Here is a 94,238-nt window from a genome sequence, read left to right as displayed (position 1 = left end):
ATACCATAGCCTACCCATCTTAGTTGACGTATCGATCCCTTCCGAAATACTGCGAAAGTCCACTCCCATTTCCTTCCACTCTACCATAAGTTTGATCAACTCATAAGTGGCCCGGCCTAGACGGTCAATACGCCAGACAACAATGACATCTCCCTTTCGAAGTTCTGAAACCATCCTCGCGTACTCGGGGCGTTCCTTCGATGCACCGGACACTTTCTCATGAAAAATCTTCTCGCACCCCGCCTTTCGGAGGGCATCGAATTGCAGATCATGATTCTGTTCATTCTTAGAAACCCGTACCTATCCAAATTTCATCTTCAATTACAGTTTAACCCCTATTCTCGAATTATACTGTAATTAGATTTCATGTACCACTAAAATGAACTCTTAATAGGCTGTTTTTGGCATAAAAATGAACACTTCAAACAAAGTCGCGAAGAGTACAGAAATACGACCGGATAAATTTTCGAAAGCCAACGATAACGAAAAGTTATCTCATTCGATGTATTCATGATGGTGGAGACAGGTGTCCACAGGTAATGAGTCGTGGGCTATATTATTTTAATCTAGTAAAGACATAGACATTATCAATTACTTTCCGGTTTTTTGTGGCGTAAAAAGAAACCGTTCCAGTGCTTACAAAGTTTACTCCTAAACAGACCATCTTTTACCTACTAGCGCTCTTCGTTTCGTTCTTCATAACTAACGAGGTATACTCACAGTCGCCAGATACGCTACGGCAGGAATTAACAATCGATCTTGAAGTAAGACCGCGGGCAGAGTACCGCAACAACTTCATCTGGACTCCGACAGATACGATCATGCCGAAAATTTACACAACTCAAAGAAACCGGCTGAGTGTTTCCTATCGAACCAACTGGCTCCGGTTACATGCATCACCACAGGAAATACATGTGTGGAGTGAATCCGGGCGATTCTCTCAGGTTGGCAACGTGAATTTTTTTGAGGCATATGCAGAACCCAGTATTTCCAAAAATTTTTCTTTCCGGATTGGCAGACAAGCGTTGTCACTCGACAACGGCCGAATATTTTCAGCAGCTCCATGGGGCCAGCAAAGTCGTGCACATGAAGGAATTAGGTTCCTTTACAAAAGGGAGTTGGAAACAGATTTAACGATCGCATTTACTCGACCATATGCGAAGCACTTTGATCCTGCTTATTCGCCTGTTGCCGCGCATACCTATAAATATCTTTTTGTTCACCATCTAAAACACAAGTTCCCCAATCAGATTACTTTGACGACCATTAATGCTGTGGATGTGTTTCGGCGAACGACCGGTGATAAGCAATACTATGAACGGATCACGAATGGTGGACGGCTGGAATATGCAAAGGGTTGGTTCTATGCGACAGTGAATGCATATTATCAATACGGACAAACTGCTGCATCAAAAAAGATCCGCGCGTATTACATACAGCCTGAAATCAGCGTCAACACCGGTAAAACGTTGTTTAGGCTGGGAGCTGAAATTTTAAGTGGAAGTAAAAGCACAACTTCCAAAGAAGTGTTTGCATCATTTGTACCACTCTATGGCGTAGCTTGGAAATTCATGGGGAATATGAACCTGTTCACGAAATTCCCGGCAGATTTGAATGAAAAAGGACTAGTCAACCCGTACTTGTTCATCATTTACCAAGTTAGTAAAAGGCTTTCGCTTCGCGGGGATACTCATCTATTTTACTCACAATATCCGTTGCAGGCAGAAGGCCGGGAAATCAATGGCACCTACCTGGGCTTCGAAAGTGATATGTCTTTGAACTACAAGCCGGTCAAAGCCCTTGAAATCATCTACGGGTTTTCATTCACTGTGGCTGATAAGCGCATGGAGCTGCTAAACAAGGTTCCGGATTCCGCGAAGGTCCCGGTGTGGAGCTATTTAATGGTTTCATTTGCACCTCGCATAATAACCAGGAAATCGTTTAGAACGAAGTAATCGATTCTCGCTGGCATAACGACGTTTACGTGAGTTCGCTTGAAGCTATCGAAAAAGTACAGAGGTGTGGACGTTTAGATTTAGCTGAACAAAAACATTCCTCCAAACGATAGATAATCAGGTTTTGATGGGAAGTTTAAATTTCACTTTAACGACCGTATTATTCAGAGAGGATTTGCCATAGACGATATCTATATTATCCTTTTACGCGGCGAGTTGGTTAGATTGTCGATGATATTTCCAGGTGAAGAATACGAGCAATACAACAATGGCCGCATACATTAGGCGTAGATGATCATTAGCCAGTAAAAAGCCACCTGCTAACGCGCCAAAGGCGGAGCCCGCATCCCTGAATGTAGCATTATCGGATACTGCGTGAGTCACATCGTCTTTGCCTGCTGACGCTGCCCCGGCCGCAAGAGAGGCATTAACGTTATAAAACGTAAACACAACGACTAACCCGGTAATTGACCAGCCATTTGTTGCCAGTAGTAAGCCTGAGCAAATCAACAGAATAGAGCCTGAATAAATATTAGGAAGTCCGTACCGATCGGCTGCCCAGCCGGCAAACGGCGAAATCAAAAGGGAGCAAATCCGCCGAAAGCTCAGAAACCCCGCAGCTGCGGCAGTAATTTCTACGGCTGACCAACTGGGCCGTGCATCCATCAACAAGGCACCGATCAAAACCACAAGCATGCCTTCGACTGCAAAAGCACCCAGGAAGGCCAAGCGGTTAAAAATCGAAGGGAACGATACTTTGAAGCTGAACTGCCGACCTGGGGTGCGGTTCCTTTCTTTAAGTTTTATGGCAAAATAAATTCCGGGCGTTGAAAGGAGCGCTATTACAAAAAATATCAACTTCGGGCTGATCACATCAAAAAGCAATGGGCCGATTAAAAGCGCCATCAGCGGCCCGGATTCAATAATACTTTGGCTCATTCCCAAGGCAAGGCCTGTTTGAGGATAATCCATCGCATAGGTGATTGCCCCGACGCGAAGAATAGAATACGATATACCCCAGATGATCCTGAGCAGCAATAGTGATGCGATTCCAAAACCAGCACCATAGCCCGCAGTGGCAAATACCGCGGCAATGGCCGCAAAGATCATTGGCAGACGAAAACCCTGGCGGCTGAAAACGCGCAAAATTAACGGGTTAAGCACGATCCTTGTGAAGCGGTTAATAGACAAAATAGTCCCGATCCAAATGATTGGCACATGGATACTGGGCGCGTTCACGGGCAAAAATGAATACAAAAACGCGTCGCCCATCAGTGCAAACGTCAAGCTGAACGATGCATACATTGGCAATTTTAACTCGTCAATATGCTTTTGCATCCTTGGGTGATGGATTTATACAAACCTTTAATTAACGGTGAAGCATTTACACTTTCCTTAGGGCTAATATGCTTTTCTGAGACTATCGGCAAATGCATTGGGAAGCAGGCTCAGCTCAACAGCTTGCGCGGCTTTTTCGACATCGTATTTAATCCTGACAAACTCCAACTGAACGGAATTCTTTAGCATAGTGCCGGCTGATTGGTCAATCGTTAAAAGCACATAGCATGCTCGCGCGTCCCCGTCCTTGGGTTTGCCCACAGAACCCGTATTGATCAGGTGGTGAAATTGGTCGCTACCACCTTGCCCTGAATTGATGATACGGTGATAAGGCTTGTGTGAGTGGCCAAAGCAAAGTATGTCGGCTTTAAATTCCTTTACCAGATCTACCATATAATCCTCTGATAGCTCCTGCAACAAATATTCGTTAATGCTTCTCGGGCTTCCATGGACAAGCAGCATGTGCAGCTGTTGATCATTAAGTTGAAATTCTAACCTCAGATGCCTCGGGAGTGTTAAGAGATAGTCCCTTTCCTTGCTTCCAACCAGCTTATACGCGTATTCGCTGTTTTCTTCATTGTCGCAATCGCTTGTAGAAGGAAGTATCTTTGAAACTTTTAGGTCGTGGTTCCCAGCTATCGTAGCTATGCCATGTTTTCGGATCAGACCAATTACCTGATTGGGCCACACGTTGTAGCCAACCAAATCCCCCAGGCAGTAAACCGCGTCAGGCTGTTGTTTTTCCAGATCTTCCAACACCGCCTCAAAAGCGGGAAGATTGGCATGGATATCAGATAGAAGTGCTATTTTCATTTTCCCAGTCGTAGAGATTCCGCATATGCATCCGGAAGGATACTTTCTTCCACCGCCATGGCCGCTTTTTCAACATCGTACTCAAAACGAATAAACTCAACTGTGACACTTTCCTTGCTGGAAGTGGACGCATCGGCATTGATGTGCAGGATTACATAACCACCTCTTGGGTTACCGTCCTTTGGTTTACCAACCGAACCTATATTGATCGCGTGACGGAAATAATGAGTGCCGTCCGGCTCGACTGAATCCAGGACCCTGTGGTAAGGTTTGTGCGTATGACCAAAAAGCATCACATCTGCCCCAGCCTGCTCCATGATCCGCAGCATACTTTTCTCGTCGCGATCTTCAAATAAATACTCGTTGATACGGCGGGGGCTACCATGTACCAGCAGCACTGAAAGTGGCTTATCATTTAAATGAAAATCCAATCGTAGTTGGGCAGGCAACGTACGAAGGTAGGCTCTTTGCTCATTCTTCATAATCTCATTGGTGAATGCAATCGAAACCTTGCCGTTAGCCTTTTCATCATCGGTCTTATAAGCACACCCGCAGTCGTCACTGCTTCTGCCGATGCCAAAATCATAATTACCGGCTATGGTTGGTATCCCGCGTTTTCTAATTTCGTCTACAACCTCGTTAGGCCAGATATTGTATCCTACCAAGTCCCCAAGGCAGTAAATAGCATCAGTATCGCGGGTTTCAACGTCCTTAAAAAATGCTTCCAATGCCGGAAGATTGGCGTGAATATCTGAAAAAAGGGCAATTCTCATAAATCATTATTTAAGTATTCAATAATCTCAGTGACAGTCTGACGTGCCGAACGGCCTACCCCTATTAATGTTGCAGATGCGAAACCAGTGAAACTGCCATAACCCACCAGCCAGAGCCCGTTTAACTTTAAGGCCTTCGTGCCTTCACAGTCGACTTTTCCATCTTCATTGATGATGCCTAGATCTTTCAGGTGCCCTGTTGCAAAGCCAAAACCAGTACACCAGATCACCACATCAAATGGCTGGCTGCTGCCATCATGCCAGATAACGCCGTCTTTATAAAACTGCTTGAAGGTTTCGCGTGCATGAAGCACACCACGGTCGCGGGCCTGCTTTACAGGCGGTACCATCACGATGTTGCCTATGTTGTACTGGGCCGCATTAAACTCCCTCCCTTCCTTCATTGCATGGTATTTGGCCGATGCCACATCAAAAAGCACCCTGCCATCCACATCATCAGGTAAGAATTGTGGCTCTTTGGCGGTTGCCCAAACCGTGGTTGCCACCGTGGAAACTTCGGCTAGGATTTGCGCCCCGGAATTTCCCCCGCCGACTATTAACACGGATTTATCTTTGAAAGGAAGCGGGTTTTTATACTCGGATGAATGCAGCTGCTGGCCTGTAAACAAGTGCTTTCCTGGGATATCGGGGACAAACGGATTTTGAAAAGTACCGGTAGCCGAGATAATCGCCCTGCTCTGATAATTTCTCTGGTCAGACTCTACCGTAAAAATGCCGCCCAGCTTTTTGACACTGATTACCTTGGCACCTCGCTGTATTTGGATTTGGTACCTTTCCTGATAGGCGTTCAGATAATCAAGTACATCTTGTTTTGAAGGAAACCCGCTTCCTGATTTAGGCATGATCCAACCCGGCAAGGAGCTTTGTTCTGCCGGTGAAAACAAACTAAGTGAGTCCCAGCCCTGTTGCCAAGCGCCACCACCATGTTGTTGGTCATCCAGGATGATATATTTCAGCGTTGTCCTGCGCAGAAAGTAGCCGCAAGCTAACGCGCTCTGTCCGCCACCGATAATGATCAGATCAAATACCTCCATGAGTCATCTGGCAGCAGTTCAATTTCTTGCAAGCCCGCTCATAAACGGCGACCGGCTTCTTAAACATCAGCGCAGCGTGAAAAATCCCCATCAACATTCCCCCGGGGATTAACTGCGTGACCAGCCCCGTAAAAATGCCGTATATGGGAAGGCTTGAAAAGGTACTAATCAACACCAAACCGTCAGGCGTCAGGTGAAGCTTGATGACCAAGAAAACCGCAATGGATGCAAAATGAAAGCCATTTACCATTAAATGGATAATGTATTCCCAACGGGGTAGCCCGCCCATAAATGCCCTACTGTCTTTTTCCATGTAGGCGTCAAAACCCAGTACGATAATGTCGATGGCGACCAAGGAAATGCCCACATAAAAAGCGAGATCTGAGCTGCCCAAATAGAGAAAATAAAGGATCAAGGGAAATAATAATGCCCTGATGGTATGGGTAATGTGCTCGTTTCTGCTCTCTGGGTGTAGGTAAAGTTTATACCGGATCAGGTGCAAATAAAAACCATCAAACATGGCAAGCAACGCAAAGCTTACCAAAAGGATAATCGTTATTAAAAATGCAGTTTCCATGCGTCAAGGATTCGGTTTGTAATAGTTAAACTGAAAACTTCTTTTGCTGTTTGAGCGCGAAATTGACCATCAGGATCAGTACCGGCACTTCTATCAGCGGTCCAATCACAGCAGCGAACGCTGCACCCGAATCAATGCCGAATACCGCTATTGCGACCGCAATCCCAAGCTCAAAATTGTTCCCTGCCGCAGTGAAGGCCAGCGATGTTGATTTGGCATAATCCGCGCCTGCACGTTTTGAAAGGTAAAAGGCAGAGAAAAACATGATTACAAAATAGATCGTCAGCGGCAGCGCGATGCGCAGCACGTCAAACGGTATACTGACGATCAACTGCCCTTTCAAGCTGAACATGACCACGATCGTAAATAGCAAGGCAATTAACGTGATTGGGCTGATGGCCGGGAGGAATTTTTTCTCGTACCATTCTTTGCTAAACAGCATGGTCAGTACGACCCTGGAAATAATACCCGCCAGAAATGGGATGCCCAGATAGATGAATACGCTTTGGGCGACCTGCCCGATGGTAATATTAACTTCAAACCCTTTTAGTCCGAAGAGAGGCGGCAAAATCGTCACAAAAACGTAGGCATATACCGAGTAAAATAAGACCTGAAATATGCTGTTGAAAGCGACCAGCCCTGCAGCGTACAAGCGGTCGCCATTAGCCAGGTCATTCCAGACAATGACCATTGCGATGCATCGGGCAATGCCGATCATAATTAGCCCGGTCATGTACTCCGGCTTATCAGGCAAAAAGATTACGGCCAGGCCAAACATCAGCAATGGGCCTACAATCCAGTTTTGAATCAGTGAGAGCCCCAAAATCTTAGTGTTGTTAAATACCTTCGGCAGCTCGGCATAGCGCACCTTTGCTAGCGGCGGGTACATCATCAGAACCAAGCCAATGGCAAGCGGCACGTTTGTTTGCCCTGAATTAAACTGATTGATGAAATCAGGTGTGCCTGGCAAGAAATAGCCAATTGACACACCGATAAGCATGGCTAAAAAGATCCATAAAGTCAGATAACGGTCTAAAAAAGAAAGCCGTGGGGTGTTCATGCGTTTTGGTGCTTTAAATTACGTTTCATGACAACAGCCGAAGATGGGCAAAGGCTGCTAAACTGTCTGGTCTGCTGAATCGTCTCGGGCACTTGCTCGCGGTTCACTGGCGCGAAACCATACCGGTCAAAGTAATGATCAGCTGTGGTTGTGATCAGGTATATCGCTTCCAATCCTCGTTCGTCTGCACCTGTCAGTAGCTGCCCGACCAACTGCCCGGCAATACCTTTGCCTTGGTGGGTTGGACTGACAGCTACTGAGCGCAGCAGCCCGACGGGCCCGAAAAGTTCAAGACCGGCGACGCCAACAAGCGTCCCGTCTTGTTTCGCCAGAAGAAAATTGCGCAGGCCGGCTGGTAAATCTTCGGTAAGTAGGTCCGTTTTTTTTAGTAAGCTGACCACCAATTCTTTTTCTTCCGGCCTGGCATTATCGATTTGAATGCTCATAATTCTTTAACTTGATTAACAACATCCTGAACCAGGCTCGCAGCACGCCGCCTCAGAAGCGACTAATTCCAGCTCCTGTTTGACCGGGGCAGGCGCGCAGCATGAGCCTTCCGCGGATGATGTGCCGCAGCTCTGGTTGCGTGTGAGCGCCTTGCATTGGGTAAAGTCCGGAACCAAGTTGACTGTGAATGTTTCGCCATCGGCAGCAAACTCACCCGGATACATCTGGCGCGTATCAAACTTTGAATTACCAAATTCGATCTTCACAGTTGCATCCGGATCCAAAGGAAGCGTTTTTTCAACCAGGTTGACAATTTTAAGTGCTTTGCCGACCTTCATGGAGCGGTCCACCTCCTTCACCGAAGGCTCCCAAAGCTGCACGATAATCTCTGTCCAGCTATTCATTACCCCGCCGCAGTCCACCGAAACAATAGGCGCTTGCTTGATCTCGGTAATGTGGTAAGAGCTGTCTACAAACTTGCCTTCTTCATACTGGAATTGCAGATGTAAATCTGGATTTTGTTCTAGAGTGCTTTTAAATTCACCCCACGTCATTGGATCTAATTGGCTCATGGTTTTCATTGGTTAAATGTAATATTACGATTGATATTTTCAAAAAAATACCCTGCTTAATTACAGCAGGATGTAGCGAGGGCAAACGTATCAAGCAAAGAGCCGAAAGTTTTTTGTGCTTCCTCCCATACGACTGGGTTAATGCAATAGCATACCCGTGGTGGGTTAATTTCCCCCTGAATAATCCCGATCCGTTTCAGCTCCTTCAAATGCTGGGATACGGTCGCCTGCGCAAGTTCGAGCTCATCGACCAGGTCACCACAAACACAGGCTTTCCTTGCAATCAATAGTTGGAGAATCGCAACCCTGGCCGGATGTGAGAATGCCTTGGCCAGATCCGCAATCCGGTTCTGCTGCTCGGTGAATATTTCGGTTTTCGTAACTCCCATGATGCAAATATAAAGACTGATTTTTCAATTGCAATATTACGATTGATTTTTTTAAAAACTTTTTCAGTCTGTAACATCCATGAAACGCAGTATGCTTAAACTTTTTTTTGACCGATTGATTCTAATCGTATCTTTACGATTGATTTTCCATACTCACTGACAACAACCAAATATGAACCTGATCAATTTGTTGATAGTAACCTTTTTAAGCACAGTTTCGATTATGCCACGTGAAAGCACCACCAGTAAAAAATCCCTCAATCCAGAGCTGGTCTCCTACATTAATTCAGTAAAAAATGACTTTTCACACATACCTCAAGACCGAAAAGAAGAGCTTGACAAGATTACCGGGTACATCCAAAAGCAGGTGGATGCCGGCCAACCAGTGCAGCTGACCTATATCTGCACCCACAATTCCAGACGCAGCCATTTCGGGCAAATTTGGGCAGCAGCTGCTGCCGCATATTATGACGTCCCCAAAGTGAAGACTTTTTCTGGCGGCACTGAGACCAGCGCATTCAATGAGCGGGCGGTCGCTGCCTGTGAAAGGGCCGGATTTGACATAACCAAAACCTCAGAAGGCAAAAACCCTGTCTATAATGTAAGCTATGCTTCCGATACAGAGCCGCTTAAAGCTTTCTCAAAGAAATATGACGACAGCAGCAACCCTCAAAATAACTTTTGCGCGATAATGACCTGTTCGCAAGCCGACAAGGCTTGTCCTGCTGTAAAAGGTGCAACCGCTCGGGTCGCTATCCCTTATGACGACCCAAAACAATTTGACGGTACTTCTCAGGAAACAGCCAAATACGACGAGCGCTGCAAACAGATTGCCACGGAGACATTCTATGTTTTCTCGAAAGTAAAAATCTAAATCACGATCAATAGGTATTCGCCCTGTCCAGGGGTGAATTGCCGCATTTATATTTATCGCAATATAACAATAGAATTCCGTTGTTTCGCCATGAACACTTTAAAGAAGGTTGTCGAAAACTGGCAGGATTATCAGCTTACGATTCTAAATTACCTACGAAAGCATAGCAAAGACGAAATGCTTTCCGAGGATCTGGCTCATGACATATTTCTTAAAATATACCGTCTCAGCCTAATGCCTGAATACCGTGTCCAAAACCTGCGTTCCTGGATTTTCCAACTGGCGCACAACACGTTAACCGATCACTACCGAAGGCCCATCGGAAAATGCCTGTGCACAGAAAATGTCGATACGCTTTCTTTAGATCCGGAGCAAAAACCATACTTGGAGCTGGCGGATTATGTCCGGCCTTTACTAACCTGCCTGCCTGAAACATATGCAAAGCCTTTGGCATTGGAGCTGGACGGGCTTCCACAAAAGGATATCGCCACAGAATTGCAATTGGACCTTTCCACAGCAAAGTCTCGGATTCAACGATCGCGCAAAAAAATGCACGGGCTTTTTTATAAATGTTTTCATTTGGAGCTCGACCCCCTAGGCCGTGTTGAAAGCTTCGAAGTGAGATCAGATTGCCAGACATTACAGCGGTTTCTATCTGAAATGCGACAAAGTTTTGCTCCGAGCATGCATCTTTTTGAAGCCTAATCCGTCATGGTGCAGTTAAATTAAAACTGTACTCGATATGAAAACCTATTTTCTCTTTGTTCTGGCGCTAATGATCGCTCCATTGGTGCTAGCACAAAACCCACACGCCGCCGAGCCGATATCTGATCACTATAAACAATTGCATGCATTAAGTGCCCGGATAAGCCCGCAGAGACCTGGAATGGATACTGTTCATTATCCGCCGAAGGAATATGGCAGTTCATCCATCTATTTAATTGTCAAGCCTTATTATTTGACCGATCAGCAAGTTGAAGCGCTGAAAACCAGCGTTGAACCACCAGCCAATTCGTCTGACCAGACCCGGAAGGAGCTCGATTACCTACTTCTGCTGCAACAAGGCCGGTCCCCCGAGCAAGTGAAACGTGTCGAATTTTTGGGTGCAATTGGCTATTGGCCTTCCACTGATCTTATTCCAACACATCCTGAATACGCCCAAAACCTGAGAGATTTGTTTTTTGAGGGAAGTGAAATCCTGGGAGCTACCTGTACTGCCGACCGATACCCACAAACGGCAAAACTGCTTAAAGGGATCATGCGCGACATGAGGATCATGGAATTTACAATCAAGTATCATTATAACCGTCCACGTCCTTATCACCTTGAACCAAACCTAAAACCTTTAACACGAATCGGCTCACCCTCATTTGCAAGCGGGCACACCTTATGGGCTTTCCTGCAAGCCTACACATGGAGTGAGCTGCTTCCACAGCGCCGGAATGAATTCATTAAACTTGCCGAAGAGATAAGGCGCTCTCGCGAGATCCTGGGTATCCATTATCCAAGTGACAACGAAGCCGCACGCCAGATTTCTCATAAGATGCTAACCTACTATTTTGCCAACGGGGAGTTTGTGAAAGATTTCGAGGCTGCTAGTTTAGAATGGAAAACATACAAATAATCCTTATATCGAGTTCAAGGGATACATTTTTCAGAAATAAGGTCAGTTGTGAGCATAGGGCAATTTTCGCGGTCATCGTCAGGTCTGCAGCAGCTCAGACAATTTTCAACACCTGACTGCATCAAAGTCCTGAGCTCTATGAGCTGCATGATTTTCTGATCAATCAAGCTTACCTTTTCGGATATCTTCACAGAGACGTTTCCGCACGATGCCTGCTTGTTTTCGATCATTGTCAAGAAATCTGCGGTTTCATTTAGGGTGAAGCCAAAGCTTTTTATACGCTTGATCTGAAAAAGCCTTTCACGGGTTCCCTCTGAGTATTCTTTGTAGTTGTTAAATCGCCTCTCTTTACGACCTACTGCAATAAGTCCCTGTTTTTCGTAAAACCGGATTGTGTCGCGGGACAGCCCGGTTTGTTTTGATAATTCGCCGATTAGCATGTGAAAGTTTTTGATTTGGTTTCTTGACAGTGGATTATACTCCGTGGTTTAGATTTACAATTTAAAACATATCATGAAAAGTAGAAAAATCCTTTCGATGGCCGTATTAACTATCTTCGCCTGCGTTGCCTGCTGCGCGTTGCCCATCTTGACTTCCTTGGCCAGTACCTCGGTTTTTGCCTTGATGGCGGGCTGGCTAAAAAGTTCAGCTGTTTTGCTTGGGGCTGCGGTTTTGATCTGGACATTTTTCTACCGAAGAAGAAAAACCACTCAGGCAGCCTGCCACACAGATTGCAATTGTAAACCTAAACGATGCGGGACAGCTCAGGCTTCCGCCAACTAATTATGATGGTCATAATAAAATCTTTACTAGTCTTCATTTTGGCCGGGCTTTGTGAAATTGGGGGTGGGTACCTGGTTTGGTTATGGCTTAAAGAGGATAAGCCGCTTTGGTTGGGCATTGTGGGTGGAATTATCTTGGGTTTGTACGGTGTCGTGGCTACGCTTCAACCAGCTGGGTTTGGCAGGGTATATGCCACATACGGCGGTATCTTCATTGTGATGGCACTGATCTGGGCTTGGCAGGTTGATGGTTTCAGGCCAGACAAATATGACCTGATCGGAGCGGCGATTGCCCTGATTGGTGTTTGTATCATCTACTATGCACCCAGGCAGTAGATACAAAACAAAGAGCGCCCCTAAATCGGGGCGCCCTGGTTTATGCCTTCTTCCATTTAATGCCGCAACCAATTGCTTTTGCAGTTGGAACTGCTACTGGTCGTTCAGCTAACAATGCACTGACGGCATTTTGAACATATTTTTGGCTTGCCTGCTCTCCATCCTGAGCATTATTATCGATCGCCCCAATGTACTTGATAATGAAATCGCTTCCCTGACGCTGGACTACGAAAACGGTGGGGGTATGGGTAGCCCCGTAAGTTTTGGCTATTTCCTGGGTTTCATCAATCAAATAAGGGAAAGCGTACTTTTTATCAGCTGACCGCTTTTTCATTGCCTCAGAATTATCGCCTGGCGAGAGCTGCGCGTCGTTGGCATTGATAGCAATGACTGGGTACCCTTTCGTGGCGTACTGCTTATTCAGGTCGATTACCCGCTGTTCATAGGCCTGTGCGACAGGGCAGGTATTGCAGGTGAAAACAAGGATGTATCCCTTTACGGTTTTATCAGAGCCGAGTGAGATCGTTCTACCGTCGACATTTTTTAGAGAAAAATCCATGGCCTTATCTCCTACCTGGTAACCAGGCTGTAGAACTGAAAATGCGCTCAACACCGAAAATATCGCAAGCAATGCGAATACACAAAATGATTTCTTCATGTCTTTAATGTTTATTGAATAAATGATTTTAGCTCACCAACGAGCTCAGCTTCTGTGAAAGGTTTTTCAAACCCTTTCTTCACTTTAGTTTTAGTATTGATTATTAAAGTAAATGGTATTGCTCCGGACCAATCAGCTGATACTTTATCAATCCAGGCATTATAATCTGTCTCGTCCAGCAAAACGACTTCCGCAGATTTAATCTCCTTTCTGGCAATAAAAGGCTCCACCTTTTTTTTGAGCAAAGAAGCGGCATCCAGGCTCACCAAAATGACTTTCACTTTACTGGCCGCGTATTGGTCGCTGATCTTTTCGAAATGAGGTATCTCTGCGACGCAGGGAGCGCACCAGGTTGCCCAGAAATTGACAATCAGAATAGAATCATTTGGGCTTTCCAGGATTTGCCGCAAGTCCGGATACTTGATTATTCGTATAGGCTGTCCGTAGCTGTTTCCCCCCATCCAAACGAATAAAAGGGCAAACAGCCATTTATGATATGAAACCATAAACAGTATTTAGGATGATGTAAATAATTAAGACGAGCTGCCTGTAAGGAGCCCAGAACGGTTATGCCGCCTGTGGCGGGTGCCAAAAGTCGAAAAAAGGAGAATGGTATAGCCGGCAGACTTTGGCAGAATATGCTGTATACGTGGCTGATTGCAGATCAATCCTAGTATTGAACTCAGCTACCAGTAGAGCCGCGCAAGCAGAGCAGCCAAAGAATGGATTGGACGCCTGTTTATCAGCAGTGTTTTTTGTGGGTGTCGTCGTAGATTTCTTTTTGCAGCACTGCATACAGCTCTTCTTGGTAAAGGCCATGCGCTTGCTTGCTACTACCACAGGTAAAAACGATAGCAGCAAAACGTAACATGCCAAAAGAATAGCAAATGATTTCATCAGCACTGATTTTCAGACCGGTCAAAGATATGAATTTACACCTTACCTGAAATGCTCACCTCAATTTAGGCAGTTTATCCAGCTCCATGACCAGGTATACCATTTCCTTTGTCTCTACTGAGTTGCCCATCTTTAAAGATACGGGCCCTTCACCCGGCAGGTACGTTAGTTGAAAATTTAGCCAGGGACAGCATAAGCGCTCAAACTGGATGAAGTCGAACAAGTCTTTGCTCAGGGTGCTATCCGGATTTTCAAAAACCAATTCGTAGCTGGTCGGGCCTTCGATAGTTTTATCAATCTTCTTGAAGAGCGTTTCGTGTAGCTCTTGCATACGCTTAATCTGATCTTTATCAGTCAATTTGCAGGCAAGCGCAATTTTCTCGTTCAACTTTGCTGTATGTTCCATTTTCTTTGCTGTTTGTCCCAGGCAAGTCAAGGCAATCAGCCAAAGTAGCCCGCTCAGTAATACTGTTTTCATGGCTTTTTTAGCAAAAGTAAACAGTGGAGTATAGTCCACTGTCAAGTGGTTAAGCTGCCAATTTTAGGATTTGTTTTGTCTCAAAACGTTACATCCAAACATTCCTGCAAGTTGCATCAGGACAGACATTGGAAATTTTGACGGTAGATAGCCTTAAATTAAATCCTTTGCTGATTGGGCTCCCAGGCTACGTAACCATTCAACCAGCTCCGTTGCCCCTTCCCGCTGTGCAGCGTCCAAGGGTGACAAATTTTCCCAATCCGGTAGCCAATTTATATTTGCTCCGCGTGCATGTAAGAAAGCTGCTGCTATTTTTTGCCCGCCATGACAGGATCCCCAAAAAGCGCGGTCAAGCTCATTGGCCTCCGGTTTCGAATCTTTTGTGAAGAAACCCTCTAGCCTGTCCATCAGGCCAAGTGTCGCAACATCTGTTAAATTAGTGCGTGCGCCAAGTTCTACAAGCCGGTGTGCGGCTTTCCATTGACCAAAAGCCCTTGCATCAGTAAGTGGGGTACCCCCGGCAATAACTGCGCCTTCGGCCTCTATGTTTGCCCCGGCAGCGATCAAAGCATCAAGCGCTTCAATATCATCGCTACTTGCAGCCCAATGCAGCGGTGTTTCGATATGCGGCCCGGAAAACTGGGCATTTACATCTGCGCCAGCTTCAACAAGCGTTTTGATTGTTTGTGCAATATTAGGAAAATGACCGGGCCAGTCTGTTGCAACGTGTAACAACGTTCGAGACATGCCGCATGGGTCATTATCACCAAGCCTTGCTTTGGACAGTTCAGGATTGTCGGCTAATAAACGGGTTAGTTCGAGAGTATTGCCTTTTTGGATAGCGTTGACCACTGCAATAGCGAGTGGGTCCCGTGTGTCAATATAGTTCATTACGCGAAGGCTTAACTACAACAGCTTTTTTGCTCCTGAATAGGTGGGCATTTTACAGATCCATAAGAACAAAATACACAGCAGTCCCCGGCAAGCGGCCTTAAAAGGACTTGACAAGAAATGCACTCATAAAAATATGTACAAGCATCAGTCGGCATAGTTTCTGGCTGCTTATGTCCGCATTTTGGGCAGGTGATGACGGATTCAGTTACCACTGTCATTGTTTACAATGTTTTTGTGCTAGTAACTTTATACCCAGTCGCATCGACTGCTTTTTTAATTTCGGCAACCGAGGTTTTCTTGCTATCGAATTTCACGGTTGCTGCTCCTTTTTGGTAGGATACATCAACTGCCGTAACACCCTTTAACTTGTTAACTTCCTTTTTGATGTGATGTTCACAGCTTTCACAGGACATCCCCTTGATAGTCACATATGCGACTTTTTGCGAATCTTGCTGAGCGGATTGTACTACTTCTTGTTTTTTCTCGCCATACAAGAAATTTGAGTAAGAAGGGAAAGTTAATAGCAGCAAGGCAATTGCCGTAACCATACCCAAGAATCCTTTTGTCTGCGAAAAGGATGGCTTCTTTATATCACATGCGCAGTCCATCATTTTTCTTGTTTTTAATTTCTCATACCATGCCCAGCCTAACGCCCCCAATGTGAGAGCAATACTGTAAGGACGGAAAGATTCAATCCAACCTAATCCACCGGCCGAGCCAGAGGCGCCAACTAATACCGCCAATAAGGGAAGAGTACAACAGAGCGAAGAAATGAAGGCTGTGAATAGCCCGATAAATCCCGTGGTTTTCATAGTTTTCGAATTTTAATCCATCCCTTAAGCCACCGGCACAGTCTCATTTTGTAAGGTTGAGAGATGCCCCAGGAGCAAATTCAAAATATTAACAGAGTCCTCCCGAAGGGAATAATACACGGTCTGCCCAACTTTCCTTGCCTGAATTAATTGCGCGTCTTTAAGCTTTCGTAGATGCTGTGAAACTGCCGGGATGGTCATGCTTAAAATGTCAGATAAATCGCAAACGCACAAATCATTTTCTTCTCGCAAAAGATAAATTATTTTTAGACGGTTCTCATTTCCCGCTAAATCCAGGATCTGGGCTAACCGCCCGAAGAAGGGTTGAAACTCATTTATTTTTTCGGTGTATCGCTGGATCTTCTCTTGATCCTCGAAAACCCGTATACAACTTTGTTGATCGTTCATAATACTCAAGTATGGCATAAAGATATAACTTGTTAATAATTTAAGCAAATTCTTAAATACTACTGTTTCACTGGTGGGACTTAAAATCAACTGAACGCAAGCCACTTGAGAAATTCGGTGGGAAGTAGGATAAGGATTCAACTAGTAGACCGTAGTGTATAGCTGTCAGAATTACACATTAACCCGCTCCTATTTTGGATTAATGAACAAATAATTTGTTTCAGGCTGTTTACAAGCCTCTTTTGGCGAAATTCCGAATTTTCATTAAAACCACCGTATTTGCGTACACTACTAGGTTTTTAACACTCGAACTTGTCTTTCATTTTCAAGCATTTAGATATCGATTCTAGATCAACAAAAATTTGATGCGACTTTTGTTCCATTGCCCGCAGGATACTCCACTTCTTGTGCTCCACAGGCCAAGGGAATGACGAAAGCTGTTCTTCAGAACGTTCGTCTCCGCGTTGACCCATTCGAAAATCGAAAGGGTGATTGTTCCCCGTTTTCGCAGACCTATATTAAGCTTTGGAGAAAAGAGCGAGGAAATGGGGAAACGAGGCGAACTGAACAATGAGCAAGTAGTGAGTGTAGTCAAACACTTGAAAGATATTGGCGAAGATATAACTATCGAGCAAGCAGAAAAGATGCTGGAATCGATGCAACACCTGGTTACATTGGCTATTAATCAGTATTTTCGTAAGGCTTCTGGTTCGAAGCGCAATTCGTCAACAAAATAATCAATACCATGTCCCGAGCTATTTTATATGTCAGGGTAAGCACTGATGAACAGGCAGAAAAAGGCTACTCTCAGCGAGATCAAGAGGAAAGGTTGCGAAATTGGTGTAAATACAATTCCGTGGAAGTTGTCGAAGTGATCCTCGAGGACCATTCGGCAAAAACATTCTTGCGACCAAAGTGGCAAATGCTACTTGCCCGATTAAGGGAGAATAAACGACTTCGGATCGATCAAATCCTATTTACAAAATGGGATCGATTCAGTCGCAACGCTGGTGATGCCTACCAAATGATCAATGTCCTTCGCAAAGCAGGTATTGAACCGCAGGCTATCGAACAACCACTTGATATCCGGATTCCAGAAAACAAGATCATGCTTGCTTTCTATTTAGCTGCGCCCGAAGTTGAGAATGATCGTCGCGCGTTAAATGTCTTCCACGGCATGCGGCGCGCCAAGAAAGAAGGACGCTGGGTTGCCACCGCCCCAATGGGATATCGTAATACCCGGTCATTTGACGGAAAAAAAATAATTGAACCTGACACAAATAAGGCGCCGATAATGAAATGGGTGTTTGAGGAACTTGCATTGGGTAGGTTTAACACAGAACAAGTGTGGAAGCAAGCGGTCAGAAAAGGACTAAAGTGCAGTAAAAACAACTTTTGGCTCGCAATTCGGAATCCGGTCTATTGCGGACAGATATTTATTCCCGAATTCGAAGGGGAAAAGGCACAGCGTGTTAAGGGATTGCACGAGCCAATCGTATCGCCGTCAACGTTCAACTTAGTGCAGGATATGATTTCCGGACGAAAACGGAATCCCTATCAAAAGCCCAAAATCGTCTCAGATGACAACCTTCCACTCCGCGGATTCTTACGTTGTACCAAATGCGATAGAATGCTGTCTGGAAGCGCATCGAAAGGAAGAAGCACTTACTACTACTATTATCATTGTTCTTCGTCGTGTGGTGTGCGATTTAAGGCGGACGACGTAAATGAAAAATTCGAACGTCAACTCAACATGCTTGTACCGCGTCCCGGCCGGATGAAAATTTATTCTGATCTGGTCCTTAGCAGCTACAAGGAACAGACGAAAATCCGGGAAAAGGAGCGGCGTGATTTGGTGGATGAACTCGACAAGATAAATGAGAGATTACGAAATGCCCGGATTAAATTGGTCGATGGGCTGTTGGCAACGGAAGACTTTGAGCATGTAAAATCCCTCTGCACAAAACGAATTGAGGAACTCGAAATTAAGCTCAACAGCTTTTCCGATGATCATGCAGAAATAGGTACCTATATTAAGCATATCCTCACGGGACTCGAACACCTCTCAAAGCTCTATAAATCAGGCACTATAGAAGAAAAAAGGCAGATAATTGGTTCGATCTTCCCAGAAAATTTGACGTTTGACGGAATCGAACATCGAACCGCTCGGCTGAACGAAGGGATCGATCTTATCTATCAGATAACGAGCAAGTTACGAAGGCAAAAAAAAGGGACAAGTGCGTTTAAAAACGACTTGTCCCTTAGGGTGCACCCGAAGGGATTCGAACCCCTATCGATGGTACCGGAAACCATAATTCTATCCATTGAACTACGGGTGCAAGGTTAGCTTTGTACCGCTAACGGGGTGCAAATATAGCTTCTATTTTGAATTTCGAGCAATTCGCGCCCAATTTGTTTTCAAATTTATCCCGCAGAAATCATAACTTTTTCAGCAACTCCCAGTCTCCCACACTTTTCAGGTAAAGATAATCGAGCAATACGCCGTTTACATTCGTGATCAGCCTATGACCCTCTTCGAAGGGGACGACAAACGTCGTGATGTACTCATGATCGGAAAGCAGGCCCTGCACGTTGTCGTGATACGACTGGATGGCCTCAGAAGTGAGTTCCAGTTCGCAGTAGAACATGTACATCGCTTCGTCGCTGGTACCAGTGGAAGGGTAAAATGGCTCGCTGTTGACGCTGATCAGCTGCGATTTTTCCACAACGATGCCGGTTTCTTCGAAAACTTCGCGGGCGGCTACGGAGGCTGCGTCACTCTCGCTGTCGAGCATGCCGGCGGGGTGTTCGTAGGTCATTGAGCCGTCGCAAATACGACGCTGCTGTACGAGGAGCAGGTATTTTTCTCTGGTCACTACATCAATAAAACATACGAGCACGCTTACGACTTCGCCTTTCAGGAAGCAAATGGGCGGTATTTTATTACCTTCCGGCGTTGTCGCGTCGGTGTAGAGGAGCGAGAACAACACTTCGCCGTGACCATTGCGACGGGTATAAAGCTCGTCGATCCGGTGGATATCAAGCCCATTCCCGATCAGGCGGTTCTTCCAGAGATTGTATTTATGCGAATCCGTCAGATTCTCTGCCATAAGCTAGTGCGCGAATATTAGTTGTATAAAGGGAACGATAACGCCACGTAAGGCACACCGTAAGTGGTCGAATAGCGCGTCTGGCCGTTGATCAGCTTATCGGGCGATGCGTACGTGACGCGTCCATGCACGTAAGCTACTTTCACCCCGATCTGATCGGTGATCCAAAAGCGGACATATGCTTCCGACTGCCCGTTTTGTTTATCCATGAAAAGCGGGAGGGCATTCAGGGTAGCAGGAGCACTTTTAATGTAAGAGTTATAATGTGCACCGCCTTCTCCATAAAGGCCACCACCTTCGTACAATGCATTGCGTTTTAACCCGAATGCGATGCCAAAAAGATCCGTATTGGCCCCGATATCAAATTTCCACAACCTGAAATTGGCCCCAACCAGAAAGCTGGCGCCGTTGGCGGTGATTTTTCCGAACTTGAGCGTATCGGCATTGAGCGCGCTGGCCTTAGGCAGCATGTCTGTACGGCCGGCGTAATACCCCCAGCCCCGCACACCCCAGCCTATCCTGAACCAGGGAAAATTAGTCAGGCTCAATTCCTGATGGTAGGTAGCGGAAGGCACCCAAACCTTGTCCTGGTAGCCCAAGCCGACGTCGATGCCGGAGGTAACGCGGGATATATCCTGAGAAAAAGCTTCTGATAAACCTAAAAAAACAAAAAGTACTATGAATCGAATGCTTTTCATTTGATCGTGATGTTTTGAACGGCAAAGGTAAAAAAATAAGGCAGAGACCCCAGCCTCTGCCTCAAGATCATCTACGAATTAAGTAAACGGTAGACACAGATTCGCGACTTTACCGTTGCTCCTCTGTCCAACTATTTCCGCTTTTTGGGCTCCTTCCTAAGTACGACCGCGCCCAACGGAGGGAGATCGAGGATCAGCGAATGAGCTTTCCCATGCCATTGGTGGCTCTCCGCGGTCACAGATTCGTAATTAATGATTCCGCTGCCGCCGAACTGCGCTGCATCCGAGTTGAATATCTCCTGCCAGCTTCCGTCCGAAGCCACGCCTACGCGGTAACCTTTCCGCGGGACCGGCGTCAGGTTCAGCGCGATGATCAGGTTACGCGTTGGGTCGGTCGATTTGCGGGCATAAACGAGTACGGAATTTTCGCGGTCCTGGGTATCGATCCACTCGAAGCCGTCGTGCGAGAATGAATAGTCGAACAATGCCGGCTCCTCTTTGTACAGCTTATTAAGCGCTATCACGCATTCCCGGATGCCTTTATGCGGTGCGTATTCCAACAAATGCCAGTCGAGACTTTGCTGGAAGTTCCATTCGGACGTCTGCCCGAATTCGCCGCCCATAAACATCAGCTTCGTGCCCGGGTGCGTGTACATATACGTGAACATCAGGCGCAGGTTCGCGAACCGCTGCCATTCGTCACCCGGCATTTTGTTAACGAGTGATTTCTTCCCGTAAACCACCTCATCATGCGAGAATGGCAGCATGAAATTCTCGGAAAATGCGTACACCAGGCTGAACGTAAGCTGGTCCTGGTGCCATTTGCGGAACGCAGGGTCTTTCTCGAAATACTTCAGGGTATCGTTCATCCAGCCCATCATCCATTTCATCCCAAAGCCCAGCCCGCCTACGAACACAGGGCGGGATACGCCCGGGAACGCGGTCGACTCCTCGGCGATAGTCTGAATATCCGGAAACTCGGTGTAAACGGCCACGTTCATTTCCCGCAGTAATGAGATCGCTTCCAGGTTCTCGCGGCCACCGAATTCGTTGGGAATCCATTCGCCGTGCTTACGGGAGTAATCGAGGTAGAGCATCGATGCCACCGCATCCACGCGCAAGCCGTCGGAATGGTAACGGTCGAGCCAGAAAATGGCATTACTGATCAAAAATGACCTTACTTCGTTTCTTCCGTAGTTGAAAATATAGCTTTTCCAGTCGGGATGGTAACCTTTCCGCGGATCTTCATGCTCGTATAATGCCGTGCCGTCGAACCGGAAAAGCCCGTGGGCATCGCCCGGGAAGTGTGAAGGCACCCAGTCCATATACACGCCAATGCCCGCCTGGTGCAACTGGTCGATGAGGAACATCAGTTCCTGCGGTGTGCCCATCCGTGATGAGCACGAGAAATAGCCGGTGATCTGGTATCCCCACGACGGTGCGTAGGGGTGCTCCATAACCGGCATCAGCTCCACATGGGTGAAGCCCATTTCCTTCACGTAAGGCACGAGGCTTGCTGCGATTTCCTTGTAGGTCAAATGCCTTTCGGGATTGGACGGGTCGCGCTGCCAGGAGCCCAAATGCACTTCATACACCGAAATAGGTGCATTCAGCTTGTTTTTCTCCTTGCGGACCTTCATCCATTCGGCGTCATTCCATTCGTACCAGGTATCCCATACAATGGAAGCCGTGCGCGGTGCTACTTCGCACCAGAGCGCAAACGGGTCCGACTTTTCGAGGTGCTGTCCGTTCTGCGAGATAATGTAGTATTTGTAAACTTCTCCTACCCCGACGTTCGGAATCCAGCCCTCCCAGATACCGGAGCTATCCCAGCGCGGTGCCAGCGAATGGCTGCCGTGGTTCCAGCCGTTGAAATTTCCGATTACCGACAGGTAGGTCGCATTGGGCGCCCACACTGCGAAATACGTCCCTACCACCCCATTGACCTCCATCACATGCGAACCCAGCTTCTCGTAAAGCTTGTAATGCTTACCCTGACGGAATAGGTGTATATCGAAGTCTGAAAAACGGCTAATGGTTTCCACCGCATTCACCGACTGGGCCGCCACAGGAGTGCCGGCATCCTCGGCAGGGTCGACGGTTGCGTTTGTTTTTTTCTTTCCGGTTGACTTAGCCATTTGTAATTCTTCAATTAATGTGTAATCTGTTCGAGGACGTAAGATTTACAATTTTATTAAACTATTTATTAAAATGTATATATTTTTTGTCCCATCTGTACCGCCAGGAGCGCCACTTGAAGGCAAATCAGATATTGCCTGCGGCCTTTTCTACCTGATCCAGAACGCGCATAATGTTGCCGCCCCATATTTTTTCGATATCCTTCGCCGAATAGCCTCTTTTGACCAGTTCCTCAGTGATCGCCCCGATCTGGCTCACGTCCTGTAAGCCGATCACCTCCCCGCCGCCGTCCATATCCATACCGATTCCCACGTGGTCCACGCTCGTGAGTTTGATCACGTGCTCTATATGGTTGACCGCATCCTGTACCGTGGGCATATCTGACTTATACTTCTCATTAATGGCCTTCATTTCGTCACGCAAAGCTTTCTTGTCGGCATCGGAGAGGTCGGTCTGGCGGATTTTGAGGCGTAATGCTTTCAGCGACATCTCGTGCGGCTCCGAGGGTTTCTTCACAAAACCGGGCACAAAATTGATCTGGATCACGCCACCATTTTTGGCAAGCGTTTTAATCATATCGTCGGTCATATTGCGCGGTACATCGCACAATGCGCGGCACGACGAATGCGAGGCGATCACCGGAGCCTTCGTCAGTTTGATCACATCGTAAAAACTGGAATCCGAAACGTGTGAAATATCAACCATAATGCCGAGGCGGTTCATTTCCTTCACCACCTGCTCTCCAAATGCGCTCAGTCCGTTGTATTCCGGGCCGTCGCCGTCGGTCGACGAGTCACAAATGTCGTTGTTCAGCGAATGCGAGAGTGTAATGTAGCGCAGGCCGAGGTCGTAGTAGAGTTTCAGGTTGGTCAGGTCCTTGCCTACCGGCCAGCCATTTTCCATACCAATAAAAACGGCGCGTTTGCCTTCTTTTTGAAGTCGATAGGCATCTTTGGAAGTGGTTGCGAGCCCGGCGGTTTGCGGATTGGCTTTTACTGCCTCGTGGATTTTGTCAAAAATTTCCAGTGCCTTTTTCTTGGCTTCGGCATTGGCTTCTTCGGTGCGCTTGCCCTGTCCGAGATACACGGCAAAAAACATCCCGTCCATCCCGCCCCGGATCATCCGCGGGAAATCGATTTGCGACCGGTCTTTTTCAAAATCATGCTCCACAGCCACGTCGAAGCCGGGTTTCATCATATTAATAGGTACGTCGGCGTGGGTGTCGATAGTCAATGCAGCGGCGTGGATCTTCTTGGCTTTGTCCGACATCACGGGTGGTGCGAGTTGCGCATGTGCGAGCGCGGGAACGAGTAGCAGGAGTAAAAACCTTTTCATTTTCAGGATTAATTGGTGATTGGTAAAGGAATATTAGCAGTTTTTAAATTGATCTTTTTTTCCCGCATTATCAACTTCCGCCCCGCTTTCCCTGCTATTCTCCAAAATATCCCCTGCCAGGTGCTATAAATGCCTTTGAATAGAATGTCGCAGCACGCGTTGCAAAGATTCGGCCGTATGCCGTCATTTGTAACCATTTCCAAACCCCTTCCATACATGGTTCGTCTTTCCCCATTCCATAAAAGTGTATTCAAATGCCTCCTAGTGGCCCTACTCCCGGGCATTTGGGGAAGTAATACCATCGCTCAACCGGCAAAAAAACGCCATAACGCGGCTTCCGACCAGGATTTTATGTACCAATATTCGATCATCGATGCACTTATGGCCGGCGTTTTTGACGGCGACCTGACGATCGGACAATTGAAAAAGAAAGGCGATTTCGGCGTCGGCACCTTCAACCGGGTCGATGGCGAGCTCCTGATTGACAAAGGGCACGTTTATAAAATCAGCTACGACGGCTCGGTGAAGGAAGTCCCCGATTCGGACAGCACTTCTGCCGCATTTGTCAAGTTTTTCAAAGCTGACACCGTGCTTCGGTTGAATGGCCCCGGACTTACTTATGAAAAGGTTCAGGAGCAAATCAAACATATCCTGAACCCCAACGGCATTTACGCATTGAGGATTTCGGCCACTTTCCCAACCATGACCACACGGGCCGAGAAGCCGGCCGTGAAGCCATATACCAGTTTACCGGAGCATTTGAAGCACAATCAGGTTGTATTTGAATTAAACAACACCAAAGGAATATGCGCCGGCTTCCTGCTGCCGCCCTACCTGGCCCGTACCAATGTGCCCGGGTTCCATTTGCATTATCTGGCGGATGATCGTAAATCGGGTGGGCACATCTTCAACTTTACGGCCGACGCAGTTACCATAGAAGTTGATGTGGCGAAGGGTTTCACGATCGAGAACAATACCAATGCGGAATTTGGCAAGGTAAACCTCCAACCCGACCGTGGGGCCGAACTGAAAAAGATCGAATAAGCCGGAGGAGTTGCCGTCTGTGACTTGCCGTCTGGCCCCTCAGCTTTTATATTTGCCCCTGATTAGTACGTATTTCCATGAAAAACAGCCTCCTGTCCGCACTTATCCTCACACTTTTCGCCAGCGCCGCCAACGCGCAGGTTACCTATTTCGCGGATTTGATAGGCAAAGGCTTCAAACAGGCGACGATCGTTCAACCGTCCGATTACGAAGGCAGCGTTACTTGCACGATTATCCGGAAAACCGCGCCGGAAAAAAGCACCAAAGCGGTACTTTACGTCCACGGTTTCAACGATTACTTCTTCCAGGAGGAAATGGCCGAGCGGTACATCAAAGAAGGTTTCAACTTTTATGCGATCGATCTGCGGAAATACGGGCGATCGTGGCTCAGTCATCAGAAGATCAACAACGTCCGCGACCTCTCCGAGTATTACGCCGACATAGACACTGCCCTGGCGGTCATTAAAGGGGAAGGCAACGAAAAAGTCCTTTTGAGCGGGCATTCGTTGGGAGGATTAACCATTTCCCTCTATGCCAGTGAGCGCGCGGGCAAGGAAAAATTCGATGCGGTGCTGCTCAACAGCCCGATGTTTGCATTAAATATCAAATCAGGGCTCAAAAAGACGGCATTGCCGCTACTCCTGAAAAGGGCTGAAAAACATCCGGAAACGAACTTTGACCTGGGCATTAACCCGCTTTACGGCGAAAGCCTGCACGTAACGGCTCATGGCGAATGGTCTTACAGCCTCGGCTTGAAACCATTTATCGCTCCTCCGGTCAACTTGGGCTGGATACGCGCCGTGCACAACGCACAGGAGCGGCTTGCACAGGGTATTACCATCAACAAACCGGTGCTGGTGCTGCATTCTGCCAAATCCATCGACGAGAAGAAGTGGAGCGATGCGTTTTTCACCGGCGACGCAGTGCTGAATGTGGAGGACGTGGCGCGCCAGGCCCAGAATATTGTGGGTCAATACAGCATTCAGGCGGTTCAGGGCGGTATGCACGACCTGATCCTTTCCAAACAGCCCGTCCGCGACGAAGTGTACTCCACGATTTTCAACTGGGCTAAAAGGACCGTGAAGTAGCCCCCGCATGGAATGCCCTGTTTGGAATACACTTCAGATTTCCTCCAAAATTGGTAGTTTCATTTGCACAAACGACAATGCTATGAAACTGCTGCTCATTGAAGACGAAAAAGCGCTGGCTACCAGCATACAGAACTATTTTCAGCGCGAAAACTTCATTTGCGAATGGGCGGCGGACTACCGCACGGCCGTAGAAAAGATCAATATCTACCGTTACGACTGCGTGCTGGTGGATCTGATGCTGCCCGACGGCGACGGCCTCGACGCCGTGCGGGAACTGAAACGGAGCTTCCCGGAAACAGGTATCATCATTATCTCAGCAAAAAACTCGCTCGACGACCGCATTACCGGCCTCAACCTCGGCTCGGACGATTACCTCACCAAACCTTTCCACCTTTCGGAACTTAACGCACGCGTACAAGCGGTCATCCGCAGGCGGAGCTTCCAAGGCAGCCAGCAGATCCGCTTCGGCAAGATCCAGATCGATCCGCAGGAGCATTTGGTATTGGTCGACCAGCAGGAAATCGTCTTGACCCGCAAAGAGTATGACCTGCTCGTGTACCTGATCGCCAACAAAAACCGCGTACTCACTAAAGAATCCATCGCCGAACACCTCTGGGGCGACGATGCGGATTTAATGGACAATTTTGACTTTATATACACACATATTAAAAATCTCAGGAAGAAGCTGATGGACAAAGGCTGCCCCGATTACCTGAAATCGATTTATGGCGTCGGCTATAAATTCAGCGAGCAATGAAACTGCTGGAACGCATTCTCAAATACCAGATCGTCACATCGCTGTGCGTACTGACGTTAGGTGCCGTATTGTTCTATTTTTCAGTAGATTACCTGATCGACCGGGAAGTAAACAAGGAGCTCATGCGCAGCAAGGCGAAGGTAAGCTGGCAGCTCCGGCATATCGACGAACTGCCGGTGTACATCCTGCAACTCGGTGACAGCCTGCAACTCGACCAGGTCCGGTACCCGGGTCAAATGGTGCTTGTTGAGCGAAAACTGTTCAACGAGGCTGAAAATGACTACGAGCCCTACCGGCAGCTCATCTTCTACGAACACGTCGAAGGCGCCTGGTACCGGGTGACTATCAGTAAGTTACTCGCACAGCGCCAGCAATTACTGGAAGCAGTAGTCATGACCGTTACATTCATTGTAGCTCTGTTGCTCATATCGCTTCTCCTGCTCAACAGCTGGCTTTCCCGCCGGTTATGGCAGCCGTTTTACAAGACATTGCGTGCATTGGATTCCTATAATCTTGAAAAACACGAGGTGCTTACTTTTCCCAAACAGCATACCGTCGAATTCGAGCAGTTGAACCAGTCGGTAACCCAGTTTACCGATCGCCTTGCCGCCACTTACCAGAACCTGAAAGAGTTTACCGAGAATGCCTCGCATGAAATACAGACGCCGCTGGCGGTGATATTGTCCAAGATCGAAGGATTGTTTCAGGACGAGAGCCTGAAAGAGTCGCAGCTCGTAGCGCTTTCCGAGATCAGCGAGGCCGCCAACCGGCTTGCGAAGCTGAACCAGGCATTATTATTGCTTACCAAAATCGAAAACCGGCAGTTCCTGGCCGGTACCGAGCCGATCAGCCTGGTTCCGATCATCAACCGGAAGCTCCGCGACCTGGAAGACCTGATCGAGCAGCGGGAGATTACCGTGAAGACGGCGATCGAGCCGACGGGGCCTGTGATGCACCCGGCATTGGCGGAAGTACTGGTCAATAATTTGCTGACCAATGCGATACGTTATAATGTAAATGGGGGAACGATTGATATTACGCTCAGCCCGGGGCGACTGGTTGTCCGCAACACCGGAGTGCCTATTCATATCGACCCCGAACTGATGTTCGAACGCTTCCGGAAAGAAGGCACGCATTCGGCCTCGCTGGGGCTGGGACTGGCACTGGCCAAGACGATCTGCCAGGTGAACGGGCAGACGCTTACTTACGAAACAGAAGGCCCGTGGCATATTCTCACGGTGACCTGGTGACGATACTCAAAGTTTTTCATGGCTAGTAGTGAATAAAGGGAGGGTTTCTGACCCTCCTTTTTTTATGTATTTCAAAAAAATGTTCAACTACAAATTGTCTTCAGAATTCACACAGAATTGCAACAGGATCGCTACTGAAATTTGAATACACTTAATCAATTTAATAGCGATGACAACAACACGGAACTTCAGAAAAATTACAGCAGTAGCCATTGCATCCGCATTGCTGGGCGGAACCTCCTACGCTACCTACGAACATTTTGGCAAACCAGATACGATTTCAACCTGGGTCAACGACGCGACCCCGTTCGTCAAAGCCCGGTTGGATGCCAAGTCCGGTGCTACGGCCAACGGCCCTGCCGCCATGATTCCCGCCGACTTTTCATTTGCCTCCAAAAAGGCCACCGCGGCAGTGGTACACATCAAATCGACACTCAAACCGGAACGGACGGTGAGCCAGATGCAAATCCCGGAGGAGTTCAGGGATTTTTTCGGCGGCCGCAACCCCTTCGGCCAGCAAGCCCCAGAGGGTAAAATGGAGAAACCGCAGGCTACCGGCTCGGGCGTGATCATCAATCCTGATGGCTATATTGTCACCAACAACCACGTGATCCAGGGCGCCGAAACGCTGGAAGTAACCCTCGCCGACAAACATACCTACAAAGCCAAAGTCATCGGCAGTGACCCGAACACCGACATCGCGCTGATCAAGATCGATGCGAAGAATTTGCCCGCATTATCGTTCGGCAACTCCGAAAATGTGGAGGTCGGCCAATGGGTGCTTGCCGTAGGTAATCCATACAACCTCACATCGACCGTTACCGCGGGCATTGTGAGCGCCAAAGGACGCAGCATTAACATCCTTGGCGAGAATGCAAAGGCTCCTATCGAGTCGTTCATCCAGACCGACGCGGCTGTAAACCCGGGCAACTCCGGTGGTGCGTTGGTAGATTTGAATGGTAACCTCATCGGCATCAACACCGCCATTGCCAGCCAGACAGGCTCGTTTGCAGGCTATTCGTTCGCCGTCCCTTCGAGCATTGCGCACAAAGTGGTGGAAGATATTTCCAAATTCGGTTCCGTGCAGCGCGGATACCTCGGCGTGGGGATCAGCGAAGTGGATGCAGCGAAAGTCAAATCATTCGACCTGAAAGTGGATGAAGGTGTGCGCGTCGAGAATTTCGCCGATGAAAGCGCTGCAAAAGAAGCCGGCATCAAAATCGGTGATGTGATTACCAAAATCGACGGCCACGATATTACCAGCGTACCGCAATTGCAGGAAGCCATCGCCCAGCATAAACCATCCGACAAAGTAACCGTGAATGTGAATCGCGATGGCGTCGACAAAGTGGTTTCCGTGACATTGAAAGGCATTTCAGAACCTTCCGTAGCAGACCGATCCTCGTCGGCGGTAATGGAGCAACTGGGTATCGAGCTGAAAGACCTGACCAATCAACAGAAAAAAGAATACGGAATCGGCGCGGGTGCGCAGGTAACGGCGATCAACGCCGGCAAAATTCGTCAGAATACCGATATGGAGGAGGGTTTTGTGATTACCAGGATTGATAAAACACCGGTTGCCAATGCCCGTGAAGCCGTGAAAATGCTCCAAGGCAAAAAAGGCGGAGTGATGATCGAAGGGCTTTATCCCGGCAACGATGAAACCCAATATTTCGCAATTGGATTGTAGTACCCCAGGCTTTCCGGGGTTATCTCCCGGAGCCAGCCCCTGGAAAGCCTTTTAAAATGACCCATTAAAATGAAAAAGAACCTGATTTTGTTGGGAATGCTGACTGTGCTGGGCAGTGTGGTGCTCGCGCAAAGTCCCCAACTGCCAACTTCCGGCAAGGCATTGACTTATAACTGGATTGTCCCCGACATGAAAACCAACCAGAATCCCATGTACGCCAGTTCGCTTGCACGTCACCGCATTCAGAGTGCCTTCGACAAGGCACTGGAAAGCCGGGGACTCACACGCAACACCCAGCACCCCGACCTGCTCCTGCAATTCCACACGTACACGCAACGCGTACGCAGGAATTATTATGGTGGCTATCCGTTCGGAGCTTATCCGATGATGGGCTGGGGCCGGTTTGGCTGGGGATATCCCTACTACGGAGGTTTTGGCGGCTACGGATACGGCGGCTACCCCTATTCGACCACCAGCACCGACGGTACGCTCATACTCGATGTGGTGGATACCAAAACCGGGGATATTATCTGGCAAAAAGCGATTTCCGGTGACGTGAGCAATCCGAACCGGCTTGAAAAACAAATCAATAAGGGTGTTAAGAAGTTAATGAAAAGCTTCCCTGTGTCATGAAAACGCTTCAATATTTCGCCGCTATTCTGCTCTCCGCCGCCAGCCTGACAGGCTACGGCCAGGATGATCAAATGGCTAGCAATGCGCAACAAAACATTGCCACTGACCAAAGTCTGCTCAAAGCCATCGCACCTTACAATGACGCCGTCCGCAATGACATTCTCATAGCTGCCCAATACCCCGACGTGCTCGGCAAACTGGCCGGGATACGCGAGAGAAGCAGCTCAGGCTTTCAGCAAATCATTCAAAACTACGCTCAAAAGAAACAAGCCTGGTTTTATGAAGTCAGCCGGTACCCCGAGTTGATGCATAAACTTGCGACACTTCCGCGTAAAACTTCCCACGAAGCGGTCGACGGAATGGTAGCCAATGTGGATCCTTCTTCTGAATTGAAAGAAGCCGCCTGGAAGTTGTACAACAATCACCATAGCGACCTGGTGGCAGTCGACAACCTCAACGAGGAGGCCAGCTCTTCCTTCCAGGGCATGATCGCCCTGCTGGATCCCGATGTGCAGCAGGCATTCAAAACCCTGGAAGAGATGCCGGACGTATTGTCCCTGCTGAACGACCACTCCGACCTCGTAATACGGCTCGGCGAACGTTTCAAAGACAATCCGGCCGCTGTACGCAACGACCTTGCGGATATTCACGATCAGATTGAAGCGCAAAACAAGCAAGAACTCGCTGCTTATCAGGATGAGCTGAAACAAAATCCGCAGGCCATGCAGGAGCTCAGCCAGGCTTCGCAAGAATATGCGGCCCAGGGCGGTTACAGCTACCCTGCCCCAACCGGCGATAAAGTGGTGAACTATGGCAGCCCTTATTCTTACTGGTTTGGTTATCCTTACTGGTATGGCTCGCCGATGTGGTACCCTGGCTTGTACGGCTATGGTTCCGGCTTCTACTTTGGCCTGGGTGGTTATCCAATGGTTTACGCAATGCCTTCCCTCGGCTTTTCGAGATGGTTCTTCAGCGGTGCCTACCGGTATTATCCGCACCTGTACCGCCAGTACGACCATTATTATCACACCATTGCCCCCAGGAATTATATGTATTCGCCAAGAACGGCATTTATCGGTTCGGCAGCGAGACACTTTAATCCTTCGGTCGGCTCACGTTCCTACCTGTTCGACAGAAGCCAGTCATTCCGTACCGCACCGCGCTCGGTCAATGCCCAAGGGTACCGGTCGATGCCACGCAGTAACACATTCAGCGCTCCTTCCCGGCCATACGGATCATTTGGGGGTAGAAGTTTTAATGGCGGCGGTGGTGGATTTAGCCGCGGGGGATTTAGTGGTGGGGGTTTCCGTGGGAGAAGACGGTAAATAATAATGCTGGTTTGAAGGTCTCACCTTCAAACACACTATTCGCAGGCTTCCACCCGGTCGGTACCGCAATGATGTACTGACCGGCCGGAGGCCTGCGAATAGTTGGCACGAACGTAGACGTTCGCGCCATTCGGCGTTTACATGATTATAACTAACTTAGTGGCCATCCTTTTTACCAATATACACAACAATTATCATGCAGATCAGCGATCTCAAAATCCTCTTTTTCGACATTGGCGGCGTCCTTTTAAGTAATGGGTGGGGCCACGAATCCCGTCTTCTGGCGGCGGAGAAATTCGGCCTCAATTATAAGGAGATGGATCAGCTCCATAATTTCATTTTCAATGTCTATGAAATCGGGAGCGTGAATCTCGATCAGTATCTGGACACGGTGATCTTCAACCACCCACGCGACTTCGTCCGGGAGGATTTCAAGGAATTCATGTATTCGCAGTCGATAGAGCTTCCTGGCATGCTCGCGTGGCTCAAAGAGTGGAAAAAGGATTGCGGTTTCCGCATCATTTCCATCAACAACGAAGGGAAAGAGCTGAACGACTACCGCATTCAAAAGTTCAAACTGCACACCTGCTTCGATGCTTTTATCTCTTCCTGCGAAGTAAAAATGCGCAAACCAGATCCACGGATATTCGAGCTTGCTATGGGCATCGCGCAGGCAACACCCAGCCAGTGCGTGTATTTCGACGACCGCATTATGTTTGCCAACATGGCTAAAACCCTAGGCCTGCGTGCGTACCAGCACACGAGTTTCGAATCCACGAAGGAAATACTCGAAGAACTGAAAAAGGAGCAGTTCGACCGCTTCGGTCCTCCGCGCTGATCAGAATGTACGGTCGTCGGCAGAAGGCCCGTAAATCGAGGGAACGGGAATTTCGTTCAGTCGCATGTACACGGTGAGCTGACCCCGGTGATGCACCCAGTGATTGATCGTCGAGCCGACGCCCTCGCGTTTGGGCTGGGTAAACAATACCTGGCCCTGCCGTTTCAAATAGAACGGAGCATCCAGGTCGTCGTCGGTAATGCCCGCCAGCGATTTTTGGGCACCTTTGAAAACTTCCTCATAATGGTCAAGCAATTCCTCGCTGGCAGAGAACTCGAAGCGTTTGTAAGTCGCAAAATCAACTTCGCCCTGCTCCACCATAAAAGTGATCCAAAGGGGAATTTCGGCTACCAGAAGAGCGAGGTAGCCCATCTCCATGGAGGTAGGATGCGGTTTATAGCCAAATAATGCCACCGGAAACCTTTCCAGGCATTTGCGGGTCGAAGTATACTCAGCTTCCAGCTCTTTGATGTAAGCATCTACTAAGGTCCTGTTGCTCATGGTATTGTTCGTTTTTTTGAACAAACCCTAAAAAACAATGCCGATAAGAAATCAGACAAAAATCTCTTCTACCAGCTATATTGTAAAATGAAGTATGACCTCCACTGGCTGCTGCACCAATACGAAACGCAACCCAAGATGAAATTTCTCCATTTCTGGGGACATCAGCCGGCCCGTAGCGGCCAGGTTACCCAATCATGCCTGAGCCAATGGTGGCAATCGGCTTTCGTGGTTGGTGGTGTGACCTATCCAACGGCTGAACACTGGATGATGGCTGAAAAAGCGCGTCTGTTTGAAAACGACGCATTGAGGGAACGGATCATTGCCAGTTCCTCACCCGGTGAAGCAAAAGCCCTGGGTCGGATGGTTGAGAATTTTGATGAAAAGATCTGGCAAGCAAATCGCCAACTGATTGTCGTGGAAGGCAGTATTCAAAAATTCTCACAAAATCCCGAGCTTGGCTCCTACCTTATAAATACATCCGACAGGATCCTGGTGGAAGCCAGCCCAGTTGATCCCGTTTGGGGAATTGGGCTCTCCGCTGACGACCCTCGCGCACATGATCCCGCGCGGTGGGAGGGACTCAATCTGCTCGGCTTTTCATTGATGGAAACGCGGGATCTTCTTCTTGCGAAACGCTAGGAGACGTACGTTAGCATTCGTTGGACCAGATACGGCGGATCAATAAATAAAACCTCCGGACCGGATGTATAAAACCCCAGATATTCGCGGGCTGTATATGCCAGTTCAGCCGACGGTCAAGCAGTCGGCTGAGCGGGTAACGTACCAGGAATTTCTTCCAGATAGCGCCTTGCAGGGCTTTATTTATTGTTATTGGCAATTGCGCACCACTATTCCGCTGGATGAGCCATTTCTCTATCGCGTAGTCGCCGATGGCTGCATCGACATCTTCTTCGACCTGCATAACCCCTCCGAAAACTTTGTGATGGGTTTCTGTAAAAAGTATACGGAGTTTCCGCTCGAAAACAGTTTCAATTACGTGGGCGTGCGATTTTTACCTACCATGTTTCCGCAACTCTTCAAAATCAATGCTTCGGAACTGAGTAATCGCTTTGAGAATCTGGATGTGGTCATACCTGACACAGCGAAATTTATCGCCTCAGCCTTCGGGCCGGGACTGTCTCCGGCGGGGATCAAGCGCAGGCTGGACGACTACTTCCTGCATTGGATAGCCAGTATTGATTTCAACCACGATCCCCGTTTGTACGGGGCGTTGGCCATGATCCTTCAAAATTTCGGTGTGCTGAATATCGAAAAAGACCTGGACACCGGTCTCAGTCCCCGGCAACTCCGCCGGCTTTTCGAATATTACATCGGCGACTCGGCCAAAACGTTCAGCCAGATCGTACGTTTCCAGAACATCCTCCGTGCCAAACCCTCGCAGCAGAGCCTCCGCGAGAATAAGCTATTTTATGACAACGGCTACTACGACCAGGCCCATTTCATCAAGGAATTCAAGAACCTCTACGGCGTGACGCCGGGGAAAGCATTCGGGAGGTGATTTTGTCCGTTTTTTACAATCCTGCTCCGCCAGCCAAGCCGTAATTTGTGTCACCAACAAAACGGACGGCATCATGAAACGGCTCATCCTACTACTGGCATTGGTCGGCATCTGCGCCAATGCATTCTCTCAAACCAATCCATCCACTCAAACTAAAAGCCAAATGAAACTGAACGCAGGCATTGTCACTTCCAAACTCGCTGAAACCAAAGCATTTTACACCCAGATACTCGGCTTCGGCGTTACATTTGAAAATGAGTTTTACTTGCTGCTCCACACGCCGGGCGGCGCGTCGGAACTTAGCTTCCTGCTACCCGGGCATCCTTCACAGCAACCCTTGTTTCACAAAGCATTCCAGGGACAAGGCATGTACCTGACCATCGAGGTAGACGACGTCGATGAACTTTACAAAGAACTTCAAAACAAGGGAATACCCATCAAAATTGATATCCGTGATGAGCCCTGGGGCGACAGGCATTTTGCGATCCAGGACCCGAACGGTATCGGGATCGATCTCGTGAAATATTCACCTTCGCAGGAGAAATAGCAGACCCGATACCATGCAGGTACCCTTCATGCACTTGCATGGTATTTTCTGTAAACCCCGGCGAAGCGCTTTACCAGATTCCCTTTATTTGCTGAAAATTCGAACAAACATTCTCAAAAGGCAGTTTAGAAGAAAGAACTACGCAAATAATGAACGATCACATTACCAGAATCCAGCAGAACATCGAGCCCCTCCGGCAGCAGATTATCCAGCACAAAGTTTATTCGGTTATCAATGACATCGAGGACCTGAAAGTATTCATGAAATACCATGTTTACGCGGTCTGGGACTTTATGTCGCTGCTCAAATCACTTCAAAACAGCCTTACCTGCACGTCTGTACCCTGGTTTCCGACCGGTGACGGTGAAACGCGCAACCTCATCAACGAGATCGTGGCGGGCGAAGAGTCAGATGTGGATAGTGAAGGGAATTTCAAAAGCCATTTCGAACTGTACCTCGATGCCATGGCACAATGCGGCGCCGATACCACGGAAATTGGCCGGTTTATTTATTCGCTGCGGGAGACGCGTGATTTCGAAAAGGCATTCGACGCAGCCGGCACACCCGAAAAAGCCCGTGAATTTGTCCGCTTTACATTCGACACCATCGGCACCAGGAAAGACCATTTGCAAGCCGCCATTTTTACCTTCGGGCGCGAGGACCTCATTCCGGGCATGTTTATGTCGATCATCGAGGACATACACCGCAATTTCCCGGACAGTATTTCCATTTTTAAATACTACCTTGAACGCCACATCGAAGTCGACGGCGACCACCACAGCCACCTCGCGCTTCGCATGACCGCCAATCTCTGCGAACAGAACGAGGCATTCTGGCAGGAAGCCGAACAGGCCACCATCGCATCCCTCGAAAAGCGTATTGCATTGTGGAACGGCGCTTTCGAGGAGATTACTTTACATGTAAGTGGGTCGTATTAATCAAGACTATAAATAAATGTCTATCAATAAAGAATCGGAACTGGCTGGCATGCAGGAAGCCAGCCGTGTAGTAGCTACTACTTTACGCGCGATGCGCGAGCATGCGAAGCCGGGTATGACGGCAAAGGAACTCGACGATTTCGGAGGCGAACTGCTCAATAGTTTCGGCGCGAAATCGGCACCGAAGCTCACGTATGGCTTCCCGGGCTGGACCTGCATTAGTGTCAACAATGAAGTCGCACACGGAGTACCTTCTGAAACAAAAATTTTGCAGGAGGGAGATCTGGTCAATATCGACGTTTCTGCCGAACTGAATGGATTCTGGTCCGATAACGGAGGCTCCTTCGTGCTGGGTGAAGATATTCACGGGCACAACAAACTGGTGAATGCGTCGAAACGGATCCTGGGCAAAGCACTTAGCCAGATCAAGGGCGGCGTAAGGATTGCCGACATTGGGCGGCTGATCGAGACGGAAGCCAAACGGTCAGGCTACAAAGTCATCAGAAACCTGGCCGGCCATGGCGTAGGGCGCAGTCTCCACGAGGAACCGCACGAAATTGCTAACTTCTACGATCGTTACAACACGACCCGCTTCCGCAAAAATAGCGTAGTCGCTATCGAAACGTTCATTTCAACCGCTTCCACAAACGCCGCTACTGAACGCGACGGCTGGACGCTCGTTGGCTCGCGCGGCGGATATGTAGCGCAGCACGAGCACACGATCATCGTTACGGACCGCAAACCCGTAATCCTCACGGCCATGAACGGCATTTTCGATGGATTATGACCAAAATCCCTGCACCTGGATCCCTAGCGGGGAATCATCCCGCTTTTTGAGCTCCTTCCGCAAACGGATGCAGGTGGGGATATGCCCCGAAATATAGACGTTCGAATTGGCCAGCTGCCTGTCGCTGGTCCATTTGAGCATCGAATGCAGCCCGCCGTCACCGTTTTTTTTCACCGGTTGGATATTCCAGTTGAAATACTCTTTGAATTCCTCGCGGTGATTTTCGTGGGCGATCGTAATGGCGCCGCTGATTTTACGTGTGCCGGCCAGCTGCTGCAAAGCCAGGTAATGCCCGATACTGCTCATGTCGCCGAAAACGACCATTTCTCCTGCATATGTGGGCCTGTGCATGGTCGCGCCTACGCCCACGTACGTAATGCGGTCGCCTGTGCGTAGCGACCGTATCCATTGCGCGCCCGGGCCGTCCTGTTCGGCATTGATATACAGGGTGCAGGTACGGATATCCTCATCCCAGCCGGCGGGGGTGTAATCGCGGTATATCCCCTCTCCGACCCGTACTTTAATATGCTGGACACGTTTCCAGCCACTCATATCCATTTCCGGGAAATGGACGTCCACTTCAAAAAAGGTAGCAGGTTCCCAGGCCCGTATCGCAAGTACGGTTCCAGTCTTTCCAAAGGCATTTTCAAGCAAGTGCAGCGCTTTCTGTTTGATGATGTTCATTTTTCGTGCAATTGGATTGGTGTTGTTTCATGGCTGACGGTCCAGCCGAAATTTTACTTTACAAAACAACACGCCCGCGCGACGAAATTAAAGGGCAAAAGAGGGGTAATGATTGGACAAATCGCGGTTTTATAACTTCCGAAGCTCCTCCCGGAACTGCCCGGCCGATTTACCTGCGACTTTCCGGAACAGCCTTGAAAAATAAGTATGATCTTCGTAGCCCAATCCAAATGCGATCTCTTTAATGCTCAAATCAGTATAATAAAGCAGCCTTTTAGCCTCCATTATCACTTCGTTTTGAATCCAGTGGCTTACCGGTTGCCCCGAAGTTTCTTTCACAACCTCATTCAGATAGGATGAGGTAATGCTCAGCATTCCCGCATATTCCGAGGGACTTTTCACAGTTTTAAAATGCTGTGATAAAAGTTTGCGAAACTGCGAAGTAATGGCGGACGGCCTTGTTTGCGCCGTCCGCTGCAAAATCTCCTTTTCAAAAAGTGAAGTAAAAATGCCCAGGCACGTTTTCAGCATCGATTGCATCACAGGATGTCCGTATTGCGAAGGCGCCTCGTAAAATTCCAACAGCAAGCGGAGGCTGCGCGTCAGTAGGTCCGCCTGCTCGGGATCGAGGCCGATTGGGAAGCCGTGTAAGGCATATTCGTCCACTACGGCGCGGTGGTGATCGTCGAGCAAGCTCATATCGACACCCAGGAACCAGCCATATGAGCCTTCCGTTTCCAGCGGGCAATGCACCTGGCCCGGCATGATGCAGAATACCCCGCTGCCCCTCAGCTCAACCTCCCGGAAATCGACCATCATCCTCGCATGGCCGTCTTCCTGGAAAAAGAAATTTCCGTGATCATCCCGGTGCGCATCCATATGCGGCGCATTCACCCGGTTCATCCGGTCGATGCGGTGCAGGGAAATGCCCAGGCCCGACTCATTGCTGAGATAATGCAGGGGAATACTCCTTCTGGGCATAAATAGTCGACAGTTTTACCGAGCGATCGAGCAAATCGGTGGCTTGCAATATTTTGTTTTTCAGGAAATACGGATAATCAGGATGTTCCTTTAAAAAAGTCTGCGCGATCTGCGCGGCTTCGGGCGACGAATGCCCGGCAAATGTGTTATGCAGCCAGCGCGTTGGAAAGAAAATATCACCGGTAAGCTGGATTTCCTGCAAGAGGTCGAGCGACGGGCGCAGGTATTTCAATGCACTTTGTGCCCGCAGCGGATGGTGCAGGTAGGCCAGCGCATCGAGTACCCAGGCCTCTTTTTCACGGTTTGCTTCCTGCTTTAATGTCTCAAAAAACGCGTCGCGCTCCGCTTCGCTGGCGCTCAGCGCGGGTATCACAAACTGCATTCTTGCCCTACGGTCGGGGTTCTTCGTCGCATTCAACTGGCTGTTCAGGATAGCTTTTCCATCCTCCTTTCCTTTCAATGCCAGCTCGTAAGCCAGGGAAATTTTGTCCTCTTCCGAAAGTACGAGACCCTTCACTTCCAGTTTGCCCGTCCAGAGTCCGTACATTTTCTGCCAGCCGTCGTCTGTCAGGGCCAGCGACTTAAATGCCCGGAAATAGGAGGTTTGAATGCCTTTGTCACGGGTAGTGTTCAAAAGCTGCCAGATTTCAGTTTCAACGCGCGCCTGATAGGCACCCCTTTGAGCTGCATTCAGGAACACCCACCAATCGCTTTGCAGGTTGCCCAGCAAATAATCCACCAGAAGCGGGTTTTGCTCTTTGGGTAATACATTCAAAATATCATTCACCAGCTTCTCCGGCCCGGGACCGTCGCCGCGCAGCAACCCTTCCCAGCAATTCACCAGCATAGCGCCCTTGAAAACCGGATCGGACACTTCCGCATTGCCGTAATGTGCAAAAAACCACGCTTTGGAAATGGTATCCATTTTAAAATACCCATAACCCGTCCCGTCATTATTGGGAAAAACAAGCTGCCCGTTTTGCATTGTTTTCAAAACCAGCGGCTGTTCCCACACGCGCCCCGAAACCGAATCTTTCAACTGCACCAGTTTGCCTGCTTTGATATGGTACTCCGGCATTCCCGGCGTTTTCACCCACACATTGCTCCATGTAGTAATGTCTTCCGGCAAGCGTTTGTCGATAATACCGATCAGATCGTCCCAGCGGGCATTACTAAATGAGTAGGTTTTCAAATATTCGCGCAAGCTCTCTCGCATGAGTTCCTCCCCAATCTTTCTTTCCAACTGCCGCATCACAATGGGTGCTTTCATATAAATGATGGCCCCATAGAGCGTCCCGGCATTTTTGAGGTTACCCAACTCCTGCAAAATCGGGTTGGTACCCGCGGTCCGGTCTACTTCGTAAGCATTGGGATAATGCGCCAGCAAAAAGCGGAGTTCGTGATTGATCTCCGGAAAACTGGGATGGACGATCTTGGCGGCCATGAAGTTCGCGAACACCTCTTTCAGCCATACGTCGTTGAACCAGTCCATCGTCACCAGATCGCCGAACCACATATGCGCCGACTCGTGCGCAATCACGCTCGCACGGGCCATAAGACGGTTCACTGAGGCATTTTCATCCAGAAAAAGGGCCGGTTCATTGTAAAAAATAGTGCCCGGATGCTCCATTCCGCCATATTGGAACGATGGCAGCAGTACGAAATCGAATTTCCCGAATGGATAGTCAATATTTGTGTAATCTTCCAACCATGCCAGCGACTTCGCGTGGAGCTGAAAAACCTCGTCGCGGTTGCGGTTTACTTTCGTGGTGTCGGTCTCGCGGTAGTACATCGTCATTTCGCGGCCATCCATCGTGCGTGTTTCCTTGAAAAATTTGCCCGCAGCAAATGCAAAGAGGTATGAGCTCACCGGCTTCGTTGCTCCGAAATGGTACACACTTTTACCATTTTCGGCCGTTTTAGCATGCAGCTTGCCGTTTGAGACAGCCTCCCACCCTTCCGGTGTTTTTAAAGTGAGCAGATACGAGGCTTTCAGGTTCGGCTGATCGAACAGCGGAAAGCAAGTGGAAGCGCGGTCGGGGACGAATAGTGTGTACAGATAATCCTCGCTCCTATTCAGTGACTGATCCCCCGCGATAAAATCGATTCCAACTTCATTTTTGCCTTTATTCAAATACTTTGCATCAATAACAATATGCTCGTTTACAAACTGATAATCTACTTTTTCACCTCCCACGCGGACCTCTTGTAAATGGCTGGTATCCACATTGAAATCCAGCATCAGCGCCGAGTCGAGAGCATCCAGATGAAATATAACAGTCTCTTTCCCCATGATCTTCCCCGCCTTGCCCGCAGGAATGTCCAGCTCGATATCGTACCGAATGCTGTCGATATGCTGCTTGCGGTATTGGTTCAGGGCGAATGAAACACCTTTTTCGGGGGTAGAGCTTTGCTGGTGCGTGCAGGCGAAGGCCACGAAAATTGTGGTCGCAAGGAAAATGAGAGGGCGTATGAAAGTCATGGGATTAAGGATACGCTCAAAAATAGCATATCCATTTTAATACTAGACAAAACTCGCTCCGTATTCCGTTACGAAACGTAACATTTTGTATATTGCTTCAAAAAATTCGCACACTATGAAGAAATGGAGATTCGCATCGCTTCGCAAAGTAATGCAGGTGCTCGCTGAGTTAGAAAAGCGGAAAAGGTAGAACAATGCATATGAAAACAATCACAGAATCAGCCCCTGATCAGCTCGATGAGCTGCTGGAAGCGGCACGAAAAACTTTGGCCAAAGCGCAAAACTATCTTTCGAAAGACGGCAAAATTTACGAACTGCACGATTGGGTGACCGTCGCCGAATATTGCAGACGCTTTAACATTCCTAACACACAAACCGTAAGCAACTGGCTCAAACGGGGCATTATTCCCGCAGAGGATACAATTGTTATTGAAGAACTCAACAACACCCGTCTCATTAAAGCGATTCCATATCAGGAAGAGAAAGTTGCCCCAGGCAACTGATTACATTGCATTTTCAACAGCTCAAACATGAACCACTTTTACAAGCTTTCCCTTTTCATCTTAGTTTTTTACATCAGCAATCTTAAAGCCCAATCCCTCGCCCCCCTCACCGTCGAGAAAATCATGCGGGACCCGAAAATGTGGATCGGGACTTCACCGAGCGATATTACCTGGGCGGATGACTCTAAAACGGTGTATTTCAATTGGAATCCTGACAAAAATCCTTCCGACTCACTCTATGCATATTCACTAGCAGGTAAGAAAATCGGCAAGGTAGCCCCTGCCGACCGCAGGCGTATGCCTGGCAAGAACGGTATCTATAACCGCGCCCGTACGATGCGGCTCTACGAGAAGAACGGCGACATTTACATGATCAATTACAAGGATTTCGCGATCCGCCAGCTCACCAATACGACCGAGCGTGAGTCTGATCCGGTTTTCAGCGGTGATGAATCGGCAGTCGTTTTCGAACGAGGTAACAACCTTTTCAGCATTGCATTGACTTCCGGGCTGATCAACCAGTTGACCGATTTTAAAACAGGCACTAAAAAAACTGACAACAAGCCCGGTGAGCAGGAAAAGTTCCTGAAAGCCGATCAACTTGCGATGTTCGAGGTTTTGAAGGAAAGAAAGGCAAAAAAAGATGCGGGCAAAAAGGTTACCGAAGCAGACAAACCGGCCAGGCCGAAGGAAATTTACCTCGGCGACAAAAACGTGACGAATCAGCAAGCGAGCCCGGACGGCCGGTTCGTGACCTACGAGCTGGTACAAACCGATAAAAGCGCCAAATCGACTATTGTACCCAATTATGTGACCGAGAGCGGGTTCACGGAGGAGATTCCGGCGCGGACAAAGGTGGGAGCACCGGCTTCGGAAAGCGAGTTTTGGGTATATGACGTAAAGAAAGATACGGCCAGGAAGGTTTCGACGACGGATATCCCCGGCATCTACGACAAACCCGACTACCTCAAAGATTATCCCAAACTGGATACTACCTGGAAAAAAAAGGAGCGGAAAGTGATCTTCCACGGGCCATTCTGGTCGGTTAATGGGCAGCATGCCGTGATAGTAATCCGGTCGCTCGACAGCAAAGACCGCTGGATCATGTCGTTTGACCCGGCGACGCTTTCACTTAAACTCCTCGACCGCCAGCGCGACGAAGCGTGGATCGGCGGGCCGGGCGTGGGCGGCTACCCGCAAAGCGCGGGGGAAATAGGCTGGCTCGACGACCAGACGATCTACTTCCAGAGCGAAGCCACCGGCTACTCGCATTTGTACACATTCAATATCGTTTCCGGCAAGAAAACTGCATTAACCTCGGGCAAATTCGAGGTACAGAATGTGGTGCTTTCGAAAGACAAAAAGACTTTTTACCTCATCACCAACGAAGTGCACCCCGGCGAACAGCACGTTTACCGTATGCCCGTGACGGGAGGCGCTCGCATACGCCTCACACACGCGCCCGGCGCGCATGAAATGACGCTTTCACCTGACGAGAAGACCCTGGCGATCCGCTTTTCGAAAAGCACTGCTCCGTGGGAGCTGTATCTGCTGGATAATGCGACCGGGAAAAACGGGCAACCCGTTCAGATTACCCGCTCCGTCTCCACCGAATTCCTGTCCTATCCATGGCGCGAGGCCAAGGTCGTAACCATCAAAGCCGGTGACGGCCAGGATATTTATGCGCGTGTTTACGAACCGAAACAATCGAATGGGAAAGCCGTAATTTTCGTCCACGGAGCAGGCTACTTGCAGAATGCCCACAAATGGTGGAGCCAGTATTTCCGGGAATATATGTTTCACAACCTGCTCACCGACAAAGGTTACACCGTGCTCGACATGGATTACCGTGCGAGTTCAGGCTACGGTCGCGACTGGCGCACGGGCATTTACCGCTTCATGGGTGGTAAGGACCTCACCGACCACACCGATGGTGCAAAATGGCTCGTGAAGACCTACGGCGTCGATCCCAGGAAGATCGGCATTTACGGCGGCTCGTATGGCGGCTTTATTACTTTGATGGCGCTTTTCACGACGCCCGATGTATTTACGGCGGGTGCCGCGTTGCGCCCCGTGACCGACTGGGCTGCTTACAACCAGTCGTATACCGCCAATATCCTTAACGAACCGCAGGCCGACAGCCTGGCTTACCGCAAAAGCTCGCCCATTTACCACGCGGCCGGATTGAAAAACAACCTGCTGATCTGCCACGGAATGGTGGATGTGAATGTGCATTACCAGGACGTGGTACGCCTCTCGCAACGGCTGATCGAGCTGGGCAAAAACAACTGGGAGCTCGCTTCCTATCCGATGGAAGACCATGGGTTTGTGGAAGCGTCGTCCTGGACGGACGAGTACAAGCGCATTTTGAAACTGTTCGAAGAGAAGTTGTAGCCGACCGGTGAGTAAATTCTAAAATTTCCAACCCTTATATCCAGCATAAAAAACGAAAACAACATGAACCGAAATTTCTCGAAGCTGAAAAGCATCTTCCTCGGCCAGGCGCTCGCCATTGCATTTGCCGGTCTCGCATACGCACAGGTAGGCGTGGGTGTGAAAGCTCCCAAAGGTGCAGAAGTGTACCTGGACGGCAGCCGCAAAATGCTGGATGAAAAATGGATTTACTGGGAAGGCCCGCGGTTTGCGGCCAAGCCGCCGATCAAATGGACGGTGGTGAACGACCCGGTCGATAAGGGCACGGTGATCAACTGTAACGATCCGGCGTCTGCGGGCGGGTTGTATGGTTCGGCGGATATTGTCACCAAAAAGCAATTCAAGGATTTCCGCGCACATGTAGAATTTCTGATCACAAAGCCCGGCGGGAACAGCGGTGTTTACCTTCAAAACCGGTATGAAATCCAGGTGCTCGACGGCGACACCACATCACACGGGATGGGCGCGGTGATCAACGAATCCAAATCGCCCTATTACGCATACAACGGTATTGGCAAGTGGAATTCGTATGATATTTTGTTCCGTGCGGCGCGCTTCAAAGACGGGAAACTGGTGGAGCAGCCGATGGTCACTGTCTATTTTAATGGCAAAAAAGTACATACTAATCAGAAAATCAGCCAGGTTTGGGGTGGTAAAAACTCGGGCATCGATGGCGGTAACGACGGAGGCAAAGGTATTACCGATACTCCCGGCGGTTTGAAACTGCAATCCGAAGGTCACGATGTGTATTACCGTAATATCTGGATCAAAGAAGTGGAACTGGCAAAGCCGGATACCAATTTCTAACAGCATTGCAATCCCCTATGGATCACCGAGTAGTTTTTGATTTTGAAATTGAGTTTACCAACGGCGGAGGTATTCAGGGCCAGGATTTCCGGCTGGATATTGCCAGCGAAACAATCTCCGACGCCGCGCTGGCCGATTATATCATCAAAGACCTCCGTCTGCTGATGGTTGGGAAGGTCCGCATCATCAATAAGTTTTATATTCAGGAAAAACATAAACGGCGGCCTGTCAACGAACCGTCGCCGGAATTGCTCGTAGATCTGAGTCATACAATTTTTGATGGATTAGTTACGTATAAAGGCCTTCCGGCACCGGTAATCTGCGATTTTCTCAGTCGGAAAGATTCAATCGGTAAATATGAAGAAGGTACCGAATTCCAGATCGGTAAAATCGAAATGGTGAGCAACACAGGCACCTACATCGACTGCCCATTTCACCGTTACGCACATGGGAAAGACCTTTCGGAGGTCGAATTGGAGGCTTTTGCGAACCTGGATGCCGTTACTGTCTACGCAATCGGAGCGCTGGAAATCGGGATTGAATTTTTCCAAAACCTCGAAATCCGGAACAAGGCGGTCATTGTAAACACGGGCTGGTCGAAAAACTGGAATACTGAAGCCTATTTTGAAGACCACCCGTTCCTCACGCGCGAGGCGGCCGAATACCTGCGCGACTGCGGTGTAAAACTCGTAGGAATCGACAGCCACAACATCGACGACACCCGCGGCAACAGCCGGCCGGTACACACGATTTTGCTGGGTGCCGGAATCCTGATCGTTGAGCACCTCTGCAACCTGGATAAACTGCCGGCCTCAGGCTATTTGTTCAGTGCAGTACCACCGAAGTTTAAAGGCGTAGGTACATTCCCGGTGAGGGCATTTGCCACATTACCAAAAGCATAGTTCTTACCAGCAGTTCCCAAAAAAACGGGATTGTCAATGTGACAATCCCGTTTTTTTACGCATCCTTATTACTTCTTTTTGTAAGCAATCTTAAAAATGGTTCCGTTGAGATCGTCCGTCACGTACAATGCGCCGTCGGGCCCTTGTGCAAGCCCGCACGGGCGATGCTGAATAGGGCCCGTCGGTTTGGCGAGGTCGGTACCCGCAAAATTATCGGCAAAAATCTCCCATTTGCCCGGCTTGCCATTGACGAAGGGCACAAACGCCACGAGATAACCTTTTTTCAGCTCCGACGACTGGCTGTGAAAGGCAATGAAAGCCCCGTTACGATACCGCGCCGGGAACATATTGCCCGTATAGAACATCAATGCATTCGGTCCCAAATGTGCAGGAAACGCTACCAGCGGATTGATGGCCTTCTCCCCGCCCGTTTTCTTCCCATCGCCGCCGTACTCAGGTGCAAGCATTTTCTTGTTCTGGAAATGATCGTAATAAATGTAAGGCCAACCCGCGTCGTCGCCTTCTTTCAGGCGATAGAGCGTTTCGGCTGGCAGCTCGGCACTGTGCTTGGGGGTATAATACTGCGGGTACATATCGTCGAACTTCCCGCGCCCGTGCGTAGTTGCATACAGGGCGTTGGTCTTATTGTCCCAGTCGATCCCCACCGCATTTTTTACGCCTGTCGCATAACGCGTACCGTCGGAGAATTGCTGATTCAGCTGCCCGGCCTTGAAGCGCCAGATCCCGCCCGCCGAATCCAGGATCGAGCAGGGCGACATGCCTTTCGCCGAGCCTGCCGCGCGGCAGTTGTCGTTGTAGGAGCCTACGGTCACGTAGATATTGCCATTATTATCCAGGGTAATAGGCTTTGCATTGTCGCGCCCGTGGTCGGTTAGCCCGCTGATAATGCTTTCCGGTTTGTCAAAATCAATGATTTCATCCTTTTCATTCAACTTATACCTGAAAACACCTTTGTTGGAAGAACTATATAAAAAGCCGTCCTTGATCGCGATGCCTGTGCCGGGGTAGTCGCCGAAAAGCTTCTGCTCATCGATCGCGCCGTCGCCGTTAGTGTCGCGCAACAGGTAAATACCTTTACCGTCTTTCAGTTTGGAAAGCTTTACATACATGTCGCCGTTTTTACCCACCACCATATGCCGGGTAGCCCCCAGGTCGGTAGCGAGCACGGTCGCCGAGAAGCCGGCGGGTAGTTTCAGTTCTTTGGCATCAACAGGCGCGTAGAGGGAGGATTTCTGGGGAGACTCGTTTCGGTAACCGAACAGTGCGGCAGCCGTAGCGGCCAGTACTGCCAGGGCCCCGGTCGACCGGATTAATTTTCTTTGCATGCAATCGTAAAATTGGGTGAAAACACTAATTTTAGGTAAAAGCGTACAGGAACGCTTTTTTAACCAATCCCAAAACGAGTAACCGATTTTAGTACATTTAACCATTACAACTATGGGTCCATACGATGAAGACGACGAACTATATGATGATGATCTTCCCGGAAATTATCCAGCGGGTGAAGACATTTACCGCCAGGGACTTATTGACCCGGATATTGATCCCGAAGACATTTCCCGCGTCAAGCGTGCACTCGACCTGGACGCCGACGAATGGAACGAAAAATCGTTTGACGACGACCTGACCGGCGACGATCTCGACGTTCCAGGCTCAGAATACGACGATGAGGACGAGGAAATCGGGAGGGAAGATGAAGAAAACAACTATTACAGTCTAGGTGGCGATAACCACGAGTGGCAGGAAGAAAACCAGGGCGACTGAGGCACGAGCAAACAAGCATTAGTACCGATATATCAACTTGTTATAGGAATATTTTGAAGAATTGTAGCTTAGAATATCGTCAGGCAACGCTCTTCAATTTATTCCTATACCCATGCAAAAGCACTTCGGGGGACTCCGGTCGCTACTACCTATCTTAACGTCTTTCCTCCTCTGCTTACTGCACACATGTAACGGAATCGATACCAGCCATTTACGGGCCGGGATATAAAAACCTTAAAAGCTCGCTGTCCGAAGACCTCGGATAATTTGCTAAGTGCATTTCTTGTAAAAGAACAGTTACGTACGGAATGCGGGTAAGGAGTTTCATTGTAAGTATGAACCAACCTGAGGTTGCTTTTCCCTAAAAACCAACCCGGAACCATGGCCGCATTTACGCCCGAAGCATTTAAAAAAGAGTTTGTTGCGATTCTCGATTATTGGGAAAAATACGGGCCGGATCCAGAGAAGGGCGGATTTTACGGGCGGGTGAATTATGATAACCAGCCGGTGAAGGATTCCGCAAGGTCGGTGGTACTTACCGGGCGACTTCTATGGACGTTTTCACTCGCGCACCGGTTGTTAAAAGAGGCCAAATACCTGACCCTGGCCGACCGGGCCTACCAGCAGCTGATCAAAAATTTCTTTGACGCCGGACATGGTGGCGTATACTGGTCGGTGAATGCGGATGGCTCGCCGCTGGAAACCAAAAAACAGATCTACGGCAACGCATTTGCGATCTACGGACTGGCCGAATATTACCGTGTTACGCATTTCAAACCGGCATTGGAAAAAGCGCAGTCCCTTTTTGAAGTGATTGAAAAGCATGCGTTCGACCCCGTAAATGGCGGTTACCGCGAGGCATTCGCCCGCGACTGGTCGGCGACGGACGATTACATCCTGAGTAAAAGCCCATGGAACAAGAGTATGAACACACATTTGCATTTGGTAGAAGCATATACCAACCTGTACAGTGTGTGGCCCGATGCAAAGCTCAAAAAGCAGACGGCCGGCCTGCTCGGCACGATCATTACACACATCGTGAATCCAAAAACCGAAACAATGCAGCTGTTCTTCGACGAGCAATGGAAAGCCAAAGACCATATCGTTTCGTTTGGTCACGATATCGAAGCCTCCTGGCTGCTTTTTGAAACGGCGGAAATACTGCACGATGAAAAGCTGATTGCCCGGATGAAGAAAAAATCTATCGCCATGGCCACGGCGGCCTCCAAGGGGCTCGGATTGGACGGTGCATTAAACTACGAATATGATCCCGAAACGAAGCATACCCAAACCGACCGCAGCTGGTGGGTAGCGGCTGAACAGCTTGTGGGGTTTTACAATGCCTACCAGCTTACCAAGGATCCACAGTTTAAAACAAAAGCCGAAAAAAGCTGGGATTACATCGTCAACGAGTTCGTCGACCACGAAAGGGGTGAATGGTTTGGCACCGTCAAAGAGGACGGCACACCGGTGAAAGGCGACAAGATCAGCTTCTGGAAATGCCCGTACCACAATGCACGCGCCTGCGCGGAAATGTGGCGCAGGCTCGGCAAAGCATAATCAATTGAGAAACATTTCATCGACGAGCAGCAATGCGCGCTTGTCTTTGTTACGGTGCCACGCGGGTATTTTGCTGAGCGGTTTAGCTACGATTTTAATGTAAGACACCTGCTGCGGCTTAAACGACCCCGCTACGCTGCGCAGCGACGGCCGCTCGCCTTTCACAGGCATAGGTGCCTTGAACTTCGTGAGCAGCTTCATATTCTCACGCGTGGTACCGCCCCATATTTCAACCAATTCGGGGGGGAAAATACCCGTATCTTCTTCCACCATGTAACGTACGCCGAGCGACGACAGCGTCACAGGCTTTTTAAACTCCGACACAAAAGCCATATCGTTGTCCTTAACGCCCGCCCAGTTGTTGGCCCAGGCGGGATTATTGGCCCCGATCACTCCCAGTTTATGATCGAAGAATGTTTTCACGCCATCGGCCTGGTGTACGCGGTTCAACGGGGCAAGTAATATACCGCTGTCGGGTTGGTAGGCACTTTTATAATAGTCGAATGTAATCATATCGCTGCCATACCAGCCATCTTTGTAGGCCTTGGCACGAATGGTTGTGTTACTGTTAATGACCGTTTTGTGGTCGAACAATGGAGATTTTATGCTATCCGGCTCCGAACCGTCCATCGTAAACCGCACATCCACGCCCTTGATCGGGTGCTGAATGTCCACAACCAGCGTCTGCGCGAAAATCGGCGAGGGGTTCTTCATTTGCGGTGGATTGAGTTTCAATGGGTTCTTGCCATCGTCTTTGAAACCTCCGATAATGTTTATACCCTTATTGGCCTGCTGCAATTGCGTAACATCGGCAGCCGACAGTTTTGTATCCCAAACAGCGACCGTTTTGACACTTTTCAGTTGAGGCAACAGCCCCTTCAAATCCTTCAGATCCAGTTTTGTGCCGGATAACGTAAGGTTTTGCAAATGCTTCAAGCCCGAAAGTTCCTTCAAGCCCGCTGCACTGACGTCCGTAAAATTGAGGTCGAGTTTGCGGAGATTTTCAAATTTCGCAATGCTTTTCAGATCGGCGTCTTTGACCGGCATTTTGTTCAGGTTCAGAGAGATGATCTGTTTACGGATATCACTCAGTTCCTCGAGCTGGCTGACGTTATATGCCGCTGCATTGTAAATATTCACCGCCAATGCGGGAGACTCGCGCGCGAGAGGCAATATCGTCCGGTAATCGGTATTGAGCGCCTTCACCTTGTCTTCATCAGCAGCCGGGAAATCGTATTCCGCTTCTTGTGTATGCGGTTGCAGGAACGCGGTAGCGAGCATTCGCAATGAATCGGAGGCAGGCAAAGCAGTCAGTTTTTTTTGGAAATCGGCTTTTTGTTTGACCCACAATGTCAGCAGGGAGATTTCCTGCAAAGTAAGCTGTGCCTTTCCCGATGGCGGCATGTGCTTTTTTTCTTCCATCGGTAAATGCACGCGTTGCAGCAAAAGACTCATTTGCGGGTTACCGGGGACAAGCAGCTTACCCGATTTTCCTCCTCTCATAATCGATTGCGGATCGGTCAGGATCAGTTCGCCTTTGAGTTTATCGGGATTATGGCAGCTTGTACATTTTTGTTCGAGAATAGGCTTGATGACGTTGGTATAAACAACCGCCTGATCCAACGGCACTTCCGTAATTTCCTTTTTATTGGAAATGGGCTCCCAAATGAAGTTACTGCCATGCGTGAGTGCAGCGCCATAGTGGCCCGTCAGTACGAGGGCCACGACAGCCATCAATGCACCTGCTCTGGCCGCTATCGATTTGTACCACCGGGCATTCCTTACCCAATAAATGACAGATGCAAAAAAGAAGATACCTGCTCCAGTCCACTTGTGGTAGGTCAGCGTAGCGCCTTCATAACCTTCCTCTCTCGACAAAAACAGGCCCATAATCACCGTTACCGCCGCAAAGAGTGCCCCGATCAGCAGCAGACCCTGTAAAAAGTTACGGTAGAATGCATTGCCTGCATATTCCGGTCTGAAGCGGAAGAACTCGAGCAGCATGGCCAGCAACAGGATCACGATCGGGAAATGCAGAATGAGCGGGTGCATCCGGCCGATGGTTTGCAGCCACGCCGGGATCACGAGTTTGCTTTCGAAGAGCAGTAAAAACAGTATAAAAATATTGGAAGCAACCAGTAACTGTTCCGCGAAAACCCTGAGTTTCAAATGCATTTATAATTCACCAAAAAATGACCAATGATAAACAATTCTGAAAAAATCAGCTGATAATGTCCCTGACTACCTTGCCCGATACGTCGGTGAGCCGGTAGCGGCGCCCAAGGTGTTTGAATATCAGCTTTTCGTGGTTCAGCCCGAGCTGATGCAGGATCGTCGCCTGAAAATCGTGCACATGCACAGGGTCTTTGGCAATGTTGTAGCCAAGTTCGTCGGTTTCGCCGTAGACAATCCCGGGCTTGATACCTCCGCCGGCCATCCAGATCGTAAAACAGCGCGGGTGGTGATCCCGGCCATAGTTTTCGGGTGTGAGCTTGCCCTGGGTGTAACTGGTACGGCCGAATTCCCCGCCCCAGATTACGAGCGTTTCGTCGAGTAGCCCCCTTTGTTTCAAATCGGTGACCAAGGCAGCGGATGCCTGGTCGACGTCCATAGCTTGTTTGGTTATTTCAAATGGCAGGTTACCGTGCTGGTCCCACCCCTGGTGATAGAGCTGCACAAACCGCACACCGTTCTCTGACAGTTTGCGTGCGAGCAGGCAGTTGGCCGCGTACGTACCCGGCACCAGGCATTCGGGCCCGTACAGCTTGATAATATCATCGGATTCTTTGGACAAATCCATGACTTCCGGTACCGCGGTTTGCATGCGGTAGGCCATTTCATATTGTTTAATCTTCGCTGTAATTTCCGGGTCACCAAATTCCTGGTACGACAATTCATTTAGTTCCGAAAGCTTGTCGAGCATATCGCGGCGCTCTTTGCGGTCCATTCCTTCGGGGTCACGCAGGTAAAGCACCGGATCTTCCCCTTTACTGAACTGCACGCCCTGGTGTACCGAATCGAGGAAGCCGTTGGACCATAATTTCGAATACACGCCCTGCCCGTTTCCGACACCGCGCGACAGCAATACCGTAAAATTCGGCAGGTTTTTATTCTCATTCCCCAATCCATAACTCAACCACGAGCCCATACTCGGCCGGTTTCCCTGCTGCGAGCCCGTTTGGAGGAACGTCAATGCCGGATCGTGGTTGATGGCCTCGGTGTACATCGAACGGATAATGCACAGATCGTCCACGATTTTGGAAGTATAAGGCATAAGGTTGCTCACCCACGCCCGCGACTGGCCATATTGTTTGAAATCCACGAAAGATCCGACCAGCGGAAACGACGCCTGGTTGGCCGTCATGCCCGTGAGTCGCTGCGTACCACGGACGGAAGGCGGTATTTCCTGCCCGAACATTTCGCGAAGCTTCGGTTTATAGTCAAAAAGCTCCTGCTGCGAGGGGGCGCCATTTTGGAACAAGTAGATTACCCGCTTCGCTTTAGGCGCGAAATGCGGGATACCTGGCGCGAGCCCCTCCTCCTCGAGTCCGCCCCCTTTCAACAGATCGGGCATGAGCAACGAGCCCAATGCTACACTCCCGATGCCGAGGCTCACCGTGGACAGGAAGCGCCTTCTGTTGAAACTAAATCCGTGTTCAATGATTTCCTTTTCCATTTTATTTGAACTTCGGCTTTCGGCTGTCGGCCGTCGGCCTTTTTTTAAATACTACACATATATTTACAAGATCACCATATCCGAAAGCCGAAAGCCGAAAGCCGTCAAGACTTCGTGATAGTTTCTTCCAAATTGTAAATCGTGGAAATGACGCGCATCAGTGCGGCCTGTGCCCTTTTGTCCACATTTTTGGTGATCGGGTACTCTCCTACCGAGATCATCTTTTCGGCCTTTTGAGGCTGAATTTCTTTCAGTTCCTTTGCATAGTAGCCTGTAAGCACTTCCAATTCTTTCTGGCTTGGTTTCCGGCAAACGATCTGCCTGAACGCCCTCGTTATTTTCTCTTCGGTCGTGGTCTTTTCCTGCAACAACTTCGCGGCGAGCACGCGTGAGGCTTCCAGCACCGTCGGGTCGTTCATCATTACCAATGCCTGTAACGGGGTATTCGTTTTGAGGCGCCTTACTTCGCACAAATCCCTGTTGCTGGCATCGAAAATCGCCATCGTGGGAGGTGGAACGGTGCGCTTGATGAGCGTGTACATGCCGCGCCGGTAAAGACTTGCCCCATGATCCTGGTTATAGACCGACAGCAACCCGCGTCCCGAAGTAGCGCCTTCCCACAAACCCGCAGGCTGGTAAGGCTTCACGCTCGGCCCGCCGATGGTGCGGTTGAGCAGCCCGCTGCTGGCAAGCACGAGGTCTTTCACAAACTCCGCGTGTATGCGGTAGCGCGGTCCGCGCGCGAGGTACACATTATCCGGGTCGCGCGCGAGGTGTTCCTGCGTGACCACGGCCGATTGACGATAAGTAGCCGACATCACCATTTGCTTTACAAACCGTTTAATATCCCAGTTATGCTCCATGAAATCCACCGCCAGCCAGTCGAGGAGTTTCGGGTGCGTCGGCAGCTCGCCCTGCATCCCGAAATCACCGGAGGTTTTGACGATACCTTTTCCAAAGAACTCCTGCCAGAGGATATTCACATACACCCTCGCTGTCAACGGGTTCCGCTTATCGAACAGCCATTGCGAAAGTCCGAGCCGATTTTTAGGATATTTTTGATCAAATGGAAGGATAGCCGCAGGTGTACCAGCCTGCACTTCCTCGCCCGGCGCGTCATAGGCCCCGCGTTTGAGGACGTAAGTCTTGCGTAACGTATCCAGATCCCCCATAACCGACACGATCAGCCGGTTGGTGTCGGGCTTGTTAATGAATGTCAGAATGTTCCTGACATCCTCGTTACTGATCTCCATCAGCGGCTTTTTCGCGTAAGTCTCCGGTCCGCCGATCACCGATTCGATGCCGACTTCATTCACATTATTAAAGAACGCGAACATCTGGTAATATTCCTTTTGCGAAAACGGGTCGTATTTGTGGTCGTGACAATGCGCACATTCGAGCGTAACGCCTAGTAACCCTTTGCCGAAAAGGTCGTTACGGTCGGTAACGTACATAATGCGGTATTCCTCGGGTATCACCCCGCCCTCTTCGGTAATCTTGTGGTTGCGGTTGAAGCCCGTTGCCAGGAGCTGTTCCTTTGAAGAGTTGGGAAGAAGATCGCCGGCCAATTGCCACGTCACAAAATCATTGTAATGCATGTTCTTGTTGAAGGCGTGGATCACCCAGTCACGCCACGGCCATTGAGTACGGTAGCCATCGTCCTGGTAGCCGTGCGAATCGGCATAGCGGGCGAGGTCGAGCCAGTGAATAGCCATTTTTTCACCGTAAGTGGGGTTGGCAAGCAGCTTATCGACCATTTTCTCGTAAGCATTCGGGCTTTTGTCTGCCAGGAACTCGTCCATCAGCTCCAAGCTCGGCGGCAGACCGTTCAGATCTAGGCTCAGGCGTTTGAGCAAGCGCTCCTTATCCGCTTCGGCGCTGGGTTCGAGCCCTTTCTGCTCCTGTTTTTCCAGAATGAAATAGTCGATATCGTTTTTGACCCAGTCCTCGTGATGCACCTCAGGCCGTTTTGGCTTTTTGGGTGCCACAAATGCCCAGTGCTTTTCATATTTCGCACCTTGCTTGATCCATTTGCCGATCAGGTCGATTTCCCGCTGGGATAGTTTGAGGTTGGAGGCAGGCGGCGGCATACGGAGAGTCGTATCCTCCGTCGTAATGCGCAGGTAAACGGCGGAATGATCGGGTTTGCCTGCCACCAGTGCATGTGCTTTGGGATTGTCTTTCAATGCGGCGAATGCGCTCGCAGGATCGTCTAGACGCAGGCCTGCTTCCCGCTTATTCGCATCGGGACCATGGCAGGCCAGACATTTGTCGGAAAGAATGGGCCGGATATCGAAGTTGTAACTTACCTGCTCGGGCAGTTTTTCCTCGACAGCATTCCCCTGCCTGTCGTTGCACGATTGGACGCCCAAAGCAACCACAACCGCTCCGGTCAGCAGCAAAAAACGAGTCCTTAAATACATCATTTTGGGTTCAGGTTCTGTGACATTTTTTTACCCAGTATATAAATTTAACTAAAAAAATGCACATTTAATGAAGCGATAATACCAATTTGAGATCAAAGAACTGTCCTGTTCTATACTGCTCTTGTCCAATTATTTACTTTTAACCAAACAAAAAGAGCAATGCCGTACAGACATTGCTCTTTCGCCGGTCGCTATCCGAAAAAACTACTTACCTGCCGCTATCCATGCATTGGCTTTGTCCTCGAGCAGTTTGAGCGGCACGCAACCCGATTCCAGTACCAGCTTGTGAAATGCGCGGATATCGAATTTCGTCCCCATTTCTTTTTCCGCCTTCGAACGCAATTCCCGGATTTTCAGCTGGCCTATCTTATACGACAATGCCTGCCCGGCACCCGCCATATAGCGCTCGACTTCCGCCGTAATGCTTTCCTCCGATTCTGCTTCGTGATCCAGGGAATATTTGATCGCCTGATCGCGTGTCCAGCCTTTCGAATGCAGGCCGGTATCCACCACGAGGCGAATCGCGCGGTGCATTTCCGCGCTCAGCATACCGAAATACTGATAAGGGTCGGTATAGAGCCCCAGTTCTTTGCCCAGCGACTCGGTATACAGCGCCCAGCCTTCGCCATAGGCACTATACCAAAGATTTTTCCGAAACTCCGGCAAGGCGGTATTCTCCTGCTGTAACGAAATCTGATAATGGTGTCCCGGAATGGCTTCGTGCAGGAAAAGACTTTCATCCGAAACAATATTGTATTCTTTGGCGTCCGGCACAGGAACATAGAAAATCCCGGGACGCGAACCGTCGGGCAGCCCAGGATTATATTCAGCAGAAGCCGATGCTTCCCGGAATGCCTCCGTCCTGCGTACCTCGAACGGCGTTTTCGGGGTAAGCTCAAAGAGCTTGGTCAGGTTCGGCTTCATCCGCTCGTGAATCTCATTGAAATGCGCGATTACCTGTTCTGCTTTGGTAAAAGGCATGAGCTTCTTATTCGCCCGGACTGCATTGAAGAAAGATTTGAGATCACCCTGGTAACCAACCTGGGCCTTCACTTTCTCCATTTCAGCTGAAATACGCGCTACTTCTTTCAACCCGATCTGATGAATTTCTTCTGCCGTCAGATCGGTGGTGGTATAGTATTTAATGTAGTGGTTGTATAAAGCCTTACCGTTCGGAAGCGCCGCGAAGCCATCGGTCATCCGACCGGCCGGAAGGTATTCCTTTTCCATGAAAATATGCATTTTCTGAAACGTCGGAATAATTTTCGATTCAACCATTGCCGCATATTCCTTTTCAAGCCTTGCCTTGTCTTCATCCGAAAAATCCTTGGGGAAGTTCTTGACAGGCGAATAAAACAGATGGTCTTTCACCGGCCCGTGGTCCATGTCTGCCAACTGCGGGATCACCTTTTTGATCAGCGGTGCCGGCAAAACATAGCCCTGCTTGATCCCATTACGCATATTCACCACAGCTGTATCGCACCACACCACGAAGCCATCCACCCGTTTCAGCCAATTATCGTAATCTTTCACAGTCTTAAACGGCTGCAAACTGCTGCCGCTCGCCATTTGCCCGATCATCAGGTGTGTAGAGAAAATCTGGTTGATCGGCATCAGCTCGACCGGGTATTTTAAGCCTTCCAGGTTAATGCTGCACTCCCATTCGATCAGGTCCCAGCTTACCTTTTCCTCCGGTGTCAGCTTCCCGTGATCGTACTTGGCAAGCTCATCCTGGTACTTTCGGTGAAAGGCGATCATACGTGCTTTTCCTGCCTGCGAGAGATCATCCGACATTTTGTCGTTGTAGCGGTTATCACCGTTCATGGTTGCTTCCAACGGGTAGAGTGGAAGCCTCTCTTCATAGTATCGGGCAAATACTTCACTAATCGGTGGCATAGTACTTTCTGCTTTTTCTGATTTTTTCTGACACGCCTGCATGAGCACGACCGTGGCGATAAACACGTGACAAACCAGTTTTTTCATGAATAATATCGTTTGGAACAGCGTAAAGTAAACAAAAAGTGCCGGAAGAAATCAACGTTCTCCGGCACTTTCAATATGGCAACAGGGAAGTCCAGTGCTTAGCCTGTGGTGTTAATCGTATAATTTCCGAGGATATTCAACTCTCCTCCGCCCTCTACTTCGATGTTCCGGACAGTGATATTCTGGCCAACCGCCACCACGTGCCCCGGATTAACACGCACATAGTCGCCTACGCCCGGAGGTCGTCCCGCCGACCAGATCGAGCGGTCGAGCCACGCGCCTGAGGCGGTTGTTTCGATCACATTCGAAAAGAGGGAAGTCGTTTTGAAGTTCCTGAACAATAGTGAGTCGGTAACAGTACCTTGCGCCCCGAACCAATCCCGCAGGATATCGGAATAAATCCGCCTGAAATCCACCTGCATTTTGATCTCCTGATTCTCATTGGTCGGGCTGGTGGTAGGCGGTTCGAGATCATTGTTCAGGTCCGGCACGACGCCTACCATTTGGCGCTTGATACCTGTTCCAAAGACAAACATCGGCGCTGCAACGCCATGATCGGTCCCCCGCGAAGCGTTGGAGTTGGCGCGCCGTCCGAAATCCGAGAAGGTCATACCCACCACCCTGTCGGCAGTCCCCTGAAGGACCAAGTCGTTTTGGAACGAAGACACCGCGTCGGAAAGCCTTTTGAGCAAGTTGGCGTGAGTTCCCAAGGTCGTGTCGCTTGCTGTGACCTGATCACCATGTGTGTCAAATCCGCCTTGCTCCACAAAATATATCTTCGTCTGCAAACCTCCGTGGATCAGTCTCGCTACGATTTTAAGCTGTTCCGAAAGTTCGGTGGTGGTACCCGCCGTAGGATATGTCGCCAGAGTTCTGCCGGCATCGTAAGCCCGCTTGATCTGCCCCGAATAACCCGTAGAAAGGAGCTGCTGCTGCCGCACATGCTTGATCATCTCCCCGGCGTCGCAGCAGGGCAGATCGTTGGAGGCCAATCCAGCGCCACCATTCAGCAACGCATAAAAGTTATTTACGTTTTCCACAGAGATATTCATCGGGCTTTGCGGCCCGAGCAAGCTTGTCGAATTCAGTACCCCGATCTGCAAAGCCAGCGGGTCCTTCATGGTGTCGTTCGGGTAATTCTGGGGATAACCCGGAAAACGGTTGTCGAGGTAACGACCGGCCCATCCACTGTTGGAATATTGGTTGGCATCCGTGGCCGTCATCCAGATGTCCGACGACCGGTGGTGCGACTGGTTCGGGTTCGGATATGAAACCGAATTGATAATCGCGAGCCGCCCCTGGTTGTACATGTCCCGCATACCGGTCATCGAAGGGTGCAACCCCGCCTCCGCCATACCCGACAGCGTGAGTACTTTGCTTTGCGGGATAGCGATGTTACTCCGGATACTCTGGTATTTGGAATAATATTGAAGCGGGATGACCGTGTTCAGCCCGTCATTCCCTCCATTCAGATAGATGATCACCAAAATGCGGTCCGTAGCCGCAGCAGCAGTTCCCATGAGCGATCGCACAAGCGATGAGCGGTTGCTGAGGCTGCTTATGCCAAATCCGTTTACCATTACAGGTAACGCCATGGCTGAGGCTGATGCCAGAAAGTCTCTTCTTTTCATACGATTTCTAATTAAAACACCTCATACTCAGCCATCCTGATCATATACCGCATCAGGTTGGAACATCTGTTTCTAACGGCATTGGCAGCGGTGGTACTCGTCGGGTTGGTACGATAGGCATTCAATTCGTAGCGCCATTCGATCCGCGGCAGGTTATTCATAAATACCACATCGATGAGATAGGTTTTCTGCGTCTCCGAAAGGTCGATCGCAAAAAGATTTTTGGAAAATGCGGCCAATACCACATCCGGGGTGATGGCCGCGGTGTTCGTGTCGGTAAAGTTGGGCTGGAGCTTCTGAATCCAGGCGAGGAAATCGATCCCTAAAGTATAGCCAGGCTTTACTACCACATTCGGATAGATGATCGAGTCACTATTCCCCCTTCGCGCAGTGATCGTCGAGCCGTTGATCCAGTTTTTGGAGTAACCTACCTGGTAATAAGGCGGATACCCAAACACCAGCGGCTGCGTGAGGATTTCGAGGTTCATACCGCCCATTCCCCAAAGGAAAAAACGGATGTAATTGATATATGCCGCAGTGTCCGTCATCATATCCGGGCAAGGCAATTCAAAATAACGCCCCATGCCCACCAGGTATTCCATCGGCGATTTGATGATCGCGCCAATATTCTGGTCACTGAAAAATATCTCGCTTTTGAGCAGCTTTTCAAGCACCGGCTTGATATTATAATTGTTCTCAGGGCTCGCGAAGAATGCAGCTAACGGAACGATCACATTGTTTTCGATGTCCTGGGTTACATTCTGGTTAACATACCAGCGGTAAAGCTTGCGACAAATGTGCTTCGGTGTCTCGGGATGCCGCAGCAGCATATCTACCAGTTCATTCATCTCCACGTCACCGGCAGTGTCGTCGCTGCGGCCCTGAATGGTAATGCCGCCGTACTTCGCCGAAAACGTTTTATTGGACGTATCGTGGTAGTTCCTATGGAAATTCGAAGTAAAATCGGTCGTTCCGTTGACATAATAGTTGGTAACCATCCACCCTGTCAGCACTTTCGACGCCGCCTTTACATCCTCTTCGGTATAGTTCGGATTACCGTAATAATCAAGCTGCCCTACGGTAAAAAGCTCTTGCAATTCTCTGGCGTAGTTCTCGTTGGGATGGTCTTTATTATTGCCGTGCCCGTTCTGAAAAATGAGCATGGCAGGATCTTTCGTAATCCCGATGGTCATTGTTTTGAAATTTCCGAGGCTGTTGTCGCGCAGGAATTTCAGGTACCGGTACATGTAGCGGTAGTCGGCCATGACGTTCTGCGACACCACGAAATGGTTCTGCCAGAAGGCCGTCAATTTTTCAAGCACCGACGGTTTATTATTCTGCAACATCATCAGCCCTACCCACCAATAGCGCAAATACACGCTAAGTTCGCCGCTTCGTGACGAGACGAACGGAAAGGCCGTAAACGGCTGCATATAGTAAGGGCTGGTAGGCGCATAATCAACCGGAGGCGGGGGCGATGCCGTGTAGGAAACATTCGCGAATAGCTGGTCAACCGCCGTGCCGGGGTTCAGACCGGTAAATGCGGCAATCTCCGCGCGTGTGGGGCCCATTGTAGCTCTTCTAAGCAGGTGAGCCGCCTTGTTGGCTGTAAGCGGTACTGTATAAGGATCAAGATAAGCCATAAGTCATTGAATTAATATTTTCCGTTCGGTTGAGCACATGATCATCTGCTGACCAATACTTTATATGATTTTGACAACCCATCGGTAAAGGAGAATTTCAACAGGTAAATGCCAGCGGGGATACGGCTTACGTCAATTCCGTCGCCTGAAACTTCACGCGACGCATACACGGTCCGCCCGCCAGTGTCCGTAAGCCGGGCAGAAGCCAGATTTTGCCTGATATTCGAAGAAAAAAACAGCTTTTCGGCAACTGGGTTAGGGTAAACGGCCCAGTCAGGCTGGCCATCCATCGCCACTTTCACGATGCGGCTATATGCGAAAGTCTCATCCCCGCGGTCCACCATTTTCAGCCGGTAGAAATTATTGCCACCCAGGGGATTTTCATCCACAAATTCATATTGCGACGGCGCTAAAGGCGTTGTGATACCATCTCCCCGGGCAGCCACACGGCCTATCTGGCGCCAGGATTTCGCGTCATCGCTGCGTTCGATATCAAAGTGGCTGCTGTTAACCTCCTCGGAGGTAGACCATTGCAGATAGCTCGCATGCTCACGCGCGACGGCCGTAAAGCTCACTAGTACAACCGGCAATGCCCCATCGCGCAATGCGGCCAGCGTGTACACATTGTAAGTATTGGGTGCAATGTCAAGAATAGTGGTCAGCGATCCGGACGTTTCCGTACTAGGCTGCCCGAACAGGGACGTATCGTCCACGGTAGCAGGCAAATTCACCCATTTGGTACCGTCCCAGCCGGCAATAGTCAGTTTGGAAAGCCCCCGGTTGGTAACCAGCGCATTCACCGCGCTGCTGCTATTCCACGAAAGCGTAATGCGACTCGGAGAAGCGCCATTGATATCCCAATATTCACTGGTACTGATAGCAGCTAGTCCCTCGCCCATGGAACTGGTACTGAATGGACCCCCTTCCGGCAAAACGCCATAGTCACCGCCGGCAGGGTTGCTTGTAATAGCCACCCCCGGGTTGACGCCGTAGTACGCCCCAACCGCCTGATCGGAACCGAGGGAGAACGGGCGCAACGCGCCATTATCGCCTACCGGAAAAATGAATGGTTCCGAACCTGATTTTTTGACATAGCCGTCGATAAATTTGCCATCGCCCAGCACACCGGAAGTGACTGCTGCTCCGAAACTTACAATACCAATGGGAGAATCTCTTTTGGTAAAGATCGCACTGTTGTCTTGCGCACTCACACCCCGACTACCTCCCCAGAAAAACAACACAGATAGAGTTATAGAACAAATTCTAGACATAGTTATAAGGTTCTTCAATACTACATCAAATATAAAATAAATCCGTCACATAATGTGTGACAAAATCATACCAATTAATACTACAAATTATTTAGTGTCTGGTAAAAGTACAGTAATTATCAGGTAAATAGCCGCTAAGAACACTACAAAAGCACTTTTTTTATTCAAAAAAATATTTAAAATTCTTCTACACGCTAGCTAAGGAATTTAGACACCCCTCGAAACTATTCGTTTAGTTTTATTTCATTCCACACTATGAATAGAAATGAGGGGACACTAATTTGCGCAGGGCAACATTGTGAACAGCTATATTTAATTACTCTCATCCCTATGGACCGGGGATCCTGGTCGATACAAAATGAATCGCGAAAACGGAAATGAAACAGAGCGTGCTGATTATCGGGAGTTCCAATACCGACATGGTGGTCAAGACGGAACATTTTCCCAAACCGGGCGAAACCGTGCTGGGAGGGACATTCCTGACGAACCCGGGAGGTAAGGGGGCAAACCAGGCCGTAGCCGCGGCAAGGCTCGGCGCCGATGTGCGTTTTGTAGCTAAAACCGGAAATGATATTTTCGGAAAGCAGGCGCTTGAAGGATTCGGAAAGGAAGGTATCGATACCCGGTTCATGACCGAATCGGGCGGCATGGCATCGGGCATTGCATTGATTACCGTCAATGCGCAGGGGCAAAACGAGATTGTAGTCGCTTCCGGTGCGAATATGGACCTGTATCCCGCCGATATCCCCGACGATGTATTTAAAGACGTGACTCTGGCCCTTTTTCAACTGGAAATCCCGGCAGAAACAGTGCATTGGGCATTGACGAAATGTGCGGAAAAGCAAATCCGGGCAATCCTCAATCCCGCTCCCGCCGCGCCGCTTGGCCCCGGGTTCCTCAGCGGCTTATATCTGATCACCCCCAATGAAACCGAGACTGAACTCATTACCGGTATCGCCATAGAAAGCGAAGAATCACTTCGCAAGGCGGCGCGACACCTGTTTGAGCAAGGTGTGCAGAACGTCATCATTACGCTGGGCAGCAAAGGCGTTTACCTTGCCAGCGACAGTTTCACGGGCATTATCCCGACTCCCGTCGTGGAAGCGGTGGATTCCACCGCGGCAGGGGATGTTTTCAATGGCGCATTACTGAAAGCACTTGCCGATGGCGAAACGCTCGAACAGGCCTGTCGTTTCGCGTGCCGGGCCGCCGCAGTTTCCGTTACGCGTATGGGCGCGCAAAGCTCTGCTCCTTTTCAACATGAACTAGATTCCTTTTTTAATCATGACTAAAATCCCTGTTATCATAGACTGCGATCCTGGCCACGACGATGCGCTGATGCTCATGCTCGCGCACGGAAGCGGACGTTTTGACATTAAAGCCGTCACCATTTCGGCCGGTAACCAGACACAGGCGAAAACTTTGCAGAATGCACTGAAAGTATTGACGCTCATTGGGGCAACCGACATTCCCGTGTACCACGGTGCCGATAAGCCGCTGTTCAGAGAACTGGTCATCGCGGATTATGTGCACGGCGAAACCGGCCTCGACGGCCCATCCCTGCCTGCACCGGTAATGCAAGCCCAGTCGGTGAGCGCATTGGAAGGGATCGCCGCAATACTGACTGCCTCGGAGACGCCCGTCACTATCGTGCCCACCGGCCCGCTGACCAACATTGCGACGTTTCTACTTGCTTACCCGCATCTCAAAAGTAAAATCGAACGCATTTCGCTCATGGGAGGCGGGATATTCCGGGGCAACATGACGCCCCTCGCCGAGTTTAACATTTACGCCGATCCCGAGGCAGCCGCCATTGTATTCAAAGCCGGTGTCCCCATTACCATGTGCGGACTTGATGTGACCCACAAAGCCCTCGTATTTCAAAAGGATATCGAACTTTTACGCGCATTGGGGAACCAGGCCGGCAGAGCAGCCGCCGATCTCATGGATTTCTTTTCGATTTTCTACCGCGAAAACCGGGCCGAGCTCAACGGCGGTGCCGCCCTGCACGACCCCTGCGCCATTGCTTGGTTGATTAACCCGGGCATTTTCAAGACAAAGTCCTGTTATGTCGATGTAGAAACAAAAGGCGAGCTGACCCGCGGCGCAACAGTTGTGGATTTTTATAATACCCTGCAAATGGAGCCCAACGCGACCGTAGCGTATGATATCGACCGTGACGCGTTCATGGATTTGCTTTTCAACGCGATCAAGGTATTGCCTTAAAGCAGCACGGAAACCTCGTCTTCGACATCCCGGCGCGCGGCGCGATGGCGTACTGCCACGTTACCTGCGTGAAGGATTACCAGGCCGCCGAAAGCGCAGAAGGCCATCATGCCCACCATCGGCATGGCCGTATTGTTATGCAGGAAGCTCACTATGGCTGAGATAACGGCGCCGGCGCCCATACGCCAGCTGCCCATGAGCGCAGACGCACTACCTGTATGCTTGCGGAAAGGTGCGAGCGAAAGCGCCGAGGCGTTCGGGCCGGTAAGGCCCTGTCCGGTCAGGAAAACAAACATCGTTCCGATCAGTGAAAAGAGCCCGAACCAGTTGTTGTACACGCCGACGATCAGGAACAACCCTACAATGCTCTGGTAGATGAGCGTGAAACGGATGATCTGCTCGCTGGTGTATTTTTTAAGTAAAAAGTGATTCAACTGGGTGGAGCCGATCATCGCAACGGCCAGGAATGCGAAAATCCAGCCGTATTGCTGCTCAGAGACTTTATAGATGTTCATAAACACATCCGAGGAGCCTGAAATATAAGCGAATGGCGCGGCCGTTGCCAAACCACCTGCGAGTGTATAAATCAAAAACTGTGGTTGCGAAATCACCGTCATATATCCTCCTAACACCGCCTCCGGACGAAGTGAAACGGTGGCATCGGCGCTACGGCCTGTCGGCAGGAAGAAGTAAATAGCCGTGATAATCAGGCTCACGATACCCGCCAGGATCACGAAAATCCAGTACCAGGCGATGGAGGCTGTCACATAACCGCCCACCGTGGGAGCGATCATAGGGGAAACTGCAATAACCAGCGTAATGAGCGAGAAAACTTCCGCGCGCTTATCGGCAGGAAAAAGGTCGCTCACAAGTGCCTGTGACGCAACGAGGCCCACACATCCTCCCATCGCCTGGAAAAAACGCATGGCGATCAGCGCATCCACCGACGAGGTCATCGCACAGCCGAACGAGGCGATTACGTACAATATCAGCCCGGCGTACAGCGGTTTCTTACGGCCGAAGCGGTCGAGCAGCGGGCCGTAAAGCAGCTGTCCGATACAAATACCAATGAGATAGCTCGTTAGCGAAAGTTGTACTTTGTCGATAGTGGTTTTCAGATCCGACGCAATCCTGGGGAAACCCGGCAGGTACATGTCGATGGAGAAAGGACTGACGGTCGCCAGCGATCCGAGGATCAGGATAATAAAGAAGTATTGCTTACGGCTCATGGACTTACATTCACTCAATGCAAAGTTAACGGGCAGGTAAGCACATTAAGTTCCTGTATTTTGATAAGTGCAAGAATTTCATCAATCTGCAACAAAAAGGGCAGCGTAGCCGATGTTTCCATTGGTCCGTATTTTGTATATATTTAATATCACAATCCTAACTGTTCATTTCAAATCTGTACACATGAGAGCTATTTTTATCCTGGTAACCATTTTTCTGGTCAAAATGAACCTGCCCGCCCCGGAAGTTACCCCAACGGCTATACCGCTTTGTCACACGCCTGCCAATGCGATGTCGGAGTTGGCTGCCAACCCGGATTTCCGGATGCTGCACGAAACACCGCTGCCGTTCAGCTACCAAGGTGCCGGCGAAACCGTCACTTTCCCAACGTCCGACGGGAAAACCGCTTCCGGTTTTTTGCTTAAATCACCGAAAAAGTCCGACAAATGGCTTTTTGTATACCAGGAATGGTGGGGACTAAACGACTACGTCAAGCAGGAAGCCGCCAAACTGCACAAAGACCTGGGCGACGTGAACGTACTGGCATTGGATATGTACGACGGCAAGATAGGCACCACGCGCGAAGAAGCCGGCCGACTTATGCAAAGCACACCCGCTGAGCGCCTGGCCGCCATTACGAAAGGCGGTATTCAATATGCCGGTACCAACGCAAAAATCGCCAGCATCGGCTGGTGCTTTGGTGGAATGCTGTCTTTGCAGAATGCCATTGCCGGGGGCAATCAGGTAGTAGGTTGCGTGATGTACTACGGTCGTCCGGAAAGCGATGTGGACAAACTGAAAAAGCTCAACACCGACGTCCTAGGCATTTTCGGTAGCCAGGATCAGGGGATTCCGCCGGCCACCGTTGCCAAATTCGAAGAAGACATGAAAGCCGCGGGCAAGAAAGTGACCATCAAAATGTACGACGCCGTCCATGCCTTCGCCAACCCCAGCAACCCAAAATACGACGCTGATGCCGCTGCGGATGCATATAAGTTGTCGTTAGCGTATTTGAAAAGGAAGTTGGGCTAGAAAATCGCGTTTGCAAAGCGATGCTTGTGAGGGGGAATCGGTGTAACATCTGCACAGAATAAATCGCGTTAGCGATGTAATATTGATAGCAAACATTTGTCGAAACGTAACCGACAAAATCCCGGTCAGGGATGTAACAACAATCGGAACGCCGTTGTGACGATGTACTTGTTGTTGCATGCCCAAGGGCATTTTACTGACCTGCCTGGTGATGATCTGCTACCAATGTTACATGCCTAACGGCGTTAGGTCTACGAGCGTTCTACCAAATTTGCGCAATGGGATTGATCAATCCGGTGGTTATACGCTCCATTTTCCTCGTATTGCAGCAAAAAAGATCCATCTTATCTCGTTACTAAATCCGTCTTTTAATCGGCACAGAACAAACAAAGCCCGGCTCATCGCCGGGCTTTAAAGTTCATGCAAATCAAGGAATTGGCTTAAAGTAACTATTTCTGTCTTCCCGAATCGCTTCAAGTCTAACAAGTCTCTCTTGTTTCCCGTAATCAGGTAATCCGAAGAGCTGTCCTTGCAGAGCGCCAACAAAAAGTCGTCCTTTGGATCCGGACTATGCCTTACAACCGAAGTTGTTTCGAAATGCAGGCTCTTTTCAGATAGGAGTTTCAGAAAGTCTTGGATCTGCGATGTCGACACGAAACGAATAAATTTGGGGCGAAAAATCACGACGCTAAGCTCACTCAATAATACTTTATCCGTAATGACTTCAAACCGCCGGTTATTAAGGACAAGGTTGAGTCGGCGCGCCGTGAGTTTTCATTAATCAACGCACTGACATATAAATTCGTGTCAAGAACTACCCGAATCAATTTGATTCGCGGCCTTCCCGAACCGCCTTTATTTCTTCGAAAATATCCTCTTCTGTTATTGAATCAATGTCCGGAAGTGTTTTGGACAACTCCTCCCAACGCTCGTTCCAAGAAAGTTTCTCCTCCTTTACCGATATCAACCCTAGGTCTACCAGATCGTAAATCAAGCGTCTGGCTTTTGGATTGTTTATTTCAATAGTTAGCGTTTCCATGATATTCAGTTTTAATCTAAAATATGAATTTCAACACCTAAAACCAAATCGAATGTCCTAACGCCATAAAGCAACAAAGCCCGGCTCATCGCCGGGCTTTGCTATATCTTCCCAAAAGAGAAAACTACTCTCCTTTTCTTTCGAGACGCAACACCGGTGCAGCAGTATCGGCATTTTCTGCCGCTTTTGCAGCAACTATTACAGCCTGGGCATTCTCGTCAAGCTTTACACTTGCCGCATCGTGCGAACCCGTTCCGATATGCGGGGCGATTACGAGTGACACGATCGACATCAGCTTAATGAGGATGTTCATCGATGGTCCTGAGGTATCTTTGAATGGGTCCCCAACGGTATCGCCGGTTACCGCAGCTTTGTGCGGGTCCGACTTTTTGTAATAGGTTTCGCCATTGATCACCACCCCTTTCTCAAACGACTTTTTAGCATTATCCCACGCGCCGCCGGCATTGTTCTGGAATATTCCCATCAATACTCCGGAAACCGTAACCCCTGCCAGCGTTCCTCCCAGTACTTCCGGACCAAAGAAGAAACCTACCAGCACGGGTACAATGAGTGCGATGAGACCAGGCGCGACCATTTCCTTGATGGATGCCTGTGTCGAAATCGCGACGCATTTATCATATTCAGGCTTCGTTTTGCCTTCCATGATGCCCGGCAGTTCGCGGAACTGACGGCGTACCTCTTCCACCATTTTCATGGCGGCACGTCCTACCGCAGCAATGGCAAGTGAAGAGAAAATAAACGGTATCATGGCCCCGACGAAGAGGCCCGCCAGTACATTGGCTTTATAAATATCAATGGAGTTGATCCCTGCTACACCGCAGAATGCTGCAAACAGCGCGAGAGACGTCAATGCAGCGGAGGCGATCGCAAAGCCTTTACCAGTTGCTGCGGTAGTATTCCCTACTGCGTCCAGAATGTCGGTACGACCGCGTACTTCTTCGGGTAAATGCGCCATTTCGGCGATACCACCTGCATTATCGGCAATCGGGCCGAATGCGTCGATCGCCAGCTGCATGGCCGTAGTGGCCATCATACCCGCCGCAGCGATAGCCACACCATACAAACCAGCCACTTCATAGCTCAGGAAAATACCGGCAGCCAATACCAGAGTAGGGATAACTGTGGATTCCATCCCTACCGACAGCCCGCCGATAATGTTGGTAGCATGGCCGGTAGAAGATTGATTTACAATCGATTGAACCGGGCGCTTGCCCATAGCAGTATAAAACTCCGTAACCATCGACATGATTGCCCCCACAATGGAACCTAAAAGGATAGCCCAGTACACATCCATTGCCGTAAAATCGACGCCACGGATATTTAAGTTACCTTCCGGCAGCATCCACATCGTGAGCGGATAGCTTACGACGAGTACCAGTATGATCGAGCCCCAGTTACCGCGGTTCAATGCTGCCTGTACGTTACCGTGATCGTCGCTCACGCGCACGAGGAGCATACCGATAATCGACGAAATGAGGCCTACTCCGGCGATCACCATCGGCAAAAGGATCGGCGCAATGCCACCGAAGTTATCGGTTCCCTGCGCCACGATTTCACGGCCCAGTACCATCGTAGCCAGGATGGTGGCCACATAAGATCCAAAAAGGTCGGCACCCATACCAGCCACGTCGCCCACATTATCCCCTACGTTGTCGGCGATGGTGGCGGGGTTACGCGGATCGTCCTCCGGGATACCGGCCTCCACTTTACCCACGAGGTCGGCGCCCACGTCGGCTGCTTTGGTGTAAATACCGCCGCCTACCCGTGCAAAAAGGGCGATCGACTCGGCACCCAGCGAGAAACCCGCAAGGACTTCCAGCACACGTTCCATCGGGAGGCCATTCACATCGGTGCTATCGCCGACAAAAATGGAATACAAAATGATAAACAAACCACCCAATCCCAGCACCGCAAGGCTCGCTACGCCGATTCCCATCACGGAACCGCCCGTAAACGACACTTCGAGTGCTTTTCTAAGGCTCGTACGCGCCGCTTGCGTGGTGCGTACGTTCGACTTGGTAGCGATGTTCATCCCGATATATCCGGCAAATGCGGAAATAAAGGCCCCTACCAGGAACGATACACCAATAAACGCGCTGGAATTTTCAACCAGTGTGCCTGAGTAACCCAGTATCACACTTACAATCAAACCAAAAACAATGAGTACACGCCATTCGGCTTTCAGGAAGGCCAGGGCACCATCTGCAATTGCGTCCGCTATGGTTTTCATTTCAGGACTTCCCCCATCCTGCCGGACAACCCAGCCTCTTTTGAAGAACATAACCAGCAAGCCAACAAGGCCTAACGCCGGCACTAAATAGGTAATGTTACTCATGCGATGATCAATGATTTGGTTAAATGGTTTTTTATAATTCTCGTAAATATAGAGAAAGGCACCTCATAACAAAATCACGAAACCGCTATTTTTGGCCAATTCGTATAGATTTTATTAAAATTCTGAGAGTTTTTGACTCCATTTCGAAGTAATGTTTCGATAACAAACTGGCTCTCAAGGAATAACAAGAGCACTTAACGAAAGCACTCTCATACGCACTTAATTGAATAATAAAATGAATTATTTGGGATAATCAATGAAAATAAAGCCCCGAAAGGGCTGTTTCAGCGCTTTGGACGAAGCAGGGCCAGCAGTAAAAAACTACCCACAAAACCGACCACGCCCACCGCTGCAGCAAGTAGCGTGCCACCCAAAAAATATTGTACAAAGTTGACATGAATTGACTCCAACGTCAGGTTTTCCAGGGAAGTAATCTGCACGCCATTGCGGTAAAACAATCCGCCGAATTTGTAACTAGCGTAGATAATGAAAGGTATCGCCGGGGGAATGCTGATGTGCGCGGCCGTGAGGAATAGCACCTTGTTCATCCGGAAAACGATCGACAGCGGAATGCCCACCATCAGCTGGAAACCCCAAATGGGCACAATACCCATGAAAAAACCGAAGCCCACCGACTTGGCTTTACTGAAATTGCTTTCGTCGGACTTCACTGCCTCGTCGCGGATGATTTTCCAGAGTCCCTTTTTTTGAATGTAGCGAAACAGCCGCTTCGGAAGGTAGTATACCAGCGTGAGCGTGACCAGCCAGGTGTTAAGGATACTAATGCGGGTAAAATCGCGGAACGGCCTGAAATGCGTCACGCGCTCGTCTTTATCGTAAATCACCTGAATATTAATCGGCACAATAGGCACCTCTTGCCAGGCCATTTTGACGATCACTTCGATCTCCGTTTCGAATTTTGTCGTGAAAAGCGACATCCTCCTTAGCGGTCCGAGCGGGTACAGGCGAAAGCCGGTCTGCGTATCGGGCAACGTGAGCCCGGTTTCGAATTTGAACCAGAAATTGGAGAACTTATTCCCGAAAGAGCTTTTCCCCGGTACGCCTTCCTGCTGCATGTTCCGCGATCCCATGAGCAATGCGCCCGGGTTTTCGATGGCGGCTTGAATAAAAAGCGGAATATCGGAGGGTAAATGCTGGCCGTCCGAATCGATGGTGATCGCATTTGCAAAACCGAGCCGAATAGCCTCCGCAAATGCTTTTCTAAGCGAAAATCCCTTCCCTTTGTTTACAGCGTTATCCAGCACACGGATTTTTGCGCCGTAACCGACCAAAATGGCCGTCGTGTCGTCCGTGGAGCCATCATTCACGACAATCACCTCTTGTCCGGACGCATATTGTAAAACACCGTCGATCACCCGCCGCAATGTCTTGCGATTGTTGTAGGTAGGAATGATCACACAGCATTGAATGTCCGAGAGGGTCATTAGGGCTATTGAATGTGGGTTTAAACGATTGAATGGAAACTGGCGCGCGCCCTGAAATAGGTCTTTTCACCATGTCTGCCTGAGGCGTTCACATCCAGCAATGCTTCGCTTTTGTATTGAATGTGAATCGTCAGTTCGGGCGTTTCGACCGGATTAAGCACTTCGAGAAACTTGCACGTGCTCATTTCTTTTAATGCAAACGGTTTTCCAAATGCTTTGGATAAAACCGTTTTCACCATTTCCATCTGCACCACACCGGGAAGTACCGGCGAGCCGGGAAAATGTCCCTGAAATACGGGATGCGCGGCGTCGATCCGCAAGGTTCCGGTGATCTGATTCTCGCTCCGTTCCAACGCTGTAATCGTATATAAACTGCTCAGTGGCATGGTCATCAGAGATCTTTGAATAGGTTTTCAGCGATGGGCTGGTTGAATTTTTCCTGCTGAAACTTCATAATGCTTTTGTCCCCGCTCTTCTCAAAAAAAGAGAGCTCTTTCAACCGCAGCGAACTCCGGGAGAAGTTCATCACGATTTTGGAATAAATATTCTTTAAACGGCGGTTCACCGGCGTCAGCACGATCTGGTACTCATCGCTATCTTCCAGAACAGCCGATGAAAAGCCTTTATTCTGCTGAAAATCACCATTGACCAACCCGATCATCAGCTCTTTGATCTGCGCCGCCATACGTCCCGCCTGCCCCATATTCTTCTCCTTGGTGCCCTCCTGCACGCGTAGCTTGTCTCCATTGATCAGGATAATATATTTTGAAGGCGTCCGTTGTTCCCAACGCATCTTATCCTTCTGCTGGTAGTAAAACAATCCCGACGACTTTTCAGGCTCTTTGAGGACGGCCAGGTGCTTTTCTTCGGTAAATAATGCCTGAATTGACGTCGTCGCCTGCGAAGTTTTTCGCAGCTCGGCCAGCACCTTTTCAGGGCTGCCCGACGGCTTGAAAGACTGCGCCATTGAGCCATGCGCCGCCATTAAAACGGCCACTATGATGAGTATTCTAATGCTTTTCATAAGGTTCCTTCCCGATCAGCCGGGGAAGCGGTTCTATTTTAATACCCATTTCACGACAATGCCCGATGATGTCCGGTAGCGTATCGGCCGTCAGCGACAAGTGATCATGCAACAGAACGATATCCTTAGGCTTTAATTTTGAAATGATGGTGTTGATAAGCTGGTACTTATTCTTCGCACGCGTATCCATGCTCCTGAGCGACCAGCCGATGGACTGCATTTGCAAATCCTTCAAAACGGCGGCGTATCGTGGATTAGTCACCCCGAATGGCGGTCTGAAAAACACCGGAACACGACCAGTAATGTCGCGTATTGCCTCATTGCACCGCTGAATGTCCGTCCGCAATTTCTGCGTCGAAAACAATGCTATGAGGTAATGATGGCTGTACGAATGGTTGGCAATAGTATGGCCTTCGTCCAGAATGCGGCGTAATAGCTCCGGGTGGTTCACCGCTTTTCTTCCGATTACGAAAAAGGTTGCTTTCAAGTCGTTTTCAAGCAAAATGTCGAGAATGCGGGGTGTCGAATCCGGGTCCGGGCCGTCGTCGAATGTGAGTGCAACAGCCTTTGTGCGGCCTTTATTAATTGATTTAACAAAATAATTGGCCTGAATCTGCGCAGAGCCGTAAGCCGTCATGCCGACAAACAGCAGTGCAATGCCCCCCAGCACCAGCCACAAGTAATCCGTCTCCCAAAAGATGATGGAGCTGAGCGCCGCCGCGGTAATGCAGAAGAATATGAGAAGATTATGCTTCAACGGCTTTCAGAAGGATTAATCCCAAATTACTTTTTCTTAATCCATTACAAATCAACACATTTCTTATTCCATTACTCGTACCGAGCAAATCCATCGCATAATGCAATGCAAATGCCGAAGCAGTTGGATAAACACCCGCCAGCGACAGGTAATCGACGTTTCGCGCTGCTCCCTGCACGGGCGTGCCGGCATACAATACGAAGTCAATATCGCTCGCCTGCAAGCCGTTGCGATCCAGAAATGCGCCGATGTCTTCCTGCTCGTATTTCGCTCCACCGCTGGTGTAAACATCGGTCAATACCGCTTTTGCACCCATGTTTTCAGCGGAAAGCACAAAAAAGGAAGCAGCGGAAGTAAGCGGAGCGCCGGCTTCGAATGCCAGTTGTACTGCAATATCTTCCAGGATATCGATATGCTCATCCGCCGCGCCTACGAGCACGTTGCGGTCGCCCTCACACAGGAGCATGGCCGCGTCGAGCAGCGCGTGTTCGAAGGAAAGCGTATTCTGCGTGTGGGTCATATTGTAGCCATGGTTGCCCAGGCTCAGCGAAATCTGCCCCGCCATGGTGTTATGCGTCGACTGGATGAACGACGTAGGCGGCAGCAATCCCTCGACGGTCAGTGAGGTGTTGAGAAACTTCTCGGTATCCTGCAAACAGCCCAGCCCCGTCCCTACTACGATTGCGTCGGGTTGGCCGGTACCGGCTTGCTCAATGCAATCTTTGGCACACGTAACCGACATCCTGAGAATCTTGCTCATGCGTCGCAACAAGCCGGCGTCGATGTAGGCCTTATAATCAGGGCTGATCAATGCGGAAGACGCCCCAACCGGCTCCAATACCCCGGAAAAGCCCGGATTGCCGAATGTAGGCTGGTGCGAAATCGTGGACGCCGCCGATAGGAATAATGCCGGTTTATTCATATTTCGTCAAAACCAATGATGAATTATTTCCCCCGAAACCGAACGAATTGGAAAGCACTGCATTCACTTCCACGCCGGTTTCCAACTGTGTCGCCGGTACGAGGCCGGTTTCGGCGATCGGAGTACGGTAATTCAGGTTTGGGAAAATGAGGTTATGCTGAATGGCCAGTACTGAGAATATCGCTTCGATAGCACCAGCCGCAGCAAGGGTATGCCCCGTAAATGCTTTGGTAGAACTGAATGGCGGAACGCGGTCGCCAAAAATGTTTTGCAATGCTACCGATTCGGAATGGTCGTTGTTCTTCGTACCCGTACCGTGCGCATTCACGTACGAGATCTGGGCGGGCCCGATGCCCGCGCGGCGGATGGCATTTTCAATCGCCAAAGTTGCGCCCTTACCGTCCGGCGAGGAAGCCGTCTGGTGATACGCATCGGCTGCGTTGGCCCAGCCGCTCACCTTACAAATAGGGTTGTTACCCGTCAGTTCAAGGCTTTTCTCACCTTCCAGCAACAGAAACCCTGCTCCTTCGCCGAGATTCAGTCCCGCCCTCGACTCGTCGAATGGCCTGCACCACTGATCGTCGTAGATCATCAGCGACCGGAAACCATCGATCGTGAAACCACTCAATGCATCGGAACCGCCGACGAGCACGCGGTCGAGCGTACCTTGCAGGATCAGCCGGGCTCCGAGCATAATGGCGTTCACACCCGAGGAACAGGCGGTTGAAAGCGTATTGATATAACCCGTAATGCCCAGTTCCTTCGCAATGCGCTCAGTCGTGCTGCCGCTGTCGTGGGTAGTAAGCAAACGGTAATCGGGGTTATTTTGGGCCAGATAATCTTTGTAAAAAATTTCACTACGGTCCATACCGCCTACCGACGTGGCCGAAATAATGCCGGTACGGATCACGCCCGAACGCTTGTTGTGGCCCCACGCTTCACGTGCTGCCTGTAAGCCAAGGAGCGAAGTCCTTGAAACGTATTCGGTATCCACCCCCAATGCGGCGCGCAGTGCGTCGTTGGAAGCCTTCACCTCGCCGGCCAGTTGGGCCTTCGTGCCTTGCAGATAATGCAGCGGCCCGATGCCCGTTTTGCCCCCACGCAATGCGTTCAGGTTCTCGTCCACCGACATGCCAATGGCCGACACGACGCCGATCCCGGTAATGCAAACGCCCATTCGGTGTGGTGGTTAAGCTGCTTTTCTTTTACGGATATATGCCGCCATCGTGTCGATGGACTTGAATGCCTCCTTACCCTCTTCCGGGTTCGTCAGCTGGATACCGTGGTATTTTTCGAGCAGCACGATCAGTTCGAGCGCGTCAATCGAATCGAGACCCAGGCCCTGATCATTGAAAAGCAGCGCATCGTCTGCGATATCCGCCACCGTCAGGTCTTCCAGGTTAAGCTGTTCGATAATTTGTTTTTTAAGATCTTCTTTTAAACTATCCATATTGCTGATTAATTGAGCGTCTGTTAATATGCCGCAGCTGTCTGCGACAGGTGGAGGAGGTTTTCTTCGTTGAATTCGATACCGCTTGCCTGTTCTTCCACCATAAAAAGGAAAACATCCGTGCTGCCTGCCGTCACTTCCAGCCATCCGCCCAACAGCGCGCGGCTGTCCGAGGCGAGTAGTATCCGGCTGTAATCGAGGTAAAAACCGGGGACGAATTTAGGCAAAACAGCAAACATATTTTCACCGTACCATTTGTTGAGAATGGCGATTTCACCCAGCACAATGTTGGGCAATGTGTATACGAAAAGCGACGGGCTCGGGGAGCCGCCACTTTCATAAGACCGAATAAACCGCCGGTCGGTCTCCGCGCTCGACGACGCATTGGCAAACACCAATGCAATCTCATCGTCCGCGTATGCCTCCGAAATGCCCGGATTGGCCCGCTTGATGAGCTCCGAGGCCAGGTAACCGGCCTGTGACAGCACGTCCATTTTGTAAAATTTAGGGTATGCCAACCCCTGCTGCCTGTAAATCTGCTTGAACCAGAAATCCTCCGAGCCGGTATCGCGCCGCGCGACTATTTCGCCGTTCACGAAGCATTCATCTGCCCGCAGGTTACAATATGCCGTAATCACTTTCATAAATCCCTGATCATCAATGAAGCATTGCCCCCGCCGAAGCCTGAGGCCGTTTTGAGGACTGTCCGCAGCTTTTTCGGCTCGTTTTCAAGAATGATATTCAAAGGCATGGACGTACCCGCATCGCGGTAGCCCAAACTTTTGATCAATATATCATTCCGCATCATTTGCATACAAACGACCGTTTCAATCACTCCCGCCGCGCCGAGCGTATGCCCGAAATAGCCTTTTAGACTATTCAGCGGTTTGTCCGACAATGCAAGTCTGTCAAATGCAATGGCTTCCATTTCATCGTTGAAAACTGTTCCCGTGCCGTGGGCGCAGACGAAATCGATCTCTTCAATTCCGGTTCCATGTTTCAGCATCGTGCGGCTGACACTTCTCACCAACCCCTCGCCCGTCCGCGACGGCCCCGAAATGTGGTTCGCGTCATTGGCGCTAGTGCCTGTGAGCAATTCCAGGGGTGTATTGTTAAAAACCGATTTTGTGCCCGAAACCAATGCCGCCCCACAGCCTTCTCCCAGCGTAATGCCGTTTCGTGCCGCGTCGAATGGTGCACAGGGCTTATCGCTTACGGCAAATAGGGATTGAAAACCATATAGGACAAAGTCGGATGCTACATCACAACCCACCACAATGACGTGATCATACTGCCTCGCTTCGACCATATTCCCGGCCACGTTCAGCGCCAGTACGCCCGAAATGCAAGCATTGGAAATCACAATGGGCATATGAAACAGACCGAAGTGCTGCTTTACAGCTGCATTGGTTTCGCCGAACGGGTCTTGCAGATTATCGTCCAGCGCTCCCTTCGTGGAACTGATCAAAACGAGCGTACGGTCGGATGCGAGAATCGAGGCGTCGATGCGCTCTTTCAGTTGGGTTAGTGCTTTGATTACCAACTGCTGAAAGCGCAAAGGGCCATTCAGGCCGGCTATTCTGGACAAATGAATGTCTTCGTTGTTGAATCCGGTCGCCGGAACAAGCGCTATGCCGCTGCGGTTTTCACGGAGCGCCTCCCAGTTATCCTCCGCAGTCTCGCCCAGCGGGCTCACAATGACCTCCGCACCAATGTAGATCATAGGTCGTACTGCGCTTTCCATTCCTTGTAAAAATCCGGCGAGATCAATTCCAGCTCACGGGAGTCGCGGTCCAGAAATACCTGCATGGTTTTACCCGTAGCACAAAGCTGGCCGGTGGTAACATTGATCACCTCGTATTCAAACTGTATTTTCGCCGATTTTGTGGGAATATACCGGGTAATGACCCGGATAACCTGTCCATAGTAAACCGGCGCTTTATGGTCGATCTCCGATTTCACGATGGGCGTCACATAGCCTTTGGCGTAGATGTCCAGGTATTCCAATCCATATTTTTTCCCAAAAGCCTCCCTGCCGTCCTCGAAAAATTTCAGATAGTTGCCGTGCCATACCACGCCCATGGCATCGGTTTCGCTGAATCGGATATCAATATCTATTTCGGAAGCAATCATCAATCAATTGTTAGGGGTTACTCGCTTACCACGATTTTTAGTTCACATCCCAGCAATATACGCCCATCCAGGAAACTTTCGCCCTTTACAAGGTAAATATTTCCCAACTGGTGCAAGGGGGTAACCACCGTGCGGATCATAGCACCGACGGGGGGCAGCTCAGTTACAAGCACTTTGCTGACCGCGCCGATAAAGCCGATTTTCGGCTCACCGCCATCCTCGCTATCCAGGTAACCAAAAGACGCAGCGCAGGTCTGCGCAATATGCTCGATCAGCCCCGTTTCCTGAAAAAAGCCGTCCTGCACCAGCATGTTATCGTCCGTAACCGTAAAATCCGATTCGAATAGCTCACGCGTGGCATTCACAAGGCTATCGACCATCACAAACGGCGGGCGGTGCGGGATATAATCGGTTATGGCGTCTTTCGCGACGATCATTTTATTGAAAGAAATTGAAATAGTTAAACCATTGTTCCGGGAATGCTTTCACCTTCCGTTCCAGCTCTTCCACATACAGCTGCGCGATTTCCTCGGGCTTCATTTTCTCCTCAATCGGCTTGGTGGAACTTAAATGGTAGCTGTATTTGCCGTCCTTGGCTGCAAATACAAAGGTAACCGGTGCATTGAACTTCGAGGCGATCACAAACGGGCCGTACGGGAACTTTGCTTTGCGTCCCAGGAAATCCATTTCGATGTATCGGGCGCCTTCGAGGTAGCGATCGGCGTGAATGGCTACAAACTCATTGTTCACCAATGCATTGCGAATGGATATAATATGTGAAAGGTCGTCCTTGATGGCGATCACTTTAAAACGTGAGCCACCGGTGGACAAATCCATGTATTTCTTGATATTCTCAACCTCGGCATCGAGCATCACGATGTTGATGGTCGGAGTAATGCGGCCTTTCAGCAGGTTCCCGGCCGTTTCCCAGTTGCCTACGTGTGCGCTCAGCAAAATTCCTCCTTTTCCTGCATCCCGGATGTCGATCAGGTATTGTTCGTTTTCAAAAACGTGAGAGAATTGCCGGTCTTTCCCCAATAGGAACGCTGCACGGTCCACGAGCGTCTGCCCGAAAATATAGAAGTTCTTCCGTGCCATTTTCCGGGCATCGGGGGCGGCAATGTGAAGGATGTTCTGGTAAAAATCCAGCAAGGCCTTCCGGGGCTTTGCCGCAAAAAGATAATAGTAGTAAGTAACCACCCGGAGGAGCCCGTAGGCAAACCCGAGCCCCAGGGTATTGATAAAAAACAGGAAAATTTTGTAACCCGTTAACGATCCTTTGGTCTTACCGTCCCAACGGCTCATTCTTACAATGCAAGTTTCTTACCGACAAGCTGATAGAAATCGCCGAAGGTTTCAATTCCTTTAAAATCCTCCCCAGTGAGCTTGATATTGAGGTTTTCATCTATGAGCACAACCAGATCGACGTAGTCGAGACTGTCCAGATCCAAAGTGTCTTTCAGACTGTTTTCAGGAAGAATCAAATCCCGGTCCACCTCAAATTCTTCAGATAAAAAATCTCTGGTCTCTTCAATAACTTCTTCCAAACTCATTTTTACGTCGTTAGCATACATAGCTACAAAATTAGTTTATTCTTGCCGATAGTTTAAAAATATTCCCAAATTTTCAAATAAAAGCCCCACGTCATACAATAAAATCCACTGGAAATCATTGCAGTTGGCGGATGGAATATTGGAGGTTAACAAAAATACAGAATTTCGACCGGCAGCCTATCGCCGTTCACGAAGTTGTAGTAGTAATGTGACGGGCTCCCTACCCGCCCCCGCATTCAGATTTTCCTGACGATCAGCGTAGAGTTGGTACCGCCGAAACCAAATGAATTGGAAAGAAAACAATTGATTGTCTGCTCCTTAGTTTCGGGGATAATGTTGATTTTCGCCGAATCCTCATCGGGATTTTCGAAGTTAATATTTGGAGCAATGAACGAATTCTGCATCATGAGCAACGAGTACACGATCTCGCTCGCACCCGCCATCCAGCATTCATGCCCCGTCATCGACTTTGTGGAACTCACAGGCACATCGCCGCCGAACACCTCGTAAATCGCACGGGCCTCGCTGCCGTCACCCACGGGCGTGGAGGTAGCGTGTGCATTGATATAGTCAACTTCGGCGGTGGTAATGCCGGCCTGTTTCAATGCCATTTGCAGCGAACGCGTCTGACCGTCGATGCTGGGATTGGAAATATGGTCGCCGTTGGAAGAGAAACCGTAGCCGATCAACTCGGCCAATATCGGTGCGCCTCTTTTCACGGCGGCTTCGTAAGATTCAAGGATAACGGTAGCCGCACCGCCGCTCGGGATCAGCCCGTCGCGGTCGCGGTCGAATGGGCGGGAAGCCTTTGTCGGCTCGGATTCCCGCACTGAAAAAGTACCAAGACCATCGAAACTCGCCATCGCGGACGCGTTAATCTCTTGTGCGCCCCCGCATATCACGCGCTCCTGCAAGCCCTGGCTAATCATCAGGTAACCCATCCCAATGGAATGCGAACCCGACGCGCAAGCCGCGCTCAATGTGAAATTGATGCCTTTCAACTTGAAAATCGTCGAAAGGTTCATGTTCACGGTGCTGTTCATGTTCTGGAAAATGGCGCCGGAACCGATCAGCGTCGTATCGTGCTTTTCGCGGACTTTATCAATAGCCTCCATCACCGACGCCGCAGTGCTGTCGTTGCCGTAGATAATGCCGGTCTCGGTCTGTTCGAGGAAGTCGACGTCCAGGCCTGACAATGCCAAGGCCTCGTGCGTGGCCATGTAGGCGTACATAGCGGGCTGGTGCATACCCATGCGTTGGCGGCGCGAGAGATAGTTTTTCAGGTCGGGTTCCTGCACCATCCCCGTAAGGGCCGAGCGGAAACCGAAATCTTTCCTAACCTTATCGAACACGATCCCGCTTTTACCGGCATACAACGATTTCGTGACCTCGTCCAGGTTCTGGCCCAGACAGGAATAAATGCCGATACCGGTAATGACAACCCTGTGGCTCATCGACTATGAGTAAATTCCTCCGTTAATATTGATTACCTCTCCCGTAATATACGCAGCCTTGTCGGAAGCCAGGAAGCTTACCAGGTGCGCCACTTCGTCGGCCTGGCCGAAACGGTTCATCGGGATCATTTGCTTCAATTCGTCCTCGTTGAGGTCTTTGGTCATGTCGCTCGTGATAAAACCCGGCGCCACGGCATTTACCGTAATTTTCCGTTTGGCTACCTCCTGCGCCAGCGACTTTGTAGCGGCAATAATCGCCCCTTTTGCCGCCGAATAGTTGGTTTGGCCCGCCACACCCTTCATCCCTGACACCGACGCTACGTTTACGATCCGGCCGGAGCGCTTGCGCAGCATTTGCTGGATTGCATTCTGGGTTACATTATAAAGGCCTTTCACCGAAATGTTCAACACATCATCCCAATCCTTTTCAGGCATCCACATAAAGAGCCCGTCGCGGGTAATGCCTGCATTATTCACCAAAACACCGATGAACTTATCTTCGTTCTTCTCGCGCCAGCCGTTCAATGCTTCGTCCACCTCGGCCTTGTTCTGCACATTGAAATGCAGCAGCTCGCCGCTGCCGCCGTTGGCTTGGATTTCTGCCAGCGTTTCTTCCGCTGCTGCCTGATTGGACGCGTAATTGACTAATATATGTAAACCATGGTCCTTGACAAGCTGAACCGCAATGGCCCTGCCGAGTCCCCTGGATGCACCGGTTACCAATGCGCAATTCATAAGTGAAATGGGGTTTCTTTGATATATTCAAAAACGGCTGCAATGCTTTCGAACTGCGGCACGTCGTCTGTAACAAATTTCGCGCGCTCCCGGATTTGCGCATAAACCGATTTCGCATTCGGCGAAAGCTTCTCCTTCTCTTCCGGATGCAGCAGGTCAATCGCCTGGCAAATCGCCATAATATGGATCGACATCACCTGGAATGCATTTTCAAGTACCTGCTTCGCGATTACAGCCGAGTTGGTACCCATGCTCACAATATCCTGGTTGTCGTTATTGTTTGGAATACTATGAATGTAAACCGAAGTCGATAGCGCCTGGCTTTCAGCTGTGGTGGACGTGGCTGTAAACTGCACCCCCTGGAAACCGAAGTTCAGGCCCCAGGTTCCTGCATTGAGGAATGGCGGGAATTTACCGTTCAGCTTGCTGTTCATCAGGAAGTTGAGCTGGCGTTCCATGAGCATGGTGAGCTTGGTGAGCACCAGTTTCACTTTGTCCATTTCCAGCGAAATGTAATCGCCGTGGAAATTACCGCCGTGGAAAACGTTATCATCTTCCGGCCGCACGATCGGGTTGTCGTTGGTGGAATTCAACTCATTTTCAACCACTTCCTGCGCATATTGGATCGTATCCAGCACCGGGCCGAGGATCTGCGGCACGCAGCGGATCGAGTAGTATTCCTGTATTTTTCGTTCAAATTCAGTCTTCTGCATCGCCGTATCATCGCGGAAAAGCTCCTCACGACTCCGGATCAACCCGCTACCGGCTACGAAATCGCGCATGTGCTGTGCTACTACCTGCTGACCTTTATGGTGCTTCACCGCATTGAGCTGTTTCGAGAACGAGTCATCGAACGATTCGATCGCCTCGTTGATCATCGACGACGCGGTAATGGCCCATTGCACCAGCCTTTTGGCATAAATAATGTTGATAGCCGCCATACCCGTCATGCAGGAAGTGCCGTTGATCAGCCCGAGGCCGTCGCGGAGCTCCATTTTAAGGGGTTTAATGCCTTTTTCCGCCAGTACTTCCGCAGTTTTGCGGCGCAGGCCATTTTCATACACATACCCCTCGCCGATCAGGTTCAGGCCCAGATGCGAGAGCTGCACGAGGTCACCGCTTGCACCTACGCTGCCGTGCTCGAAGATTTCGGGCACCACGCCATTGTTCAGAAACGCTACCAACTGCTTGATCACCGCGGTGCTCACACCGGAGTTGGCCTGCAAAAAGGAATTCAGGCGTGCGAGCATGACGGCCCGTGCATATATTTCGTTCAGCGGCTTTCCCACCCCGCTCGAATGGCTGCGGATGAGGTTGTATTGCAGATTATTAAGCTGGTCGGTTTCAATACGGTATTGCGCCATCGGGCCAAAACCGGTATTGATACCATATATGATTTTGTCTTTGGAGAAATTCGTTAAAAAGGCAAATGATTGGGATACTTGATGGAGGGCGTCTTCGGCTAAGATAAATTCCTTCTTTTCAAAAGCATATTGCTCGATCTGAGCTAATGAAATACGATTCATTTAATGATGGCGTAATTGAATATGGTGTAAAATAAATCTTTTTTTGCGGCTTTGGCAAACACGACCCGGTAAGCGGCAACAGGCATGGAAGTTGCCTGAGTGATACAATTCATTAATTTTGTCGGACATTCACGTTCCCCTGTCAATGCTAGGAGATTTACTATTAAGGCTAAACAAATTCCTTTCCAGTCACAAAGCCGCGTTTTTCCTTAGCCTGCTCGTCATTGTCAGTATCCTTGTGGCCGGTATTGCGCGGCTAAAAGTAACCGAAAGTATTTTCGCAACGCTACCGAAGGGTAAAAGCTTCGAAGAGTTCAACCGTTTGGTCGAAAGTAAAAACATCATCAACCAGATCGTGTTTTCTCTCGAAATCCCGGCTGACACGGACACCGACGCCGCGCGGGAAATCGCCGAGAACTTCACCGATTCGCTCGGCCGCTATACCAACGGCTACGTGCGGAATATCCAGGCAGAGCGGCCGAATGTACAGGAGGATGTATATAAATATGTATACAGCCACTTTCCGCTGCTGATCGAGCCGTCCTATTACACGCACATCCAGGCCCGGATTGTCCCCGACTCGATCCGCGCCTCCGTTGCCTCGGCTTACAACCAGTTACTTACTCCCGGCGGCTCGTTTCTGAAACAATTTGTGCTCAACGACCCGCTCGGCATTACCGGTAAGTATTTCAAAGAACTCAATGCCGCCAACAACTCCAATGCAATGGTCGTGGACGACGGCATTATGTTCACCGCCGACCGCAAGAGCATCCTCATTTTCGCTTCCACCAGCTTCGATTCCGGCAGCTCCGACAAGAATGTGGCGCTTTTCGAATTGATGGAGGCATTCAAAACCAAGTGGAACCGGCAGCACCGCTATAACAAGTTTTCCTATTTCGGCACATTCGAAATCGCCGCACGTAACGCGATTCAGGTCAAGCAGGACTCCTACTTCACGTCGTTTCTGGCACTGGCAGGCATTCTGGCGCTGCTAATCGCCTATTACCGCAAGCTGCTGATACCTATCTATATTACGATGCCCGGAATTTTCGGGGCCCTGTTCGCATTAGGGACCGTCGGATACGTCCGCCCGGAGATTTCGGGCATATCCCTGGCAACCGGTGCGGTAATCTTCGGCATTCTGCTCGATTACGCATTCCATTTTTTCACACACCTCAGGCACACGCATTCCATTCCTGTCGCGATTAAAGAAGTAAGCGGGCCGCTGCTGACCGGCAGCTTCACCACCGTCATGGCGTTCAGTGCATTGCATTTCGCCAATTCGACGGTCTTGCAGGACTTCGGGCTGTTTTCGTCACTCGCCCTCTTCGGTGCGGCTGTTTTCACACTCACTGCATTGCCGGTCGTGCTTTCTTCGACGGCTTTCGACATTCAGAAAATTCCCGGCGAGAACCGCTCTTTCCGCATTCCCACTATCCCGGATAAATGGCGCGGTATCACACTCGCGGGCATTGGCGCGCTGACGATCGTGTTCCTCTTTTTTGCCGGCGGTACCGAATTCGATGCGGGTTTTGAAAACCTCAGCATTCAGGACCCCGAACTGAGCGGTCGGGAGGAAGCGCTCACGGGCATCAATCCCCGGAAGCAGAAACGGATTTACGTCTTTGCGTCGAACCCGCGCCGCGATGTGGCCGAAAAGGTCAATCATAATGCCTGGCAAAAACTTGCGGCATTACGCAGCGAGGGCCGCATTGTCAGTTTCGTCTCCTCTGGTTCGCTGCTCATCCCGCAGGACGTTAAACGTGAGCGGATGCGCCGCTGGCAGGATTTCTGGACGCCCGCCCGTACCGATTCCACGTTCCGTGTATTCAACCGGGCTGCGGCCCAAAACGGGTTCAATGCCTATGCATTCAATGATTTCAAAGGCTGGATTGCCGGGCGGAGCACTTCCAATATCTCGCTCGACACGCTTTTCACCGAGCTGGGCGTCGATAACCTGATCGACATCAAAGCTTCGGGCACCACATTCATTTCCACCGTGGTCGTAGATCAGGTCAAACTGACCGACGTCAAAAAAGAGTTGAGGGCCATTCCGGGCGTCGAGCTTTTCGACCGCGGCGAGCTGGCGGGTGAACTGCTTACGATGGTTAAAGACGATTTCAATTACCTGCTTCTGATTTCCGCTTCCATCGTATTCTTTACATTATTAATCGTGTACGGCCGTATCGAGCTCACATTGCTTTCGTTCCTCCCGATGGTGGTCAGCTGGATCTGGATTCTGGGCATTGCAGCCATTCTCGGCATCAAGTTCAACTTCGTGAACGTGATCGTGACCACATTCATATTCGGGTTGGGCGACGATTTCAGTATTTTCGTGACAGACGGGCTTCTGAGCAAGTACAAATCCGGCAAGGACACGCTGCGCTCCTACCAGGCCGCGATCGCGCTGTCTGCAACAACCACATTAATAGGTACCGGTGTATTGATTTTTGCCAAACACCCCGCTATCCATTCGATTTCGCTGATCAGCGTCCTGGGAATTGTGTGCATTCTGTTCATATCCTTCGTTTTCCAGCCGGTTTTCTTCGATTTATTTGTTCAAAAACGCATTGCCAAAAAGAAAGCACCGGTCACAATGCTGCCGTTTTTGATCAGTGTTTCGAGCTTCACCTATTTCCTTTCGGGCTGCCTGTTTTTGCATTCCAAATTGGTGACGATTCTTTTGCTGCCCATGTCGAAAAAGAAAAAGAAGGCGGCGATCAACAATTCGCTTTCTTTTTACGCCAAAACGGTGATCTACTCCGGCCCGCACGTGAAGAAGAATATCTCCGGCCGCGAAAACCTGGATATGAACAAGCCGGTGATCTTCATCGCCAACCATACCTCGTTCCTGGACATCCTGCTGGCCATTATGCTGCACCCTAAAATCGTGCTGATGGTGAAAGGCTGGGTATACAAATCGCCGTTTTTCGGGCCTATTATCCGGTATGCGGGTTATGTGTACAGCGAGGATGGTCCGGAGGAGAACATTGAAAAAGTGCGCGCATTGGTCGCAGACGGCTATTCCATCCTCATTTTCCCGGAAGGGACGCGTTCTGAGGACGGTAACATCGCGCGCTTCCACAAGGGTGCATTCTACCTCGCCGAGCAATTGAACCTCGACATTCAACCCCTATTACTCCACGGCGCGCACGATGTGCTGCCCAAAAACGACTTCCTCATACGCCCGGGCGCGCTCAATGTACGCGTGCTTCCCCGCATTACGTACGCGGACGCACGCTGGGGCGCGACGCTGCGCGACAAAACGAAGGCTATCGCTGCATTCTACAAGCAGGAATTCGCCGCATTTAAATATGAAATGGAGGATACCAGCTATTTGAAACACAAAATTTTCACCAATTATGTTTTCAAAGGGCCGGTACTCGAATGGTATTTCAAAGTAAAATGGCGACTGGAAAGTGCGAATTTTACCTACTATAATGAGCTGATCGGCGACCGGAAGCGCATTCTGGACGTGGGTTGCGGGTATGGGTACCTGTCGTTTTTCCTGCATTATAAAAATGAAGAGCGGGTGATCACAGGCATTGACTACGACGAGGATAAAATCGAAATCGCGGAAAACAGCTACAACAAAACCGGCAATCTGCGGTTTGTGTACCAGGATATCATGGCCGCCGACCTCGGTACGCAGGATGTCATATTCCTGAATGACGTACTGCATTATTTATTGGAAGAAAAACAGCGTATTTTGCTCGATCGATGTGCCGCGACCCTGGCGCCCGGCGGGTTGCTCTTTATCCGCGACGGCATCACCGACCTCGCCGCGAAACACCAGAATACGCAAAAAACAGAAGCATTGTCGACAGGCCTGTTCGCTTTCAACCGAAAAACCGATGATTTCCATTTCTTTTCGTCCCGGGACATTCGAGACTTCGCCGCGCGGTATGGTTTTAGTTATCAGATGCAGGAGCATTCGGCGAACACTTCCAATGTGCTTTTCGTGCTGCGCAAACTTTCAGCCCCTGTAACTACGCCGATTACTAACTAGGATTTTCCCAATAGCTATTTAAATGCAAACTTCCGCCGTGCAAAAAGAATACGATTTTGTGATTGTTGGAAGCGGACTCGGCGGTCTGGCTTGTGCTACTATTCTCGCAATGGAGGGTTATAGCGTGGTGGTATTGGAAAAAAACCATCAGATCGGCGGGCATTTGCAAGTTTACAGCCGTGATAAAAGCATTTTTGATACAGGCGTGCATTATGTGGGCGGGCTCGACGAAGGCGAAAACCTGCACCAGTTTTTCAAATACTTCGGCATTCTGGACAAACTGAAACTGAAACGGCTCGACGACGACCAGTTCGATCTCATCCGGTTTGAAGACGGCTGCGAATATGGATATGCGCAGGGAATGGCGCATTTTGAACAAAAACTGATCTCCTACTTCCCCGAAGAAGAGACGGCCATTCGCACCTATTGTCAGAAACTGACCGAAATCTGTGAGAAATTCCCGCTTTACAACCTTGAAACAGCCGGCGATAGCTACCTCACCGACGAAGGCGTGCTCTCCCTGAACGCATACGACTTCATCGCTTCGCTCACCGACAACATCCGGCTGCGGAATGTACTCGCGGGCAGCAACCTGCTGTATGCCGGAGTGAAGCACAAAACGCCGTTTTACGTGCACGCGCTCATCATGAAAAGCTACCTGACGGGCGCCTACAAGTTCGTGGACGGCGGCTCGCAAATTGCTATTCAGCTTAGCCGCGCAGTACGGAAGCATGGCGGGGAGATTTACAAGCATAAAAAAGTAGTGTCGGCACATTATGATGAAAGAGGCCACATTACAGGGGTCGTTTGTGACAACGGAGAGATTTTCCGGGGAAAAGAATTTATTTCCAATGTGCACCCGGCCGTTACCATTGACATTTTCGGTCAGGAGCGGTTCCTGAGTGTTTATAAAAACCGGGTTCAGACGCTCGAAAACACTATTTCCACGTTCCTGGTACACATTTCGTTTCGGGAAAACAGTTTTAAATACCTGAATTACAACATTTATCAGCATCATATCGACGACGTTTGGAACGGGGTTGAATATGACCAGGCTACCTGGCCGCAGACGTATTTCATTTGCACACCCTGCATTTCGAAAAAGGGGGAATATGCCGATTCTATGTCGGTGATGTGCTACATGGACGCTTCTGAAACCGCGCAATGGGCCGGGACTTTCAGTACCGTGGCTGAACCGGGCAAGCGGGATGCGGACTATGCGCAATTCAAAAGGAAGAAGGAGGCACAGGTGATTGCGCGGCTGGAAACCGTTTTCCCGAGTATTTCGGCGAATATCAAAGCCATTCACAGCGCGTCGCCGCTTACCTTCCGGGATTACATCGGTAATGGCAATGGTACGATGTACGGCATTCTCAAAGATTCTACTTCTCCGATGAAGACGCGGATTAATACCCGCACCAAAATTCCGAACTTGCACCTGACGGGACAGAATGTTTCCTTGCACGGGATTTTAGGGGTGACCGTCAGCGCATTTGTAACGTGCTTCTCATTTGTAGATAAAGAAAAACTCATCCAAAAAGTAAAAAACGCCTGAATATGCAAACTGTCGATGTGCTGGTTATTGGGGCCGGCCCTGCCGGAACTGTCGCGGCTTCTTACCTGAAAAAGCAAGGATACGACGTCACGATCCTGGAAAAAGAGAAATTCCCCCGTTTCCAGATCGGGGAAAGCCTGCTCCCGTGCTGTATGGAGCATTTAACGGAAGCCGGGCTGCGGGAAGCCATCGAGCCATTGAATTTCCAGAAAAAGACGGGCGCCGCATTCATGCGCGGGGAAAAACGCTGCGAGTTCCTGTTTGAAGACCAGTTCACTAAGGGCTGGACGTGGACCTGGCAGGTCAAACGGGCCGATTTCGACAGCAAACTGGCGGAAGCTACCCGTGAAAAAGGCGTGGATGTGAACTTCGAATGCGAGGTTACCGCCGTACAATGCGGTCCCGAAAAGCAGGTCGTTGATTACAAAGACGCCGAAGGCAAAGCGCACCGGATCGAAGCCCGGTTTATCATCGATTCGAGCGGTTATGGCCGGGTTTTACCAAGACTTTTCAATTTGAGCAAGCCTTCTGCATTCACGCCGCGGGGCGCTGTTTTCTCGCATTTAGAAGATAAAAACCGCTCAGAGGAAGCCAGTAACAACATTTTCGTGCATTCTTTCGACAATAATAGGTCGTGGATCTGGGCCATCCCGTTCTCCGACGGTTCGACATCCGTTGGTATTGTGGGCGACCGCGAAAGGATCGAGGCACTGGCCGAAAACAATGGGGAGAAATACAAGGAGTTCATCCGCAATTTCGAAGATCTTAACGGCCGCTTCAGGGAGTCGGATTTCAAATTTGAACCTCGGGCGATTTTGGGCTATTCGATCGGCGTAACGAAAATGTCCGGTGAAGGTTTTGTGCTTTCAGGCAACAGTACCGAATTCCTCGACCCTATTTTCTCATCGGGCGTGACATTCGCAACCGCTTCCGGTTTGCTTTCCGCCAAAATGACTCACAAGCATTTACAAGGCGAGGTTGTCGATTGGAAAAAAGACTACGAAGAAGTGATTCAGAAAGGTATCGACGTGTTCCGCAGTTACGTGAGCGGCTGGTATACCGGTGATTTCCAAACCATTGTATTTGCAAAGCATATCGACGAGGATATTAAGCGGCAGATCTGCTCCGTGCTCGCCGGCTATGTTTGGGACAATACCAACCCGTTCGTGAAAAAGCACGATACCATCCTGCCTACGCTCGCGAAAGTGATTAAAATGAAGGAAAAAGCGGAAGAGGCGGGTCAGAACTGATTTACGCCCCCAGTAATATAAACCCGTGCTGCGAAGCTTTGTAATGATTGTAAATCAGGATATGCTTCGGAGTGCGGGTATTTTTTTGTGCCCACACGCACGCGTCAGGTACGCGCTTCCCCGTAAGCACATGCGCGCCCATCCAGGTCGCGAACGCGGAACCCGTGGGATAATCGCCCACCATATTTTTGTAGGTATGGATGTTGGTTCCTTCAAACAATTCCTTTTGCAGATTGAAATACCAGTGATCGGTGCGGTTGTCACCACTGATGCCCATGATCACGGTATCGACGTCGCCCGCTTGTAGGCCATTTCTGCGCAAAAAGGCATTGACAACCGGAGCCAGCTCATTTTCGGCCAGGTTATTGCTTTGAAAAACATCCCTGATCTGTGCAAGGGCATTGTCCGAAGGTTCTGCATTCACGATAAACATGGCGGCCCCTTCTCCATTTGCCGAACCCGGGGAGTCGAGCGTAAACAGGCTTTCCGACGTAAAATACCCGGTTTTAAAAGAGCCCGCGAGCAGGTCGATGTTATGGTTATAGTCTGAGATTTCCTCGATACTGCCCACCAGAAACGCTTTACCACGTTTTTCTTCCAGCAACAGCATCGTGTCCAGCAGTGCCGCCTCAAATGCCAGTCCCCTGTGCACATGGGTAGTGTTATAGCCGGTCGTTTTACTCATCAATGCAAGGTTGCCCGCCACGGCGTTGGGCGTACTTTGCACAAAATTGGTTGGGGTTAACGTCCCCTCGTTGTAATCGACGATCTGGTTCAGGAATTTAAGACAATCTTCGAGACCGCCGTTTGCGGTACCAAGCACAATGCCTTCGATCTGGGCACGCTGGATGAGCGGAAGCCCCGCTCCTACCCCCATTCGTACTGCCTTGCCCATTCTCCGGAGCAGACCGGCAGGAATAAGCTGACCGTAGTCAGGTTCAATCGCAATATACCTGTCGCCTTCATGCACCTTGATTTCGCCTTCAAAAAAAGCATCGTCAAAAGTGCGCTGGGGCGATATACAGGCAGAATCGGTAATATACATTCTTGAAAATTAACTCTGGTGGTTGCGGCAAACGATTTGCGGCAAGCGATTTGCGGCTAAGGCCGTGCGTTTATCTCGCGTCGGCGATGAACTTCCCGATTTCACTGGCATATGCGTCAGCATACCGCGTCTTTTCCGCTTCGGTCCAACCCAGTTCGCTCGCCATCAGATCAGCAACAACCGGCAGGGAGTTTAAGGTTTCATCCCAATCGGTAATTTCGAGGCGGATACGGCGCGCCAGGAAATCGCGGGGTGTTACCACCATCTCGTTCCGAACAGCGTGTACCACTTCGGCGCGGATATACGGATAGGATTGACTAAGCCTTTCTCCCAGCTGTGCATCCTCGCGTGCAAGCGACGCTACCAGGTGTGCGCGCGAGCCGTATTTGCGAACCAGATGCTTTGCAACATCTTCGGGCAGTGCATATTGCGCCGCAATGTCCTGCCAGCTTTTGGCATTGTAGTTTTCACCCCCTGCCAAAACGTAATCGGCTGTTTTACATGGCCGTGAGTCACCCAGCACCCGGTCGACCTCATCGATCGTGTCTTTGGCCATGAGGCGGTAGGTCGTCCATTTACCGCCTAACAGGCTGATCAGTCCGGAGGTTTCATCGAGTTCCACTTCATGATCCCGTACCAGACTCTTGGTTGATTTGGACGGGTCGGCAGCCAGCAATGGCCTTAATCCTCCGAAACCGGCCCGTAGTTCGCTCGGGTCGATGGGCTTTGCCAGATAGGGATTCAATGTAGCAGCGAGGTATTCCCTTTCCGTGCGGTTCAGCGTCGGTTCCACGTCAATCTCGTCGCATTCCGTATCGGTCGTGCCGATCATCGTCGAGCCTTCAAACGGAATGGCAAATACCACCCGTCCGTCGGAGGTCTTTGGGATCAGCATCGCATACTCGCTGTTCAGCGTATTGTGGGGCAATGCCAGGTGTACGCCTTTGCTCGGGCGGATGCGTTCGTTGAGCGTCGCATTCGCCATGAGCCGGACATGGTCTGAAAACGGGCCGGTACAATTGATAACCAGCTTCGCACGGATCGTCAACTTCCCGCCGCTCAAAGAGTCAGTAGCTTGCACGGCGTTCAATTTGCCGTTAGTATCTTTTTCAAATCCATTTACTTCCACATAATTGGCCACCGCCGCACCATTTTCCGAGGCCGATTGCGCCAATGCGAGGCAGTAGCGCGCATCATCGAGCTGGCCATCATAATAGAGTACGCCGCTATGCAGCTTTTTCCTGTCGAGCGTTGGGATCTTGTCCAGTACCTCCTGCTTGTTAAGCCATTTGCTTTTCGGCAGCGTGTCACTCGTAGCGAACGTGTCGTACAGCGATAAGCCGATTTTGAAATACAACCCTTCGAACCAGGAATTGACCGGCGTCATCAATGCTAGCGGCCGGGCAAGATGCGGTGCATTTTTCAACACAATGTGTCGTTCTTCCAGGCCGTGCCTGACCTGTTTGAGCTGAGCGAAATCGAGCTTTTTAAATGCCTGTTCCAGATAGCGGACACCGCCATGGATCAGCTTGGTGGAACGCGAAGATGTTTCGGAAGCGAAGTCCTTTTTATCGACCAGGGCGACCTTATATCCCCTTAAAACCGCATCCAGGGCACACCCTGCCCCGCTGGCACCTGCGCCTATGATACAGATATCGAACAATTCATTTTGTAACCTGGCAAGCGATGTGGTGCGGTTCATTGAGACGTAATGCAGATTCAGCGTAGTTGTGACCAGTTGCAAAAGTACAAAGTTGCGCCCGGAAAAACCCATATTATCAAATCAATATGCATTGGCAATTTTGGTATAATAATTGCATCTTACCGGCAAGAAAGTTAACATTACCGCTACCTTTCATTCACAAACTCAAATCTATTATCTAACCAAAACCAACAAAACATGGGCTTAATCTCTTTTATCAAAGGCGTTGGAGAAAAAGTATTCGGTGGTAAAGATGCTCCCGCAGCAGCTCCCACCCCCGAAGCCGAACCGTTGCGTGCCAGCGCATTGCTCGCGCATGTGAAGTCGCTAGGACTTGCCTACAACAGCCTGACAGTGAAAACATCGGGTGACACCGTCACCCTCGAAGGCGAGGTTGCGAAGCAGCAGGACGCCGAAAAAATTGCTTTGGCGGTAGGAAATGTGGAAGGTGTAGGCGTAGTCGACAACCGCCTCACAGTCGCCACTCCTGAACCGGAGGCGACCTATCACACCGTCGAAAAAGGAGACACGCTCTCCAAAATCGCCCAGACCGTATACGGCGACATGATGAAATACCCGATCATCTTCGAAGCCAACAAGCCTATGTTGAAGGATCCCGATCTGATTTATCCGGGACAGGTATTGCGGATTCCGGCGTTGAAATGACTTCGGCTATCAGCTGTCGGCTGTCGGCTTTTTTAAAAAAATGACTTCGGCTGTCGGCTATCGGCTATCGACCTTTTTTAAAAAGTTTGACAGCCGACAGCCGACAGCCGAAGTTTTCGAGAATTCATAAAAAAAGGCAACCTTTCGGGTTGCCTTTTTTTATGAATTCTCGAAACAACTAGTCTTCCGCTGCAACAACGTTCAACGTCACTTTGTGTTTCACTTCTTTGTGAAGGTCGATCAATGCGGCGTATGTACCGATTGATTTCACGTCATCCACAGTGATTTTCTTACGGTCGATATCGAAGCCTTTTGCTTTCAGGCTGTCAGCAACTTGTGTATTGGTAACACGTCCGAAGATACGGCCGCTTTCACCTACCACAGTTTTGATATCGATAGTCAGATCGCCGATCGCTGCTGCGATATCTTCCGCGTCCTTTTTCAGCTTTTCAGCTTTGTGCGCTGCCTGACGCACGTTTTCAGCAACGATTTTGCGGTTCGACTCATTCGCGAGCAACGCAAAACCTTGCGGGATGAGGTAGTTACGACCGTAACCTGCTTTCACAGTCACGATATCGTTCTTGTAACCTACCCCAGCAATATCCGTTAAAAGTATGATTTCCATTATGATAGCTCTTTACTGTATTATTTCAATTGGTCAGCAACAAACGGCAACAGGGCCAGGTGACGTGCTCTTTTGATTGCCTGTGATACTTTGCGCTGATATTTCAGGCTGGTACCGGTAAGGCGGCGCGGAAGGATTTTACCTTGCTCGTTTACAAGTTTCAGAAGGAAATCCGGGTTCTTGTAATCGATGTATTTGATGCCTGCTTTTTTGAAACGGCAGTATTTTTTGCGGTTAATGTTTTTTTCAACCGGCTCGTTTACGAGTGACATAGCTTATGCGTTTTCGGTTTTTGACTCAGTTGCTTCTTCTTTTTTCTTACCTACCAGACCCTTACGTTTCTTTTCGTTGTAAGCAATGGAATGCTTATCCAGGGCGATGGTCATAAAACGCAAAACGCGCTCGTCACGACGGAATTCGGTTTCCAAAACATCCACCACGTTTCCTTCGTTCGCAGTATATTCTACTACGTGATAGAAACCAGAGTTTTTCTTTTGGATGGGGTAGGCCAGCTTACGCAATCCCCAGTTTTCTTCATGTACAATCTTAGCACCGTTTGAAGTGATGATTGTCGTGAATTTTTCAACGGCGTCCTTTGCCTGGGCCTCAGACAAAATGGGAGTTAGAATGAACACCGTTTCATATTGCTTAGACATACGGTAATTGGTTATTGTATGATAAATTAAAAACCTCATTCTGACGGAATCATCAAAATGAGGGTGCAAAAATAGGGCTTGAAATTTAAAATTCCAAGCCCTGCAATGACTTAACGAAAACTACGGTCCTA

Annotated in this window: 91 protein-coding genes, 1 tRNA gene and 2 pseudogenes; 33 read left to right on the top strand and 61 right to left on the bottom strand. The window is 49.7% G+C overall.

Annotation, left to right across the window (positions count from 1 at the left end; all coding sequences use genetic code 11):
• Positions 1 to 267 (bottom strand): recombinase family protein (locus tag AC2YIT_RS24275; RefSeq protein WP_487280882.1); only part of this gene is annotated, 267 nt, incomplete at its 3' end.
• 365 nt (positions 268 to 632) lie between these two features.
• Between AC2YIT_RS24275 and AC2YIT_RS24270 the strand changes: the two genes are divergently transcribed.
• Positions 633 to 1,955 carry an alginate export family protein gene (locus tag AC2YIT_RS24270; protein ID WP_487280879.1) on the top strand — a complete coding sequence of 441 codons (1,323 nt, stop codon included), beginning with the start codon at positions 633 to 635 and terminating at the stop codon, positions 1,953 to 1,955.
• 204 nt (positions 1,956 to 2,159) lie between these two features.
• Here the strand turns inward: AC2YIT_RS24270 and AC2YIT_RS24265 are convergent, their stop codons facing one another.
• From AC2YIT_RS24265 to AC2YIT_RS24225, 9 genes are all read right to left on the bottom strand, one after another.
• A complete protein-coding gene (locus AC2YIT_RS24265; protein ID WP_487280878.1) occupies positions 2,160 to 3,293 on the bottom strand; it encodes an MFS transporter in 1,134 nt (377 codons plus the stop codon).
• Between the two features lie 63 nt (positions 3,294 to 3,356).
• Positions 3,357 to 4,106, bottom strand: coding sequence for a metallophosphoesterase family protein (locus AC2YIT_RS24260; protein ID WP_487280877.1), 750 nt, complete (start codon positions 4,104 to 4,106; stop codon positions 3,357 to 3,359).
• Positions 4,103 to 4,879, bottom strand: coding sequence for a metallophosphoesterase family protein (locus tag AC2YIT_RS24255; protein ID WP_487280876.1), 777 nt, complete (start codon positions 4,877 to 4,879; stop codon positions 4,103 to 4,105). The genes AC2YIT_RS24260 and AC2YIT_RS24255 overlap by 4 nt, the downstream gene beginning before the upstream one ends.
• Positions 4,876 to 5,934 (bottom strand): ArsO family NAD(P)H-dependent flavin-containing monooxygenase, encoded by a 1,059-nt coding sequence (locus AC2YIT_RS24250; RefSeq protein WP_487280875.1) that lies wholly within the window; start codon positions 5,932 to 5,934, stop codon positions 4,876 to 4,878. Before AC2YIT_RS24250 ends, AC2YIT_RS24255 begins: the two co-directional genes overlap by 4 nt.
• Positions 5,921 to 6,511 (bottom strand): hypothetical protein, encoded by a 591-nt coding sequence (locus AC2YIT_RS24245; RefSeq protein WP_487280874.1) that lies wholly within the window; start codon positions 6,509 to 6,511, stop codon positions 5,921 to 5,923. The genes AC2YIT_RS24250 and AC2YIT_RS24245 overlap by 14 nt, the downstream gene beginning before the upstream one ends.
• A 25-nt stretch (positions 6,512 to 6,536) precedes the next feature.
• Positions 6,537 to 7,571, bottom strand: coding sequence for an ACR3 family arsenite efflux transporter (gene arsB / locus AC2YIT_RS24240; protein ID WP_026350471.1), 1,035 nt, complete (start codon positions 7,569 to 7,571; stop codon positions 6,537 to 6,539).
• On the bottom strand, positions 7,568 to 8,017 hold the full coding sequence (arsN2, locus tag AC2YIT_RS24235) for an arsenic resistance N-acetyltransferase ArsN2 (RefSeq protein ID WP_487280873.1): 450 nt from the start codon (positions 8,015 to 8,017) through the stop codon (positions 7,568 to 7,570). The genes arsB and arsN2 overlap by 4 nt, the downstream gene beginning before the upstream one ends.
• A gap of 15 nt (positions 8,018 to 8,032) precedes the next feature.
• Entirely contained in the window at positions 8,033 to 8,590 is a 558-nt protein-coding gene (locus tag AC2YIT_RS24230; RefSeq protein WP_487280872.1) for a DUF6428 family protein, read from the bottom strand.
• A gap of 56 nt (positions 8,591 to 8,646) precedes the next feature.
• Entirely contained in the window at positions 8,647 to 8,979 is a 333-nt protein-coding gene (locus AC2YIT_RS24225) for an ArsR/SmtB family transcription factor (RefSeq protein WP_291035236.1), read from the bottom strand.
• Between the two features lie 172 nt (positions 8,980 to 9,151).
• Between AC2YIT_RS24225 and AC2YIT_RS24220 the strand changes: the two genes are divergently transcribed.
• The 3 genes from AC2YIT_RS24220 to AC2YIT_RS24210 all read left to right on the top strand — a co-directional run bounded on the left by AC2YIT_RS24220 (position 9,152) and on the right by AC2YIT_RS24210 (position 11,477).
• Positions 9,152 to 9,853 carry a low molecular weight phosphatase family protein gene (locus AC2YIT_RS24220; RefSeq protein ID WP_487280871.1) on the top strand — a complete coding sequence of 234 codons (702 nt, stop codon included), beginning with the start codon at positions 9,152 to 9,154 and terminating at the stop codon, positions 9,851 to 9,853.
• 90 nt (positions 9,854 to 9,943) lie between these two features.
• Positions 9,944 to 10,558: a sigma-70 family RNA polymerase sigma factor gene (locus AC2YIT_RS24215; protein ID WP_487280870.1), complete on the top strand. Its 615-nt coding sequence runs from the start codon at positions 9,944 to 9,946 to the stop codon at positions 10,556 to 10,558.
• Between the two features lie 37 nt (positions 10,559 to 10,595).
• Positions 10,596 to 11,477 carry a phosphatase PAP2 family protein gene (locus AC2YIT_RS24210; protein ID WP_487280869.1) on the top strand — a complete coding sequence of 294 codons (882 nt, stop codon included), beginning with the start codon at positions 10,596 to 10,598 and terminating at the stop codon, positions 11,475 to 11,477.
• Positions 11,478 to 11,491: 14 nt separating this feature from the next.
• Here the strand turns inward: AC2YIT_RS24210 and AC2YIT_RS24205 are convergent, their stop codons facing one another.
• Positions 11,492 to 11,917 carry a MerR family transcriptional regulator gene (locus AC2YIT_RS24205; RefSeq protein WP_487280868.1) on the bottom strand — a complete coding sequence of 142 codons (426 nt, stop codon included), beginning with the start codon at positions 11,915 to 11,917 and terminating at the stop codon, positions 11,492 to 11,494.
• A 73-nt stretch (positions 11,918 to 11,990) separates the two neighbouring features.
• Between AC2YIT_RS24205 and AC2YIT_RS24200 the strand changes: the two genes are divergently transcribed.
• A complete protein-coding gene (locus tag AC2YIT_RS24200) occupies positions 11,991 to 12,260 on the top strand; it encodes a hypothetical protein (RefSeq protein ID WP_487280867.1) in 270 nt (89 codons plus the stop codon).
• A gap of 2 nt (positions 12,261 to 12,262) precedes the next feature.
• Complete coding sequence (locus tag AC2YIT_RS24195; RefSeq protein ID WP_487280866.1) at positions 12,263 to 12,595, top strand: YnfA family protein; 333 nt, start codon at positions 12,263 to 12,265, stop codon at positions 12,593 to 12,595.
• A gap of 40 nt (positions 12,596 to 12,635) precedes the next feature.
• Here AC2YIT_RS24195 and AC2YIT_RS24190 read toward each other — a convergent pair whose 3' ends face one another.
• The 8 genes from AC2YIT_RS24190 to AC2YIT_RS24155 form a co-directional block, all read right to left on the bottom strand.
• Positions 12,636 to 13,253, bottom strand: coding sequence for a thioredoxin family protein (locus tag AC2YIT_RS24190; RefSeq protein ID WP_487280865.1), 618 nt, complete (start codon positions 13,251 to 13,253; stop codon positions 12,636 to 12,638).
• Positions 13,254 to 13,264: 11 nt separating this feature from the next.
• Positions 13,265 to 13,759: a TlpA disulfide reductase family protein gene (locus AC2YIT_RS24185; RefSeq protein ID WP_487280864.1), complete on the bottom strand. Its 495-nt coding sequence runs from the start codon at positions 13,757 to 13,759 to the stop codon at positions 13,265 to 13,267.
• Positions 13,760 to 13,995: 236 nt separating this feature from the next.
• Positions 13,996 to 14,175, bottom strand: coding sequence for a hypothetical protein (locus AC2YIT_RS24180; RefSeq protein ID WP_487280863.1), 180 nt, complete (start codon positions 14,173 to 14,175; stop codon positions 13,996 to 13,998).
• Positions 14,176 to 14,205: 30 nt separating this feature from the next.
• A complete protein-coding gene (locus tag AC2YIT_RS24175) occupies positions 14,206 to 14,628 on the bottom strand; it encodes a tetraspanin family protein (RefSeq protein WP_487280862.1) in 423 nt (140 codons plus the stop codon).
• A 153-nt stretch (positions 14,629 to 14,781) separates the two neighbouring features.
• Positions 14,782 to 15,519 (bottom strand): ankyrin repeat domain-containing protein, encoded by a 738-nt coding sequence (locus AC2YIT_RS24170; protein WP_487280861.1) that lies wholly within the window; start codon positions 15,517 to 15,519, stop codon positions 14,782 to 14,784.
• A gap of 11 nt (positions 15,520 to 15,530) precedes the next feature.
• A complete protein-coding gene (locus tag AC2YIT_RS24165) occupies positions 15,531 to 15,740 on the bottom strand; it encodes a GDCCVxC domain-containing (seleno)protein (RefSeq protein ID WP_487280860.1) in 210 nt (69 codons plus the stop codon).
• A 3-nt stretch (positions 15,741 to 15,743) separates the two neighbouring features.
• Positions 15,744 to 16,334: a mercuric transport protein MerTP gene (gene merTP / locus AC2YIT_RS24160; protein ID WP_487280859.1), complete on the bottom strand. Its 591-nt coding sequence runs from the start codon at positions 16,332 to 16,334 to the stop codon at positions 15,744 to 15,746.
• Between the two features lie 24 nt (positions 16,335 to 16,358).
• Positions 16,359 to 16,742: an ArsR/SmtB family transcription factor gene (locus tag AC2YIT_RS24155; protein WP_487280858.1), complete on the bottom strand. Its 384-nt coding sequence runs from the start codon at positions 16,740 to 16,742 to the stop codon at positions 16,359 to 16,361.
• Between the two features lie 745 nt (positions 16,743 to 17,487).
• Between AC2YIT_RS24155 and AC2YIT_RS24150 the strand changes: the two are divergent.
• Positions 17,488 to 18,273 (top strand): annotated as a pseudogene (locus tag AC2YIT_RS24150) (recombinase family protein); the annotation flags it as partial.
• Between the two features lie 736 nt (positions 18,274 to 19,009).
• Here AC2YIT_RS24150 and AC2YIT_RS24145 read toward each other — a convergent pair.
• The 5 genes from AC2YIT_RS24145 to AC2YIT_RS24125 all read right to left on the bottom strand — a co-directional run bounded on the left by AC2YIT_RS24145 (position 19,010) and on the right by AC2YIT_RS24125 (position 24,024).
• A tRNA-Arg gene (locus AC2YIT_RS24145) sits at positions 19,010 to 19,081 on the bottom strand.
• Positions 19,082 to 19,180: 99 nt separating this feature from the next.
• Positions 19,181 to 19,852: an NUDIX hydrolase gene (locus tag AC2YIT_RS24140; RefSeq protein ID WP_487280857.1), complete on the bottom strand. Its 672-nt coding sequence runs from the start codon at positions 19,850 to 19,852 to the stop codon at positions 19,181 to 19,183.
• Between the two features lie 17 nt (positions 19,853 to 19,869).
• A complete protein-coding gene (locus tag AC2YIT_RS24135; protein WP_430843743.1) occupies positions 19,870 to 20,550 on the bottom strand; it encodes a hypothetical protein in 681 nt (226 codons plus the stop codon).
• A gap of 131 nt (positions 20,551 to 20,681) precedes the next feature.
• Positions 20,682 to 22,688, bottom strand: a complete 2,007-nt coding sequence (gene glgB, locus AC2YIT_RS24130; RefSeq protein ID WP_487280856.1) for a 1,4-alpha-glucan branching protein GlgB — start codon at positions 22,686 to 22,688, stop codon at positions 20,682 to 20,684.
• 127 nt (positions 22,689 to 22,815) lie between these two features.
• Entirely contained in the window at positions 22,816 to 24,024 is a 1,209-nt protein-coding gene (locus tag AC2YIT_RS24125) for a dipeptidase (protein WP_487280855.1), read from the bottom strand.
• A 264-nt stretch (positions 24,025 to 24,288) separates the two neighbouring features.
• On the opposite strand from AC2YIT_RS24125, the gene budA reads away from it, so the two are divergent.
• The 8 genes from budA (at position 24,289) to AC2YIT_RS24085 (ending at position 32,655) form a co-directional block, all read left to right on the top strand.
• A complete protein-coding gene (gene budA, locus AC2YIT_RS24120; protein WP_430843740.1) occupies positions 24,289 to 25,068 on the top strand; it encodes an acetolactate decarboxylase in 780 nt (259 codons plus the stop codon).
• A gap of 77 nt (positions 25,069 to 25,145) precedes the next feature.
• Positions 25,146 to 26,156 (top strand): alpha/beta hydrolase, encoded by a 1,011-nt coding sequence (locus AC2YIT_RS24115; RefSeq protein ID WP_487280854.1) that lies wholly within the window; start codon positions 25,146 to 25,148, stop codon positions 26,154 to 26,156.
• An 82-nt stretch (positions 26,157 to 26,238) separates the two neighbouring features.
• Positions 26,239 to 26,916, top strand: coding sequence for a response regulator transcription factor (locus AC2YIT_RS24110; protein WP_430843738.1), 678 nt, complete (start codon positions 26,239 to 26,241; stop codon positions 26,914 to 26,916).
• Positions 26,913 to 28,166 carry a sensor histidine kinase gene (locus tag AC2YIT_RS24105; protein ID WP_430843737.1) on the top strand — a complete coding sequence of 418 codons (1,254 nt, stop codon included), beginning with the start codon at positions 26,913 to 26,915 and terminating at the stop codon, positions 28,164 to 28,166. The genes AC2YIT_RS24110 and AC2YIT_RS24105 overlap by 4 nt, the downstream gene beginning before the upstream one ends.
• Before the next feature lie 169 nt (positions 28,167 to 28,335).
• Positions 28,336 to 29,856: a Do family serine endopeptidase gene (locus AC2YIT_RS24100; protein WP_487280853.1), complete on the top strand. Its 1,521-nt coding sequence runs from the start codon at positions 28,336 to 28,338 to the stop codon at positions 29,854 to 29,856.
• Between the two features lie 69 nt (positions 29,857 to 29,925).
• Positions 29,926 to 30,489 carry a DUF4136 domain-containing protein gene (locus tag AC2YIT_RS24095; RefSeq protein WP_430843735.1) on the top strand — a complete coding sequence of 188 codons (564 nt, stop codon included), beginning with the start codon at positions 29,926 to 29,928 and terminating at the stop codon, positions 30,487 to 30,489.
• Entirely contained in the window at positions 30,486 to 31,814 is a 1,329-nt protein-coding gene (locus tag AC2YIT_RS24090; RefSeq protein ID WP_487280852.1) for a hypothetical protein, read from the top strand. The genes AC2YIT_RS24095 and AC2YIT_RS24090 overlap by 4 nt, the downstream gene beginning before the upstream one ends.
• Before the next feature lie 199 nt (positions 31,815 to 32,013).
• Positions 32,014 to 32,655, top strand: a complete 642-nt coding sequence (locus AC2YIT_RS24085; protein WP_487280851.1) for an HAD family hydrolase — start codon at positions 32,014 to 32,016, stop codon at positions 32,653 to 32,655.
• Here the strand turns inward: AC2YIT_RS24085 and AC2YIT_RS24080 are convergent, their stop codons facing one another.
• Entirely contained in the window at positions 32,656 to 33,156 is a 501-nt protein-coding gene (locus AC2YIT_RS24080) for a DinB family protein (protein ID WP_487280850.1), read from the bottom strand. It lies immediately after the preceding gene.
• 87 nt (positions 33,157 to 33,243) lie between these two features.
• Between AC2YIT_RS24080 and ybiA the strand changes: the two genes are divergently transcribed.
• From ybiA to map, 5 genes are all read left to right on the top strand, one after another.
• Positions 33,244 to 33,798 (top strand): riboflavin biosynthesis intermediates N-glycosidase, encoded by a 555-nt coding sequence (ybiA, locus tag AC2YIT_RS24075; RefSeq protein WP_487280849.1) that lies wholly within the window; start codon positions 33,244 to 33,246, stop codon positions 33,796 to 33,798.
• Positions 33,799 to 33,862: 64 nt separating this feature from the next.
• Positions 33,863 to 34,678, top strand: coding sequence for an AraC family transcriptional regulator (locus tag AC2YIT_RS24070; protein ID WP_487280848.1), 816 nt, complete (start codon positions 33,863 to 33,865; stop codon positions 34,676 to 34,678).
• Positions 34,679 to 34,751: 73 nt separating this feature from the next.
• Complete coding sequence (locus AC2YIT_RS24065) at positions 34,752 to 35,225, top strand: VOC family protein (RefSeq protein WP_487280847.1); 474 nt, start codon at positions 34,752 to 34,754, stop codon at positions 35,223 to 35,225.
• A gap of 149 nt (positions 35,226 to 35,374) precedes the next feature.
• Entirely contained in the window at positions 35,375 to 36,163 is a 789-nt protein-coding gene (locus tag AC2YIT_RS24060; protein WP_487280846.1) for a DUF3050 domain-containing protein, read from the top strand.
• Positions 36,164 to 36,179: 16 nt separating this feature from the next.
• On the top strand, positions 36,180 to 36,950 hold the full coding sequence (gene map, locus AC2YIT_RS24055) for a type I methionyl aminopeptidase (protein WP_487280845.1): 771 nt from the start codon (positions 36,180 to 36,182) through the stop codon (positions 36,948 to 36,950).
• Here the strand turns inward: map and AC2YIT_RS24050 are convergent.
• The 3 genes from AC2YIT_RS24050 to AC2YIT_RS24040 form a co-directional block, all read right to left on the bottom strand.
• Positions 36,945 to 37,634: a ferredoxin reductase domain-containing protein gene (locus tag AC2YIT_RS24050; protein ID WP_430843728.1), complete on the bottom strand. Its 690-nt coding sequence runs from the start codon at positions 37,632 to 37,634 to the stop codon at positions 36,945 to 36,947. The two genes, map and AC2YIT_RS24050, sit on opposite strands and share 6 nt — an antisense overlap.
• A gap of 129 nt (positions 37,635 to 37,763) precedes the next feature.
• Entirely contained in the window at positions 37,764 to 38,615 is an 852-nt protein-coding gene (locus AC2YIT_RS24045; protein ID WP_430843727.1) for an AraC family transcriptional regulator, read from the bottom strand.
• Entirely contained in the window at positions 38,575 to 41,097 is a 2,523-nt protein-coding gene (locus tag AC2YIT_RS24040; protein ID WP_487280844.1) for a M1 family metallopeptidase, read from the bottom strand. The genes AC2YIT_RS24045 and AC2YIT_RS24040 overlap by 41 nt, the downstream gene beginning before the upstream one ends.
• 200 nt (positions 41,098 to 41,297) lie before the next feature.
• On the opposite strand from AC2YIT_RS24040, the gene AC2YIT_RS24035 reads away from it, so the two are divergent.
• The 4 genes from AC2YIT_RS24035 (at position 41,298) to AC2YIT_RS24020 (ending at position 45,742) form a co-directional block, all read left to right on the top strand.
• Positions 41,298 to 41,600 (top strand): hypothetical protein, encoded by a 303-nt coding sequence (locus tag AC2YIT_RS24035; protein WP_430843725.1) that lies wholly within the window; start codon positions 41,298 to 41,300, stop codon positions 41,598 to 41,600.
• 27 nt (positions 41,601 to 41,627) lie between these two features.
• Entirely contained in the window at positions 41,628 to 43,994 is a 2,367-nt protein-coding gene (locus AC2YIT_RS24030) for a S9 family peptidase (RefSeq protein WP_487280843.1), read from the top strand.
• A 63-nt stretch (positions 43,995 to 44,057) separates the two neighbouring features.
• Positions 44,058 to 44,840, top strand: a complete 783-nt coding sequence (locus AC2YIT_RS24025; RefSeq protein WP_487280842.1) for a 3-keto-disaccharide hydrolase — start codon at positions 44,058 to 44,060, stop codon at positions 44,838 to 44,840.
• Positions 44,841 to 44,857: 17 nt separating this feature from the next.
• Positions 44,858 to 45,742: a cyclase family protein gene (locus tag AC2YIT_RS24020; RefSeq protein ID WP_487280841.1), complete on the top strand. Its 885-nt coding sequence runs from the start codon at positions 44,858 to 44,860 to the stop codon at positions 45,740 to 45,742.
• Between the two features lie 68 nt (positions 45,743 to 45,810).
• On the opposite strand, the gene AC2YIT_RS24015 is transcribed toward AC2YIT_RS24020, so the two are convergent.
• Entirely contained in the window at positions 45,811 to 47,088 is a 1,278-nt protein-coding gene (locus AC2YIT_RS24015; RefSeq protein WP_487280840.1) for a PQQ-dependent sugar dehydrogenase, read from the bottom strand.
• Between the two features lie 112 nt (positions 47,089 to 47,200).
• Here AC2YIT_RS24015 and AC2YIT_RS24010 point away from each other — a divergent pair, with 112 nt between their 5' ends.
• Positions 47,201 to 47,527 carry a hypothetical protein gene (locus AC2YIT_RS24010; protein WP_430843720.1) on the top strand — a complete coding sequence of 109 codons (327 nt, stop codon included), beginning with the start codon at positions 47,201 to 47,203 and terminating at the stop codon, positions 47,525 to 47,527.
• A 381-nt stretch (positions 47,528 to 47,908) separates the two neighbouring features.
• Positions 47,909 to 49,087, top strand: coding sequence for an AGE family epimerase/isomerase (locus AC2YIT_RS24005; protein WP_487280839.1), 1,179 nt, complete (start codon positions 47,909 to 47,911; stop codon positions 49,085 to 49,087).
• Here AC2YIT_RS24005 and AC2YIT_RS24000 read toward each other — a convergent pair whose 3' ends face one another.
• From AC2YIT_RS24000 to AC2YIT_RS23970, 7 genes are all read right to left on the bottom strand, one after another.
• Entirely contained in the window at positions 49,088 to 51,262 is a 2,175-nt protein-coding gene (locus AC2YIT_RS24000; protein ID WP_487280838.1) for a c-type cytochrome domain-containing protein, read from the bottom strand.
• A 46-nt stretch (positions 51,263 to 51,308) separates the two neighbouring features.
• Positions 51,309 to 52,763: a DUF1501 domain-containing protein gene (locus AC2YIT_RS23995; protein WP_487280837.1), complete on the bottom strand. Its 1,455-nt coding sequence runs from the start codon at positions 52,761 to 52,763 to the stop codon at positions 51,309 to 51,311.
• A gap of 104 nt (positions 52,764 to 52,867) precedes the next feature.
• The gene (locus AC2YIT_RS23990) at positions 52,868 to 55,186 is read right to left on the bottom strand and encodes a PSD1 and planctomycete cytochrome C domain-containing protein (RefSeq protein ID WP_487280881.1); all 2,319 of its coding nucleotides are present in this window, start codon (positions 55,184 to 55,186) and stop codon (positions 52,868 to 52,870) included.
• A gap of 207 nt (positions 55,187 to 55,393) precedes the next feature.
• A complete protein-coding gene (locus AC2YIT_RS23985) occupies positions 55,394 to 57,172 on the bottom strand; it encodes a DUF885 domain-containing protein (protein ID WP_487280836.1) in 1,779 nt (592 codons plus the stop codon).
• Between the two features lie 98 nt (positions 57,173 to 57,270).
• Positions 57,271 to 58,803: a DUF1501 domain-containing protein gene (locus tag AC2YIT_RS23980; protein ID WP_430843715.1), complete on the bottom strand. Its 1,533-nt coding sequence runs from the start codon at positions 58,801 to 58,803 to the stop codon at positions 57,271 to 57,273.
• 11 nt (positions 58,804 to 58,814) lie between these two features.
• On the bottom strand, positions 58,815 to 60,446 hold the full coding sequence (locus AC2YIT_RS23975) for a DUF1800 domain-containing protein (protein ID WP_430843714.1): 1,632 nt from the start codon (positions 60,444 to 60,446) through the stop codon (positions 58,815 to 58,817).
• A 41-nt stretch (positions 60,447 to 60,487) separates the two neighbouring features.
• Positions 60,488 to 61,717, bottom strand: a complete 1,230-nt coding sequence (locus tag AC2YIT_RS23970) for a T9SS type A sorting domain-containing protein (RefSeq protein WP_430843713.1) — start codon at positions 61,715 to 61,717, stop codon at positions 60,488 to 60,490.
• Positions 61,718 to 62,094: 377 nt separating this feature from the next.
• Between AC2YIT_RS23970 and rbsK the strand changes: the two genes are divergently transcribed.
• Together rbsK and AC2YIT_RS23960 are read left to right on the top strand one after the other, a co-directional pair.
• A complete protein-coding gene (gene rbsK / locus AC2YIT_RS23965; RefSeq protein ID WP_487280835.1) occupies positions 62,095 to 63,009 on the top strand; it encodes a ribokinase in 915 nt (304 codons plus the stop codon).
• On the top strand, positions 63,002 to 63,943 hold the full coding sequence (locus AC2YIT_RS23960; protein WP_487280834.1) for a nucleoside hydrolase: 942 nt from the start codon (positions 63,002 to 63,004) through the stop codon (positions 63,941 to 63,943). The genes rbsK and AC2YIT_RS23960 overlap by 8 nt, the downstream gene beginning before the upstream one ends.
• Here AC2YIT_RS23960 and AC2YIT_RS23955 read toward each other — a convergent pair.
• A complete protein-coding gene (locus AC2YIT_RS23955) occupies positions 63,940 to 65,172 on the bottom strand; it encodes a multidrug effflux MFS transporter (RefSeq protein WP_430843711.1) in 1,233 nt (410 codons plus the stop codon). The two genes, AC2YIT_RS23960 and AC2YIT_RS23955, sit on opposite strands and share 4 nt — an antisense overlap.
• Positions 65,173 to 65,356: 184 nt before the next feature.
• Between AC2YIT_RS23955 and AC2YIT_RS23950 the strand changes: the two genes are divergently transcribed.
• Complete coding sequence (locus AC2YIT_RS23950; protein ID WP_430843710.1) at positions 65,357 to 66,205, top strand: dienelactone hydrolase family protein; 849 nt, start codon at positions 65,357 to 65,359, stop codon at positions 66,203 to 66,205.
• A 411-nt stretch (positions 66,206 to 66,616) separates the two neighbouring features.
• Here the strand turns inward: AC2YIT_RS23950 and AC2YIT_RS23945 are convergent.
• The 19 genes and pseudogenes from AC2YIT_RS23945 to flxA all read right to left on the bottom strand — a co-directional run.
• Positions 66,617 to 66,952: pseudogene (locus AC2YIT_RS23945) on the bottom strand (putative toxin-antitoxin system toxin component, PIN family); the annotation flags it as partial.
• A gap of 76 nt (positions 66,953 to 67,028) precedes the next feature.
• Positions 67,029 to 67,244, bottom strand: coding sequence for a hypothetical protein (locus tag AC2YIT_RS23940; RefSeq protein WP_487280833.1), 216 nt, complete (start codon positions 67,242 to 67,244; stop codon positions 67,029 to 67,031).
• Positions 67,245 to 67,368: 124 nt separating this feature from the next.
• Positions 67,369 to 69,600, bottom strand: a complete 2,232-nt coding sequence (locus AC2YIT_RS23935; protein WP_430843707.1) for a sodium-translocating pyrophosphatase — start codon at positions 69,598 to 69,600, stop codon at positions 67,369 to 67,371.
• A 284-nt stretch (positions 69,601 to 69,884) separates the two neighbouring features.
• On the bottom strand, positions 69,885 to 71,045 hold the full coding sequence (locus AC2YIT_RS23930; protein WP_487280832.1) for a DUF2062 domain-containing protein: 1,161 nt from the start codon (positions 71,043 to 71,045) through the stop codon (positions 69,885 to 69,887).
• A 20-nt stretch (positions 71,046 to 71,065) separates the two neighbouring features.
• Positions 71,066 to 71,431: an ApeI family dehydratase gene (locus AC2YIT_RS23925; protein ID WP_487280831.1), complete on the bottom strand. Its 366-nt coding sequence runs from the start codon at positions 71,429 to 71,431 to the stop codon at positions 71,066 to 71,068.
• Positions 71,432 to 71,436: 5 nt separating this feature from the next.
• Positions 71,437 to 72,069 (bottom strand): flexirubin biosynthesis/transport protein LolA2, encoded by a 633-nt coding sequence (gene lolA2, locus AC2YIT_RS23920; RefSeq protein WP_430843704.1) that lies wholly within the window; start codon positions 72,067 to 72,069, stop codon positions 71,437 to 71,439.
• Positions 72,056 to 72,826 carry a polysaccharide deacetylase family protein gene (locus AC2YIT_RS23915; protein ID WP_487280830.1) on the bottom strand — a complete coding sequence of 257 codons (771 nt, stop codon included), beginning with the start codon at positions 72,824 to 72,826 and terminating at the stop codon, positions 72,056 to 72,058. Before AC2YIT_RS23915 ends, lolA2 begins: the two co-directional genes overlap by 14 nt.
• Positions 72,816 to 73,748 carry a beta-ketoacyl synthase chain length factor gene (locus AC2YIT_RS23910; RefSeq protein ID WP_487280829.1) on the bottom strand — a complete coding sequence of 311 codons (933 nt, stop codon included), beginning with the start codon at positions 73,746 to 73,748 and terminating at the stop codon, positions 72,816 to 72,818. The genes AC2YIT_RS23915 and AC2YIT_RS23910 overlap by 11 nt, the downstream gene beginning before the upstream one ends.
• Positions 73,741 to 74,925, bottom strand: coding sequence for a beta-ketoacyl-[acyl-carrier-protein] synthase family protein (locus AC2YIT_RS23905; RefSeq protein WP_487280828.1), 1,185 nt, complete (start codon positions 74,923 to 74,925; stop codon positions 73,741 to 73,743). The genes AC2YIT_RS23910 and AC2YIT_RS23905 overlap by 8 nt, the downstream gene beginning before the upstream one ends.
• Positions 74,926 to 74,937: 12 nt before the next feature.
• Positions 74,938 to 75,198, bottom strand: coding sequence for a phosphopantetheine-binding protein (locus AC2YIT_RS23900; protein WP_106596293.1), 261 nt, complete (start codon positions 75,196 to 75,198; stop codon positions 74,938 to 74,940).
• Positions 75,199 to 75,221: 23 nt separating this feature from the next.
• Positions 75,222 to 75,842, bottom strand: coding sequence for a hypothetical protein (locus tag AC2YIT_RS23895; RefSeq protein ID WP_487280827.1), 621 nt, complete (start codon positions 75,840 to 75,842; stop codon positions 75,222 to 75,224).
• Positions 75,839 to 76,921, bottom strand: a complete 1,083-nt coding sequence (locus AC2YIT_RS23890; protein ID WP_487280826.1) for a beta-ketoacyl synthase N-terminal-like domain-containing protein — start codon at positions 76,919 to 76,921, stop codon at positions 75,839 to 75,841. The genes AC2YIT_RS23895 and AC2YIT_RS23890 overlap by 4 nt, the downstream gene beginning before the upstream one ends.
• Positions 76,918 to 77,331, bottom strand: a complete 414-nt coding sequence (locus tag AC2YIT_RS23885; protein ID WP_487280825.1) for an acyl-CoA thioesterase — start codon at positions 77,329 to 77,331, stop codon at positions 76,918 to 76,920. Before AC2YIT_RS23885 ends, AC2YIT_RS23890 begins: the two co-directional genes overlap by 4 nt.
• 17 nt (positions 77,332 to 77,348) lie before the next feature.
• Positions 77,349 to 77,768 carry a hotdog family protein gene (locus AC2YIT_RS23880; RefSeq protein WP_430843697.1) on the bottom strand — a complete coding sequence of 140 codons (420 nt, stop codon included), beginning with the start codon at positions 77,766 to 77,768 and terminating at the stop codon, positions 77,349 to 77,351.
• Position 77,769: 1 nt separating this feature from the next.
• Positions 77,770 to 78,636, bottom strand: coding sequence for a lysophospholipid acyltransferase family protein (locus AC2YIT_RS23875; protein WP_430843696.1), 867 nt, complete (start codon positions 78,634 to 78,636; stop codon positions 77,770 to 77,772).
• 2 nt (positions 78,637 to 78,638) lie between these two features.
• Positions 78,639 to 78,905, bottom strand: coding sequence for a phosphopantetheine-binding protein (locus AC2YIT_RS23870; protein ID WP_106596299.1), 267 nt, complete (start codon positions 78,903 to 78,905; stop codon positions 78,639 to 78,641).
• 215 nt (positions 78,906 to 79,120) lie between these two features.
• The gene (locus AC2YIT_RS23865) at positions 79,121 to 80,338 is read right to left on the bottom strand and encodes a beta-ketoacyl-[acyl-carrier-protein] synthase family protein (protein ID WP_487280824.1); all 1,218 of its coding nucleotides are present in this window, start codon (positions 80,336 to 80,338) and stop codon (positions 79,121 to 79,123) included.
• 3 nt (positions 80,339 to 80,341) lie between these two features.
• The gene (gene flxB / locus AC2YIT_RS23860) at positions 80,342 to 81,073 is read right to left on the bottom strand and encodes a flexirubin biosynthesis SDR family reductase FlxB (protein ID WP_487280823.1); all 732 of its coding nucleotides are present in this window, start codon (positions 81,071 to 81,073) and stop codon (positions 80,342 to 80,344) included.
• Positions 81,070 to 82,599 carry a flexirubin biosynthesis tyrosine ammonia-lyase FlxA gene (gene flxA / locus AC2YIT_RS23855; protein ID WP_487280822.1) on the bottom strand — a complete coding sequence of 510 codons (1,530 nt, stop codon included), beginning with the start codon at positions 82,597 to 82,599 and terminating at the stop codon, positions 81,070 to 81,072. Before flxA ends, flxB begins: the two co-directional genes overlap by 4 nt.
• 145 nt (positions 82,600 to 82,744) lie before the next feature.
• Between flxA and AC2YIT_RS23850 the strand changes: the two genes are divergently transcribed.
• From AC2YIT_RS23850 to AC2YIT_RS23840, 3 genes are read left to right on the top strand one after another with little or no spacing between them, the layout of a single operon-like run.
• Positions 82,745 to 86,608 (top strand): 1-acyl-sn-glycerol-3-phosphate acyltransferase, encoded by a 3,864-nt coding sequence (locus tag AC2YIT_RS23850; protein ID WP_487280821.1) that lies wholly within the window; start codon positions 82,745 to 82,747, stop codon positions 86,606 to 86,608.
• 22 nt (positions 86,609 to 86,630) lie between these two features.
• Positions 86,631 to 88,163, top strand: a complete 1,533-nt coding sequence (locus AC2YIT_RS23845; RefSeq protein ID WP_487280820.1) for a phytoene desaturase family protein — start codon at positions 86,631 to 86,633, stop codon at positions 88,161 to 88,163.
• Positions 88,164 to 88,165: 2 nt separating this feature from the next.
• Positions 88,166 to 89,413 carry an NAD(P)/FAD-dependent oxidoreductase gene (locus AC2YIT_RS23840; protein ID WP_487280819.1) on the top strand — a complete coding sequence of 416 codons (1,248 nt, stop codon included), beginning with the start codon at positions 88,166 to 88,168 and terminating at the stop codon, positions 89,411 to 89,413.
• Position 89,414: 1 nt separating this feature from the next.
• Here the strand turns inward: AC2YIT_RS23840 and AC2YIT_RS23835 are convergent, their stop codons facing one another.
• Both AC2YIT_RS23835 and AC2YIT_RS23830 read right to left on the bottom strand, forming a co-directional pair.
• Positions 89,415 to 90,458: a beta-ketoacyl synthase chain length factor gene (locus AC2YIT_RS23835; RefSeq protein WP_487280818.1), complete on the bottom strand. Its 1,044-nt coding sequence runs from the start codon at positions 90,456 to 90,458 to the stop codon at positions 89,415 to 89,417.
• Between the two features lie 70 nt (positions 90,459 to 90,528).
• On the bottom strand, positions 90,529 to 92,160 hold the full coding sequence (locus AC2YIT_RS23830) for a glycerol-3-phosphate dehydrogenase/oxidase (protein WP_487280817.1): 1,632 nt from the start codon (positions 92,158 to 92,160) through the stop codon (positions 90,529 to 90,531).
• A 198-nt stretch (positions 92,161 to 92,358) separates the two neighbouring features.
• Between AC2YIT_RS23830 and lysM the strand changes: the two genes are divergently transcribed.
• A complete protein-coding gene (lysM, locus tag AC2YIT_RS23825; protein WP_430843687.1) occupies positions 92,359 to 92,826 on the top strand; it encodes a peptidoglycan-binding protein LysM in 468 nt (155 codons plus the stop codon).
• A 178-nt stretch (positions 92,827 to 93,004) separates the two neighbouring features.
• Here the strand turns inward: lysM and rplI are convergent, their stop codons facing one another.
• Genes rplI through rpsF form a run of 3 tightly spaced genes read right to left on the bottom strand, consistent with a single transcriptional unit; the run spans position 93,005 to position 94,107 of the window.
• Complete coding sequence (rplI, locus tag AC2YIT_RS23820) at positions 93,005 to 93,451, bottom strand: 50S ribosomal protein L9 (RefSeq protein ID WP_430843686.1); 447 nt, start codon at positions 93,449 to 93,451, stop codon at positions 93,005 to 93,007.
• Positions 93,452 to 93,471: 20 nt separating this feature from the next.
• Positions 93,472 to 93,723: a 30S ribosomal protein S18 gene (gene rpsR / locus AC2YIT_RS23815; RefSeq protein WP_015811483.1), complete on the bottom strand. Its 252-nt coding sequence runs from the start codon at positions 93,721 to 93,723 to the stop codon at positions 93,472 to 93,474.
• 3 nt (positions 93,724 to 93,726) lie between these two features.
• Positions 93,727 to 94,107: a 30S ribosomal protein S6 gene (gene rpsF, locus AC2YIT_RS23810; protein ID WP_090156305.1), complete on the bottom strand. Its 381-nt coding sequence runs from the start codon at positions 94,105 to 94,107 to the stop codon at positions 93,727 to 93,729.
• Positions 94,108 to 94,238: the final 131 nt, after the last annotated feature.

It is taken from the genome of Dyadobacter sp. SRI_021, assembly GCF_057586235.1.
This window is presented reverse-complemented; position numbering and strand designations above follow the sequence as displayed.

What these genes read in the sequence shown, in the direction of transcription:
- AC2YIT_RS24265 (WP_487280878.1), bottom strand. Translation starts at nt 3,293, where the DNA reads ATGCAAAAGCATATTGACGAGTTAAAATTGCCAATGTATGCATCGTTC.
- AC2YIT_RS24260 (WP_487280877.1), bottom strand. Translation starts at nt 4,106, where the DNA reads ATGAAAATAGCACTTCTATCTGATATCCATGCCAATCTTCCCGCTTTT.
- AC2YIT_RS24255 (WP_487280876.1), bottom strand. Translation starts at nt 4,879, where the DNA reads ATGAGAATTGCCCTTTTTTCAGATATTCACGCCAATCTTCCGGCATTG.
- AC2YIT_RS24250 (WP_487280875.1), bottom strand. Translation starts at nt 5,934, where the DNA reads ATGGAGGTATTTGATCTGATCATTATCGGTGGCGGACAGAGCGCGTTA.
- AC2YIT_RS24245 (WP_487280874.1), bottom strand. Translation starts at nt 6,511, where the DNA reads ATGGAAACTGCATTTTTAATAACGATTATCCTTTTGGTAAGCTTTGCG.
- arsB (WP_026350471.1), bottom strand. Translation starts at nt 7,571, where the DNA reads ATGAACACCCCACGGCTTTCTTTTTTAGACCGTTATCTGACTTTATGG.
- arsN2 (WP_487280873.1), bottom strand. Translation starts at nt 8,017, where the DNA reads ATGAGCATTCAAATCGATAATGCCAGGCCGGAAGAAAAAGAATTGGTG.
- AC2YIT_RS24230 (WP_487280872.1), bottom strand. Translation starts at nt 8,590, where the DNA reads ATGAGCCAATTAGATCCAATGACGTGGGGTGAATTTAAAAGCACTCTA.
- AC2YIT_RS24225 (WP_291035236.1), bottom strand. Translation starts at nt 8,979, where the DNA reads ATGGGAGTTACGAAAACCGAAATATTCACCGAGCAGCAGAACCGGATT.
- AC2YIT_RS24220 (WP_487280871.1), top strand. Translation starts at nt 9,152, where the DNA reads ATGAACCTGATCAATTTGTTGATAGTAACCTTTTTAAGCACAGTTTCG.
- AC2YIT_RS24215 (WP_487280870.1), top strand. Translation starts at nt 9,944, where the DNA reads ATGAACACTTTAAAGAAGGTTGTCGAAAACTGGCAGGATTATCAGCTT.
- AC2YIT_RS24210 (WP_487280869.1), top strand. Translation starts at nt 10,596, where the DNA reads ATGAAAACCTATTTTCTCTTTGTTCTGGCGCTAATGATCGCTCCATTG.
- AC2YIT_RS24205 (WP_487280868.1), bottom strand. Translation starts at nt 11,917, where the DNA reads ATGCTAATCGGCGAATTATCAAAACAAACCGGGCTGTCCCGCGACACA.
- AC2YIT_RS24200 (WP_487280867.1), top strand. Translation starts at nt 11,991, where the DNA reads ATGAAAAGTAGAAAAATCCTTTCGATGGCCGTATTAACTATCTTCGCC.
- AC2YIT_RS24195 (WP_487280866.1), top strand. Translation starts at nt 12,263, where the DNA reads ATGATGGTCATAATAAAATCTTTACTAGTCTTCATTTTGGCCGGGCTT.
- AC2YIT_RS24190 (WP_487280865.1), bottom strand. Translation starts at nt 13,253, where the DNA reads ATGAAGAAATCATTTTGTGTATTCGCATTGCTTGCGATATTTTCGGTG.
- AC2YIT_RS24185 (WP_487280864.1), bottom strand. Translation starts at nt 13,759, where the DNA reads ATGGTTTCATATCATAAATGGCTGTTTGCCCTTTTATTCGTTTGGATG.
- AC2YIT_RS24175 (WP_487280862.1), bottom strand. Translation starts at nt 14,628, where the DNA reads ATGAAAACAGTATTACTGAGCGGGCTACTTTGGCTGATTGCCTTGACT.
- AC2YIT_RS24170 (WP_487280861.1), bottom strand. Translation starts at nt 15,519, where the DNA reads ATGAACTATATTGACACACGGGACCCACTCGCTATTGCAGTGGTCAAC.
- AC2YIT_RS24165 (WP_487280860.1), bottom strand. Translation starts at nt 15,740, where the DNA reads ATGACAGTGGTAACTGAATCCGTCATCACCTGCCCAAAATGCGGACAT.
- merTP (WP_487280859.1), bottom strand. Translation starts at nt 16,334, where the DNA reads ATGAAAACCACGGGATTTATCGGGCTATTCACAGCCTTCATTTCTTCG.
- AC2YIT_RS24155 (WP_487280858.1), bottom strand. Translation starts at nt 16,742, where the DNA reads ATGAACGATCAACAAAGTTGTATACGGGTTTTCGAGGATCAAGAGAAG.
- AC2YIT_RS24140 (WP_487280857.1), bottom strand. Translation starts at nt 19,852, where the DNA reads ATGGCAGAGAATCTGACGGATTCGCATAAATACAATCTCTGGAAGAAC.
- AC2YIT_RS24135 (WP_430843743.1), bottom strand. Translation starts at nt 20,550, where the DNA reads ATGAAAAGCATTCGATTCATAGTACTTTTTGTTTTTTTAGGTTTATCA.
- glgB (WP_487280856.1), bottom strand. Translation starts at nt 22,688, where the DNA reads ATGGCTAAGTCAACCGGAAAGAAAAAAACAAACGCAACCGTCGACCCT.
- AC2YIT_RS24125 (WP_487280855.1), bottom strand. Translation starts at nt 24,024, where the DNA reads ATGAAAAGGTTTTTACTCCTGCTACTCGTTCCCGCGCTCGCACATGCG.
- AC2YIT_RS24115 (WP_487280854.1), top strand. Translation starts at nt 25,146, where the DNA reads ATGAAAAACAGCCTCCTGTCCGCACTTATCCTCACACTTTTCGCCAGC.
- AC2YIT_RS24110 (WP_430843738.1), top strand. Translation starts at nt 26,239, where the DNA reads ATGAAACTGCTGCTCATTGAAGACGAAAAAGCGCTGGCTACCAGCATA.
- AC2YIT_RS24105 (WP_430843737.1), top strand. Translation starts at nt 26,913, where the DNA reads ATGAAACTGCTGGAACGCATTCTCAAATACCAGATCGTCACATCGCTG.
- AC2YIT_RS24100 (WP_487280853.1), top strand. Translation starts at nt 28,336, where the DNA reads ATGACAACAACACGGAACTTCAGAAAAATTACAGCAGTAGCCATTGCA.
- AC2YIT_RS24095 (WP_430843735.1), top strand. Translation starts at nt 29,926, where the DNA reads ATGAAAAAGAACCTGATTTTGTTGGGAATGCTGACTGTGCTGGGCAGT.
- AC2YIT_RS24090 (WP_487280852.1), top strand. Translation starts at nt 30,486, where the DNA reads ATGAAAACGCTTCAATATTTCGCCGCTATTCTGCTCTCCGCCGCCAGC.
- AC2YIT_RS24085 (WP_487280851.1), top strand. Translation starts at nt 32,014, where the DNA reads ATGCAGATCAGCGATCTCAAAATCCTCTTTTTCGACATTGGCGGCGTC.
- AC2YIT_RS24080 (WP_487280850.1), bottom strand. Translation starts at nt 33,156, where the DNA reads ATGAGCAACAGGACCTTAGTAGATGCTTACATCAAAGAGCTGGAAGCT.
- ybiA (WP_487280849.1), top strand. Translation starts at nt 33,244, where the DNA reads ATGAAGTATGACCTCCACTGGCTGCTGCACCAATACGAAACGCAACCC.
- AC2YIT_RS24070 (WP_487280848.1), top strand. Translation starts at nt 33,863, where the DNA reads ATGTATAAAACCCCAGATATTCGCGGGCTGTATATGCCAGTTCAGCCG.
- AC2YIT_RS24065 (WP_487280847.1), top strand. Translation starts at nt 34,752, where the DNA reads ATGAAACGGCTCATCCTACTACTGGCATTGGTCGGCATCTGCGCCAAT.
- AC2YIT_RS24060 (WP_487280846.1), top strand. Translation starts at nt 35,375, where the DNA reads ATGAACGATCACATTACCAGAATCCAGCAGAACATCGAGCCCCTCCGG.
- map (WP_487280845.1), top strand. Translation starts at nt 36,180, where the DNA reads ATGTCTATCAATAAAGAATCGGAACTGGCTGGCATGCAGGAAGCCAGC.
- AC2YIT_RS24050 (WP_430843728.1), bottom strand. Translation starts at nt 37,634, where the DNA reads ATGAACATCATCAAACAGAAAGCGCTGCACTTGCTTGAAAATGCCTTT.
- AC2YIT_RS24045 (WP_430843727.1), bottom strand. Translation starts at nt 38,615, where the DNA reads ATGCCCAGAAGGAGTATTCCCCTGCATTATCTCAGCAATGAGTCGGGC.
- AC2YIT_RS24040 (WP_487280844.1), bottom strand. Translation starts at nt 41,097, where the DNA reads ATGACTTTCATACGCCCTCTCATTTTCCTTGCGACCACAATTTTCGTG.
- AC2YIT_RS24035 (WP_430843725.1), top strand. Translation starts at nt 41,298, where the DNA reads ATGAAAACAATCACAGAATCAGCCCCTGATCAGCTCGATGAGCTGCTG.
- AC2YIT_RS24030 (WP_487280843.1), top strand. Translation starts at nt 41,628, where the DNA reads ATGAACCACTTTTACAAGCTTTCCCTTTTCATCTTAGTTTTTTACATC.
- AC2YIT_RS24025 (WP_487280842.1), top strand. Translation starts at nt 44,058, where the DNA reads ATGAACCGAAATTTCTCGAAGCTGAAAAGCATCTTCCTCGGCCAGGCG.
- AC2YIT_RS24020 (WP_487280841.1), top strand. Translation starts at nt 44,858, where the DNA reads ATGGATCACCGAGTAGTTTTTGATTTTGAAATTGAGTTTACCAACGGC.
- AC2YIT_RS24015 (WP_487280840.1), bottom strand. Translation starts at nt 47,088, where the DNA reads ATGCAAAGAAAATTAATCCGGTCGACCGGGGCCCTGGCAGTACTGGCC.
- AC2YIT_RS24010 (WP_430843720.1), top strand. Translation starts at nt 47,201, where the DNA reads ATGGGTCCATACGATGAAGACGACGAACTATATGATGATGATCTTCCC.
- AC2YIT_RS24005 (WP_487280839.1), top strand. Translation starts at nt 47,909, where the DNA reads ATGGCCGCATTTACGCCCGAAGCATTTAAAAAAGAGTTTGTTGCGATT.
- AC2YIT_RS24000 (WP_487280838.1), bottom strand. Translation starts at nt 51,262, where the DNA reads ATGCATTTGAAACTCAGGGTTTTCGCGGAACAGTTACTGGTTGCTTCC.
- AC2YIT_RS23995 (WP_487280837.1), bottom strand. Translation starts at nt 52,763, where the DNA reads ATGGAAAAGGAAATCATTGAACACGGATTTAGTTTCAACAGAAGGCGC.
- AC2YIT_RS23990 (WP_487280881.1), bottom strand. Translation starts at nt 55,186, where the DNA reads ATGTATTTAAGGACTCGTTTTTTGCTGCTGACCGGAGCGGTTGTGGTT.
- AC2YIT_RS23985 (WP_487280836.1), bottom strand. Translation starts at nt 57,172, where the DNA reads ATGAAAAAACTGGTTTGTCACGTGTTTATCGCCACGGTCGTGCTCATG.
- AC2YIT_RS23980 (WP_430843715.1), bottom strand. Translation starts at nt 58,803, where the DNA reads ATGAAAAGAAGAGACTTTCTGGCATCAGCCTCAGCCATGGCGTTACCT.
- AC2YIT_RS23975 (WP_430843714.1), bottom strand. Translation starts at nt 60,446, where the DNA reads ATGGCTTATCTTGATCCTTATACAGTACCGCTTACAGCCAACAAGGCG.
- AC2YIT_RS23970 (WP_430843713.1), bottom strand. Translation starts at nt 61,717, where the DNA reads ATGTCTAGAATTTGTTCTATAACTCTATCTGTGTTGTTTTTCTGGGGA.
- rbsK (WP_487280835.1), top strand. Translation starts at nt 62,095, where the DNA reads ATGAAACAGAGCGTGCTGATTATCGGGAGTTCCAATACCGACATGGTG.
- AC2YIT_RS23960 (WP_487280834.1), top strand. Translation starts at nt 63,002, where the DNA reads ATGACTAAAATCCCTGTTATCATAGACTGCGATCCTGGCCACGACGAT.
- AC2YIT_RS23955 (WP_430843711.1), bottom strand. Translation starts at nt 65,172, where the DNA reads ATGAGCCGTAAGCAATACTTCTTTATTATCCTGATCCTCGGATCGCTG.
- AC2YIT_RS23950 (WP_430843710.1), top strand. Translation starts at nt 65,357, where the DNA reads ATGAGAGCTATTTTTATCCTGGTAACCATTTTTCTGGTCAAAATGAAC.
- AC2YIT_RS23940 (WP_487280833.1), bottom strand. Translation starts at nt 67,244, where the DNA reads ATGGAAACGCTAACTATTGAAATAAACAATCCAAAAGCCAGACGCTTG.
- AC2YIT_RS23935 (WP_430843707.1), bottom strand. Translation starts at nt 69,600, where the DNA reads ATGAGTAACATTACCTATTTAGTGCCGGCGTTAGGCCTTGTTGGCTTG.
- AC2YIT_RS23930 (WP_487280832.1), bottom strand. Translation starts at nt 71,045, where the DNA reads ATGACCCTCTCGGACATTCAATGCTGTGTGATCATTCCTACCTACAAC.
- AC2YIT_RS23925 (WP_487280831.1), bottom strand. Translation starts at nt 71,431, where the DNA reads ATGCCACTGAGCAGTTTATATACGATTACAGCGTTGGAACGGAGCGAG.
- lolA2 (WP_430843704.1), bottom strand. Translation starts at nt 72,069, where the DNA reads ATGAAAAGCATTAGAATACTCATCATAGTGGCCGTTTTAATGGCGGCG.
- AC2YIT_RS23910 (WP_487280829.1), bottom strand. Translation starts at nt 73,748, where the DNA reads ATGAATAAACCGGCATTATTCCTATCGGCGGCGTCCACGATTTCGCAC.
- AC2YIT_RS23905 (WP_487280828.1), bottom strand. Translation starts at nt 74,925, where the DNA reads ATGGGCGTTTGCATTACCGGGATCGGCGTCGTGTCGGCCATTGGCATG.
- AC2YIT_RS23900 (WP_106596293.1), bottom strand. Translation starts at nt 75,198, where the DNA reads ATGGATAGTTTAAAAGAAGATCTTAAAAAACAAATTATCGAACAGCTT.
- AC2YIT_RS23895 (WP_487280827.1), bottom strand. Translation starts at nt 75,842, where the DNA reads ATGAAAGTGATTACGGCATATTGTAACCTGCGGGCAGATGAATGCTTC.
- AC2YIT_RS23890 (WP_487280826.1), bottom strand. Translation starts at nt 76,921, where the DNA reads ATGATCTACATTGGTGCGGAGGTCATTGTGAGCCCGCTGGGCGAGACT.
- AC2YIT_RS23885 (WP_487280825.1), bottom strand. Translation starts at nt 77,331, where the DNA reads ATGATTGCTTCCGAAATAGATATTGATATCCGATTCAGCGAAACCGAT.
- AC2YIT_RS23880 (WP_430843697.1), bottom strand. Translation starts at nt 77,768, where the DNA reads ATGATCGTCGCGAAAGACGCCATAACCGATTATATCCCGCACCGCCCG.
- AC2YIT_RS23875 (WP_430843696.1), bottom strand. Translation starts at nt 78,636, where the DNA reads ATGAGCCGTTGGGACGGTAAGACCAAAGGATCGTTAACGGGTTACAAA.
- AC2YIT_RS23870 (WP_106596299.1), bottom strand. Translation starts at nt 78,905, where the DNA reads ATGTATGCTAACGACGTAAAAATGAGTTTGGAAGAAGTTATTGAAGAG.
- AC2YIT_RS23865 (WP_487280824.1), bottom strand. Translation starts at nt 80,338, where the DNA reads ATGAGCCACAGGGTTGTCATTACCGGTATCGGCATTTATTCCTGTCTG.
- flxB (WP_487280823.1), bottom strand. Translation starts at nt 81,073, where the DNA reads ATGAATTGCGCATTGGTAACCGGTGCATCCAGGGGACTCGGCAGGGCC.
- flxA (WP_487280822.1), bottom strand. Translation starts at nt 82,599, where the DNA reads ATGAATCGTATTTCATTAGCTCAGATCGAGCAATATGCTTTTGAAAAG.
- AC2YIT_RS23850 (WP_487280821.1), top strand. Translation starts at nt 82,745, where the DNA reads ATGCTAGGAGATTTACTATTAAGGCTAAACAAATTCCTTTCCAGTCAC.
- AC2YIT_RS23845 (WP_487280820.1), top strand. Translation starts at nt 86,631, where the DNA reads ATGCAAACTTCCGCCGTGCAAAAAGAATACGATTTTGTGATTGTTGGA.
- AC2YIT_RS23840 (WP_487280819.1), top strand. Translation starts at nt 88,166, where the DNA reads ATGCAAACTGTCGATGTGCTGGTTATTGGGGCCGGCCCTGCCGGAACT.
- AC2YIT_RS23835 (WP_487280818.1), bottom strand. Translation starts at nt 90,458, where the DNA reads ATGTATATTACCGATTCTGCCTGTATATCGCCCCAGCGCACTTTTGAC.
- AC2YIT_RS23830 (WP_487280817.1), bottom strand. Translation starts at nt 92,160, where the DNA reads ATGAACCGCACCACATCGCTTGCCAGGTTACAAAATGAATTGTTCGAT.
- lysM (WP_430843687.1), top strand. Translation starts at nt 92,359, where the DNA reads ATGGGCTTAATCTCTTTTATCAAAGGCGTTGGAGAAAAAGTATTCGGT.
- rplI (WP_430843686.1), bottom strand. Translation starts at nt 93,451, where the DNA reads ATGGAAATCATACTTTTAACGGATATTGCTGGGGTAGGTTACAAGAAC.
- rpsR (WP_015811483.1), bottom strand. Translation starts at nt 93,723, where the DNA reads ATGTCACTCGTAAACGAGCCGGTTGAAAAAAACATTAACCGCAAAAAA.
- rpsF (WP_090156305.1), bottom strand. Translation starts at nt 94,107, where the DNA reads ATGTCTAAGCAATATGAAACGGTGTTCATTCTAACTCCCATTTTGTCT.